Origin of the sequence: Aridibaculum aurantiacum (assembly GCF_017355875.1) — a bacterium.
Lineage (GTDB): Bacteria > Bacteroidota > Bacteroidia > Chitinophagales > Chitinophagaceae > Segetibacter > Segetibacter aurantiacus.
Genome location: NZ_JAFEWC010000002.1, coordinates 461,372 through 576,714 on the forward strand (window position 1 = coordinate 461,372; position 115,343 = coordinate 576,714).

The 115,343-nt window shown below is 42.7% G+C and carries 99 protein-coding genes and 1 tRNA gene (2 of these 100 running past the window's edge); 68 read left to right on the forward strand and 32 right to left on the reverse strand.

Translation table 11 applies throughout. The features are described from left to right. The 26 genes from J4N22_RS20210 to rsgA form a co-directional block, all read left to right on the forward strand. Window positions 1–1,419, forward strand: partial view of an oligosaccharide flippase family protein gene (locus J4N22_RS20210; protein WP_207495334.1) — the 3' portion only. 114 nt of this gene lie to the left of the window's left edge; only the last 1,419 of its 1,533 coding nucleotides appear in the window; its start codon lies beyond the left edge, outside the window; its stop codon occupies window positions 1,417–1,419. A gap of 7 nt (window positions 1,420–1,426) precedes the next feature. Further along, window positions 1,427–2,431, forward strand: coding sequence for a glycosyltransferase family protein (locus J4N22_RS13350; RefSeq protein WP_207495335.1), 1,005 nt, complete (start codon window positions 1,427–1,429; stop codon window positions 2,429–2,431). 1 nt (window position 2,432) lies between these two features. After that, window positions 2,433–3,365: a glycosyltransferase gene (locus J4N22_RS13355; protein WP_207495336.1), complete on the forward strand. Its 933-nt coding sequence runs from the start codon at window positions 2,433–2,435 to the stop codon at window positions 3,363–3,365. A 23-nt stretch (window positions 3,366–3,388) separates the two neighbouring features. Continuing rightward, the gene (locus tag J4N22_RS13360) at window positions 3,389–4,450 is read left to right on the forward strand and encodes an EpsG family protein (RefSeq protein WP_207495337.1); all 1,062 of its coding nucleotides are present in this window, start codon (window positions 3,389–3,391) and stop codon (window positions 4,448–4,450) included. Then, window positions 4,434–5,540, forward strand: coding sequence for a glycosyltransferase family 4 protein (locus J4N22_RS13365; RefSeq protein WP_207495338.1), 1,107 nt, complete (start codon window positions 4,434–4,436; stop codon window positions 5,538–5,540). The genes J4N22_RS13360 and J4N22_RS13365 overlap by 17 nt, the downstream gene beginning before the upstream one ends. Continuing rightward, window positions 5,498–6,355 (forward strand): glycosyltransferase family 2 protein, encoded by an 858-nt coding sequence (locus tag J4N22_RS13370; RefSeq protein ID WP_207495340.1) that lies wholly within the window; start codon window positions 5,498–5,500, stop codon window positions 6,353–6,355. Before J4N22_RS13365 ends, J4N22_RS13370 begins: the two co-directional genes overlap by 43 nt. A 76-nt stretch (window positions 6,356–6,431) precedes the next feature. Then, window positions 6,432–7,544, forward strand: a complete 1,113-nt coding sequence (gene gmd, locus J4N22_RS13375) for a GDP-mannose 4,6-dehydratase (RefSeq protein ID WP_207495342.1) — start codon at window positions 6,432–6,434, stop codon at window positions 7,542–7,544. A 162-nt stretch (window positions 7,545–7,706) separates the two neighbouring features. After that, window positions 7,707–8,642 (forward strand): GDP-L-fucose synthase family protein, encoded by a 936-nt coding sequence (locus J4N22_RS13380; protein WP_207495345.1) that lies wholly within the window; start codon window positions 7,707–7,709, stop codon window positions 8,640–8,642. Further along, window positions 8,630–9,889, forward strand: a complete 1,260-nt coding sequence (locus J4N22_RS13385) for a glycosyltransferase (RefSeq protein WP_207495347.1) — start codon at window positions 8,630–8,632, stop codon at window positions 9,887–9,889. The genes J4N22_RS13380 and J4N22_RS13385 overlap by 13 nt, the downstream gene beginning before the upstream one ends. A 13-nt stretch (window positions 9,890–9,902) precedes the next feature. Then, window positions 9,903–10,958, forward strand: a complete 1,056-nt coding sequence (locus J4N22_RS13390) for an NAD-dependent epimerase (protein WP_207495349.1) — start codon at window positions 9,903–9,905, stop codon at window positions 10,956–10,958. Next, the gene (gene rfbB / locus J4N22_RS13395) at window positions 10,955–12,007 is read left to right on the forward strand and encodes a dTDP-glucose 4,6-dehydratase (protein WP_207495351.1); all 1,053 of its coding nucleotides are present in this window, start codon (window positions 10,955–10,957) and stop codon (window positions 12,005–12,007) included. Before J4N22_RS13390 ends, rfbB begins: the two co-directional genes overlap by 4 nt. 35 nt (window positions 12,008–12,042) lie before the next feature. Next, window positions 12,043–12,597 (forward strand): dTDP-4-dehydrorhamnose 3,5-epimerase, encoded by a 555-nt coding sequence (gene rfbC / locus J4N22_RS13400; RefSeq protein WP_207495353.1) that lies wholly within the window; start codon window positions 12,043–12,045, stop codon window positions 12,595–12,597. 1 nt (window position 12,598) lies between these two features. After that, complete coding sequence (gene rfbA, locus J4N22_RS13405) at window positions 12,599–13,471, forward strand: glucose-1-phosphate thymidylyltransferase RfbA (protein ID WP_207495355.1); 873 nt, start codon at window positions 12,599–12,601, stop codon at window positions 13,469–13,471. Between the two features lie 140 nt (window positions 13,472–13,611). Next, window positions 13,612–14,490, forward strand: a complete 879-nt coding sequence (locus J4N22_RS13410) for a MerR family transcriptional regulator (RefSeq protein WP_207495358.1) — start codon at window positions 13,612–13,614, stop codon at window positions 14,488–14,490. Between the two features lie 149 nt (window positions 14,491–14,639). Continuing rightward, window positions 14,640–15,140, forward strand: coding sequence for an RNA polymerase sigma factor (locus J4N22_RS13415; RefSeq protein ID WP_207495360.1), 501 nt, complete (start codon window positions 14,640–14,642; stop codon window positions 15,138–15,140). Window positions 15,141–15,161: 21 nt separating this feature from the next. Continuing rightward, complete coding sequence (locus J4N22_RS13420; RefSeq protein WP_342450934.1) at window positions 15,162–16,652, forward strand: phytoene desaturase family protein; 1,491 nt, start codon at window positions 15,162–15,164, stop codon at window positions 16,650–16,652. Between the two features lie 29 nt (window positions 16,653–16,681). Beyond that, window positions 16,682–17,518 (forward strand): phytoene/squalene synthase family protein, encoded by an 837-nt coding sequence (locus tag J4N22_RS13425; protein WP_207495361.1) that lies wholly within the window; start codon window positions 16,682–16,684, stop codon window positions 17,516–17,518. Window positions 17,519–17,539: 21 nt separating this feature from the next. Beyond that, window positions 17,540–18,070, forward strand: a complete 531-nt coding sequence (gene idi, locus J4N22_RS13430) for an isopentenyl-diphosphate Delta-isomerase (RefSeq protein WP_207495362.1) — start codon at window positions 17,540–17,542, stop codon at window positions 18,068–18,070. A gap of 15 nt (window positions 18,071–18,085) precedes the next feature. Then, on the forward strand, window positions 18,086–19,579 hold the full coding sequence (crtD, locus tag J4N22_RS13435) for a 1-hydroxycarotenoid 3,4-desaturase CrtD (protein ID WP_207495363.1): 1,494 nt from the start codon (window positions 18,086–18,088) through the stop codon (window positions 19,577–19,579). Window positions 19,580–19,582: 3 nt separating this feature from the next. Further along, the gene (locus J4N22_RS13440) at window positions 19,583–20,281 is read left to right on the forward strand and encodes a carotenoid biosynthesis protein (protein ID WP_207495364.1); all 699 of its coding nucleotides are present in this window, start codon (window positions 19,583–19,585) and stop codon (window positions 20,279–20,281) included. After that, window positions 20,278–20,772, forward strand: a complete 495-nt coding sequence (locus tag J4N22_RS13445; protein WP_207495365.1) for a sterol desaturase family protein — start codon at window positions 20,278–20,280, stop codon at window positions 20,770–20,772. The genes J4N22_RS13440 and J4N22_RS13445 overlap by 4 nt, the downstream gene beginning before the upstream one ends. An 83-nt stretch (window positions 20,773–20,855) precedes the next feature. Then, window positions 20,856–21,854, forward strand: coding sequence for an AAA family ATPase (locus J4N22_RS13450; protein WP_207495366.1), 999 nt, complete (start codon window positions 20,856–20,858; stop codon window positions 21,852–21,854). Between the two features lie 205 nt (window positions 21,855–22,059). Further along, complete coding sequence (locus tag J4N22_RS13455; RefSeq protein WP_207495368.1) at window positions 22,060–22,926, forward strand: DUF58 domain-containing protein; 867 nt, start codon at window positions 22,060–22,062, stop codon at window positions 22,924–22,926. A gap of 42 nt (window positions 22,927–22,968) precedes the next feature. Next, on the forward strand, window positions 22,969–23,850 hold the full coding sequence (locus tag J4N22_RS13460; RefSeq protein ID WP_207495370.1) for a hypothetical protein: 882 nt from the start codon (window positions 22,969–22,971) through the stop codon (window positions 23,848–23,850). Next, entirely contained in the window at window positions 23,850–24,857 is a 1,008-nt protein-coding gene (locus tag J4N22_RS13465; protein ID WP_207495372.1) for a vWA domain-containing protein, read from the forward strand. The genes J4N22_RS13460 and J4N22_RS13465 overlap by 1 nt, the downstream gene beginning before the upstream one ends. A 178-nt stretch (window positions 24,858–25,035) precedes the next feature. Beyond that, window positions 25,036–25,962 (forward strand): ribosome small subunit-dependent GTPase A, encoded by a 927-nt coding sequence (gene rsgA, locus J4N22_RS13470; protein ID WP_207495380.1) that lies wholly within the window; start codon window positions 25,036–25,038, stop codon window positions 25,960–25,962. Window positions 25,963–25,969: 7 nt separating this feature from the next. Here rsgA and J4N22_RS13475 read toward each other — a convergent pair whose 3' ends face one another. The 3 genes from J4N22_RS13475 to J4N22_RS13485 form a co-directional block, all read right to left on the reverse strand. Beyond that, window positions 25,970–26,260, reverse strand: coding sequence for a hypothetical protein (locus J4N22_RS13475; RefSeq protein WP_207495382.1), 291 nt, complete (start codon window positions 26,258–26,260; stop codon window positions 25,970–25,972). Between the two features lie 31 nt (window positions 26,261–26,291). Then, entirely contained in the window at window positions 26,292–26,465 is a 174-nt protein-coding gene (locus J4N22_RS13480; RefSeq protein WP_207495385.1) for a hypothetical protein, read from the reverse strand. A 78-nt stretch (window positions 26,466–26,543) separates the two neighbouring features. Then, a complete protein-coding gene (locus tag J4N22_RS13485; RefSeq protein ID WP_207495387.1) occupies window positions 26,544–27,077 on the reverse strand; it encodes a gamma carbonic anhydrase family protein in 534 nt (177 codons plus the stop codon). Window positions 27,078–27,314: 237 nt separating this feature from the next. On the opposite strand from J4N22_RS13485, the gene J4N22_RS13490 reads away from it, so the two are divergent. The 7 genes from J4N22_RS13490 (at window position 27,315) to J4N22_RS13520 (ending at window position 35,849) form a co-directional block, all read left to right on the forward strand. Further along, a complete protein-coding gene (locus J4N22_RS13490) occupies window positions 27,315–28,499 on the forward strand; it encodes an aspartate aminotransferase family protein (RefSeq protein WP_207495389.1) in 1,185 nt (394 codons plus the stop codon). A gap of 97 nt (window positions 28,500–28,596) precedes the next feature. After that, window positions 28,597–29,238 carry a hypothetical protein gene (locus J4N22_RS13495; RefSeq protein WP_207495391.1) on the forward strand — a complete coding sequence of 214 codons (642 nt, stop codon included), beginning with the start codon at window positions 28,597–28,599 and terminating at the stop codon, window positions 29,236–29,238. A gap of 16 nt (window positions 29,239–29,254) precedes the next feature. Further along, window positions 29,255–29,554, forward strand: a complete 300-nt coding sequence (locus J4N22_RS13500) for a winged helix-turn-helix domain-containing protein (RefSeq protein ID WP_207495393.1) — start codon at window positions 29,255–29,257, stop codon at window positions 29,552–29,554. Window positions 29,555–29,714: 160 nt separating this feature from the next. Beyond that, window positions 29,715–32,222 carry an XrtN system VIT domain-containing protein gene (locus tag J4N22_RS13505; RefSeq protein ID WP_207495395.1) on the forward strand — a complete coding sequence of 836 codons (2,508 nt, stop codon included), beginning with the start codon at window positions 29,715–29,717 and terminating at the stop codon, window positions 32,220–32,222. Continuing rightward, window positions 32,210–33,547 carry an exosortase N gene (gene xrtN, locus J4N22_RS13510; RefSeq protein ID WP_207495397.1) on the forward strand — a complete coding sequence of 446 codons (1,338 nt, stop codon included), beginning with the start codon at window positions 32,210–32,212 and terminating at the stop codon, window positions 33,545–33,547. The genes J4N22_RS13505 and xrtN overlap by 13 nt, the downstream gene beginning before the upstream one ends. Before the next feature lie 103 nt (window positions 33,548–33,650). Then, on the forward strand, window positions 33,651–34,478 hold the full coding sequence (locus J4N22_RS13515; RefSeq protein ID WP_207495400.1) for a phosphatase PAP2 family protein: 828 nt from the start codon (window positions 33,651–33,653) through the stop codon (window positions 34,476–34,478). Window positions 34,479–34,526: 48 nt separating this feature from the next. Next, window positions 34,527–35,849, forward strand: a complete 1,323-nt coding sequence (locus J4N22_RS13520) for a DEAD/DEAH box helicase (RefSeq protein ID WP_207495402.1) — start codon at window positions 34,527–34,529, stop codon at window positions 35,847–35,849. 63 nt (window positions 35,850–35,912) lie between these two features. On the opposite strand, the gene J4N22_RS13525 is transcribed toward J4N22_RS13520, so the two are convergent. The 3 genes from J4N22_RS13525 to J4N22_RS13535 form a co-directional block, all read right to left on the reverse strand. Next, window positions 35,913–37,778, reverse strand: a complete 1,866-nt coding sequence (locus J4N22_RS13525; protein WP_207495404.1) for a M1 family metallopeptidase — start codon at window positions 37,776–37,778, stop codon at window positions 35,913–35,915. Between the two features lie 67 nt (window positions 37,779–37,845). Continuing rightward, window positions 37,846–38,757, reverse strand: a complete 912-nt coding sequence (locus J4N22_RS13530; RefSeq protein WP_207495406.1) for a S66 peptidase family protein — start codon at window positions 38,755–38,757, stop codon at window positions 37,846–37,848. A gap of 97 nt (window positions 38,758–38,854) precedes the next feature. Next, entirely contained in the window at window positions 38,855–39,883 is a 1,029-nt protein-coding gene (locus J4N22_RS13535) for a S66 peptidase family protein (RefSeq protein WP_207495408.1), read from the reverse strand. A 301-nt stretch (window positions 39,884–40,184) separates the two neighbouring features. On the opposite strand from J4N22_RS13535, the gene metG reads away from it, so the two are divergent. From metG to J4N22_RS13560, 5 genes are all read left to right on the forward strand, one after another. After that, window positions 40,185–42,347: a methionine--tRNA ligase gene (gene metG / locus J4N22_RS13540; protein WP_207495416.1), complete on the forward strand. Its 2,163-nt coding sequence runs from the start codon at window positions 40,185–40,187 to the stop codon at window positions 42,345–42,347. Further along, window positions 42,325–43,830, forward strand: a complete 1,506-nt coding sequence (locus J4N22_RS13545; RefSeq protein WP_207495418.1) for a hypothetical protein — start codon at window positions 42,325–42,327, stop codon at window positions 43,828–43,830. The genes metG and J4N22_RS13545 overlap by 23 nt, the downstream gene beginning before the upstream one ends. 165 nt (window positions 43,831–43,995) lie before the next feature. Continuing rightward, a complete protein-coding gene (locus tag J4N22_RS13550; RefSeq protein WP_207495419.1) occupies window positions 43,996–46,398 on the forward strand; it encodes a 3-hydroxyacyl-CoA dehydrogenase NAD-binding domain-containing protein in 2,403 nt (800 codons plus the stop codon). Between the two features lie 189 nt (window positions 46,399–46,587). Then, a complete protein-coding gene (locus tag J4N22_RS13555) occupies window positions 46,588–47,505 on the forward strand; it encodes an ATP-binding cassette domain-containing protein (protein ID WP_207495421.1) in 918 nt (305 codons plus the stop codon). A gap of 80 nt (window positions 47,506–47,585) precedes the next feature. Continuing rightward, complete coding sequence (locus tag J4N22_RS13560) at window positions 47,586–48,368, forward strand: ABC transporter permease (protein ID WP_207495423.1); 783 nt, start codon at window positions 47,586–47,588, stop codon at window positions 48,366–48,368. A 3-nt stretch (window positions 48,369–48,371) separates the two neighbouring features. Here J4N22_RS13560 and J4N22_RS13565 read toward each other — a convergent pair whose 3' ends face one another. The 3 genes from J4N22_RS13565 to J4N22_RS13575 all read right to left on the reverse strand — a co-directional run bounded on the left by J4N22_RS13565 (window position 48,372) and on the right by J4N22_RS13575 (window position 52,549). Beyond that, the gene (locus J4N22_RS13565) at window positions 48,372–49,298 is read right to left on the reverse strand and encodes a TIGR01777 family oxidoreductase (protein ID WP_207495425.1); all 927 of its coding nucleotides are present in this window, start codon (window positions 49,296–49,298) and stop codon (window positions 48,372–48,374) included. A 47-nt stretch (window positions 49,299–49,345) separates the two neighbouring features. Beyond that, window positions 49,346–51,748, reverse strand: a complete 2,403-nt coding sequence (locus tag J4N22_RS13570) for an MG2 domain-containing protein (protein ID WP_207495427.1) — start codon at window positions 51,746–51,748, stop codon at window positions 49,346–49,348. 165 nt (window positions 51,749–51,913) lie between these two features. Further along, the gene (locus J4N22_RS13575) at window positions 51,914–52,549 is read right to left on the reverse strand and encodes an MBL fold metallo-hydrolase (RefSeq protein WP_207495429.1); all 636 of its coding nucleotides are present in this window, start codon (window positions 52,547–52,549) and stop codon (window positions 51,914–51,916) included. A 67-nt stretch (window positions 52,550–52,616) separates the two neighbouring features. On the opposite strand from J4N22_RS13575, the gene J4N22_RS13580 reads away from it, so the two are divergent. Beyond that, on the forward strand, window positions 52,617–56,012 hold the full coding sequence (locus J4N22_RS13580) for a hypothetical protein (RefSeq protein ID WP_242692217.1): 3,396 nt from the start codon (window positions 52,617–52,619) through the stop codon (window positions 56,010–56,012). Between the two features lie 247 nt (window positions 56,013–56,259). Here J4N22_RS13580 and J4N22_RS13585 read toward each other — a convergent pair whose 3' ends face one another. The 7 genes from J4N22_RS13585 to J4N22_RS13615 form a co-directional block, all read right to left on the reverse strand. Then, window positions 56,260–57,327 carry an NAD(P)/FAD-dependent oxidoreductase gene (locus J4N22_RS13585; RefSeq protein WP_207495431.1) on the reverse strand — a complete coding sequence of 356 codons (1,068 nt, stop codon included), beginning with the start codon at window positions 57,325–57,327 and terminating at the stop codon, window positions 56,260–56,262. Window positions 57,328–57,631: 304 nt separating this feature from the next. After that, window positions 57,632–58,504 carry a succinate--CoA ligase subunit alpha gene (sucD, locus tag J4N22_RS13590; protein ID WP_207495433.1) on the reverse strand — a complete coding sequence of 291 codons (873 nt, stop codon included), beginning with the start codon at window positions 58,502–58,504 and terminating at the stop codon, window positions 57,632–57,634. Between the two features lie 219 nt (window positions 58,505–58,723). After that, the gene (locus J4N22_RS13595; protein ID WP_207495436.1) at window positions 58,724–59,506 is read right to left on the reverse strand and encodes an ABC transporter ATP-binding protein; all 783 of its coding nucleotides are present in this window, start codon (window positions 59,504–59,506) and stop codon (window positions 58,724–58,726) included. 124 nt (window positions 59,507–59,630) lie between these two features. Then, a complete protein-coding gene (locus J4N22_RS13600; RefSeq protein WP_207495438.1) occupies window positions 59,631–60,368 on the reverse strand; it encodes an MlaE family ABC transporter permease in 738 nt (245 codons plus the stop codon). 17 nt (window positions 60,369–60,385) lie between these two features. Continuing rightward, window positions 60,386–62,719, reverse strand: a complete 2,334-nt coding sequence (locus J4N22_RS13605; RefSeq protein WP_207495440.1) for an NADP-dependent malic enzyme — start codon at window positions 62,717–62,719, stop codon at window positions 60,386–60,388. 237 nt (window positions 62,720–62,956) lie between these two features. Beyond that, a complete protein-coding gene (locus J4N22_RS13610) occupies window positions 62,957–63,850 on the reverse strand; it encodes an SDR family oxidoreductase (RefSeq protein ID WP_207495441.1) in 894 nt (297 codons plus the stop codon). A gap of 85 nt (window positions 63,851–63,935) precedes the next feature. Next, window positions 63,936–64,454 (reverse strand): hypothetical protein, encoded by a 519-nt coding sequence (locus J4N22_RS13615; protein ID WP_207495443.1) that lies wholly within the window; start codon window positions 64,452–64,454, stop codon window positions 63,936–63,938. A 250-nt stretch (window positions 64,455–64,704) separates the two neighbouring features. On the opposite strand from J4N22_RS13615, the gene aspS reads away from it, so the two are divergent. Continuing rightward, complete coding sequence (gene aspS / locus J4N22_RS13620; protein ID WP_207495445.1) at window positions 64,705–66,540, forward strand: aspartate--tRNA ligase; 1,836 nt, start codon at window positions 64,705–64,707, stop codon at window positions 66,538–66,540. Between the two features lie 261 nt (window positions 66,541–66,801). Then, a complete protein-coding gene (locus tag J4N22_RS13625; RefSeq protein ID WP_207495447.1) occupies window positions 66,802–70,215 on the forward strand; it encodes a T9SS type A sorting domain-containing protein in 3,414 nt (1,137 codons plus the stop codon). 229 nt (window positions 70,216–70,444) lie between these two features. Here J4N22_RS13625 and J4N22_RS13630 read toward each other — a convergent pair whose 3' ends face one another. Both J4N22_RS13630 and glyA read right to left on the reverse strand, forming a co-directional pair. Continuing rightward, the gene (locus J4N22_RS13630) at window positions 70,445–70,870 is read right to left on the reverse strand and encodes a DUF4293 domain-containing protein (protein ID WP_207495449.1); all 426 of its coding nucleotides are present in this window, start codon (window positions 70,868–70,870) and stop codon (window positions 70,445–70,447) included. Window positions 70,871–70,945: 75 nt separating this feature from the next. Beyond that, window positions 70,946–72,226: a serine hydroxymethyltransferase gene (gene glyA / locus J4N22_RS13635; RefSeq protein WP_242692218.1), complete on the reverse strand. Its 1,281-nt coding sequence runs from the start codon at window positions 72,224–72,226 to the stop codon at window positions 70,946–70,948. A 319-nt stretch (window positions 72,227–72,545) separates the two neighbouring features. Here glyA and J4N22_RS13640 point away from each other — a divergent pair, with 319 nt between their 5' ends. Further along, the gene (locus tag J4N22_RS13640; protein WP_207495450.1) at window positions 72,546–73,538 is read left to right on the forward strand and encodes a sugar phosphate nucleotidyltransferase; all 993 of its coding nucleotides are present in this window, start codon (window positions 72,546–72,548) and stop codon (window positions 73,536–73,538) included. Between the two features lie 98 nt (window positions 73,539–73,636). Beyond that, window positions 73,637–74,026 carry a carboxypeptidase-like regulatory domain-containing protein gene (locus tag J4N22_RS13645; RefSeq protein ID WP_207495451.1) on the forward strand — a complete coding sequence of 130 codons (390 nt, stop codon included), beginning with the start codon at window positions 73,637–73,639 and terminating at the stop codon, window positions 74,024–74,026. A gap of 77 nt (window positions 74,027–74,103) precedes the next feature. On the opposite strand, the gene J4N22_RS13650 is transcribed toward J4N22_RS13645, so the two are convergent. Both J4N22_RS13650 and J4N22_RS13655 read right to left on the reverse strand, forming a co-directional pair. Continuing rightward, entirely contained in the window at window positions 74,104–75,420 is a 1,317-nt protein-coding gene (locus J4N22_RS13650; RefSeq protein WP_207495452.1) for an ABC transporter permease, read from the reverse strand. A gap of 15 nt (window positions 75,421–75,435) precedes the next feature. Continuing rightward, window positions 75,436–76,365, reverse strand: a complete 930-nt coding sequence (locus J4N22_RS13655; RefSeq protein WP_207495453.1) for an ABC transporter ATP-binding protein — start codon at window positions 76,363–76,365, stop codon at window positions 75,436–75,438. A gap of 149 nt (window positions 76,366–76,514) precedes the next feature. Between J4N22_RS13655 and J4N22_RS13660 the strand changes: the two genes are divergently transcribed. Beyond that, the gene (locus tag J4N22_RS13660) at window positions 76,515–76,892 is read left to right on the forward strand and encodes a c-type cytochrome (protein ID WP_207495454.1); all 378 of its coding nucleotides are present in this window, start codon (window positions 76,515–76,517) and stop codon (window positions 76,890–76,892) included. A 148-nt stretch (window positions 76,893–77,040) separates the two neighbouring features. Here J4N22_RS13660 and J4N22_RS13665 read toward each other — a convergent pair whose 3' ends face one another. Further along, complete coding sequence (locus tag J4N22_RS13665; RefSeq protein WP_207495455.1) at window positions 77,041–78,357, reverse strand: MutS-related protein; 1,317 nt, start codon at window positions 78,355–78,357, stop codon at window positions 77,041–77,043. A gap of 40 nt (window positions 78,358–78,397) precedes the next feature. After that, window positions 78,398–79,738 carry a dihydroorotase gene (locus tag J4N22_RS13670; RefSeq protein ID WP_207495457.1) on the reverse strand — a complete coding sequence of 447 codons (1,341 nt, stop codon included), beginning with the start codon at window positions 79,736–79,738 and terminating at the stop codon, window positions 78,398–78,400. Between the two features lie 30 nt (window positions 79,739–79,768). Between J4N22_RS13670 and J4N22_RS13675 the strand changes: the two genes are divergently transcribed. Then, window positions 79,769–81,475 carry a capsule assembly Wzi family protein gene (locus tag J4N22_RS13675; protein ID WP_207495459.1) on the forward strand — a complete coding sequence of 569 codons (1,707 nt, stop codon included), beginning with the start codon at window positions 79,769–79,771 and terminating at the stop codon, window positions 81,473–81,475. Window positions 81,476–81,548: 73 nt separating this feature from the next. Here J4N22_RS13675 and porT read toward each other — a convergent pair whose 3' ends face one another. The 4 genes from porT to J4N22_RS13695 form a co-directional block, all read right to left on the reverse strand. Further along, window positions 81,549–82,271, reverse strand: a complete 723-nt coding sequence (gene porT / locus J4N22_RS13680; RefSeq protein WP_207495461.1) for a type IX secretion/gliding motility protein PorT/SprT — start codon at window positions 82,269–82,271, stop codon at window positions 81,549–81,551. A gap of 289 nt (window positions 82,272–82,560) precedes the next feature. Beyond that, window positions 82,561–83,304 (reverse strand): bifunctional demethylmenaquinone methyltransferase/2-methoxy-6-polyprenyl-1,4-benzoquinol methylase UbiE, encoded by a 744-nt coding sequence (gene ubiE / locus J4N22_RS13685; RefSeq protein WP_207495463.1) that lies wholly within the window; start codon window positions 83,302–83,304, stop codon window positions 82,561–82,563. Between the two features lie 60 nt (window positions 83,305–83,364). Further along, a complete protein-coding gene (locus tag J4N22_RS13690) occupies window positions 83,365–83,685 on the reverse strand; it encodes a hypothetical protein (protein WP_207495465.1) in 321 nt (106 codons plus the stop codon). A 1-nt stretch (window position 83,686) separates the two neighbouring features. After that, window positions 83,687–84,043, reverse strand: a complete 357-nt coding sequence (locus J4N22_RS13695; protein ID WP_207495466.1) for a phage holin family protein — start codon at window positions 84,041–84,043, stop codon at window positions 83,687–83,689. Between the two features lie 129 nt (window positions 84,044–84,172). Between J4N22_RS13695 and J4N22_RS13700 the strand changes: the two genes are divergently transcribed. Next, the gene (locus tag J4N22_RS13700) at window positions 84,173–85,369 is read left to right on the forward strand and encodes an AI-2E family transporter (RefSeq protein ID WP_207495468.1); all 1,197 of its coding nucleotides are present in this window, start codon (window positions 84,173–84,175) and stop codon (window positions 85,367–85,369) included. Further along, entirely contained in the window at window positions 85,341–86,513 is a 1,173-nt protein-coding gene (locus J4N22_RS13705) for a hypothetical protein (RefSeq protein WP_207495469.1), read from the forward strand. The genes J4N22_RS13700 and J4N22_RS13705 overlap by 29 nt, the downstream gene beginning before the upstream one ends. 30 nt (window positions 86,514–86,543) lie before the next feature. On the opposite strand, the gene J4N22_RS13710 is transcribed toward J4N22_RS13705, so the two are convergent. Further along, window positions 86,544–87,011 carry a VanZ family protein gene (locus tag J4N22_RS13710; protein ID WP_207495470.1) on the reverse strand — a complete coding sequence of 156 codons (468 nt, stop codon included), beginning with the start codon at window positions 87,009–87,011 and terminating at the stop codon, window positions 86,544–86,546. Window positions 87,012–87,041: 30 nt separating this feature from the next. Here J4N22_RS13710 and J4N22_RS13715 point away from each other — a divergent pair, with 30 nt between their 5' ends. Both J4N22_RS13715 and J4N22_RS13720 read left to right on the forward strand, forming a co-directional pair. Continuing rightward, window positions 87,042–89,168 (forward strand): DNA polymerase III subunit gamma/tau, encoded by a 2,127-nt coding sequence (locus J4N22_RS13715; RefSeq protein WP_242692219.1) that lies wholly within the window; start codon window positions 87,042–87,044, stop codon window positions 89,166–89,168. A 173-nt stretch (window positions 89,169–89,341) separates the two neighbouring features. Beyond that, entirely contained in the window at window positions 89,342–91,057 is a 1,716-nt protein-coding gene (locus tag J4N22_RS13720; protein WP_207495471.1) for a pyruvate dehydrogenase complex dihydrolipoamide acetyltransferase, read from the forward strand. A gap of 135 nt (window positions 91,058–91,192) precedes the next feature. On the opposite strand, the gene J4N22_RS13725 is transcribed toward J4N22_RS13720, so the two are convergent. Continuing rightward, a complete protein-coding gene (locus J4N22_RS13725; protein ID WP_207495472.1) occupies window positions 91,193–91,840 on the reverse strand; it encodes a hypothetical protein in 648 nt (215 codons plus the stop codon). 184 nt (window positions 91,841–92,024) lie between these two features. On the opposite strand from J4N22_RS13725, the gene J4N22_RS13730 reads away from it, so the two are divergent. From J4N22_RS13730 to J4N22_RS13755, 6 genes are all read left to right on the forward strand, one after another. Continuing rightward, entirely contained in the window at window positions 92,025–92,531 is a 507-nt protein-coding gene (locus J4N22_RS13730; RefSeq protein WP_207495473.1) for a GbsR/MarR family transcriptional regulator, read from the forward strand. Window positions 92,532–92,632: 101 nt separating this feature from the next. Further along, a complete protein-coding gene (locus J4N22_RS13735) occupies window positions 92,633–93,004 on the forward strand; it encodes a hypothetical protein (protein ID WP_207495475.1) in 372 nt (123 codons plus the stop codon). Between the two features lie 18 nt (window positions 93,005–93,022). Beyond that, window positions 93,023–93,394: a hypothetical protein gene (locus J4N22_RS13740; protein WP_207495477.1), complete on the forward strand. Its 372-nt coding sequence runs from the start codon at window positions 93,023–93,025 to the stop codon at window positions 93,392–93,394. 10 nt (window positions 93,395–93,404) lie between these two features. After that, window positions 93,405–94,373 (forward strand): TIGR01777 family oxidoreductase, encoded by a 969-nt coding sequence (locus J4N22_RS13745; RefSeq protein ID WP_207495479.1) that lies wholly within the window; start codon window positions 93,405–93,407, stop codon window positions 94,371–94,373. A 45-nt stretch (window positions 94,374–94,418) separates the two neighbouring features. Then, complete coding sequence (locus tag J4N22_RS13750) at window positions 94,419–94,784, forward strand: CoA-binding protein (protein WP_207495481.1); 366 nt, start codon at window positions 94,419–94,421, stop codon at window positions 94,782–94,784. Between the two features lie 140 nt (window positions 94,785–94,924). Next, window positions 94,925–95,398, forward strand: coding sequence for a ribonuclease H-like YkuK family protein (locus J4N22_RS13755; protein WP_207495482.1), 474 nt, complete (start codon window positions 94,925–94,927; stop codon window positions 95,396–95,398). A 77-nt stretch (window positions 95,399–95,475) separates the two neighbouring features. On the opposite strand, the gene yihA is transcribed toward J4N22_RS13755, so the two are convergent. Beyond that, window positions 95,476–96,102 (reverse strand): ribosome biogenesis GTP-binding protein YihA/YsxC, encoded by a 627-nt coding sequence (gene yihA / locus J4N22_RS13760; RefSeq protein WP_207495483.1) that lies wholly within the window; start codon window positions 96,100–96,102, stop codon window positions 95,476–95,478. Between the two features lie 190 nt (window positions 96,103–96,292). Between yihA and atpD the strand changes: the two genes are divergently transcribed. The 4 genes from atpD (at window position 96,293) to J4N22_RS13780 (ending at window position 99,743) form a co-directional block, all read left to right on the forward strand. Then, window positions 96,293–97,792 carry a F0F1 ATP synthase subunit beta gene (gene atpD, locus J4N22_RS13765; RefSeq protein ID WP_207495484.1) on the forward strand — a complete coding sequence of 500 codons (1,500 nt, stop codon included), beginning with the start codon at window positions 96,293–96,295 and terminating at the stop codon, window positions 97,790–97,792. A 72-nt stretch (window positions 97,793–97,864) separates the two neighbouring features. Further along, on the forward strand, window positions 97,865–98,116 hold the full coding sequence (atpC, locus tag J4N22_RS13770; protein ID WP_207495485.1) for an ATP synthase F1 subunit epsilon: 252 nt from the start codon (window positions 97,865–97,867) through the stop codon (window positions 98,114–98,116). Window positions 98,117–98,478: 362 nt separating this feature from the next. Further along, on the forward strand, window positions 98,479–99,108 hold the full coding sequence (locus tag J4N22_RS13775; RefSeq protein WP_207495486.1) for a DUF4136 domain-containing protein: 630 nt from the start codon (window positions 98,479–98,481) through the stop codon (window positions 99,106–99,108). Between the two features lie 2 nt (window positions 99,109–99,110). After that, window positions 99,111–99,743, forward strand: a complete 633-nt coding sequence (locus J4N22_RS13780; RefSeq protein ID WP_207495487.1) for an outer membrane beta-barrel protein — start codon at window positions 99,111–99,113, stop codon at window positions 99,741–99,743. Window positions 99,744–99,798: 55 nt separating this feature from the next. On the opposite strand, the gene pbpC is transcribed toward J4N22_RS13780, so the two are convergent. Beyond that, entirely contained in the window at window positions 99,799–102,183 is a 2,385-nt protein-coding gene (gene pbpC, locus J4N22_RS13785; RefSeq protein ID WP_242692220.1) for a penicillin-binding protein 1C, read from the reverse strand. A gap of 105 nt (window positions 102,184–102,288) precedes the next feature. On the opposite strand from pbpC, the gene J4N22_RS13790 reads away from it, so the two are divergent. Together J4N22_RS13790 and J4N22_RS13795 are read left to right on the forward strand one after the other, a co-directional pair. Then, a complete protein-coding gene (locus tag J4N22_RS13790; RefSeq protein ID WP_207495491.1) occupies window positions 102,289–102,525 on the forward strand; it encodes a hypothetical protein in 237 nt (78 codons plus the stop codon). Continuing rightward, window positions 102,510–102,812 (forward strand): type II toxin-antitoxin system RelE/ParE family toxin, encoded by a 303-nt coding sequence (locus J4N22_RS13795; protein WP_207495492.1) that lies wholly within the window; start codon window positions 102,510–102,512, stop codon window positions 102,810–102,812. The genes J4N22_RS13790 and J4N22_RS13795 overlap by 16 nt, the downstream gene beginning before the upstream one ends. Window positions 102,813–102,829: 17 nt before the next feature. Here the strand turns inward: J4N22_RS13795 and J4N22_RS13800 are convergent, their stop codons facing one another. Next, window positions 102,830–108,394 (reverse strand): alpha-2-macroglobulin family protein, encoded by a 5,565-nt coding sequence (locus tag J4N22_RS13800; RefSeq protein ID WP_207495494.1) that lies wholly within the window; start codon window positions 108,392–108,394, stop codon window positions 102,830–102,832. 129 nt (window positions 108,395–108,523) lie between these two features. Here J4N22_RS13800 and J4N22_RS13805 point away from each other — a divergent pair, with 129 nt between their 5' ends. The 6 genes from J4N22_RS13805 to J4N22_RS13830 all read left to right on the forward strand — a co-directional run bounded on the left by J4N22_RS13805 (window position 108,524) and on the right by J4N22_RS13830 (window position 114,544). Next, window positions 108,524–109,015 carry a thioesterase gene (locus J4N22_RS13805; RefSeq protein ID WP_207495496.1) on the forward strand — a complete coding sequence of 164 codons (492 nt, stop codon included), beginning with the start codon at window positions 108,524–108,526 and terminating at the stop codon, window positions 109,013–109,015. A 24-nt stretch (window positions 109,016–109,039) separates the two neighbouring features. Next, window positions 109,040–110,440: an MBL fold metallo-hydrolase RNA specificity domain-containing protein gene (locus J4N22_RS13810; RefSeq protein ID WP_207495498.1), complete on the forward strand. Its 1,401-nt coding sequence runs from the start codon at window positions 109,040–109,042 to the stop codon at window positions 110,438–110,440. 112 nt (window positions 110,441–110,552) lie between these two features. Continuing rightward, entirely contained in the window at window positions 110,553–111,956 is a 1,404-nt protein-coding gene (locus tag J4N22_RS13815) for an MBL fold metallo-hydrolase (protein ID WP_207495499.1), read from the forward strand. Window positions 111,957–111,966: 10 nt separating this feature from the next. Next, window positions 111,967–112,614 (forward strand): MgtC/SapB family protein, encoded by a 648-nt coding sequence (locus tag J4N22_RS13820; protein ID WP_207495501.1) that lies wholly within the window; start codon window positions 111,967–111,969, stop codon window positions 112,612–112,614. A gap of 5 nt (window positions 112,615–112,619) precedes the next feature. Then, entirely contained in the window at window positions 112,620–113,156 is a 537-nt protein-coding gene (locus tag J4N22_RS13825) for a hypothetical protein (RefSeq protein WP_207495503.1), read from the forward strand. A 65-nt stretch (window positions 113,157–113,221) separates the two neighbouring features. After that, window positions 113,222–114,544, forward strand: a complete 1,323-nt coding sequence (locus tag J4N22_RS13830) for a DNA/RNA non-specific endonuclease (protein WP_207495504.1) — start codon at window positions 113,222–113,224, stop codon at window positions 114,542–114,544. A 114-nt stretch (window positions 114,545–114,658) separates the two neighbouring features. On the opposite strand, the gene J4N22_RS13835 is transcribed toward J4N22_RS13830, so the two are convergent. Continuing rightward, window positions 114,659–114,730: transfer RNA gene (locus tag J4N22_RS13835), tRNA-Glu, on the reverse strand. Window positions 114,731–115,008: 278 nt separating this feature from the next. Here J4N22_RS13835 and gap point away from each other — a divergent pair. Next, window positions 115,009–115,343 carry the start of a type I glyceraldehyde-3-phosphate dehydrogenase gene (gap, locus tag J4N22_RS13840; RefSeq protein ID WP_207495506.1) on the forward strand. The gene runs 682 nt beyond the window's last position, so the window shows 335 of its 1,017 coding nt (coding positions 1–335); the start codon lies at window positions 115,009–115,011; its stop codon lies off the right edge, out of view.

Below are 115,343 nucleotides of genomic sequence, written 5' to 3' on the forward strand. Positions count from 1 at the left end.
AACATCATTATTGGGATAATCAAGAATAAAGCGCTGGCTGTTCTACTTGGTCCTGCAGGCATTGGCGTAATGGGTGTTTACATGGCTGTCTCCGGGTTAATCACTTCTACGGCAGGCTTGGGTATTGGATCGAGTGGAGTCAGGCAGATTTCTGAATCAATAGCAGAGGGTAATGCAGGAAAGACCAGCTTCATTATCCGGTATATACGTAAGCTACTTTTGATTTCAGCCATCATTGCTGTGGTTGCAATGATAGCAACCAGTGAATATATAGCCCGACTATCTTTTGGCAATGAATATAAACCTGCTTACGTGGCGGGTATTAGCCTGGTATCTCTAATGGTTTTTTTTGAAACCCTAACTACAGGCGAAAAGGCTATACTGCAAGGGGCACGTCAACTACGACGGCTTGCCGTGGCACAGGTGGTGGGAGCAATGCTGGGAGCAGTAGGCAGTATCGCTATCGTGTATCTACTTGCGGATGCCGGCATCTCTTGGTTTTTAATTATCAGTTCATTCCTGCTCTTTGCGGTGTTCAGGTACCAGGCTGCCAAAGTGCCTGCTTCAGCCAAATCTGTATTACCACAAGAAATTGTACGAAGCGAGAAGAAACTCTTGATATCGCTTGGGTTGGCTTTTTTAGTTACTACCCTGGCAGGAAGTGTAGTGGCATATATACTGCGAGTGATCATTGTAGCAGAAGAGGGAGTTGATGGCGTAGGTATATACCAGGCGGCATGGGGATTGGTGAACATGGGATTCAATGTTGTATTGATTGCTATGGGAACCGATTTTTACCCCCGGCTTGTAGCAGTAGCCAATGATAATAAGCAGGTGCGGCAAGCTGTAAATCAGCAAGTAGAAGTAACCTTGCTATTTGCGCTGCCAATCGTTTTGGGCTTGTACTTGTTGTCGCCAATTATACTGGAAATTTTCTTTTCACCTCAGTTTTTAGTGGGTACAGAATTGACCCGGTGGTTTGCACTTAGTTGTTTTCTCCGCGTGCTTTGCTGGCCGCTTGGTTATATTATTATCGCCAAGGCTAAGAAAACGATGTTTGTCGTTACCAGTATTTTGTGGGAAATGGTTCATATTCCGATCATTTTCGTCTGTCTTCACTTTTGGGGCTTAAATGGAATTGGGATCTCTTATGTTATAGATTATTTGGTTGTGCTGGTAGGTGCAAGCTTCATCACTTATAAATACTTCAACTTTACCTGGAGCAACGATACGTATAAGTCAGTTGCTATATCAGTTCTGCTTGTTGCAGGTATTGTTTTACTTAACGTGCTTCATGTGAAGCCGATTATTTTTTATTTAACTGGAGCATTGCTGATTGGAATATCATTGTTTCGTATGGTTATCATTGCTCAAAAGAAACTGGGAATAAACCTTGTCAACTACATCAGGAGAAGGTAAAACTGCAATGGACATCATAATAAAATCTTTCAACAGGCCCTATTATTTAGAGCGTTGCATCAGGAGCATCATTTTATTCGTAAAAGGAGATTTTAAAATAACTGTACTGGAAGATGGAACTCCACCTGCATATTTAGATAAAATACAGGAGTTATTTCCGGACGTTGTTATTCTTCGGTCCAACGATTACCAAAAAAAATCTACTGCGCTAAAAGAACATGTAGAAAATGGTAAACCTTATGCTCTTTCATCTATACCGGTTAGGTGGTGGGTAAATGAGATACGTAAAGTCTCAGATATCTTCTTACTGTTGGAAGATGATATTTGGATTACATCGCCAGTGTCACTTACACAAGTAAAAGATGCGATGGTGACTAATAATATGGTCACGCTAAAGTTATCATGGCATGGTAACAAGAACATGGTAAGAGGTAAGAAAACACCAATAGGTAATGGACTAGAGGAGCTTGTTCCTTCACTACCTGCGAAAGGTGTAATGAAGTTTCTTTTTTACAACCCTTTCAAGATCATCTCTATCCTTACCAGGACAAAACTGCTTGACCGGAAACACGTAGTGCCTTTTTATAGTTTATATACAGTAGCTTCTGCTTTCTTTGATAAGAAGTATTGGCTATACTTATGGGATAATGCAGATGACCGGGTGAATGAATGGCAACAGCTTTATAAATCATTGGACTGGAGCGATCGGAATAAAACATCAAGATATGGCAAGACAGCAGAGGAAGTAGCCAGGACATCTTTTATCACATCTGCTACCAATATGTTCAAGGATGTTGATCTTGATATATACGCTTTCAATTATCACCTGAATGAAGAATGGTTGAAAGGTAACCTGGATGCGATGGAAAATTTCCCAATGGATTTTTCAGAGCAGTACCTCGGTTCACTGCTTGAGCATCAAAAGGATAAGCGATGTTTGCCAGGTGAGTGGTCCAAATGGATTGAACATTTTAAAGCACCTTACAAGAGCATAGGTTGTGTGGTAGAATAATATGAAGAATACACCACTGGTTTCAGTAATTGTCATTTCTTATAATTCGTCGAAGTATATTATTCACACTTTGGAAAGTATCAGGCGGCAAACCTATGGTAACATAGAATTGATTATATCTGATGATGGATCTAAAGATGATACTGTAGAAGTTGCAGCACGTTGGTTAGAAGATAACAAAGGTGCTTTTACTGCTACCCGATTAGTGGTAGCAGAAAAAAATGGAGGATTGCCTGCCAATTGTCAAAGAGGTTTCAATGCTTCAACAGGTGACTATATTAAACTGATAGCTGCTGATGATATTTTGATGCCGCGTTGCATTGAAAGTTTTATGAATACACTGCAGGCTAATAATGCTGATTTCGCATATTCAGCCGTTGAGATTATAGATGAACATAACAAAGTAGTTGGAGGTGATACATCTTTTTATCCTTCTTTTTTTGGAACACTTACTACTAAGAGAAAGAAAGAGGTTTTTGCCAGGTATGCAGAGTTTTTAAATACACCTACCTGGTTTTATACAAGAGCATTGATAGAAAAGGTGGGAGGATACGAAACTTCATACAGAATTTTGGAAGATCATATTTTGTTGATGCGTGTTCTGCAGCTAGATGCAAAGCTGGTATATGTTGATCAACCCCTGGTTCAATATCGTGTTCATTCTCACTCGTCTATTGCAGCGCATAACAAAATTCTGCTGCAGGAACTAAAAAGGTCAAGGCATGAAGAGCGATGGGTTCATCTAAACAAGTGGAGCATTAAGAACCTGCTTTTTATGGCTGATGATTACCTGCATTATTTATTTGCTCCAAGTAAGTTTAGGAAATTCCTGTATTTAACCCGTACAATCAACCCTGCTTTTTGGATGAAGTTGTTTATTAAGAATAAAGCAAACACACCCGGAGTTCTTAAAATTAAAAAGATGTTCGGCTAGCCAAAACCGGCTATTGTGCAATTATGTTTATTTACGTCTTCTTTTTTTTGGTAATTCTTTGTGGCGCTATTTTTATTTATGGCGCACCACAGCGGGCTATTTTCCTTTCCGTTATTTCGTTTGTGCTAATAATGCTATGCGGGTTACGTGGAGATGTTGATGGTGATTACTGGTCGTATATACTATCGTATCAGGGCGCAATTTCAGACCAGGAAAATTTGAATGTTGAATTTTCCTACAATGCCATATCCAAAATTGTAGATGCTGTTGTCGGTAATTTCAGTGGTGTGCTGTTTTTTTATGCTTTTGTTTCCATTAGCCTTCTTACGTATATAATTATAAAGTTTTACCACGCTAATATTTACGTTTTCCTTGTTTACTACTCCTTTTACTTCTTCCTGCATCCAATGACGCAAATACGTGGGTCAATAGCAGCATCTGCTTTGTTGCTATCGCTGCAGTTTATTTACAAAAAACAATTTTGGCTATTCCTGCTGGTGGTCATTGCAGGTGCATTTTTTCATGCTTCTACTTTGTTGATTCTTCCTTTTTACTTTATTGTCAATCGCTTTCAGTTGAAGAATTCACATGCAATATGTATAGCTATCATTGCATTTGTTATAGGAAAGGTTTTTCACCCCTTCAACCTGTTGATGGGTCTGCCACTGGGAGAGGGTTTGTATGTACTGAACAAGCTTGAGATGCATAAAAATACACTGGAGGGTGGTGTAGGAAACAGGACAGCAGATGTTTATATAATCATGGCTTTGCTAAAGCTGGGCTTTAATATTTTCCTGCGGTACAAAGCTGATCTTTTGCAAGAGCGGTTTAAATATTTCAGAACCTTCCTCACAGTACATTTTTGGGGATACGTTATATATCTACTATTATCGGATATGCATATTGTTAGCGCAAGAATTTCAGAACTGTTGGGTATTACCGAGATATTCCTGATACCAATGCTCATTGAAGTGTTTACACCAAAGTGGGCAGGTAAATCTATGGTCATCACTATGGCCGTATTCCAGTTGGTCATCAGTTTGTTCATTGTAAAGTTGGTTCGTCCTTATGAGCTTGGCATCTAGTACTAAAAGAAATATATACCTGGTGATCCCACAATTTAAAACTGGTGGAGGTAACCGGGTTTTTGTGGAATTGGCCAATGTATTGGCGGAGGAGCATTCGGTTACTATTATCTTTCCTAACAATACGGAGGATAGTCATACATTTTTTGTATCACCAAAAATCAAGATCCAACCCATTGGTGCTATTGCATTAACTAAAAGTAAAAAGCTCATCAACCTTTTTCAGTGTATCCGTTACATCAATAGACACTGCAAGGATGGCAATGTGATCATTACAGATCCATTTATGTGCTTGCTAGGCTTCATGATAAAAGTTCCAAGGCTCTATAGATTCGTGCAGGCCGATGATTATAGGATTTTTGATGATAAGATGATCCTCAAGAACGATCTAATGCTCGCTACTTACAAAAGGCTTTGTGAACGCAGTTATAGGTTCAGGATGAACTATATTTTCAACTCTTCCTACACCTATCAAAGATTCATTGAGGTATCCAAAACATCTGTTCCATATTTATTGGTTCATCCTGCTCTCAACCACGATGTATTCAATAACCGCAACAGGATACCAGCTGGCACTAATGCAAAGATCAATATAGCTCTCATAGCGCGTAAGCACCCATGGAAGGGATTTACTACCTTCCTAGAGGTTTGGAAGCAACTTGATGAAGAAGTAAAACAAAGCATCAACAAGGTATCTTTGATAAGTCATGATGACTTATCAAGCTTTCCTGTTGAACAATTTCAACTGGTAAAACCGCAGTCAGATCATGAGATAGCTGACGTTATGCGGCAATCCGATATCTTCATATCTACTTCATGGTGGGAAGGATTTGGTTTACCACCATTGGAAGCTATGGCATGTGGCTGTGCAGTAATAACATCTAAATCTGGTGGCGTGGATGAATATGCGCGTGATGATAAAAACTGCCTGATGTATGAACCGAAAAACGTAGAACAACTTAAACAGGCGATTGAAAGATTGCTTAAAAACAGGCACGAAATTTACTGCATTGCAAACGAGGGAGTGGAGTCTTCAAAACAATTTTCATGGACAAATTCTGCTCGCCAGCTTCTAGAAATTATTCAATGATGACCGGAACACCTCTTCAGTTAACCGTATCAATTGTTTTATATGAAAGTAAGGCAACGGAAATAAAAGGTTTAATCAGCTCCCTTTTAGATACTTCTCTAAACATAAAGGTCTTCCTGGTCGACAACTCATCCACCGATCGTTTAAAAAGACTTGCTACAGACAAACGAGTTACCTACATATTCAATAACAAAAATATTGGTTATGGCAGAGGGCATAACATAGGCATTTTTGAAAGTATTAAATCTGGTTCTCCTTACCACCTGGTGGTAAATCCGGATGTGGAAATGGAAGGTGAGATACTTGAAAAGATGTACAACTTTATGGAGGAACACCCGGATGCCGGTTGTGTAGTTCCCAATGTTCTTTACCCTGATGGTAACAAGCAGTACCTGAATAAACTTTATCCAACTCCTTTCGACCTGATGATGAGGAGATTCCTACCTGAGAAGCTTTCTAAAACTTTCCCCCGCTTCGATAAATACGAATTAAAGCACCTTGATAATGTGACCAGGCAGGTTCCTATAGCTTCTGGTTGTTTTTTATTTTGCAGAAATCTTGTACTGAAAGAAATAGGCGGCTTCGATTCGCGTTATTTTATGTATCTGGAAGATACTGATATGTGCAGGCGCATAAATGAAGTATCAAAAGTTATTTTTTGGCCAGAGATAGAAGTAATTCATGCATATGCCAAAGGTTCTTATAGCAACCCTCGCTTGCTATTTTACCATATATCTTCTGCCATCAAATATTTCAATAAGTGGGGATGGCTTTTTGATGCAGAAAGGCGAAGAATTAACCGTCAATTCAAATAGAACGGTTGATCATCTGCAAAAAAAATGCATCTTCACACGGTTTTTTTATCTGTAAAAAAAATAATGTATTCATATAATGTCTAAAAAAGCCCTAATCACAGGTATTACCGGCCAGGACGGAGCATACCTGGCGGAACTGTTGTTAAACAAAGGATACGAGGTTCATGGAACGAAGAGAAGAAGTTCTATGTTCAACACCGACAGGATCGATCACCTATATGAAGATCCGCATACGCCTAACCGCAGCATGATCCTGCACTATGGCGATCTTACCGACAGCACCAATCTAATCCGCATCATCCAGGAGGTTCAGCCGGATGAGATCTACAACCTGGCAGCAATGAGCCATGTAGCGGTAAGTTTTGAAACACCTGAATACACTGCCAATGCCGACGGTATAGGTACTTTGAGAATTTTAGAAGCTATCCGCATATTGGGCCTGACCGAAAAAACCCGCATCTACCAGGCATCTACTTCAGAATTATACGGGCTGGTACAGGCGGTGCCTCAAAGCGAGACAACACCTTTCTACCCACGTTCTCCATACGCGGTTGCTAAGCTATATGCTTACTGGATCACCGTAAACTACCGGGAAGCGTACGGCATGTATGCTTGCAATGGTATCCTTTTCAACCACGAATCACCTCTACGCGGCGAAACATTCGTAACACGTAAGATCACCCGTGGTGTAGCTAAAATAGCGCTTGGGTTGCAGGACATCCTGTACCTGGGTAATATGAATGCTAAGCGCGACTGGGGTCATGCAAAAGATTATGTGGAAGCTATGTGGCGCATACTGCAGCAGGATACGCCTACTGACTATGTGATAGCTACCGGTGTAACTACCGAGATCCGCGAGTTTGTAAAGATGGCTTTTGCTGAAGCAGGAATTGAAGTTGCTTTCCGCGGCGAGCAGGAAAACGAAGAAGGTTATGTAGTAGCCTGCAATGGTGACTTCCAACTGGCTGAAGGCACTGTAGTAGTAAAAGTTGATCCGCGCTACTACCGTCCTACAGAGGTGGAGTTGCTGATAGGTGACGCTACCAAATCAAAAGAAATATTGGGCTGGGAACCTAAATACACTGTACAGGAACTTTGTGCTGAAATGGTACAGAGCGATATCGACCTGTTCCGCCGCGAAGTGCTGCTGAAAGAAAGTGGATTTAGCATTAAGAATGAATTTGAATAGCCGGGAAGGCGGTAGGCTTTAGGAGGCGTTAGGTTGTAGAAGTTAGGCATTACAGATGCGTGATGCTGGATAGCTGATCGAAGCAGGATAAGCCTAACAACTTCCAACTACCAACTACCATCTACCATCTCCTCACACCCCACACCCCATACCTCATATATAATGAACAAAGAAGACAAGATCTACATTGCCGGCCATCGTGGGATGGTCGGCAGTGCTATTAATAGAAAACTACAGTCCGAAGGTTATACCAACATCATTGTAAGAACATCTGCTGAACTGGACCTGAGAAACCAGCAGGCAGTGTTCGATTTTTTTGATCAGGAGAAGCCGCAGTATGTTTTTCTTGCTGCCGCAAAAGTTGGAGGCATCAATGCTAACAACGTGTACCGCGCCGAGTTCCTGTACGACAACCTGATGATTGAAGCCAACATCATTCATGCTGCGCATCAGTCAGGTGTTACCAAGCTGTTGTTCCTTGGTTCTTCATGTATCTATCCAAAAATGGCGCCCCAGCCATTGAAGGAAGAAGCCCTGCTTTCAGGTTACCTGGAGTATACCAACGAGCCATACGCAATTGCCAAAATTGCTGGTATCAAGCTTTGTGAAGCCTACCGCTCACAGTACGGCAGCAACTTTATTTCTGCCATGCCTACCAACCTGTATGGTCCTAACGATAACTACGACCTGAAGAAAAGCCACGTATTGCCGGCGCTCTTGCGCAAGATGATCATGGCGAAAAGGAACAATGCAGAATCAGTAGAGATCTGGGGTACGGGTTCTCCAAAGAGAGAATTTTTACACGTAGACGATCTTGCAGAAGCTTGCATTTTCCTGATGTTGAACTACAACGACCCGCAGTTTGTAAACATTGGTACCGGTGAGGACATATCTATCTATGAGCTTACCGAACTGGTGAAAGAGATTGTAGGTTTTGAAGGACCGATCAAGACAAACCCGGAGATGCCGGACGGTACACCACGCAAGCTGATGGACGTTTCGAAGATCAACAACATGGGCTGGAAAGCTTCTATTTCTTTACGCGACGGCATAACATCCGTTTACAACGAAATCAAAGACCGCGAGTGGGATCAGTAGGTGAGAAGCCACATCAGAAGCCTCGGCTGCTTATCATACTTAATAGGTTTGTAATTGGAGGCCAGGCAGTAGATACCATTCCGCTCGTTCATGAACTTCAAAAGGACTTTAATGTCCTGATTTTATACGGTGAAAAAGAAAAGGATGAAATAGAACCATCCTTTCTTTTGCACCAGTACCCCGGTCTTCAGCTGAAAAAGATCAGCCACCTAAGAAGGAGCATCAATCCTTTCATCGACATCATTGCCTTCTTTAGGCTGTACTTTACCATCTCCAAATTCAAAGCGCAAATTGTACATACGCATGGCGCTAAATCTGGTTTCTTAGGTAGGTTGGCCGCTTTCATTTCAGGCGTTCCCGTTATCATTCACACCTTTCACGGGCATTTTTTCCATTCTTATTTTTCAAAAAGAATTTCTAACCTGGTTGCCGCCGTTGAACGCATGGCCGGTAAAATAACCACGGCTGCTATCGCCTTAAGCGAAACACAAAAGCACGACCTGGTGCACGTGTATAAAGTTCTTCCGGAAAATAAGATAAGGGTGGTGCCACTTGGTTTTGCATACCCTTCTTCTGAAAATGGTGCCACTTTAAGGAACAATTTCCGGCAGCAGTACGGCCTGCAGGAACCGGATATTGCAATTGGAATTGTTGGACGTATCGTTCCGGTGAAAGATCATTTCTTCTTTTTAGAAATAGTAGAAACTTATATGAAGAGCTATCCTGGCAGCAGGGTGGCTTTTTTTGTTATCGGCGATGGCGACCTGCGGCGGCAGCTTGAAGCTAGATTGGCAGAAATAAGCATCAGCTATTCCAACTCCGCCATTAGTGATTATACGCGTGTAGTATTTACTTCCTGGCTGCAGGACATGGACATGGTGATGACGGGTTTAGATATCGTTGTTCTCACTTCTTTGAATGAAGGGACACCTTTATCTATGATAGAAGCACAATATTTTCGCCGCCCTGTAGTTTGTACTAATGTTGGTGGAGTAAAAGATACTATGGTAGATGGTGAAACAGGCTACCTGGTAGAAAACAGGAATACAGCTTCTTTTGTAGAAAAACTGCATAGGCTGGTAGAGAGCGAACAACTTCGAAGTGCTATGGGCGAGGCCGCTCATGCTTTTGTATTACAGAAGTTCTCTAAAACGAACGAGGTGAACATTACGAAAGAATTTTATCTTTCTTTGCTGCACCAAAAATTACCTACCACCAAAACCGTAGAAGCTGAAAAGCAGTTGTAAAAGCAATATCTGAATGAAAATCTTAGTAACGGGAACGGCAGGATTTATTGGGTTTCACTTGGCTGAAAGATTGGTGCAGCGTGGCGACGAGGTAATTGGACTGGATAGCATAAACACCTATTACGACATTAACCTGAAGTATAGCCGGTTAGCTGAACATGGAATTTGTAAAAACAAGATCAGCTACAATACAATTTTAAAAAGCGAGAAGTTTAGCAACTATAGTTTTATTCAACTTGAACTGGATGACAAGGCAAACCTTGTTCAATTTGTAAAAGAGCAGGAGTTTGATGTAGTGGTAAATCTTGCTGCGCAGGCTGGCGTTCGATATTCTCTTACCAATCCTGATGTATATGTAGGAAGTAACATCGTAGGATTTTCTAACCTGGTGGAAGCGTGCAGGTATGGCAACATCAAGCATTTAGTTTATGCCAGCAGTTCCAGTGTGTATGGATTAAATGAAGGTGTTCCATTTTCTACTTCTGTGAACGTGGACCACCCGATGTCGCTGTATGCCGCCAGTAAAAAAACAAATGAGCTGATGGCGCATGTATACAGCCATCTGTTCAATATACCTACTACAGGACTTAGATTTTTTACTGCTTACGGCCCGTGGGGAAGACCAGATATGGCCTTGTTCATTTTTACCAAATCTATACTTGAGGGTAAAGAAATAGAAGTGTACAGCAATGGTGAAATGATACGCGACTTCACCTATATAGATGATATAGTGGAAGGCGTGGTGCGGGTGATAGATAATCCGGCCAAGAAAAATGAAGATTGGGACCCTACTGATCCGGATCCTTCTTCGTCTAAAGCACCATATAAGATCTACAATATCGGCAACAACTCGCCGGTACGCCTGCTCGATTTTGTTATTGCCATTGAAGAAGAATTAGGTATAGAAGCAAAAAAAGTTTTCTTACCATTGCAACCGGGAGAAGTACCGGCTACTTATGCAGATGTTTCAGAACTGGTGGCGGATATGGACTACAAGCCGAACACCTCAATAAAATATGGAGTAAAGCAGTTTGTTAACTGGTACAAAAACTATTATAAAGTATCATGAAAAGCATTTTAATAACCGGTGGAGCCGGTTTCATTGGTTCACACGTGGTTCGTTTATTTGTGACCAAATATCCAGGCTACAAGATCGTAAACCTGGACGCCCTTACCTATGCAGGCAACCTGGAGAACCTGGCCGATATTGACCAGTCTCCTAACTACTTCTTCGAAAAAGTAAACCTGCTGGATGTAAACGAGCTGGACTGTGTGTTTGCAGAACATGCTATCACCGATGTTATTCACCTGGCTGCGGAGTCGCATGTGGATCGCTCTATTCACTCACCGTTAGATTTTGTTTATACCAATATAGTAGGTACAGTTAACCTGCTGAACGAGGCAAAGAAATATTGGAAAGAAGACATGGAGAACCACCTGTTCTACCACGTTTCTACCGATGAGGTATACGGTGCTTTGGGCGAAACAGGTTTCTTTACTGAAGAAACACCTTACCATCCTAACTCCCCGTATAGCGCCAGCAAAGCGTCGTCCGATCATTTTGTTCGTGCTTATGGCGAGACTTATGATCTGCCTTTTGTTATTTCTAACTGTAGCAACAACTACGGCCCTTACCATTTCCCGGAAAAGCTGATCCCCCTTTTCATCAATAATATCATTAACAAAAAGCCGCTGCCTGTATATGGCGATGGCAAATACACCCGCGATTGGCTTTTTGTAAAAGATCATGCTACTGCTATTGATACTGTTTTTCACAATGGCAAAAGAGGTGATACGTATAATATTGGTGGCTTCAACGAGTGGAAGAACATTGACCTGGTGAAACTGCTCATTAAGCAGATGGACGAGAAACTGGGAAATGAACCAGGTACCAGTGATGAACTGATCACTTACGTAAAAGACAGGCCAGGACACGACCGCCGTTATGCAATAGATGCTACTAAAATCAATAAAGAACTTGGCTGGAAACCTTCTGTAACTTTTGAAGAAGGCTTAAGCGAAACCATTGATTGGTATCTGGAAAATACCGAGTGGCTGAACAATGTAACATCAGGCAACTACCAGCAGTATTACGAAAACATGTATGCAAACAGGTAGCAGCGCTGCAGCATACAAATGCTATTGTACCCTTTATGAAAATTGAAAAAACAAAGCTACAGGACTGTTTCATCATACACGACAGCGTGTTTCCTGATGAGCGTGGACACTTCTTTGAAAGCTTCAACAAAAAACGCTTCCAGGATCTTTCAGGTGTAGAAGTTGATTTTGTACAGGATAACCAATCACGTTCTACCCGTGGTGTACTGCGCGGATTACATTTCCAAACAGGTGAACATGCACAGGCTAAATTGGTGCGTGTGCTGCGTGGCGAAGTGCTGGATGTAGCGGTGGATATTCGTCGTTCATCTCCAACATTTGGGCAGCATGTTGCGGTTCATTTATCGGAAGACTCGCATACACAGTTATTCGTACCACGTGGTTTTGCACATGGTTTTGTGGTACTCAGCGATACTGCTGATTTCTTTTACAAGTGCGATAACTTTTATAACAAAGCATCTGAAGGTGGGTTGATATACAATGATCCCGAACTTAACATAGACTGGCAGCTATCTGCTGAAGAATTGCTTGTTTCATCTAAAGACCAGGAGTTGCCAACCCTGGCTAACTGTCAAACACTGTTTAACTAACATGAAAGGAATTATCCTCGCCGGTGGATCCGGTACCCGTTTGTATCCCATTACCAAAGGCATAAGCAAGCAGCTGATGCCGGTATACGATAAGCCAATGATCTACTACCCGCTGAGCGTGCTCATGCTGGCAGGTATCAGGGAGATCTTAATCATCACTACTCCAGAAGACAGCGAACAGTTTCAGCGCCTGCTGGGCAATGGCAACGAATTCGGATGTCAACTGCAGTACGCGGTGCAGGCAGTTCCTAATGGTTTAGCACAAGCTTTTGTTATAGGCGAAGAGTTCGTAGGAAAAGAGAAAGTAGCTCTAATATTGGGGGATAACATCTTCTACGGAAGTGGTTTCAGTAAGCTTGTTCAATCGTTTAATGATGTAGAAGGCGCAGCTGTATTTGCTTACGAGGTAAGCGATCCTGAGCGTTATGGCGTGGTTGAATTTGATGAGCATTTTAACGCAATGAGCATTGAAGAAAAGCCGGTAAATCCAAAATCACATTATGCTGTTCCGGGATTGTACTTCTATGACAATTCAGTGGTTGAAATAGCAAAGAATATAAAACCATCACCACGCGGCGAGTACGAGATTACTGATGTAAACCGCCACTACCTGGAGCAAGGCAAACTAAAAGTAGGTGTGATGGACCGCGGTACAGCATGGCTGGATACCGGGACATTTGACTCTCTTAGCGATGCTTCAGAATTTGTTCGTGTAATAGAAAAGCGCCAGGGACAAAAGATTGGTTGTATAGAAGAGGTAGCATATCGCATGGGCTTCCTTTCCCATCCTGAGCTGATGCAACTTGCAGAAAAGTATATAAAGAGCGGCTATGGCCAGTACCTGAAGCGCATTCATAAGCTTCCGGGGCAATAGCACCAACTTTCATGATTGAACTTGATCTATTTAACAACCGGCAAATGCCGGTTTTTTTGTTTGTTGAACCATTTGGTTAATTTAATGTTTTAGTGGTAAGGCTTCTTTAAACCCGGTAACATTAAACACAGTTAGTAGTTATGAATGCTTTCACTATCAAAGACCTGGAAAACCTAAGCGGCGTAAAGGCGCATACCATCAGGATATGGGAACAACGTTACTCCTTCATTAAACCTCAGCGCACCGGCACCAACATCCGGTACTACAGCAATGAAGAGCTGAAAACGATCCTCAACATAGCATTGTTGAACCGCTATGGCTATAAGATCTCGCACATAGATAAGATGGATACGAGGGAGCTGGAAGAGCGGATACAAAACCTGGCAGCTGTACACGCAAAGCAGGAAAGTGTGCTTAATCAACTCATCAGCCATATGGTAGAAATGGAAATAGATGATTTTGATGATGTACTTTCTGGATACATAGCGGCACATGGCATAGACAAAACCATCATGGATGTCATTTTTCCGTTCTTAGAAAAAGTAGGAATACTGTGGCAGACAAACCATATTTACCCTGCACAAGAGCACTTGGTAACCAATGTAATACGGCAGAAGTTGGTGGTAGGAATTGAAAATGTTTCCAACAACTGGCGTAGCGATAAGCTGGTGCTTTTATACCTGCCGGAAAATGAATTTCACGAGCTTGGCCTGCTGTACGTGAACTACCTGCTAAAGAAAAGAGGTGTTCGCTCGTTGTACCTGGGAGCAAGTTTGCCGCTTAAAGATTTGGAGGTGGTAGTGAAAATGAAGAACCCGCTTTACCTCCACACGCATCTTACATCGGTGGCTCACAACTTCAACCTGGAGAAGTATATGAACCAACTCCACCAGCGTATTCCTGATGTTCCGGTTATCATCTCAGGTCCAGTTACGCATGATTATAAAAAGTCAGTTCCTGCTAATATCAGCTTCAAAAGCACATTGGCAGAAGTAATGGCTGGTATAGAAAATATTTAACAGCGGCACATCCAACTGTTGAACATTATCGTACATGAATAGGCGAAAGCTTCTTTTTGTTTATAGTAGAATATAATTCTTTTAAACAAAATGCTGTTTCTCGTGTTTTTTATGTTTAACTTTAATGTATAGAAACTAAAACAGTTGGTATGTCTACAGTAGAATTTAGCCAGATGTTACTTGCAAACGCAGACTCATTACGGCCCTTTGCCATCAATCTTACGCGTGATCATGAAACAGCGAATGACCTTTACCAGGAAACAATGTTCAGGGCGCTGGCTAACCGCGAAAAGTATAATGTAGGCACCAACCTGAAAGCCTGGTTGTACACAATCATGCGAAACATTTTTATTAATGACTATCGCAGGAAAGCCAGGCAGAACACAATTTTCGACAGCACACCCAATGATTACCTCCTGGATTATAACCAGTCAACAGCCTCAAATGCTGCTGTTTCTAACCTGCAGGTAAAAGAAATAAATGAAGCAGTACACAGCCTGCCTGATATATTCCGCAAGCCATTCCTGCTTTACTTCGATGGTTTTAAATACCATGAGATTGCCAACATGTTGCACGAGCCGCTGGGCACCATTAAAAGCAGGATACATTTTGCACGGAAGCTGCTAAAGGAGCAAGTGCAGCGATATTAGTCTTATCTTTCAAGTATACACGTGAAAAAAGTAGTCATCATAGGTAGTGGCTTTGCCGGCTTGTCTGCAGCCTGTTTTATGGCAAAGGCCGGTTGGCAGGTAGATGTGGTGGAGAAGCACTCGCTGCCTGGCGGACGAGCACGTAAAATGGAAGCTGCCGGTTTCACTTTCGATATGGGGCCCAGCTGGTACTGGATGCCTGATGTTTTTGAACGTTTTTTTAGCCAGTTTGGTAAATCTGTTTCTGACTACTACACGCTTACACGTTTAGATCCTTCATATAAAGTTTATTGGCCTGCGGAGGCTGTAGACATACCTGCGGATTACGCTGCACTCCAGCAACTATTTGAAAAGATAGAACCCGGAAGTTCAAATCAACTGGATAAATTTTTAGCCGAAGCTGCATACAAGTACAAAGTAGGTATGCAAAAACTGGTATACAAGCCAGGACTTTCTGCCGCTGAATTTATTGACTGGGAAGTGATGACCGGTGTGCTAAAACTGGATGTATTCAGCAATATGAAAAAGCATGTTGCTTCTTTTTTCAAAAGCCAGCAGCTGCGTGAATTAATGGAGTTTCCTGTTCTCTTTCTGGGGGCTTTACCCGAAAATACACCTGCATTGTACAGCCTGATGAACTATGCTGACATCAAGGGTGGAACCTGGTTTCCGAAGGGCGGCATGTACAGCGTGGTTGAAGGAATTCATTCACTGGCAGAAGAGCTGGGAGTTACTTTTCATTTTGATACAAACGTTACCAGTATAGTTGTGCGCAATGGACATGCAAAAGCAGTAGCAACTGATAAAGGCTTACTGGAAGCTGACATGGTGATAGGAGCGGCAGATTACCATCACATAGAAACACAATTACTGGATGAAGGTTTGCAATCCTATACCGACACCTATTGGCAAACAAGGGTCATGGCTCCTTCATGCTTGTTGTACTATGTAGGCATCAGCAAAAAATTGAAAAACGTGCAGCATCACTCCTTGTTTTTTGATGCGCCTTTCCAGCAGCATGCTAAGGAGATATACGAGACCAAACAGTGGCCGGGTGATCCTCTGTTTTATGTATCCGTCACCTCTGTTACCGATGCTTCATTAGCGCCGGCGGGTTGCGAAAACTTATTCTTTTTAATACCCATAGCTACAGGATTGGAGAATGATACCGAAGCGGTAAGAGAAGAATATTTTCAAAAAATTATTAGACGATTTGAAGAGCGCACCGGCGAAACAATATCTGATGCAATTGTTTTTAAAAGAAGCTATGCTACGAGCAATTTTATAAGCGACTATAATTCTTTTAAAGGCAATGCTTACGGCCTTGCGAACACATTGATGCAGACAGCTGTTTTAAAACCATCGTTGCGCAGCAAAAAGGTCAGCAACCTTTTTTATGCAGGGCAACTTACTGTACCTGGACCGGGAGTGCCACCAGCACTAATAAGTGGAGAGCTGGTAGCAAAGCAGGTAGTAAAGGAATGTGGGCAGCTGGAAGCTGTTTATAAATAGATTATCAAAGAAAAAAGTACCGCGTTTATATGATGCAATTGTTTTACGACGTAAGCCACCAGTGCAGTAAAATAACTACAGAGAGGTACAGTACTTCTTTTGCTTCGGCTATTAAATTACTACACAAAGACCTGCGAACGCCCATCTATAACATATACGGGTTTGTACGGTTTGCAGATGAGATTGTAGATACTTTTCATGCGCATGATAAAGAAGCATTGCTGCAGCAGTTCAAGAAGGAGACATACGATGCTATAACAAGGGGTATCAGCCTGAACCCTATCCTTCACAGCTTCCAGGAAACAGTGAACGAATACAAGATCCAGCACAACTTAATTGATGCTTTCTTTTACAGCATGGAGTTGGATCTGAATAAAAAGAAGTACGACAGAACCGAATACGATAGCTATATATATGGCAGTGCAGAAGTGGTGGGATTGATGTGCCTGTACATATTTTGCGAAGGCGACCAAAAGCATTTTGATGAATTGCAGCCGTATGCAAAAAAGCTGGGTGCTGCATTTCAGAAAGTAAACTTCCTGCGCGATCTGAAAGCAGATTGTGAAGACCTGAACAGGATGTATTTTCCTGGCTGCGATTTCAATAATTTTTCGGAAGAAGCCAAACAGCAAATAGAAGAAGATATACAAAACGATTTTGATGAAGCTTATAAAGGCATTTTACAATTACCTGTAAAAGCGCGCTTTGGAGTGTATGTAGCTTACAAGTATTACCTGTCTCTTTTCAGAAAAATAAAGCGCACACAAGCCCGCCGGATAAAGGATGAGCGAATAAGAATTCCTAACTACGGAAAAGTGGTAATAGTAGCCAAGGCAGGATTACGCAGCCAACTTAATATCCTGTAGCTTTCCCTTATTTTTGAACCCATGGAAGAAGTGATACTCGTGAACGGGAATGATGAGCCGATTGGTACTATGGAAAAAATGGAAGCCCATTTTAAAGCAGAACTACACCGCGCATTCAGTGTTTTTTTATTCAACGAACGTGGCGAAATGCTACTGCAACAGCGTGCTAAAGCTAAATACCATAGCGGTGGTTTGTGGACGAATGCCTGCTGTAGTCACCCACGTCCAGGCGAAACAACAGATAGTGCAGCACTGCGCCGCCTGCAGGAAGAAATGGGCATCAATACTTCCATTAAAAAGATATTCGACTTCACATACAAAGCATCCTTTGATAACGGTTTAACTGAGCATGAGTACGATCACGTTTATGCCGGAAATTTTACAGGTAAAATAGAACCTAACAAAGATGAAGTGCAGGATTTCTGCTTTAAGTCGATGGAAGAAATTGAGACCTCATTGCAGTCGCATCCGCATAAGTATACCGCGTGGTTCCATATCGCTTTCCCTAAAGTATTTGATTGGTGGCGCACCCAAAAGGACGCCCTTCTTTAACAGCTATAGCAGCCTATGTCACATCCTAAAGCAGTCATTATAGGTGCAGGTGTTGCAGGTTTAGCGGCTGCTACCAGGCTGTCCATTCAAGGTTTCCATGTTACGGTTTATGAAAAGAATAGCCATCCCGGTGGCAAGCTCCATGCTTTCGAAAAAGAAGGTTTTCATTTCGATGCCGGTCCGAGTTTGTTTACGCAGCCGGCCAATGTAGAAGAACTTTTTGCTGTAGCCAATGAGCCAATTGAGCAGTACCTGCAGTATGAAAAAGTGCCGGTAGCTTGCAAATATTTTTACCCTAATGGCACCATTGTAAATGCATATACAGATGCCGCTGCATTTGCTGAAGAGCTGCATACCAAACTTGGTGAAGAGCCTTCGCGAGTGCTGGATTACTTGCAGCAATCAGAAAATCTTTACAACAAGATTGGTGACATTTTTTTAAACACCAGCCTGCACAAGCGTAAGATGTTGCTGGCTGCTCCTATAGGTAAAGCACTGGCTGCTACACGACGCAAGCACATACTGCAGTCGCTTCACCAGTTGAATAAAGATCATTTTAAGCAACCCGCCACAGTTCAATTGTTCGACAGGTTTGCCACGTACAATGGAAGCAATCCATACAAGGCGCCTGGCATGCTCAGCCTGATACCGCACCTGGAGCAAAATGAAGGCACCTTCTATCCTAAGGGCGGCATGATAAGCATTACAAATGCACTGTATAAACTGGCGCTAAAGCAGGGAGTACAGTTTTATTTTGATTCACCTGTTGAGCGTATTATTTCGCACGAGCAACGGGTGCATGGCGTGGTAGTAAATGGGGAAAATATAAAAGCTGACCTGGTAGTAAGTAATGGCGATGCATATTTTACCTATAAGCACCTGCTGAAAGATGAATATGAAGCACGCAAAATACTGAAGCAGGAACGCAGTAGTAGCGCCATCATTTTTTACTGGGGCATGAATAAACAATTTCCGCAACTCCATTTGCACAATATATTTTTCAGTAAAGATTATGCAGAAGAGTTCACGCGATTGTTTAACCAAAAAACGCTCTCTGCTGATCCTACTGTTTATATCAACATCACTTCTAAAATGGAGGCGGCGCATGCACCTGCAGGAGGTGAAAATTGGTTTGTGATGGTGAATGCTCCTGCCAATGTAGGCCAGGATTGGCAAGCACTGAAGCAGTATGCAAAGCAGGCAATTCTATCTAAACTGTCAGCCATGTTAGGCGAAGACATAGAGCCATATATAGCTGTTGAAGAAACTTTAGATCCTGTAAAAATAGAGGCACAAACGCAGTCGTATATGGGCTCATTATATGGAACCAGCAGCAATTCAAAAATGGCTGCTTTTCTGCGTCATCCGAATTTTACGTCAAAGATCAAAGGCTTGTATTTTGCTGGTGGAAGTGTACATCCTGGTGGTGGTATCCCTTTATGTTTGAAAAGCGCTGCTATAGTAAGTAAGATTATTGAGGCCGATAAGAAGAAACTCCTGCATCACTAAAACATGTCATTCAACATCCCATCATTCAACAAGGCAGGAATAGCAACCTTCATTGCACTGCTTTTTCATGTAAGCGGATGCATAGGCATGTTTACTATTCACCGCGAATGGTTCATTGAAAACACCACCCTGAATTTGCTGCTCATGTTTGGTTTGATAATATGGACGCACGGCCAGCTGAACATGCGTTTTCTCCTTTTTATGGTTTTGTGCTTTGTGGTAGGAATGACAACCGAAATGATTGGTGTGCACACCGGCTTCCTGTTTGGCCAATATGCATATGGCACGGTGATGGGGCCAAAACTTTTAGATGTTCCTTACCTGATAGGCATCAATTGGTTCGTGGTGATGTATTGTTCGGGTATGGCTGTAACAAAGCTACATGAATGGATAGAGCAGAAATATGTAACTGCAGGAAGTATGTTATCTGATAATATCAAGAAGCTTTCCATCATCATAGATGGTGCGCTTTTAGCAACCTTGTTTGATTATGTGATGGAGCCGGTAGCAGTAAAGCTAGGCTTCTGGACCTGGCTGGGCGATGGCTCGATCCCGTTTTTAAACTACCTGTGTTGGTTTATTATCAGTACAGGTTTATTGTATGTTTTTACGAGGTCGGGCTTCCAAAGGCACAACCAATTCGCTGTACATTTGTTAATCATTCAGCTTTTGTTTTTTGGCACATTACGCACCTTTTTATGAACTGGATAGTATACATATTGATAACGCTTGGTACATTCTGCTTCATGGAATTTGTAGCATGGGCAACGCATAAATATGTAATGCATAAATGGCTGTGGTTTCTTCACGAAGACCATCATGTAAAAAGCCCGGGCTTCTTCGAAAAAAATGATGCATTCTTTCTCATCTTCGCAATTCCCAGTTGGTTATGTATTATGCTTGGCAGCATGAATGAAAAGTACTGGGTAGTGTCTATTGGTGCGGGCATCGCATTGTATGGACTTGCATATTTCATAGTGCACGACATCATCATTCACCAGCGGTTCAAGTTATTTACCCGTAGTAACAATAGATTTGTGAAGGCAGTACGGTGGGCGCACAAAATGCATCATAAGCATTTAGGAAAAGAAGACGGAGAAAGTTTTGGAATGCTTATTGTTGCACGCAAGTACTGGCAAAAGGTAAAAAACGATGAGCAAAGGGTTCGAGCATTCAAATCTTCTTCGCGGTAACTGTTTTTACTATTCTATTTATTTTTGTCGCAGGCCATGAGTGATCATGGCCTGAGTTTTATTTTCACTTTTAAAACCTTGAGATGCAAACTGCTGAAGATATAAGGCTATTAAATGAACGCATACAGCATGCTGCCATGTTTGTAGAACGCTTACGAGTAGAACTTTCAAAAGTAGTAGTAGGCCAGTTGTATATGGTAGACAGGTTGTTGATAGGCTTATTGAGCAATGGCCACGTACTATTGGAGGGTGTGCCTGGATTGGCAAAAACGCTTACTATTAAATCGTTGGCGCAGGCTGTACAGGCAAAGTTTAGCCGTATACAATTTACTCCCGATCTGTTGCCTGCCGATGTGGTAGGAACGATGATCTACAACCAGCAGAAGCATGAATTTGTGATACGTAAAGGTCCCATCTTCGCGCATTTCATTTTAGCGGATGAGATCAACCGTGCCCCGGCCAAAGTGCAAAGTGCACTACTGGAAGCCATGCAGGAAAAGCAGGTAACCATTGGTGATGAGACACATAAACTAGAGGAACCATTTCTTGTTTTGGCTACACAAAACCCACTGGAGCAGGAAGGAACTTATCCATTACCTGAAGCCCAGGTAGACCGTTTTATGCTAAAAGTAGTAGTGGGTTATCCTGGAAGGGAAGAAGAGCAAATGATCATTCGCAGGCAGGTGCAGGGAATGGAGGTGCCAAAGATAAACCAGGTGGTAAGCATACACGAGATCATACAGGCTCGCAACCTGGTACGTGAGATATACATGGATGAAAAAGTGGAGCAATACATTATTGATATAGTTTTTGCAACGCGTTATCCTGAGAAATATGGACTGGATAAACTAAAGCCATTATTGAGCTATGGTGGATCGCCAAGGGCAAGCATCAATTTAGCATTGGCAGCAAAAGCGCATGCTTTTATGAGCAAGCGCGGTTATATGATACCGGATGATGTAAAAGCAATTTGCAAAGATGTAATGCGCCACCGCATCGGCCTTACTTACGAAGCCGAAGCCGAAAACATAACATCAGAAAGAATAGTGGATGATATATTGAATGTGATACCGGTTCCTTAATTGAAGTTGATAGGTCCCTGGTTTCTTGTTTCTGGTTCAATAAGTTTTATCAACTCTATTGATGTTACAGCTTAGCTATGTAAGCAGCCACAACGAAAAATAGGAATAAGCAACCAGCAACCAGCAACCAGCAACCAGCAACCAGAAAACCAGAAACCAGGAACCAGAAACTTTAAACCTTAAACACCCAAACCACAAACACTTCATGACCACCCAAGAGATACTGAAAAAAGTGCGTGAGCTGGAGATAAAGAGCAAGCGGCTTACGAACCACCTGTTTACGGGTGAGTATCATACTGCATTTAAGGGTAGGGGTATGGCTTTTAAGGAAGTGCGGGATTATTCAGCAGGTGATGATCCAAGGTTTATCGATTGGAATGTTTCTGCACGAATGGGTCATACTTACAGTAAGGTGTTTGAAGAAGAACGTGAGCTGTCTGTTTATTTATTAGTTGATATCAGCGCCAGCAACTTGTTTGGAACATTCAGGCAGAGCAAGAAAGATTTGATTACGGAGATGTGTGCTGTGCTTGCTTTTTCTGCAATTACCAACAACGATAAAGTAGGCGTGATCTTATTTAGCGATCATGTAGAGAAATTCATACCTGCGAAAAAAGGACGCGATCATGTGCTGTATATGGTACGTGAGCTTATAGATTTTGATGCACGGTCATCTTATACCGACGTGGTGAAAGCCCTGCGGTTTTTAAACAATACAACGCGTCATAAAAGCATTGTATTTGTGCTAAGCGATTTTGCAGATGCCGGCTATAGCGATGTGCTTCGGGTAGCAGCTAAACGCCACGATGTAGTAGGTGTGCAGGTGTATGACAAGCGAGATGAAACTTTGCCGGCTATTGGCCTGGTGCAGGTAAAGGATGCAGAAACAGGAAAAGTTGTTTTGTTAGATACAAACGATGCTTTCACGCGGCAAAAGTATCATGAGCAATTTCAGCGTGTATTACAGGATGCAAAAGCAGCTTTCAGAACCGCCGGTGCAGACCTGTTGCAGATTTCTACAGGCGATGATTATGTAAAGCTTTTACAACAATTTTTTATCAGGAGAGCATAATTGAAACAACGGATCAAACATATTATTTGCCTGCAACTCTTATTGTCGTTAGTGTACATTACTGGTATAGCGCAGGCACCAATGGCTGGAGTAGATCGGAATAAGATCATCATGGGTGAGCAGGTAAAACTCATACTTGCAGTTGAGAATGCACGTTCGTTGAACGGCTGGTTCAGCATTCCTGATAGCATCAATCATATAGAGGTAGTAGAGCGGCAAAAGATCGATACCATCAATATTGGCAACATCGTCAACTATCGCCAGGTCATTACCATCACCTCGTTTGACAGTGGCCGCTGGGAACTGCCTCCACTTACTGTACCGGGTCTGAAAGGTGCTACACCACCCATTACGCTGGAAGTAATGCCAGTGGATGTAAGGCATATGCAAGACTACCATGATGTAAAGGAAATAGAGGAAGTACAGGTAGGGACACCATGGTACATCATTGCTGCACTTATTCTTCTTGCGCTGGTTTCGCTGGCGCTTATCTACTATTTCTACAAAAAGAAAAAGAACCAGGTAATCGTAAAGCCTGTATTGAAGGGAAATCAAACCCCATTGGATTGGGCCTTGCTTGAACTGGATAAACTTCAGCAACAGCAGCTCTACCTGCACAAACAAGTAAAACAGCACTATATAAAAGTTACTGATATCGCCCGTTCATATTTTCACCTGCAGCTGGCTCATCCATCGTTGCAAGAAACTACAGATGAGTGGATGGTGCGACTTCAACCTGTAGCTGCTGAACCATCATCTAAAACAGCATTCTTTCAACTACTGCGAATGGCCGAAACGGTGAAGTTTGCACGCTATATTCCGCCGGTAGAAGAGAATGAAAGAGCAGTGGAAATTACCAAACAATATATACAACAAGTGGCCGCTGCACAGGCGCATGCTGCTTATCAACCCAAAAAGAAGTGATGCTGTACGAGTGGTTTCAAAATATCACGTTTGCATGGCCGCAGGCATTAGGCCTGTTGCTGGTGTTGCCTATCCTGGCCTACTGGTATTGGAGAAACATTCAGCAGCGCCAGCCTTCTATGCTGGTTACCACTACCAATTTCATTTCTGAAATCCGCAGCTTCAAAACATGGTTCAGGCATTTTCCGTTTGTGCTGCGCTGTATTGCTCTGGCCTGTCTTATTGTAGCCGTTGCTCGCCCACAACATAAGTACACGGAACAACAAACGGAAGGAGAAGGTATCGACATCATTCTCTGCATTGACATAAGCGGGAGTATGAATGAAAAGGATTTTTTGCCTAACAGGTTGGAAGCTTCTAAAGAAGTTGCATTAAATTTTATAAACGAACGCGTAGGCGACAGGATGGGTGTTGTTATTTTCAGCAGGCAGAGCTTTACCTTGTGCCCGCTTACTACCGATAAGAATACTGTTCTTGCCCAGGTAAATAATATTCGCAGTGGTTATTTAGAGGAAGAAGGTACAGCAATAGGCTCCGGCCTTGCTACCAGCGTTGACAGGTTGAAAGATCAAAAGACAAAGAGCAAGATCATTATCTTATTAACCGATGGTGTTGACTACGGAGGTATGATACCTCCCGATATTGCCAAGGAGATGGCTAAGTTGTACGGCATAAAAGTTTATACAATTGGTGTTGGATCAGATAAGGAAGTAGACGAACAGGTGGATACTCCGCAAGGTCGCATGCAGAACAGGAAGAAACTTGAATTCAACGAAACGCTGCTACAGGATATAGCCCGCGAAACAGGAGGACAATATTTTCATGCAGTAGACAAAGAAGGATTGAAGAAGGTATACGCAAGTATCAACCAACTGGAGAAGACAAAGATCCAGGTGACAACTTACGACCGGTATACCGAACAGTTTTTTCCTTTTGTGCTTGCGGCAGTTGTTTTGTTGTTGCTGGAAATGATACTCAGGTATACGATGTTCAGGAGATTTCCATAAGTGAATGCAAAATGTAAAATGTAAAATGAAAAACTGATCAGACAACATCGGATTGGTAAATAGCAATCAAATAATAGTGACTAGTTCCAAATGATCAGCACCAGCAACAAGCAACCAGGAACCAGAAACCAGGAACAAGAAACCATAAACCAAAACCATCCCACACTCAAACCTTCTAATGAAAGCCATTATATACAAATCTACCGGTAGCTGGTACATAGCCAAGGATGAGCAGGGAAACGTATACAATGCACGTATCAAAGGAGTTTTAAAGATTGGCAACATTACATCAACCAATCCTATAGCTGTGGGTGATGAAGTAGAGATGGAGCTGGAAGATGAAAAGGAGAATACCGCCATCATTTCCAACATCAGCGACCGGAGAAACTATGTAGCACGAGTATCGCCACACAACAAAAACCAGCACCACATAATAGCTGCCAACCTCGACCAGAGTTTGTTATTTGCTACGCTTAAAGATCCAAAGACCTCGCAAGGTTTCATCGACCGCTTTCTCATTACTTGTGAAGCTTACCATGTACCTGCTACTATTGTTTTCAATAAAAGCGATGTATACCGCGCTAAGGAGTTGGACAAGTTTGCTGAACTGGAAGAGGTATACCAGTCGATAGGCTACAGGGTAGTGCTGACGAGTGTACTAAAAAACGAAGGGCTGGATGAACTGAAAGAAATACTGCAAGACAAGACCACGCTGCTAAGCGGCCACAGTGGCGTTGGTAAATCATCTCTTATCAATGCTATTTTTCCTGAATTGAAATTGCGTACAGCCAATGTAAGTGGATGGAGTGGTAAGGGTATGCATACTACCACATTTGCCGAAATGTTTGACCTGCCTACAGGCGGCAGTGTGATAGATACACCGGGTATAAGAGAACTGGGACTTGTAGGAATAGAGAAGCATGAACTGTCGCATTATTATCCTGAAATGCGCCGGCGGTTGAACGATTGCCAGTTCAACAATTGCATGCACATCAACGAGCCGGGATGCGGTATAAAAGATGCTGTATCCAACAATGAAATAGCGATAGACAGGTATGCCAGCTACCTCACCATTTTAGATACTATGAACGATAAAAAATACTGACAGAAGGTTAATACAGCCTTTGCTCCAGTAGCCGTGCAAGTTCATTCACCGCATCGTTATGCTTGCTGTCGTCTGAGCAAATGCTCACCCCATTGTAGATGTTGTAGTGTAGTGTAAGCAGGTGACCTTTGTATAAAAACATCCAGTCAACACTGTCGCTGTTATCAAACTTGTTACTGAAGTTTATGGCAAGTTCATCACTTAGCGTATTGGCAATGTTCAGGAACTTCTTCATTCCACAATTATCATCAATAACTGCTTCTAAACTGCCTTGCGCAGTAGTTAACAGGTAACTCATAGTATTGGATTTATGGCAAACAATCAGGCTTCTAAGCCCTGAATTTCTTAGCTTTTTTTGCGGCTTTTAAAGCCTTTGGGTCTCCACTCAATAATCGCTCTGCACCTACATTCTTTCCATTTGTAGGGCAACCTTTACCGGCAGCACATGAAACCAGGCCGCCAGCCATTCCAAGTATTGCCATCGCAACAACAATCTTTTTCATCTGTAAAATTTAGCTCTAAATGTAGGCGATTATCTTTATAATCAACCGGACTGATATTCTAACGGTAGTTATTAAATTTTATTTTCCTGCATCGTTATAATCTTCAAACCACGATGAGTAGGTAACGTAGTTATTTGCTATCCTGTTTATCTCGCCGCTCACTTTTTCCGGCGAAACATCCTTCACCTTCTTAGCCGGCACGCCAGCATAAATACTTCCTTCTTCCACTATGGTACCTTCCAATACTACGGCGCCGGCAGCTATAATGCTGTTGCTGTTCACCACGCACCTGTCCATCACAATGGCTCTCATACCTATCAGCACATTATCGTGTACGGTACATCCATGCACTATAGCGTTGTGCCCAATAGAAACATTGTTGCCAATGTTGGTCGGATGTTTTTGATAAGTACAATGCACCACCGCGCCATCCTGCACATTCACCTTATTTCCCATTTTTATATAATGTACATCGCCACGTATCACTGCATTGAACCAAACACTGCAGTTGTCGCCCATTTCTACATCACCAACAATGGTAGCGTTAGGTGCTACAAAACATTCGCTACCCATCTGCGGCAGCTTGCCATGTACAGGAAGTATAAAAGCCATATTTCACATTTAGCAGGTGAAGTTATTGCCGCCGGTGGATGTAGTAAAAGATTTTTTGGTACCGGCAGAAGTGCTGCTATGTAGCTTCCGTTGCGTCGCACACTTCAGCTGAAAAAGACACTACTGTGCAATTCCTTAACTATACTGTCTTTCCACTTGGTATACAGGCTGGTTTTTCTTTTTAATTTTTCATTTTGCATTTCCCAACCCAGCTACTTTTGCCACCAAAGCAATTTTATGAATACCCGGCAGCTTTTCCTTTCGCACGTAGCACAAACATCACCTGCACCCATAGGTATAGAAATGGTACGCGCCGGCGGCATTCATATGTGGGATGTGAATGACAAGCAATACATCGACCTAATCTCTGGTTTTAGCGTTTGCAATATTGGTCATAGTCATCCTGCTGTGGTAGCAGCCATCAAGCAGCAGGTAGATCAATACATGCACCTGATCGTGTATGGCGAGTTCATCCAATCTCCGCAGGTGCAGTATGCAAAGCTGCTTACGGACAACCTGCCGCCTTCCCTCAATTGCGTCTACTTTACAAATAGCGGTGCAGAGGCTACTGAAGGTGCCATGAAACTGGCCAAACGTGCAACAGGCCGTACCAATATCATTGCCTGCAACCGTGCCTATCATGGAAGCACGCAAGGTGCTCTCAGCATCATGGGAGATGAATACTGGCGGAATGCTTTCCGTCCTTTGCTGCCTGGCATACTTCACCTCAATTTTAATTCAGATGAGCTGATTGATGCCATTGACCAACATACAGCTTGTGTGATTGTAGAAACAGTGCAGGCTGAAAGTGGAATAAATAAGCCAATTAATGACTGGTTGAAGCGGCTCCGCGAAAAATGTACAGCTGAAGGTGCTTTACTGGTGTTTGATGAGATACAGGCAGGCTTTGGCCGCACCGGTAGCTTGTGGGCTTTTCAGCAGTACGATGTAGTACCTGATGTTCTATTGCTTGGTAAAGCACTTGGTGGAGGTATGCCTTTGGGTGCTTTCATTGCTGACTATAAGTTGATGAACCTTTTAACAGCAAATCCTGTTCTTGGACATATCACCACCTTTGGTGGTCACCCGGTAAGCTGTGCAGCAGGTATGGCCGCTTTGAAAGTTCTGCTTCAAGCGGATTGGATACGATCAGTGAAAGACAAAGAAGCATTGTTCCTTTCGCTGCTCCAGCACGAGAAGATAAAGGCTGTTCGCACTGCTGGATTATGGATGGCAGTAGAATTTGAAAGCTTTGAAGTTTGTAAAGCTGTTATAGATGGTTGTATTGAAGATGGTATCATCACCGATTGGTTCCTGTTTGCGCCTAACTGCCTGCGGGTTGCTCCGCCCTTGCTGATCACTGCAGAAGAAATACAACAGGTATGCAACATCATACTAAAGAACATATATAAGATTTCATAGAACATTTCATTCTTGGCTCTTTTAACTGTGCAGTAAGAACAAAAAAAATTTGTTTATGTAAAGCGGCAGCTGTTACTTTGAAATACAAAGCACTTTTATGACTGACGCTAAACAGCACCTTGAAGCCATACAGGATATCCGGCAGATGATGGAACGCAGTAGCCGTTTTATCAGCTTGAGTGGATGGAGTGGGATAGCTGCAGGTCTATGCGCATTGGTGGGTGCTCATTTTGCAAACCGTACCATACACAGCTCGTACATCAGCAGCTACGACGGCGGCAGGATACATGGTACTAGTGGTAGTATCGCCAGGCTTTTAACCGACCAGTTGTTCCATATTGCCCTGGTGACTTTTGTTGCAGCATTTGTCCTTGCTTTTCTCTTTACTTATGTACGCAGCCGCAGGCAAAACATTCCTATCTGGGGCACTTCATCCCGCAGGTTGCTGTTTAACGTAAGCATACCTATGGTAGTAGGCGGCCTGTTCATTTTAAAATTGCTGGAAGTAGGTGCTTATGGTCTGGTTGCACCAGGCTGCTTGATATTTTATGGACTTGCACTGGTGAACGCAAGCAAATACACCCTTGGAGAGATCAGGTACCTTGGCTTTGGCCAGCTGATCCTGGGCGTAATGAACTGCTGGGCCATTGGGTATGGTATTTATTTCTGGGCTATAGGATTTGGCATACTGCATATTTTATACGGCACATTGATGTTGTGGAAGTACGAACGCAAATAACTAAGAGAAGACAGGCATGAAGAACCCTATAGAACATTTGAACAAGATTTTTGACAGTCGCATACGCCTGGGCATCATGAGTGCGCTTATGGTAAATGATGAAGTGAACTTTAATGAACTAAAGGAACTAATACAGGTAACAGATGGCAACCTAGCCAGCCATTTAAAAACATTGGAAGAGTCTAATTATCTAAAAGTAAAGAAGGGTTTTGTGGGACGAAAAACAAACACCACGTATTCTGTTACCAAGGCTGGCGAAAAAGCATTCAAAATTCATTTGCAGGCGCTGGAAGAAATGATCAAGAACATGAGCTAAATTTTTTTGTGCTTAAACTTTGAAATACAAAGTACTTTTTATTTTACCCTTTATAGCGTGATGAACTAAGCTAATTGTGTATTCTGTTTTACCAATAACAAGGAACGAGAAACCAGGAACCATAAACAACAAACAATCACTTTCACCAAACACTACTAATATGTCAACCATTGCTTTGCGACTAAAAGACAATGTCTTCACTGCAGGTCTTTTTTTTATTGCTATCTCATTTGTCATTTTTCTTGTGCCTGAAATGCAGCATGTAGAAGGTGAGCAGTTCGGCTTTTTCGCCGTCAACTTTTTGCTAACGGGTATCTATTTTGTTGTTTGTTTGTTTGAAGGTCGATTTAAAACAGCGAGAGGTGGTATTTACATTGTTCCTGTTTTCCTGGTGCTGGCATTGATCAGTGCATATGCGCTCAATCGCGAAATGAATGTATTTGACCAATCAACCAACTGGATGTGCGTTTTGCTGATAGTTGGAAGTTTGAATTATGTAGCTTTTGCGTTTGCTGCCAATTTCCCTTCCATTCTAAAGCACTTCATGTGTTTCTTACTGGGTGTTACCACGCTTCTTTTCACTTATCTAGCCATTTACCTGGTGCCATTGTACATGGTAGGAGTTGCGGCTTTCTTCCTGCTTGGTATATCGCTGCACACTTTTGTGCCGTTGCTGTTTATCATTTTTTCTATTGTATTGCTTCGGCGCATTTTGGTTGTATTTCCTAAAGGCTTGTATAGCTTTTTAGTTGGGGTTGTATTGGTGCTATTGGTTGCAGGTGGTTTTGTATGGAAATGGAATAGCATTGTTTCTACCATCAACAAGGAATATCGTACGCAGCTTGTAGATGGCGATGAGATGTTGCCTGCATGGGTAAGAGTTTCGCAAAAGATAGTAGCTGGTCCTATAACAGAAAGAGTGTTGAAAGCAGGGCTTGCTTATTCTTTGCCTTCGGATGATGTAAGCTTTATGCGTATGCCAGAAAGGAATTTTGGCGAGCAGCAAAAGCATGATCCACTGGTGATGCTAAGTGCCATGACAACAGACAGGGTGCAGTTATCAAGTGAAGAAAGAATAAACATCCTGCGGTCGTTATACGATAACCGGCACCAGGCTGAAGAGCGGTTATGGTCGGGAGAGAACCTGGTAACGGATCATGTTCATACGCGCCTGAAGATGTGGCCGCAACTGCGCATTGCTTATACAGAAAAGATAATCACCGTTACCAATACCAACAAGCGCACCTGGAGCAATTCGGAAGAAGCTATTTATACTTTTCAATTACCTGAAGGCGGCGTGGTTTCATCATTATCATTATGGATAAATGGACAGGAAGAGAAGGCCATCCTAACCAGTAAAGAGAAGGCAGCTACAGCATACAACACCATTGTTGGAAGAGAGAGGCGCGATCCATCGGTGATACATTGGCAGGAAGGAAACAGTGTTTCAGTTAGAGTGTTTCCTGTACTAGCCGGTGAAAGCAGGATGTTTAAAGTTGGTATTACAAGTCCAATGGCCATTACAACAGGTGACCTTGTATACAACAATATAAGTTTTGAAGGTCCTTCCACTGCAGGTGCAAAGGAGGTGGTCAAAGCTGAAGTAGTTAATGAACGGAAGGTGATTGTCCCTTCTTCTTTCAACTCCATGTCTGCGAATAAGTTTGAGAAAGAAGGCAAGTACGATCCAGTATGGAGTTTGTCGTGCAGCCTGCAGCCATTGGTTCCCGGAGCATTTGCTTTTGATGAAAATGTTTATACCGTTGCACCCTATACTATTGAACGTTCACCAATAGATATTCAAAAAGTTTACCTGGACATCAACAGCTCGTGGACTGGTAGTGAGATGCAGGATGTTTGGGAGCTGGTGAAGAGCAAAGAAGTATATGCTTATGTAGAAGGAGAAATGCTGAAAGTAACTGCCGAGAATTACCAGGATGTTTTTGCTGCCTTGTCAGCTACACGTTTTTCATTGTTTCCTTTTTATAAAATAAAACAACCTGCACATTCTGTTATTGTAAGCAAGAGTGAACAGGTTTCTCCTAACCTTGATGAACTAAAGGGTAGCCAGTTTTTGCAGCGGCTGGAAAAAGCTTATGACCCTTCAAATAAATACCGGCTTTTTCACCTGAATAAAGCTCTTTCGCCTTACTTAGCTTCACTTCACCAAAAGCGTTACTTCCATTATGAAGCTGGTGACATGGCTACACTCAAACAGGTTTTTGCCACCAATACTTTCGCACGCCAGGAAGAAAATGATGAAGAAGTGATCATTCACGAGGCGGCTCTGAAGCTGGTGCGTAAACAAGGTTCTTTGGAACAGTCTACAGCGCCCGATCATCTAATGCGTCTGTTCTCGTACAACCACATCATGCAGCAATTAGGGGAGCATCCGGTGCCTGCTGAGGAGATACGGGAGCAGTTGGTAGAAGAGGCTAGAAAGAGTTATATAGTTACACCTTTTTCAAGTCTGGTGGTTTTAGAAACGCAGGCTGATTATGACAGGTTTGATATCAAGGATAAAGGTAACAGCCTTCAAAATGCCAATATGAAATCTACCGGTGCAGTACCTGAGCCGCACGAATGGGCATTAATCATCCTTGTATTGATCGTGCTGCTTTACACAAAATATCCTTACTTATTCAAACGGATATTATGGAAGGCTTAGTACGTTACCAGGTGTTTACTGCTAGACAGGTTAGCAACAATCGGTGGAAGATTTTACTGGTTCTCATCTATGCAGGTATATTCTTTTGGGGTTTGAATAAATACCTGCAATGGCAATCAGCAAACATGTTGCTGGGGCTCATTACAATCAGTTGCTGTATCAACATCAACAGGCAGTTTACCGGCAGCAGGAGGTTTGGCTACCTCTCATTCCTCCTGCTTGTTTTATTGGTTTTGATGCCTGTAAAAACAATGCTTTACCTGGCTGTACTATCAGGTGTTTTTTACTTGTTAGAATCCTACTATGGCAGGTTGAACCTGCTGCCAATGCTGGCTGTTGTTATCATGTCTCCTTTTTTCCAGTACCTGTCCAATGTTTTTGTTTTTCCTATCAGGCTGTGGTTAAGCGAGTGGGCAGGTAATATTTTGAAAGCACTTGGAAGTGTTGTGGTGGTAACTGGAAATGTGCTTACGATCCAGGGGCAGGAATTCTCTGTTGACCCGGCTTGTATGGGTTTGAACATGCTAGTGGTTTCGCTCCTGCTATGCATTATGCTGCTGGGTGTTTACCAGAAAAAATATCAACTGCAGGTGTCTGCTGTAGCCGTATTTGGTATGTTGCTATTCACCTTCGTCATGAATATTATCAGCAACATGGTCCGCATACTTATGCTGGTTCAGTTTAGCATTATGCCGGGCGAATTGATGCATGATGTTACAGGAGTTGTTTGCCTGCTGGTATACGTGATACTGCCGCTGGGGCTTCTCATTCATTTACTTGTTAGAAAAAGAGGAAAGGAAATGACAGAAACTGCTTTTAATAGAAAAGTTTCATTGGCTCCTCATATTATACTGGCTGCATTTCACCTGCTGCTTACTATTAAGGTTATTTCATTTTTACCTGAACCACCACAGGTGGCTACAGCTATGTTTGAGGCTGCAGGATACACCACTAGTATGCTGGATGATGATGTAGTGAAATTGAACAACCAGCAGGCGCTGATTTACATAAAGCCAATACGGAATTTTTACAATGCAGACCATAATCCCATGATCTGCTGGAAAGGAAGTGGCTACAACCTAAAGCATATAAACACTACCACCATAGCAGGCCTTGTAGTTTATACCGCACGTTTGGAAAAGGAAAAAGATGTGTTGTACACGTCGTGGTGGTACGACAACGGAAAGGAGAAAACCATCAGCCAGTTGCAATGGCGATGGAATATGATGAAGGGATCATCTCCTTATGCTATTATCAATATCACCACTAGCTCGCCTGCTCAGCTTGCCGAAGAAGTTAAACGATTTAGAGAGATCCAGAACTAAGTGAAGGATTTCGATAATCAAATCACTATAGTAGTCTTAACAAGTTGCCTTAGCCACTCCAGTTTGTTTGTCTGTAGATTTGCGGCCAAGCATACAGGTGTTAATGGCAAATTTTATCAAGCTCAATTACAGGAATTTTATTGCGGCAGCAACCGTCACTGTTGTTGTGGCAGTAACGGTGCTTTACTTTTCATATACCATTGGTAAAAACGAGTTGTTCCTTTTATTAAACAATGATCTTGGATGGTGGGGCGATTTCTTTTTCGATTATGCAACACATGCAGGAGATGGATTGCTGTGGATCGTTTGGCTTGTTGTACTGTTTAGAACCAAGCGGAAGTATTTGTTTCCTTTGCTCATTTCAGCTTTCTTGTTCAGCACCATATTTACCCAGGTAGGAAAACAATTGGTATATCCTGATGAACTGCGTCCTTCAGAAGCACTAAAACTCGAAGTGCTGGGAACACAATTGCACGATGAAGTAAAGTCAATTAATGGAGTAGAAGTTGATACTAACCAGGATGTATTCAGGCAAATAAATAAGCATAAAGTAGGTGATGATTTGGTAATAGCATACACACGTGCAGGCAAGCCGGATACGATCTATAAAAAGCTGGCGTGGGATACGCAGCTTCACCTTGTAGATGCAGTTACGGTTCATACATTTAGCAGCTTTCCTTCGGGGCATACAGCCACTGCATTCACTTTTGCTTTTCTTATTTGTTTGATAACGCCTTCCATGGCTCTTTCGCTGTTGTGCCTTTTAGCAGCGTTCATTGTAGGTTATACCCGCATTTACCTGGGGCAGCATTACCCACTCGATGTAGGTGCAGGAATGTTGGTAGCTGTAATAGCTACTTGTTGCAGTATCCCTATCCAGCAGTGGTTTTATAAGCGGAAGAAAAGGAAAGCACAAGCCGATCTTCAATAGAATCACAATCCGGCTATACCCGCGGCAATTGTTCGTATTTTTGCCGCTATGGCTACACCTTCTACTGATATACAATCGATACTTGAGCGACTTAAGATAAAAGAACTGAACGAAATGCAACAGGCATCGTTGCAGGCAAACGAAGCACATAATGATGTGGTGCTTTTGTCACCAACAGGTTCAGGTAAAACACTGGCTTTTTTACTTCCTATAGTGCAGCAGCTTGATGCTTCTAAGCGTGCTACGCAGGCGCTTATTGTTGTTCCTTCACGCGAACTTGCATTACAAATAGAGCAGGTTTTTAAAAGCATGCAAACGCCGCACAAGGTTACCTGCTGCTATGGTGGTCATAAAAGAGAAATTGAAGAGAACAATTTGATAGAGGCACCTGCTGTCATCATTGGCACTCCCGGGAGACTGGGCGACCACATAAGGCGAGAGAACATTAAAACTGCTGAAATAAAAACTCTTGTTTTAGATGAATATGATAAGTCGCTTGAGCTAGGATTTGTAGAAGAGATCACTTTCATCATAGAGAGCCTTCCAGCGCTGGAAAAGCGAATGCTTACTTCAGCAACACAAGCTGTAGACATACCGGAATTTGTTGGAATGAAAGAACCTGTAGAGCTAAATTTTTTACCTGCAGATGCAGAACCTGGTAATGCACTTGCTATCCAGATGGTACAAACGGATGATGAGAAGGAGGTTACTTTGTTTAGGTTAATTTGCTATCTGTGTAATCGTTCTACCATTATTTTCTGCAACCACCGCGAAGCTGTAGAAGAGACAAGTGCTATGCTGCGCGATAAGGGCATAATGAATACCTGGTACCACGGAGCACTGGAGCAGCGTGATAGGGAAGTGGCACTGGCTAAGTTTCGTAACGGAAGTGTGAATGTGCTGGTTACAACTGACCTTGCAGCACGTGGATTGGATATACCTAACATCCGTTACATTGTTCATTACCATCTTCCTAGTTCAGAAGAGATATTTACCCACCGCAATGGAAGGACAGCACGCATGGAAGCCAGTGGTACAGCCATATTGGTTTTAGGCTCTGATGAGTATGTGCCGCCTTACATCAAAGAAATTGAGACGATAGAACTGCCGTCTACAGCAGAGATTCCAGAAAAGCCTAAGTGGACAACCTTGTTCGTCGGTGCAGGAAAAAAAGATAAAGTAAACAAGATCGATATTGTCGGTTTCCTGGGAAACAAAGGCGGGTTGAAAAAAGAAGATATCGGTTTGATAGAGGTAAAAGATTTCTTCTCATTTGTAGCGGTCCGAAAGTCGAAAGTGCCAACAACGCTGCAGTCAATTAAAAATGAAAAGATAAAGAATAAGAAGGTGAAGATTGATGTAGCGAAGTAATTATGTTTTAATCAAATCGATGCAGGAGGCACCTTATTAATGCCTCCTGCGCCTATACCATAACTACTTCAGCAATGCATCAACACTGGTATACGCCACAGGATGATAGTTGCTTCTTGCCTTTGCATATATACGTTCTGCCATCTCTCTTCCCTCAGGTGTTTTCACCATCTCCTTGTACAATGGCATCAGGAATTTGCGGCGGCCTACACGTGTAAGAAAATTGTCTATCGCAGGATACGCAGGCTGGTACCTATGGCGAAGAGCAAGCGTATACCATGCAGTTTGAATCTCTGCATTTCCTGATTGAGTAAAACCAAATTCTTTATCTATAGCTTTCATATCTGCGCTCGTAAGCGAAGCAGGCAGCTGGCTGATAAAATACAAGAGCTGGTTCGTGCTCTTTAGCCTGTTGCTCAATCCGCCATAAGAATTTGTTGCTGATGCTTTTGATACGATACTATCAATTGCCGCAAATTCAGGTGATACAGACGGCGGAATGTTATTAGGAATTCCCGGCTTGTATACCCAGTCATTTACCTGCAGTTGTTTCTCCAGGTCATTTATGTCAGCAAAATAAGCTTTCAAATATTCCAGGAACTGTTCAGTGGTTTTTGAATGAAAAGCATTTTCGGTAAAGTACTTTTTCAAGAATGCATCAAACCTGGCGCGGCCAACAAGTTCTTCTATTGTTCGTAAAAAGAAGTAACCTTTTTCATAAGGAATATTACTCGATACCACGTCAGGATCCATGCCGGCAGAATTTGTTTTCAACTGCGTGAACTGGCTGGTATCGCCAATGGATTCCAGGTCATGGTAAAGATCCTGCCTGCCAAGTACCTCCAGCATCTTCGCTTCTTCCTTACCATATACGGCTTCAATTATTCTTCTTTCGAAGTAGGTGGTAAACCCTTCATTCAGCCACATATCATCCCACGTAGCATTGGTAACCAGGTTGCCACTCCAGCTGTGCGCCAGCTCATGCGCCACCAGGCTTACTAGCGAACGATCTCCAGCTATCACGGTAGGTGTAGCAAATGTCAGCATCGGGTTTTCCATACCTCCGTAAGGAAAGCTTGGTGGAAGCACCAGCACATCGTACCTGCCCCAGCGGTATGGGCCGTACAATTTTTCAGCTGCCGCTACCATTTTACCCATATCAGCAAATTCCCATGCGGCCTTTTCCAGCATAGCAGGTTCAGCATATACACCTGTACGTTCATCCACTGCTTTAAAAGCAATATCGCCTACAGCCAGCGCCATCAGGTAAGATGGAATGGGGTTCGGCTGGCGGAAAGTATATATGCCGTCATCAGATTTTTGTTGTGGGTTTTCTGCGCTCATAACAGCCATCAAACCTTGTGGCACTTTTACTTTTGCACTATAGGTAAAACGTACAGCTGGTCCATCCTGGCAGGGCACCCAACTGCGCGCCAATATAGGCTGCGACTGCGTGAACAGGAACGGGAGCTTTTTACCTGCTGTTTGCTGAGGTGTAAGCCACTGCAGCGCACCGGCATCTTTGCTGGTAGTATAATGTATGCTTACCTTCTTTGTGCCTTGATTGATTTTTACCACCAGTGGCGTCCCCAGGTGTGGTGTTTCGTCGCCGATGGCAAAACGTGCTTCTTCACCTTCATCCAATTTTACAGAGTGAACGGTAAGTCCTTTGGTATCAAACGTTATGTTATCTGTATTGCCAATGTTATTGATCTGCCAATTGGCCACACCTGTTATCTGTTGAGAAGTAAAATTTACTTCAATATCCAGGTCAAGATGTTTTACTACTGATGTTGCCGGGTTAGCGGCGGAATGAGGATCTAATATCTCCTTCGTCTCTTCCTTCTTCGTTTCTTTTTCTTGTTGCTTACAGGCGATAATTAGAACGATAGATACTAAAACCAATATACTTCGTGAAAGGCTGATCATATTTTGCTGCTTAAGTAGGCAAGATAATTTTTATAGCTATAGCAGCAAGCTTGCGTGCCTGGTGTAGTTACGCTACTTGTTTTAGCGACACATTATTCTTACCAACCTTAAGCTCATACGTTACACCAATTTTAAGTGCATAATTTTCCGGTTGATGTCCAACAGGAAATTGAAAGCAAACAGGATAATTATACTCCTTTACCACATCGTGTATCACCTCGTATATATCTTTGCCAAAAGGAATTGTGGTGTCTTTCATATCGGTAAATCCTCCTACTATTAACCCTGCCAATTTTTCAAACCTGCCGGCGCGCTTCAGTTGCTGCAACATTCGATCGAGCGAATAGATATATTCTCCTACATCTTCTATAAATAATAACTTACCTGCAGGATTGATATCTGAAGGCGTTGCTAACTGATGATTTATAAGCGCAAGATTACCTCCAACTATAGGAGCTATAGCAGTTCCCTTGTTATTATAATGGTGGGTTGGACAAGTATAATTTCCTTTCTTACCTGTAAGCGCCTTTTTTAGCGACTGTACATAAGCTTGCTCATGCGCACCATCATTGAACGCTGCAGCCATAGGTGCGTGAAGTGTAGCTATTCCTGTTTTCTTTAAGATATGTGTATGGAGCAAGGTGACATCACTAAAGCCAATGATCCACTTCGGATGCTTTTTAAATTTTTTCAGATCGAGGGCATCTATTATCCTGCTGATGCCATAGCCACCACGGGCACAAAGAATAGCCTTAATATTGGTATCATCCAGCATCTGCTGCAGTTCAGCTAGCCGTTCTTCATCTGTTCCGGCAAAATAATGATGCTGCTGTCCCACTGTTTTTCCCACCTTTACTTTATAACCCCACTGCTGCAAAACTTCTATACAGGTAGCTGCTTTTTCAAGCGGCATATAACCTGCAGGACATAAAATGCCAATAGTATCGCCTTTGCGTAAGTAAGGAGGAATGATAGCCATGTGGCAATAATACAGAAAGAATTTACTTAGCTACCCGTTTGTTGCAGTTGACCATATTAGGCTAATGTAGAGAGTATTTGCAGAAAGGTGGAAAAGCTTATTGAGGAGGTAATAATTCAGGCGGTGCTTCGTTCAGTATCACCCATTCGCGACCGACCAGCAGATCGTATGGAACGCCCAATTTCAATGCACGGTTACCAGCTATATGTCCAGCAGGAAAATTAAAGCAAACAGGGTAGCCATATTCTTTTACTTTATCCATGATGATATCCTCCAGCCCCATTGTAAAGTTCTCTTCAGCATCTTGTTTCATGGCTGAGAATTGTCCTACTACCAGCCCTGCAAGATGATCCAGCTTGCCACTGCGCTTCAGGCTCATGAGCATGCGGTCGATGGTGTACTTATACTCACTTACATCCTCTATAAAAAGTATTTTACCTCGTGTGTCCACATCGCTCTTGCTCGACAGGCATGCATGTAGCATTGTGAGGTTTCCACCTACCAGCTGTCCTCTTGCCTCGCCTGTGCGATTTAGTGGAACACTCTTTACCGTGTATTCTGTTTTGAAACCAAATAGCGCCTGGTACAAACTGGCTGTTGAAGCATCGTCATTAGCAATGCCGTTACCCATATTGCCATGTATGGTTGGTATGCGCAGGTTGTTGTGTACATGCAGGTGTACTACTGTAAGATCGCTATAGCCCACCAGCCACTTAGGATGCTGTTTAAATTTCTCCCAGTTTAGCTGGTCGATAATACGCATGGTGCCATAGCCTCCTTTGCCGAAGATGATGGCTTTGATTGATGGATTATCCAGCAACGACTGGAAATCTTCCATTCTTTCGTGATCGGTGCCGCCAAAGCGATGCCACTTTTTTCCTACTGTTTTACCATACACCACCTTCAGTCCCCACTTTTGCAGCAGGCGTGTGCATGGAAGTATCTTTTCTGCATCCATATGACCGGCAGGGCAGGTAATAGCAACGGCATCTCCAGCTTTAAGGAAAGAAGGTATGTGATCAGCTACTTTAGATGTCCCGTTAGATGGATTTGCAAGTGCATGTTTGAACATCATGGCAGCTACCCCAGCAGGTAAAAACGTTTTAAAAAATGCCTTGCGATCCATGATAAGCAGGTTGTTTTTGGTAGAGTAAAAGTAGAAACTTTAATATGTTCTGTTATAACATTAATGGGTGATTTTACAGCATCCAAAACATTGATTTAGCTCATGCAATCGCATAATTGGGTAAATCATACAATCCGTTTCCTATGGAAAATGATATTGTGCAACTTCTGCTGAGGCTTGTGAGGGGCAATCAGTATTTTTGCCGCTATGCCACTTGAGGTTAAATTTTTAAACGTCAGTGGCAAATATAATGATGATTGATGCCGGCATTGCTGGCTAAAAGAACAAAAGCTAATTCAGAATGACTTTACCTAAAAGATACCTTATAACATCGGCGCTGCCTTATGCCAATGGTTTAAAGCACATTGGTCACCTGGCTGGAGCCTATATTCCTGCAGATATTTATGTGCGTTACCTGCGTGCACAAAAGCGTGATGTAGTATTTGTTTGTGGCAGTGATGAACATGGTGCAGCCATTACAATCCAGGCTATGAAAGAAGGCACCACGCCTGCAGCCATAGTAGATAAATACCACGAGGTACTAAAGCAAAACTTCAAAGACCTGCAGGTTGAATTTGATATTTATCATCGCACTTCTGATCCATTGCACCACGAAACGGCGCAGGAATTTTTTACCGACCTGCACCAAAAGGGTGAACTGGAAGTAAAGGAGACAGAACAATTTTTTGATGAACAAGCCAATACCTTTCTTGCGGATCGTTACATAGCTGGTACTTGTCCTGTCTGCAGCTACGACAATGCCTTTGGTGACCAGTGCGAAAAATGTGGTACATCGCTAAGCCCTGATCAATTGATCAACCCGCGCAGTACACTTAGTGGAAATGCTCCTGTTAAACGATTGACAAAGCACTGGTTTCTTCCACTTAATAAACATGAAGATTTTTTACGTGAATGGATACTAAAAGATCATGCAGGTGATTGGAAGGCTAATGTGCTTGGACAGTGCAAAAGCTGGATAGATGCAGGTTTGCAGCCACGTGCCGTAACCCGCGATCTTGATTGGGGTGTGCGTGTGCCGCTGCAGGAAGCTGATGGAAAAGTGCTGTATGTATGGTTTGATGCGCCTATTGGATACATCAGTGCTACGCGCCAGTGGGCAAAGGATAATGATAAGGACTGGAAGCCTTACTGGCATGATGCCGATACTAAGCTGGTGCACTTCATAGGTAAGGATAATATTGTTTTCCATTGCATCATATTCCCAACTATGCTTAAGCTGCATGGAAATGTATTGCCTGCTAATGTGCCTGCCAACGAGTTCATGAACCTGGAAGGTGATAAAATGAGCACCAGCCGTGGTTGGAGCATAGAGATGGAAGAATATATAAACGACTGGATAAAGCAAGAAAATGGAGGTGAGAGCATGGCTGATGTGCTGCGTTATTATCTAACCACTATCTCGCCTGAAACGAAAGACAGCGAGTTTACCTGGAAAGGTTTCCAGGATGCGAACAACAATGAGCTGGTAAGCATTTTCGGAAACTTCGTGAACCGCAGCTTTGTACTGATGCATAAGCTCTGCAATGGAAAAGTGCCGCCTTTGCATGCAAGTGCAATGGATGTAGCTGATGAAACCATGCTGGCAGAATTTCAAAGGGCTGCTACTAAAGTGCAGGAACTGCTGGAGCTTTATAAGTTCAGGGATGCGCAATTCGAAGTGATAGAACTGGCTCGCAAGGGTAACCAATACCTGCAACGGAAAGAGCCATGGCAGTTGGTAAAGAAACTTGCTGAAACACCGGATGAACAAAAGAAGATCGACAACTGCATGCACATATGTCTTCAGCTGTGTGCTAACCTGGCAATCATTGCAAGTCCCTTTTTACCTGCTACTGCACGCAAGTTGTGCTACATGATGAAGGTGGTGGATAAAATGCTCGATTGGGAAAATGCAGGTAAAGCCAAACTGCTGAGCGTAGGATATTCATTACGCGAACCGCAGTTGTTGTTTAGGAAAATAGAGGATGAAGAAATAAACAAACAACTGGAAAAACTAAAAGAAAAAAGTAGCAAGATGCAAGAAGGACAAGTGACTAATACAGCACCAAATACCAACGAAACTCCTGCTGGTGACGCAGCCGCACCTGTAGCAGAGCAACCAGCAAATCCTGTAAAGCCAGAGATCGTTTTTGATGATTTTGCTAAAATTGACCTGAAGGTGGGAACAATAGTAAGCGCTGAAAAAGTACAGAAAGCTGACAAGCTATTGAAGCTGCAGGTGAATCTTGGTTTTGAAACACGAACCATTGTTTCTGGTATTGCTTTACATTTTTCTCCTGAAGAGATTGTAGGTAAACAAGTAACCGTAGTGGTGAATTTAGCTCCCAGGAAAATGCGTGGAATCGAAAGCCAGGGTATGATATTGATGGCAGAAGATAAGGCGGGTAAACTGCACTTCATCAACCCTGAAACTGGCATTGATGCTGGCAGCAACGTATCGTAAACTGCAGGCAATACTTTACAGGCAGCCTGTTCTAATTCTTATATTCTTATTCTTGGTAAGTGTGGCGGTGCGGTTACCCAACCTCGACCGCCCACTTAGTAAGCATCATGAGGCCAATGCTGCATTGGTACTCATAAATGCAGAAACGTGGAATTTGGATGGTCCCGCTGCATATGGTTATCTTCCTGCTAATGCTTATCACTATCCTGGTGATGACCTGAATGACACGGCCAACCTGGCTAAAGGTTATATCATCAATACCTCGTTTGGAACGCTGTGGTATTCGATGCCGTATTACTTCTTTAAGGTGCTTGGTGTTGCTCCATCGCCTCTGTCTTTGCAGGTGTTCAACCTGCTGTTGCACTTCATTACAACGGTGCTGGTGTATTACCTGGCCTTGCTATTGTTTAGTGTACATCCTAAAAAACATGTAGCAGCCTTTTTTACTACTGCTTTTTATGTTTTTGCTCCCGGACCATTGTGGTTTCATGGCAATGGCTATGTTCATGAAATAGCTGTACTTCCTTTTGTATTTGGTGCTGTGCTTCTTTATATGCGCAGCAACTATCAAAGTAACTGGAACTGGTGGCGACTGCTTTTACTTGCTATTTTTATCATCGCAGGCATTCAGTGCGATTGGCTCATGTGCTTTGTTGCACTTTCTCTTTTCATTGCAGAAGTCGTAAAGTTCATTAAGTATAAGCAAGCACGATCATTAACTGTAGCAATGGTGATCGCTTTATCAGTTGTTGCAGGTTTAATTATCATAATAATACAGTTCAGCTCATTTATGGGCTTTGAGAACTATATGAAAGCTATGCTGGATCGCTATGTGCAAAGAGGCGTAGCAGGTACATCCGAACGAGGCGGTCTGGCGGCTAATGCAGGTATACTGAGTTGGTATGTCATAAGCTACGGTTTTTTGCTAATGTTGTTACCTCTTTTCTTTCTGCGGAAGGAGGCAAAACAATTTGTTGAGAAGAATAAGACGCTCAAGTATTTTTTATTAATTGCTGCCGCTATTTGTCTTGCGCATCACCTATTGTTTTGGGGCTTTACTTCTGTGCACGATTATGCTGTTACTAAATCAGCTTTTCTTATAGCGATTGTGGGTGCAATGGCTATTCTTCAGGTAAAGAGGAAGCAGTGGCAGGCAGCTATATTAATGCTAGTTCTTATAGGAAGTATTGCATTGTACTATTACTTCAACAGGCCGGGAGCATATGCTGCGAACGGGCAACCATATAGTTACTTTAAAGATCTTGGTGAAGCAATCAAAAATGTAGAAACAAGTGATGAATATGTTTTTACCAATGTGCCTGAACTTTCTGCTAATCTTGTTTACTACAGTAAGCGTTATTATAAGGTGGTGGACAACTATGAGAAGGCAGTTGAATATTTTGAAACCTTACCAGGAACCAAGGCTGTTTATATAGAAACAGCCGATTTTAGGTTTGTTAGCTATAAGCGGATGCGCAAGTAATTAAACTCCACTTAACACAAAATTCATCTTGAATTTTTATTAGCAGCTTGAAGTAAAATATTTTAATTTCACAATTAGTTGTTTAACTAACTAATTTCGGATTAGAAGGACAAAAGGACGATGTGCGGCAGGCAACCTTCTTCATTATTTTAAAAAGCCAAAAGAATGAAAAGAACGATCAGGAAAGTAGCAGTATTGGGAAGTGGAGTAATGGGAAGCAGGATAGCGGCACATTTTGCCGGCGTAGGACTGCAGGTGTTGTTGCTGGATATAGCACCCGCATCGCTTAATGAACAGGAGCAGCAAAAAGGTTTGTCACTGGATCACCCGGCAGTTAAGAATAGGATAGTAAATGATGCACTTACAGCTGCTGTAAAAAGTAATCCATCACCTGTATATACACAGGATGTGGTGAAGCGAATTACCACAGGCAACTTTTCTGATAATATGAAGGACATTGCCACCTGCGACTGGATAATAGAAGTGGTGGTAGAGCGCCTTGATATAAAGCAAAAAGTTATTGACCAGGTAGAGCAGTACCGCAATCCTGGAACCTTGATCACCAGCAACACATCGGGTATTCCTATTCATATGATGACTGAGGGCAGAAGTGATGACTTTAAAAAGCATTTCTGCGGTACACACTTTTTTAACCCGCCGCGTTACCTGCGCCTGCTCGAGATCATTCCTACCCCTTATACAGATCCTGCCGTTGTAGATTTCCTGATGCACTACGGTGACCTGATGCTTGGAAAGACAACTGTACTGGCTAAAGACACACCGGCGTTCATTGCAAATAGAGTGGGTGTATTCAGCATCATGGCCATCTTTGACCTAGTAGATAAGATGAAGCTGACCATTGATGAAGTGGATGCACTTACAGGTCCTGTTATTGGCCGACCTAAATCTGCTACATTCAGAACTGCTGATGTAGTAGGAATAGACACGCTGGTAAAAGTGGCTAAAGGTGTAGCAGATAATTGTCCTGGTGATGAAGCACGCGATAAATTCAACATACCGCAGTGGTTGCAAAAGATGGTAGACAACAACTGGCTTGGTGACAAAACAGGCCAGGGTTTCTTCAAGAAAACAAAAGGTAGTGGAGGTGAAAAAGAGATACTAACGCTTGACCTTAACACCATGGAATATGGTCCGCGCAATAAGCCAAAGTTTGCGAGTATAGAAGCTGCTAAACCAGTAGAAGACCTGCCGTCACGTATAAAGATGTTGCACAATGCAGCAGACAGGGCAGGTGAATTTTACCGCCAGTTTCACTTCAATCTATTCAGCTACATATCTCATCGCATTCCTGAAATAAGTGATGAAGTTTATCGTCTTGATGACGCTATGAAAGCAGGTTTTGGATGGGAGATAGGAGCATTTGAAACATGGGATTTGCTAGGTGTTGCCAGGACTGCGCAAGCCATGGAAGCAGCAGGTTTTACCAATGCGCCATGGGTAAAAGAAATGCTGGATAATGGAGCTACATCTTTCTATAAAGTAGAAGCAGGTAAACGCTTGTACTATGATATTAGTACGAAATCTTACAAGCCGCTGCCGGGCGGCGAAAGCTTTATTATTCTGAATAACCACAGCGACAAAACAGTTTGGAAGAACAGTGCTTGTACTGTTTATGACATAGGCGATGATGTATTTGCACTGGAGTGGCGTACAAAAATGAATAGCATTGGCAGTGAGGTTCTGGAAGGATTGAATAAAGCTATTGGTTTATCAGAAGAAAAGGCAAGAGGCCTGGTGATAGCCAATGACGGAGCAAACTTTAGTGCAGGCGCCAATGTAGGAATGATCTTCATGTACGCGATAGAACAGGAATACGAAGAACTGGATTTTGCTATCAGGATGTTTCAAAATAGCATGATGCGTGTGCGCTATTCATCGGTGCCTGTAGTGATTGCACCGCATGGATTAACACTAGGTGGTGGCTGCGAAATGAACCTGCATGCTGACAGAATATGTGCCGCCGCTGAAACTTATATAGGCCTTGTAGAGCTAGGTGTAGGATTGATACCGGGTGGCGGTGGTACAAAAGAATTTGTACTGCGCGCTGCCGACGATATGCACCCGGACGAACCAGAAACCATAACACTGAAGAATAGGTTCTTCAATATTGCTACTGCCAAGGTTGCTACCAGTGCTTTTGAAGGTTATGAATTAGGCATATTGCGTAAAGGACAGGATGAAGTGGTAATGAACCAAGGGAGAAGAATAGCAGAAGCAAAAAAATCAGTTGTAGAAATTGCGGACCAGGGTTATATAACACCTGAACAGCGCAAGGATATAAAGGTGCTTGGTCAGTCAGCACTGGGTGCTTTGTATGCTGGCATCAATGGTATGTGGCGCGCTAATTATGCTACCGATCACGATGCGCTGGTAGCACGTAAACTAGCTTATGTAATGTGCGGTGGCGACTTAAGTGAACCAACTATGGTTTCAGAGCAATACCTGCTTGACCTGGAGCGTGAAGCATTTCTAAGTCTGTGTGGTGAAAGGAAAACGCTTGAGCGAATCCAGAGTGTACTGAAAAGCGGAAAGCCATTAAGAAATTAGAAGATCAATCTACAGCCTCATGAATTTCATGAGGTTGTTTTGTTTTTGAACACTCCGCTATTATTAAACGGTATTACGTAAAACTGTTGTTTAATAGTTGCGCTCGTAAGGGTACAACAGCTTTTGTATAAATAGTTTTTGTTTATCCATTCATAACTTCTACTTTACCTGTACAAAACCTAACTAACTGTGTCTGTTGTTTTAGAAATAAAAAACATAACTAAATTCTATGGCCGTATCCAGGCGCTGGATAACGTGTCTTTCCGTGTTCCTACAGGTAGTGTATTTGGCATTCTTGGTCCTAATGGAAGTGGTAAGACCACCATGTTAGGAATAGTGATGGATATACTAAAAGCAACTTCAGGAACATTTGAATTTTTTGGTCAACCTGCTTCTGCTGCGCTTCGCAAAAACATTGGTACGCTGCTGGAAACGCCCAACTTTTACCACTATCTCTCCGGTGAAAGAAATTTGAAAATTGCAGCTGAAATAAAAGGGAAAGGCAAGGACGACATAGATCGTGTGCTGGAAAAAGTAAACCTGCATGAGCGCAAGAAAAGCAAATTCAGCACTTACTCGCTTGGTATGAAACAGAGGCTTGCTATAGCTTCTGCCATGCTGGGCAATCCTGATGTGCTGGTACTGGATGAGCCTACAAATGGATTGGATCCTGTGGGTATTGCAGAGATCCGTGAACTGATAAAGCGGTTAGCAGCTGAAGGAAAAACCATCATTATGGCCAGTCACCTGCTTGATGAAGTGGAGAAAGTATGTACACATGTTGCTATTCTTAAACGAGGTAAACTATTAACAGCAGGTGCAGTGAACGAGGTGTTGGTGAACGAGGATATTGTAGAACTAGGCGCCAATAATTTAGATATACTACAAAGCGTGGTTGCAGAACTTCCTGCTTATTCCTCTATCAAAAAACAAGATGAATGCGTGCAGGTTCTTTATCCTACAGGCACTGCCGATTTAGAAGGTATCAACAGGTATTGTTTTGAAAAAGGCATTACGCTAAATCATCTTCAATTGAAGAAGAAAAGCCTGGAAACAAAATTCCTTGAACTAACGAATGAAGGAGTGGGACAACGCAGTGCGAACTAAAGTAGATACCTGCCGCAGGTCTATAACCCAAGTCATCATTCCTCATTACAATTTCTAAAAACATAATTCCCTACATTTTCATGTTTCACTTACTAAAAATAGAATGGATGAAGGTGAAGAACTACCGCACTTTCTGGGTGCTGTCTGTACTTTACCTTTTAAGTATTTATAGCGCAAGCTATATGGGCTATCTAATCAATAGCAGCAGGCCTCAAAAGAACAACATGGCCGATGCGCTGTTTGGGCAACCTTTTCAATTTCCCGAAGTATGGCATACGGTATCGTGGTTAAGCAGCTGGCTGATGTTTCTGCCGGGCTTGCTTATGATCATTTCAGTTACCAACGAGTTTAGTTTTAAAACGCATAGGCAAAACATTATCGATGGTTGGAGCAGGATGCAGTTTATCGTGGTGAAAATCCTGACAGCCGTTATAGTCGCATTGGTATCTACCATTGCAGTATTTATAACAGCCTTATTGTTTGGACTTTTTATAGGCGATAAACCATTCACCTTTACCGGTGTCAGCTACATCGGATATTTCTTCCTGCAGGTATTAAGCTATACTTCTGCTGCCTTGCTTTTCAGCCTTTTGTTTAAACGTTCAGGTATTGCCATCGGCGTATTTTTTCTTTACACCACTTTCCTCGAAAATGTAATTGCTGGTTTACTTAACAGGTATGCAGACAATATAGGCAGGTATCTACCATTGGAATCGGTAGATAATCTCATACCAATTCCTATTGGTTTTATCAGGCAGTTTCTTGCGTCGTACAATGTTCCTGCGCTTCTTGCTATGTCGGCAGTTTACCTATGCTTGTACTATTTCTTTAGCATACGCAAGTTTACAACCGACGACCTGTAGCAGCTAAGCCAGTAGGTGTGTGAGGGCAGTATCGATACTAGGATAAACAAATTGGAAACCTGTAGATAGTACTTTTTCTGAGCTTACAGTTGTGCTCTTAAGTACTTCTATACTCATGCCGCCAAGCATAGCTTTTATAACAAAAGCAGGTACATGCATAGAGACAAAGAAGCGGCCGCGCATCCTGTTCGCTATTTCGAGTGTCAGTTCTTTATTGGTAACCGGTTCAGGCGATACAGCATTGTAAACACCTTTCATCTCCGGCTTTTCTATAGCATGAAGGAATATCCTGCACAGGTCATCAATATGGATCCAGCTGATGGCTTGTTTGCCACCTCCTAAAAATCCGGCAATACCCATTTTTACCGGCTTACTGAACTCTGGCAAAGCGCCACCTTCTTTGCTAAGTACGATACCGATCCGTAGCAGTACCAATCGCTTTCCCAGCTGTTCTACTGGTTGAATGCTGGCTTCCCATGCGCTACAGGTAGCACCTAAATAAGCATCATCTGCCGGCATATCCTCTGTGAAAGCCTTCACACCTTTGCGAAGCTTTTTATCATCACCATACCAGCCAATGGCGGATGCACTCACAACAGCCTGCACTTTATTTGGCATCTCTTTCAGTGCTTTTAAAATCAGTTTGCTGCTTTCGGTTCTGCTCGTCAGTATTTCCTGCTTTCGTGCTTCAGTCCATCTTTTTCCTGCCACACTTGCACCTGCTAAATGAACTATAAAGTCAGCCTGAGCAATGGCATCGGCATCTATGGTCTGTTGTTCCACATCCCATACTGCGTACTTTATTTTGGCGTCTGTGCTTTGCTTTTCACTTCGCGACAGGATGATAACAGTATGCCCTCTTTTGGTAAGCATCTGTGTAAGTGCCGACCCGATGAGGCCGCTACCGCCGGTTATAAGTATGGTGGACATGCAAGTGGTATTTGGTGCAGGCAAACATACCAAACATACACCAACAACTATTGTTGTACGATCTTCTCTACGCGGGTCATTTTACCCACTTCATTTACGCCTTCCAGTACTATTCTGAATGAAGTAGAAATGTCGTTGTTGAAAAACTCTACCCTCACGGTATTGTTGCTGCCATCAGTAAAGATGTACGGATGCCAGTATAGCGTAGTGCGGTAATCTGCTACTACATCCTTTTCAGAATTACGCTTGCTATAATCGGGTGAGTAGAATTCTTTTAATTCAGAATAGCCCGCAACTTTTGCTCTTGAAAGACCTGCGCCAAGTTCCATAGGTCGGTCGTTTCCGCGTTTTGTATAAACGGCTATTGCACCACCCGAGCCGCCGCCGAATGCACCAAAGAACGGAGGACGGAAGGTCTTGATATAGGCTACATCATTAACATTGATGGTGGCAAGCGTTTGCGCATCCACGGGCATCTGGTCAAGAAAGAGAGCAACCGGCTCTCGCCTCCATGTAACCGAAGGATTGTTGAATGGATCTTGTATCTGTATACCGGCAACTCGACCCTGTAGGAAAGCGAAGATGTTGAAAGCAGAAGCATTCATCGGGTCAGTCATGTCGAAAGCCTGGCCATCTGCTCCTTTAAACATGCCGAATGTATATCGCTCATCCATTTGCTCGATACGAGTCTTAGTTCGTGTGGTTACAATAACTGGTGCAAGTATGTTTCCTTTTACGTTAAAGTCGGTGCCATGCCTTAGCAACTGTGTAGCCAGTTGACGTGTACGATTGGTAACCTCAAGTGGGGGCACTATGTAGGGAAGACTTGCAGTATTGGCTTTAAAAGGTCTCCTCAAAAAGTTGTTTTCTACAAGTATGCTGGCCGTTTTTTCAAGCTTCCTGTTTTGCTGAAACTGGTAAAACACTTTTACCGTATCGAAAAAGACCAGCGGCATGGAAAATTGGTTGGTTGAAGTTTTTGGTAGCATGAGCACCTGCGTAGAAGAGTCTTTACCTACAACAATGGCTACTAATTGCTCCGTATCAGGAATGCGGGTATCATTTCCCAAACCAAAAACTTTAGCCTGAAGGGTAAGCGCAGTGTCCGGCTGGTACTTCAGCTTGGGCGTTTTGTTTTTAACCAGGTCATCCCATTTGTACCTTCTCCATCCATGCGTAAGCATTACCAGGTCCAGGTGTTGTTTTACAGTGTCTGAATTAGTGGAAAAATAATAACCGGGTTCATGTATATATCCTTTCACATCGCCAGTTAATAATAACCGCGATACTATGTTGTCTTCATGTGGAGTATTGCCAATAGCTGCATCGGTAATGGCAATAGACATATTGGTGAGCAACGTATCTGGTACTTCTATTTCTACTACGTTCTTTGCTCTTTTAGCTGTGTTAAGTGTTGGTGTAGATACAGTCGCATCAAACAAGTGATGATTGTTGTTCACCAGTACTATTCTTTCAGCAATTGGCTGCCAGTTAGCAGAAAAAAGTGTTAGTTGTAAAACGCCCGATGGTAACTTACCAATTGGTATGGCTCCGCTGGTTGTAAAACCGGATTCAAGATTTATACGTGACTTATAAATAGGAGACTGTGCCAGTTGTGCGATTACATGCAATGTCTTAAGATCATCATTCACATTATCTGACCGGGTGATCTTAAACACCAGCCTGTCTTTGATCAATTCAGTGGTCATCACTATACCTTCCGAAAGAGCTTTGGGCAGTACAGCTTGCTGTTGATTATCCCTATGATCGGTCCAGCTTACAGTATAAGTTTCGTTTGCTGCTGGTGTAAAAGTGAACTTACCCATACCATGATGCTCCGATCGGAAGCTGACAACTGTATTCCCTTTGCTGTCCCTGATCGTTCCGCTGGCAGCTACAGGCAAGCCTTTGCTATTGTTTGCTTTGAAAGCTACAACTGATGAAACACCTTCCACCAGGTTTCCACCCTCAGGGAAAAAATGAATAGAAGTACGGGCTGTATCGGCAGTAGTGGTGCGTGGTGCTACACCTGTTTGGCTCAGGATTGTTAAATGTTTTTTGTACAGGAAAGCTGTATCGAAATTCAGCATCCAGCTGGTATAAGCACGGATAGTAGCAACGCTTGCCGGTGCATTTTCAGGAATATCAAAAGAGCCCGCTGCAGTAGCATCTACAATGGGATAAACTTTACGCTCTTTTACATTGCCATCGGCATCTATCCATTCTGCATAAAAATTATGACCAATAATTGCACGGCTATATCCTTCGAACAGGTAGGCTTTAAACCAAACGGTTTCGCCTGCCCGGTAAACAGATTTATCAAACTGAACATGCACTTTTTGATACGGGTACTGGTCGGCATATACCTGCATCATAGAGTCTACTGACTGTGCACGTAAAAAAGTTGAAATAAAAAAGAGGAATATAAAAGTGGTGACTGATCTTTTCATAATGATGCTTTAAGATAGCAAACACAGCATTATAGACTGCATACGCCGCACTCAAATATCTTTGACTTTTTCCAGTATTGGTATTACTAGAGATGTAAAAACAAGATGGTCGGTGAAATCACTTTTTATTAGGACATGTCTTATAGTTGAAAAGGATGGGCTAGCCTACAAAAAAGGGTTGTGCTGTTTTTCGTAACCAATAGTTGTGGATGGTCCATGACCAGGGTACACAACCACATCATCGGGTAAAACAAATAGCTTTTCGCGGATGCTTTGTAGCAATGTCTGGTGATCACCACCGGGTAAATCTGTTCGCCCTATGCTATCGCGGAACAGTACATCGCCTCCAATTAAAAACTTTTGCTTTTCATTATAAAAGCAGAGGCTGCCAGGCGAATGACCAGGCGCCAGGATGATGCGTAACTCATCTTCACCAAGTGTTACTGTTTGTCCTTCATGTAAAAAATGAAGCTGTCCTTCATAATTATCGAAAGGCAAACCCCACATCTGTCCATACTGCGGCCCATGTTGCATTACAACTTCTTCGTCGGGGTGAATGAACAGTTCCAGGCCATAATTTTCAGCCACCCACTTGTTTCCGAAAATATGATCGAGGTGACAATGGGTATTAATAAGTTGAACAATACGTAAATCGTGTTGTTCTATGTAAGTAGCAAGCTGTTTTCTCTCCTCAGGAAAATAACATCCCGGATCGAATATGATCGCTTCTTTATTATCATTGAAAACCACGTAAGTGTTTTCCTGGACTGGACTAAAAGTGAAAAAATGTACGGTCAGCATTAGCGTATCTTTAACGGCTCTATTACAAATGTTTTATGCTAATTTTAAAACCTCTTAAAGAAAGGATATGCAATTTAATAGTATCAGCAACAGGTTGTTGATTTTTCTCCTTTTATCTATTACTAGTACTACAATCTTAGCCCAGGTAAATGCAGTAGAGTATGGAAAAAATAGGGTTCAACATAAAAAATTCAATTGGAAATTTTACCAGTCTCCCAACTTCAATTCTTACTTCAATCAAGGCGGGCTTGAGCTTGGAAAATTTGTAGCACAAGTAGCCGAAGAAGAGTTAACCAACATCGAAAACAGCATCGAGTACGGCCTGCAACGTAGGGTAAACATCGTTGTCTACAACAATTACAACGACTATAAAAGCAGCAATATTGGTCTGAATACCGAGATCATGAACCCAGGCGGACTTACCAAATTGGTGAATAATAAGATGGTTGTTTATTTTGATGGTAACCATGCTAATCTTCGCCGGCAGATTCGCCAGGGCATAGCACGCGTACTGCTCGATAACCAACTTTTTGGTGATGATATTGGTGAATTTGCCAGCAACCAGGCCTTGCTCGATCTTCCGGTTTGGCTCACTGATGGTTATGTAAGTTATATAGCAGAGCCATGGAACACAGAAAAAGATGATGACCTAAAGAGTGCCATATTGAGTGGTAACTATCGCAACTTTTACCAGTTTGCTTTTGAGCAGCCAATGCTGGCTGGACATGCTTTTTGGTATTACATAGCTGAAGTATACAAAAAGGAAAACGTTCCTTATTTCCTTTACCTGGCGCGTATCTACAAAAACCTGAATGGTGCTTCGCAGCGTATCACGAAAAAGAAGTTCAAAGAAGTTTTATCAGACTTTATGAGTTTCCAGGAGGACAAATATTACAAGGATATCCGCCAGCGCCGCAACGTTCCAAAAGGTACAGTATCAGTAACGGAAGAAATCACTCCACGCAAAGACTTCTTTCGTTTCCAGGCTAACCCTAACCCGCGTAACGTTTCTTACGTAGTGGGTCAGTTTAAAAAGGGAATTTATTCTGTTGGCTACTACGAAAACTTTGAGCTTTCCAAGACGCTTTTGAAATACGGCGTTCGTTCTTTTAGAAATGAGATAAACCCTAACTATCCGCTGATGGCCTGGGATGGTAAAGGCACTCGTGTAGCCGTTATCTATTGGGAAGATGGTAAGATCAAAATGTTTGTGTATGATGTTGTAGCTCGTTATAAGAGAGACAAACAGGAGATAGAAGGACTGGACCAGGTGCTGGATGTACAGTTCATGCTTGACCAGAACACGCTTTTGCTAAGTGCCGTGAAGAATGGACATACTGATATCTATGTTTATAAGATAGAGCAGAACAAACTGGAGCAACTTACCAATGATGTTTGGGACGATCTGAATCCTTCTTTTGTGTCATTTCCTAACAAGACAGGTATAGTATTCTCCAGCAACCGTCCTTCACCTGAAGCTCCAACTGCTGATACTGCTTTGCCAAGTAAGAATAAGTTCAACATTTTCATGCTTGATTATTTTACCAAAAAGCAGGTAACACAGCTTACTGATATGAAGTTTGGCAATGCAAGTTCGCCAATGCAGTACAATGTGAACCACTTCACCTTTGTAACGGATGAGAATGGTATCGCTAATCGTTGGGCAGGTTTCTTCACTACCCAGCGCGAAGGTTTGGATACGCTGTTTTACATAGGTGATGAAATACTAAGAAATCCTTCTGATAAAGAACTTGATTCTACACTGGTAGCATGGCAAAAGCAAGAGCCTGATAGCATCAGTATGTTCCAGATAACAAAAGACTCTACTTATACATTCCCAATCACCAATTACCAAAGCAGCCTGCTTGAAACACGTATTGCCGGCGACCGCGGACAGGTGAGCGAGGTGACAAGACAGGGTGATTATAAGTTTTTGTATAAACTAAGGGTTGACTCATTAGCCCTTCGAAACAGGAATATCAATGCACGACCAACCGAATTCAGGCGGAAGGAGATGGCAGAGCGAAGGGCGCAGGAAGGTATGACCACCATCGCTCCGCGTCAGGACACTATTCGTAGGCGCAACGAAGGTTTTGCTACCGAATTCGATGATGATAATCCAAGAACAACTAACCCAACCGCACCGCAGGGTGGTGTAGGGTCTGCTTTACCTTCTGAAAATGTACTTCAGCGTTCAAGGCTGTACAATTACAAATTGAAGTTTAACACGGAGCATGTGGTTAGCGGTGTTTCAAACAACGTTCTCATCAACCGCTACCAGCCGTATGCCGGTGGTTCTGGTCCCATACAGTTAGGAAATGGATCCAACATCAATTTTACATTCCGTGCACAGGTAGCAGATGTAATGGAAGACATTAAGTTCTATGGTGGCTTCAGGCTGGGAACGAACCTGAGAGATAATGATTACCTGATCGGTTTCCAGAATTTCCGCAGGCGCTTCGATTGGGGCTTGCTTTACTACAAGACCAGCAACCGTAATTTTTATGCGCAGATAGCCGGTGGTGGTTTCAATGGTATTTACAATACCCAACTCAACACCAGTCTTTACCAGTTCCAGGGAAGCTATCCTTTCAACGAGGTGAAAAGCCTGAGAGCTAATATAGGTTACCGCCGCGATAGAACGATCATCAAATCGTTCAATAACCTGGCAGGTTTTCCTGACCCGGTTGGTTTGTATTACCCGGACCAGCTTACGCAATATGCTATTGGCCGACTTGAATATGTGCATGATAACACCATTAACCCAACGCAAAACATCTGGAATGGCTTGCGCTACAAGGTGTTCATGGATGTGAATATGCCGGTAAGAGATACGGTGTTCAAAGGAAAGTATACTTACAACTTTGGCTTTGATGCAAGACATTACTATCCTATCTATCGCAACTTTATATGGGCTGTAAGGGCCGCAGCAGACTTTAGCTGGGGTAACCAGAAAATGATCTACTTCCTGGGTGGTGCAGATGGTTGGATCAGTCCTAAGTTCAACGATGCAAACAGGCCGGCGCAGGATCAGCGTTATGCTTTCCAAACGTTGGCAGTTAATATGCGCGGGTATAACCAGAATGTTGCAAATGGTAACAACGCCTTTGTAATTAACAGTGAATTGAGGTTGCCGGTTTTCTCAACCTTCTTCAACAGGCCGGTTAACAATGCCTTCCTTCGCAACTTCCAGTTGGTGCAGTTCGTAGACTTTGGAACCGCATGGAATGGCAAGTACAACAGCATTCAACGCCCTGGCGTTACTTATACCACCAACGATCCTAATAATCCTGTTTCTTTACGTGTAAGAGCGGGTGGAGTAGGACCATTTGCAGGTGGGTATGGTTTTGGGGCACGTAGCACTTTATTGGGCTATTTCTTAAAAGTAGATGCAGGATGGCCAATGAATACCTTCTTTGGCACAAAGCCTATTTTATATCTTGCTCTTGGATTTGATTTCTAAAAAAGAGATTACTGGATAATAAAAGAACCCGGCCACAAGCCGGGTTCTTTTTTGCCGAATTAATTAGAAGTACCGCTGATCATCATTCCTGGCGTACTCTAAGGATTGTAACCCCCCAATCCATGTAAATTCAAGTTCCAGGAACTCCGAGTGGTACTTCTACCCAATTATCTGAAAAAATTTTGCCATCTATTATTTGCCCAATATTTTCTTGTTCCCGAATTCATAAATGGGAGGAAAAGCCGAATTATTTATCCAATTTCTTTTGTAAAACCTTTTCAAATCTTTTCACATCTGCATCAGGATAAATGGGAGTACCAGAAATAACATGATCCGCTAATTGTTTGGCAAAAAATGGAGCTAGTGAACATCCTTTTGTACCCATTCCATTAAGAATTCCAATACAATTATTGGCAGGATGAAGCCCAACAAATGGCCGTCTTTCCATATTAGCAGGCCTGTCTGCAGCAATGTGATCTACTATGGAAAAAGGTATTTTTAAAAAACGCTGTAAAAACGACTGACACCGTTCTTTAAATTCTTTTGTAGGTAAGAGATCTTCAAATTTCCACTCATAACTTGAACCTACCCAAAACAATTCTTTTTCCCAGGGCACAATGGAAAATCCATTTTTATAAATAGAATTTGTTGGTAAACCGGGAGTGGAAACAATAAGCGCCTCACCCTTCATATGTGAGTATGGAAGCTGGTAGAAAAATGGATTATTAAATCCTGCTGCACCCTCACAAAAGAAGATCTTTTTGGCTTTTATATTATCATAAGAAACAAAGCCTTCATGTGTGGTTAATTTTTTAAAAGAGAAATTATCTGCCAGTAGTTGATTTTTCTCAACCAACTTTTTACGCCATTCACGTAGCATGGTATTCAGGTCTACCAGCAGGCAGGGGCTGATTTCACCAATGGTATAAGGATAATGAAATATATTTTTCCAGTGATCGGTTTCTGTATTTATATGCAAGTAACCAGGTTCCTCCGTAGATCTTTTTTCAAAAGCTTCCTGCATTTGCAGCGTTGGATGAAAATCTAATACGCGGGTAGTTGAAATAATATCATGTTCTATGAAATCACCTAGTTCCTTATAAGCACTTTCTGCAAAAGGTAACAATTCTTCAATTCGCCATGTTCGTACTATTCTTCTTCCGGTAACAGGATTGATAACGCCGCTTGCTACCTTGCTAGCTGTTGATGGTTTATCCTCATCAATTACTAGTATTTTCTTTTCGGCTTTTTGCAGATAATAACTAAGCCATGTGCCACAGAGTCCCTGGCCAACAATTATGTAATCAACATCCATATTGTAAAGAAAAGGAAATAAAAAAAGCTCACAGCCATTGTTAGGCTATGAGCTAGAACCCCCATGCATCAAAGCATTAAATATGTTGGTACAATGTCGTTAGAAGCGGCAATCTCCAATTATTTCCTGCATCTGCAAATACCTATTAAGGAGTATTTTTTAATCTAATTTTTATCTGAAGAAAAGATACAGGGATCGTTTGTGGAAACACCATAGGAAGGAGTGGAACAGGTCTAGCTAAAGCAGAATTTGTTGCTGATTACCTGTAAATAAAAACCCGGCGTTTTAGCCGGGTTTTTATTGATTATTTGTTTAGCGCCTGTGCCATTGTTTTACCAATGTCAGCCGGGCTATCTACTACATGAATTCCGCATTCGCGCATGATCTTCATTTTAGCAGCTGCTGTATCGTCAGCGCCACCTATTATAGCACCTGCGTGTCCCATTCTGCGTCCTGGAGGCGCAGTTTGGCCAGCAATAAAGCCAACTACAGGTTTGGTTCCATTTTCTTTTATCCAATTGGCAGCTTCTGCTTCCATACCACCACCTATCTCACCAATCATGATGATACCATCAGTTTCAGGATCATTCATCAATAGTTCAACTGCTTCTTTGGTAGTAGTACCAATGATAGGATCACCACCAATACCAATTGCAGTGCTTATACCCAATCCTGCTTTTACAGTTTGGTCAGCAGCTTCGTAGGTAAGTGTACCCGATTTTGAAACAATACCAATTCTTCCTGGTTTGAAGATAAAGCCAGGCATGATACCAACTTTTGCTTCGTCGGCAGTGATAACACCAGGACAGTTTGGCCCGATCAGGCGGGTTTGCCTGCCTTTCAGGTAGTTCTTTACTTTCACCATATCCTGCACAGGTATTCCTTCTGTTATACATACCACAAGGGCTATACCTGCATCAGATGATTCCATAATAGCATCAGCAGCAAACGCCGGTGGAACAAAGATGATACTTACATCGGCGCCAGTTTGCTTTACAGCTTCAGCCACAGTATTGAAGATAGGACGGTCTAAATGTGTATTGCCACCTTTGCCTGGAGTAACGCCACCTACTACATTGGTGCCGTATTCTATCATTTGTGTTGCATGGAAAGTACCCTCCGTTCCGGTAAAACCCTGTACAATTATTTTAGAGTTTTTGTTTACTAATACACTCATAGTATATATTGATATGGTTTAATCCCGATATGTATCGGGACCGCAAAAATAAGGGAATGGAAGAAGTTTGTGTAGGTTAGGTAAACCTTTTACGATAAAACCCTTATAGAAGAGAAAAAATTACAACTCATAGAAGGAAATAAGGCTATTACTCGCTTGGTAGCTCTAATCAATAATGAAGGAAACTTTTACAAAAAGGAAGAGTTCAGCAAGGAAGAACTATCGGCTGTTACCGTCTTTGTCATCAATCATTCGCATCTGCTTGGCATCCTGCAAAAAGTCAGATGCAAAAATGAAATCGTTCAGCTTTTCATCTTTACTATAAATGATCTCCTGGTTTGAACCTTCCCATTGCTTGTGACCGTAATACATGTAAATGATCTTGTCGCCTATCTCCATCACACTGTTCATGTCGTGCGTGTTGATAACGGTTGTGATATTGTATTCGCGGGTAAGGTCTTGAATGAGCTTATCAATTACCAAAGAAGTTTGAGGATCAAGTCCTGAATTTGGTTCGTCGCAAAACAGGTATTTAGGATTTAGTACAATAGAACGAGCAATACCCACTCTTTTCTTCATACCGCCACTTATTTCAGCAGGAAACTTTTTGTTAGCCCCTTCCATATTTACCCTTGCAAGTACTTCATTTACCTTTTTTATCTTTTCGCGGTGGCGCAGGTTGGTAAACATATCGAGCGGGAACCTGATATTTTGCTCCACGGTCATACTGTCAAACAAAGCAGATCCCTGGAACAGCATTCCAATTTTTTGACGCAGTTGCTTTCGTTCTTCAACGGAGATTTCGGTAAGGCTTTGCCCGTCGTATAGAATTTGGCCAAGGTCGGGAGCAAAAAGTCCTACCAGGCATTTCATCAAAACAGTTTTGCCACTTCCGCTTGCTCCAATGATCAGGTTGCATTTGCCTGTTTCAAATACCAGGTTTACATCGTGAAGAATAGTCTTTTCGGCAAAACTTTTCTTTAAATTCTTAGTTTCTATCATTGAAGCCTCTGCAGGAGTATTTGAGTTGTAAGTTATAAATTCTTATGCCAGTAACTTATATTTTGCCTAAGCATAATCACTTGTTTAAAACGGCTGGCGGCTGATGGTTTTCTATTTAAACAGGCTACAATAGTAAGGCAGCCAAAGCGTAATCGCAGATGAGAATGAGGATACAACTTACCACCACCGAGGTAGTACTTGATCTGCCTATTTCCAAAGCACCACCACTTACATTGTATCCATAGTATGCCGAAACACTGCTGATCAAAAAAGCAAAAGTGTAAGCTTTCATTAAAGCCACAAATACATTGTAAGGTTCAAAGTTTTGTCTTAAGCCAATATCGAAGATTTCGGAAGAAAGAATGCCTGTAAGTGAAGCTGCCATCCGTCCACCCCAAATACCCAGGAAAGCAGAAAGTACAATCAGGCACGGGATCATTACCAAAGCAGCAATGATCTTAGGCATTACCAGGTAAGCCTTTGTATTGATACCCATGATCTCCAAAGCATCTATCTGTTCGCTGATGCGCATATTGCCCAGTTCACTGGCTACTTTACTTCCTATTACACCGGCAAGTACTATACTTACCACCGTTGGCGAAAGTTCCAGTATCATACTGTCTCTTACAATTTGTGCAATGGTGCTGGCTGGTACCAGTGGACTTACCAGCTGGTAAGCTGTTTGAACTGTAGTAACACCACCAAGGAAAACTGAAATGATAATAACAATGGGAAGAGAGCCTATGCCTATTTCCACGCATTGGTGCATAAACTCTTTCCAATATTCTTTGGTGTTCTCAGGGCGTGTAAACATGCCTTTCAGCATAAGCAGGTATTCACCAAACTTTGTAAAAAACTTCATTTAAAGTATGTATGCTTTTATGTTTTGTTTCTCTTTCTTTTCCACCACCTGGTTTTTTCTACTTCCTGGTGCGTGTTGGTGGGTGTTTTCATCTGGGCATCTAAAACGGCAATAAGCGCCATATTAATAATGCTGCGGACACTGCTGCCTAGTTGTAAAACATGTACCGGCTTTTTGAGGCCCAATAAAATCGGGCCAATGGCATCGGCACCTCCTACTTCTTTCAGCAGGTTGTACGCTATATTACCTGCCGCAAGATTAGGAAAGATAAGTGTATTAACATCTTTGTCAACCAGTTCGCTAAATGGGTAATTATCTTTTAATATCTCTTTATTGAAAGCCAGGCTTGCCTGCATCTCTCCATCTACTACCAATGTGGGTTCTAATTGTTTTACAATCTTAGTGGCCTTGGCTACCAAAGCAGCTTCAGGCGATGAGCTGCTTCCGAAATTGCTATAGCTAAGCATGGCAATACGTGGCGTAATGTTGAAGGTGCGAACCTCTTTTGCTACCAGCAGGGTTATCTCAGCCAGTTCTTCGGCAGTAGGATTGAAATTAACAGTTGTATCGGCAAGAAACAGCGGACCTTTTTTAGTAATGATAATGTACATGCCGGCTATCTTCCTTACGCTATCTTCTTTACCAATTACCTGCAAGGCAGGGCGAATAGTGTCAGGATAATTTTTAGAAAGACCAGATATCATGGCATCCGCTTCACCGGTCTCTACCATCATTGCTCCAAAGTAGTTGCGGTCGCGCATGATCTTCTTACTCTCGTAAAAATTCAGGCCTTTTCGCTGGCGCTTCGCAAAAAAGAGGTTGCCGAACTGGTTGCGCATTTCTTCCGTCTCATCACCTGTAGGGTCAATGATTGGCAGGTCAGAAAGATCAATCTGGTTGGCGCCGGCTATCTCGTGTATCTTTTTACTGTTACCTAAAAGTATTGGGTAGGCTATGCCTTCATCATATACGATCTGCGCAGCTTTTAGGATCTTAAGGTTATCAGCATCAGCAAATACCAGGCGTTTCGGATTGCTCCTTGCTTTGATACCTATTACGCGCAGCAACTGGTTATCCAGTCCAAGGCGCTTGTTCAGTTCTACTGTATAAGCTTCCCAATTCTTTATAGGCTGCAAGGCAACGCCGCTATCGATAGCAGCACGCGCCACAGCTGGTGCTACAGTGCTCAGCAGTCGTGGATCAAGCGGTTTGGGAATGATGTATTCAGGGCCGAAGCTTATGTTCTTTTGGTTGTATGCAAGATTGACAATATCGGGAACGGGTGATTTCGTCAATTCAGCAAGCGCCCGAACGGCAGCCAGTTTCATAGCTTCATTAATTTGCGTAGCGCGTACATCAAGTGCTCCACGGAAAATGTAAGGGAAGCCCAATACATTATTCACCTGGTTAGGACAATCGCTTCGCCCGGTAGCCATGATGACATCCTTACGAGATGCTTTTGCTACATCATATGGTATCTCCGGGTCGGGATTGGCCATTGCAAAAACAATTGGATTGCGAGCCATGCTACGCACCATGTCAGCTGTTACCACGTTGCCTACACTTAATCCCAGGAAAACATCCGCATCTTTTATTGCCTTATCTAGTGTGATGTCGCTTTTGTTGATGGCGAACTTCTTCTTCTCTTCATCAAGATCGGTACGTCCATGATGCAGCACGCCATCTTTATCGAACATGATGAAGTTCTCATGCCTTGCCCCCAGCGAAACATACAGCCGTACACAAGCCATTGCGGCAGCACCCGCACCATTCACTACAAAACTTACTTTCTCAATCTTCTTGCGCTGTAACTCCAATGCATTTATTAGTGCTGCAGCACTAATGATAGCAGTACCGTGCTGATCATCGTGCATAACTGGTATATGCAGTCTTTCACGGAGCTTTTGTTCAATGATGAAACATTCCGGCGCCTTGATATCTTCCAGGTTGATGCCACCAAAAGTCGGCTCAAGCGCGGCTACTATGTCAACAAATTTTTCCGGGTCCTTCTCGTTGATCTCAATATCAAATACATCAATATCAGCGAAGATTTTAAATAGTACACCCTTTCCTTCCATCACCGGTTTGCTGGCTTCAGGGCCAATATCGCCCAGGCCAAGTACAGCCGTACCATTTGTTATTACACCCACCAGGTTGCCCTTGGCGGTATACCTATATGCATCTTCTTTATTAGCGGCAATTTCTTTGCAGGGCTCAGCTACACCCGGGCTATATGCCAGCGATAGGTCCCGCTGGGTCTTTGCTTCCTTAGTGGGTACCACTTCTATCTTTCCCGGTCTTCCTTTCTCGTGATACTCAAGCGCCTGCTGTCTTCTTAAATCTTTTTTCATACCTACGTTAAGGGGTGCAATTTACAACAAAGGTGGCAGCCGGGGGTAAGAAGGAAAAATTGAACGCTGCCTGCTGTTCTGAAGGTGATCAAAAAGCTTCTGATTCTGTATGATGTACATCCAAAAATTTGAGAGGAAGCTTCAAGTAAGAAGGTGATATAGGTTGTAGCAGTCTCTCGTGTTTCTACAACCTATATCACCTTCAAAATTTCAAATATCAAACAATGGTGTTCCTGCTTATATGGTAGGCGTACCACCCGTTACCTGCACTGTAGAAGATGTCATAAAACTTGAGTCCTGCGATGCCAATAGAACATACACCGCCGACAGTTCAACAGGCTGGCCAGCGCGTTTCAATGGCACGCTTTGCCCGAATTCTTTCACTTTCTCTTCAGGCATGGTACTCGGAATAAGTGGTGTCCAGATAGGTCCGGGAGCAACACAGTTTACACGTATACCTTTCTCTGCCCATAACTGGCCAAGGCTGGCTGTAAAGTTTTGAATAGCACCTTTGGTGGCTGCATATGCCAGCAAAATCGGAGATGGCTTATAAGCATTCACCGATGATGTATTGATGACGGTGCTACCAGGCTTCAAATGCGGCTCCGCTGCCTGGCACAGGTAAAACATAGCATAGATGTTTGTGCGGAAGGTACGGTCCAATTCCTCTGCAGTTAGTTCCTGCAGGGAGTCGTGGCTCATCTGGTAAGCTGCATTATTCACTAGTATATCCAGCCCGCCAAGCTCCTGCACCGCAGTATTGATTATGCTTTTGCAGTGTTCCTCGCTGCTTATATCGCCCGGAACAAGAACAGCTTTACGACCTGCTTCCTCTACATATTTAGCTGTTTCCTTTGCATCTTCATGCTCATTCAGATACGATATCAGTACATCTGCACCTTCGCGTGCAAAGGCAATGGCCACAGCACGTCCTATTCCTGAATCACCTCCTGTAATGACAGCTTTTCTGCCTGTTAACTTACCCGAACCTTTGTACGATGTTTCGCCATGGTCGGCTTTTGGTGTCAGGTCTGCTTCAGTACCGGGTACAGGCACCTTCTCCTGATTTTCATACGGTGGCTGTTCAAACTGATCAACCGGGTTCTGCATGTTATCACTTGTTGCACTCATAGTATTATGTTTTTGCTATATAGATAAGGAGGCCATTCATATAGCATGCCAACGCAGTGCGGCATCAGAGTGACAAGATCCTTTTTTACCAGCCGCTTCTTGAGGTAAGACTTACACGCTGACCATTCTGTTGTAGATATTTTACGAACGTAAAAAAGTTGTTAGCATGATCAATATTAGCAAGCGAGAAAAGGGCAGTAATGGTTTGTTTATTGTGAACAAAGCTGATGCTGTTGTTCATGCCATATTCTATTCTTCCCGAGTGTTCGGTATAATAGCCGGAAACGGATTGGCTATAGAAAGAATGGTAATAGAAGCTGAGCTGTGAAACGGAAGCGAGTGGATAAGAAGCCTCGCCGAGCCGAATTGTTACATTGTCAATGAAAAGAATGGCTTTATCTACTTCAAATAATCCTTTTCCTTTTCCCGCTATGGTTCCAATCATAAACATGGAGATGCCCAATAGCGAGCTGCCAATGGCAATGTCTTCTGTAGATGGGATAACCCAAACAAAGATGGAAAGCATCAGTAGAATTATACCTATCAAGGAAACATTGAGCGCAGGGGAAGAATTCTGCTTAATCAGGTATGCCTGGAACTGCATGATAAGCGGGTTGAGTGGTTGCGGATGGAAGATAAGAAAGATGCTTGAGCCAAATGAAGTCACTTACGTCATACTGGTATACCTCAGCCTCTTCTCCACTTACCTGAGCCTGGAGTGAATAAAACTTCCTTTATTTCTGCAACAAACGAGGGTGGACCAAAGACATTCTTCATTGCTATATTTGCCGCTCTTAAAAGTGAGCTGAGTGTTCTCAACCTTCGCCACCACCACAAACTCGAAATAACTAATCATGTATAGATCTCATACCTGCGGACAACTAAGACTTGCAGATACAGGAACATCCGTAACCCTTGCAGGTTGGGTGCAAACGGTAAGAAAATTCGGAAGCATCACTTTCGTAGACCTGCGCGACAGGTACGGCATTACCCAGTTACTATTCAACGAAAGCCTGAACGCCCGACTGGATGAGCAGCCGCTGGGCCGGGAGTTTGTACTGCAGGCAAAGGGTGTTGTAAATGAAAGAAGCAACAAGAACCTGAACATTCCCACAGGTGAAGTAGAGATACTGGTGGATGATTTTACCGTTTTGAATAAAAGTGCAGTACCACCTTTTACCATACAAGACGATACGGATGGTGGTGATGACCTGCGCATGAAATATCGTTTTCTTGACCTGCGCCGCAATGCTGTAAAAAGAAATCTTGAACTTCGATATGCAGTTAACCGTGCAGCGCGTAACTACCTGCACGAGCAAGGTTTCATGGATATAGAAACCCCATTTCTAATTAAATCTACACCAGAAGGTGCACGTGATTTCGTGGTTCCATCGCGTATGAACCCGGGCCAGTTCTATGCGCTTCCTCAAAGCCCGCAAACCTTCAAGCAATTGCTGATGGTGAGTGGATATGACAGGTACTACCAGGTGGTAAAATGTTTTAGAGACGAGGATCTGCGTGCAGACCGCCAGCCGGAGTTTACCCAGATAGATTGTGAAATGGCCTTTGTTGAACAAGAGGACATCCTCAACATGTTCGAGGGACTGGTGAAGAATATTTTTAAAGAAGTAACAGGCATTGATTATATTGACGCAGTAGAGCGAATGACCTGGGAAGATGCAATGTGGAACTATGGCAATGACAAACCAGACATTCGCTTCGATATGAAAGTGACGAACCTGAAAGTGCCGTCAACTGTATTCATGGCCAAACAGGAAGAAGTGAAGCAATCACCAGTGGCCGGTGAAACAGGTTTCAAAGTGTTTGATGAAGCAGAAACACTGGTAGCCATCAATGTTCCAAATGCTGCAGACTACAGCCGCAAGCAAACCGATGAACTGATAGAATGGGTAAAGCGTCCACAGGTAGGAATGGGTGGATTGGCCTTTATAAAAGTGAATGCAGATGGAACGGTAAAAAGTTCATTCGACAAATTCTTCAATGAAGAGCAACTGAAAAGCTTGGCAGCGTATTGCAATGCTCAGCCGGGTGACCTCGTGCTGATATTGGCAGGAAGGGAGGAGAGAACACGTAAAGCCATTAGCGACCTGCGTATGTACATGGGTGAGCGACTGGGGCTTCGCAAAAAAGAAGAATACAAGTTGCTGTGGGTGCTCGACTTCCCGCTGTTTGAATATGATGAAGAAGGTAATCGTTGGGTAGCGCGTCACCATCCGTTTACTTCACCAAAGCCAAACCAGATAGAGACGATGATCAAAAACAATCCTGTTATTGAAAATGCTGCAGATTACCTCAATCACCCGTATGCGAACATCAAGGCCAATGCTTATGATATGGTGCTGAATGGAAACGAGATCGGCGGTGGATCCATCAGGATATACCAGCGTGAACTACAAGAAAAGATGTTTGCAGCGCTGGGTATGGATGAACATGAGCAGCAACATAAGTTTGGTTTTTTGCTGGGTGCATTTGAATATGGTGCACCGCCGCATGGTGGTATAGCCTTTGGTTTCGACAGGCTCTGTGCCATCTTAGGCGGAAGCGAGAGCATTCGTGACTTCATTGCATTTCCAAAGAACAACAGCGGCCGCGATGTGATGCTGGATGCGCCAAGTGCAATCGATGATAAGCAGTTTGATGAACTGCAGATTAAGCTGGATCTGAAGTAAGAAGAATAAAATTTTTTGTAGCTGCCCTTGCACACCTGCAGGGGCAGTTTTATTTTTAGCAGGCAAGTCGAAGCGAGATTATAATAATTTAATCCAGGCTACAAACTGTGGCAGCACATTCTCCTTAGATTTGTCGCCTACTCCAATACCTGCTGATTCACCCTGAACCTGTACTTCAGTGATTTCCCATCACTGGATGTGCCAGTCATTTTTGTTTGGTATTACTTAAAACAGCGGTCAATTAACCACAACTATTGTATTATGATGAGAATCTTTACGCACGTATCGCTTAGGGCGATCCTTTTGTTCTTTGTATTGATGACGGCATTGAATGGGTGGGGGCAGGGTAATGAAGATTTTACTAATCTGCCTACAACAACCCCTGCTAGTTACCTAAGCCGAACCTGGACAGGTACAGACGGAGTTACTTGGACAGCAGAAGGTGCAAGAACAGATAGAACATTAAACGGTAAGGCAATCACTTTCGGTACTTCCGGAAGTCGATGGGTGACATCACCTGTTTATGCCGGCGGGATGGGCACTTTGAAGTTTAATTATGTGAGGGATTTCACTGGAACGGGAACTCGAACTATTCAAGTTTATGTAAATGGTACACAAGTGGGCACAGACATAACTGTAAGTCCAACAAGTGATGGAGTAATTCAATATTCTCAAGCTATCAATATTGGTGGTAATATTCAGTTAGAAATACGCAGTATAGGAGCAGCACAGGTAAAAATTGACGACATTAACTGGACGAGTTACTCAACGTCATCAGTTCCTACTAAACTCGCCATAACCTTAATTTCTCCTTCTTCACCCACAGCTAACGCTCCTTTTAACGTAACTGTACAGGCACAGGATAACACGAACACAGCAGCCAATGTTACCGCTGCCACTGATGTTACACTTTCAGTACAAACTGGTACAGGCACGTTAGGCGGAACTATAACAGGTACTATTCCTGCAGGTTCTAATGCAGTTACCATCAGTGGTGTTACTTATAGTGTTGCAGAGAGTGGTGTTGTGCTTACTGCTACCAGAACCTCAGGGGATAATCTAACTGCAGGTAACAGTGCTGCCTTTACAGTGGTTGCGCCACCAGTAGAAGGACTACAATTAACAGCAACTAATACAAGAGTAACTATAGATTTTGATAACACTGTGGCTAGTTCGAATAATGGCCAGTTTGCTGGTGCGAGAACCGCAGAGAATCCTGCAGCTGGCGAACTCAATTCAACTACATGGGCTATCAATAGTGGTGTGACAAGCGGTGCTGCTTCTTTTACCCCTGTAACAACTGGAGGTGGTTTGCAAGCAATTGGTACACATCCTTCTGGAGGTAATTTTTATGCATTCGAAACAGAACCTGGTAATGTTGCATTAGGCTTCCAGGCAACCGGTAGTTATTTTAACCCTGGTAGTGTCACATTAAAGATTCAAAACAATACAGGGTCAACAATCAACTCTTTATCTATTTTGTACAGATTGTTGTCGTATAACGATCAAGGTCGTGGTAGTTCTTTTGAGCTTTCTTTCTCTGTCGATAATTCATCTTATTCTCCTTTGCCGGCATTTGGTCTTGAAACACCTGCTGCACTGGATCAGGCACCGGTGTGGAAGAGTCATGTTCGTGCTGCAGAAATCAACGGAATAAGTGTTTCAGCAGACGGTTTCATCTTTATCAGGTGGACTTCAGCAGATGCATCTGGATCCGGAAGCCGTGATGAACTTGCAATAGATGATATAAATATTGTTGCCAACAGCACCAATACACACCAATTGTTTAGCGGTTCTATTCAAGATGCAATCATTGGTACAAATACATCGCTGCCAGCAACTACCAATATTACAGATAGCATCAAACTTTTGGCTGGTGCAACATTGCTCACTAATAACAACCTTACTCTTCGGTCTACCATGTTTGGGACTGCTCGTGTCGCTACTTCAGCAGGCACCATCTCCGGCAATGTAACTGTTGAACGCTTCATTCCAAACAAGCGTGCATGGCGCTTACTGGCGGCTCCTTTGGCAAACAATACAAATGCTCCTACCATCTTCACCAGCTGGCAGGAAGGTGGGAACCCTGGCAGCTTTGGAACCCATATCACTAAACCAGGAGCTACTGGTACTGATGGATATGATGTGTCGTCTATGGCTGCAGCATCATCTATCCGTTTCTTTGATGGAAGTGTGTTGCAGACGCCAGCTACCACCAATGCTACCAAGGTAACTGACAATGGTGGCGCTTATTTTCTCTTCGTTCGTGGTGATCGTACTATAGACCTTACAAACACTGCAGCCAGCAGCAGTACCATCTTGCGTATGACCGGCAACATCAACCAGGGTAATTTGTCTGTAGGTGTACAGGGTGCTAATTTCTCACTCATTCCTAATCCTTATCCTTCGCCTGTTGATTACGAAAAGATATTTAACGGTAACAGCCTGTCAGGAGTTTATTATGTATGGGATGCTACAATGGGAACAGGTGCTTACCGTACAGTAGACAGGCAAACTGCTAATACCTACCAGGTGACGCCATCCACCGGAAGTGCTGCCTCCGACAACCTGGTGCGTTTGATACGCAGCGGCCAGGCCATCTTTGTTCCTGGCACAAGTACTGTTTCATTTACTGAAGCAATGAAAACAGACAGTGTTGCTACTGCAAATGTTTTCCGAACAGGCAGTGGAACAGAAGAGTTGACGATTGACCTGAAGGTTGTGACTGGTACTGCAACAACTTTAGTAGATGGTGTGAGAGCCAAATTCAGCAATAGCTATAGCAATGCTGTCGATAACAATGACATTACCAAGATCAACAACTTTAGCGAGAACCTGGCTATTGTTCGTGAGAGCAAAAATCTATCTGTAGAAAAGCGTGACCTGGTTGAAAGTGCGGATACAGTTTTCATGAGACTATGGAATACAGGTATCAAGAACTACCAGTTCGAATTACAGGCATCAGATTTCAGCACCTCAGCTAATCTTGAAGCATACCTGTTGGACAAGTACCTGCAAACAAGCACACCGGTTAGTTTAACTGGTAACACCGCCTACGACTTTAGTATCACAAGCGATGCAGCAAGTGCAGCTCAGGATCGTTTTATGGTTGTATTTAAAACAGCTACCACGCTGCCTGTTGCTTATGCTTCTGTAAAAGCTTACCAAAAGAATAGTGGTGTACAGGTAGAATGGAATGTTGCTACCGAAGTTAATACCAATCAATACGAGGTTGAAAAATCTGTGAATGGTACAACTTTCTCTAAAGCTGGTAACGTAGTAGCTAACGGTACAGGTGCTTATAGCTGGTTTGATGCACAACCAAGTTCAGGAGCTAATTACTATAGGATTAAGGCCATAGATAATAATGGTGCAGGTAAACTGAGCCAGGTAGTGAGCGTGAAAATTGGTGGCACCAAGGCTGGCATCAGTATCTATCCTAACCCAGTAGAAGGAAACGTACTTAACCTGCAACTAAATAATCTTGCTGCTGGTGTATACGAACTAAGATTGTACAATAACCTCGGCCAGCAGGTAATGGTTAGAAACATCAAGCATGCCGGCGGATCTGCTACGCAGACTATCAACTTGACTGATGCTGTTGGTGCAGGCATTTACCAACTGCAGCTGGGTAATGTTGACCTGAAGATGAACCACCAGGTAATAGTGAAATAAGTAACAATAATTCAGAATAATCTAACAGCGGTTGCCATCGGTAGCCGCTGTTTTTATTATGTAAATGCATTAGCCATCTAACAGTGAAGTAATAGCCCTGAAGATGAGTGCATGCTTGAAAGTGGCTTCTATGTAACTGCAAAAAGAAAAAGGGGAAGCACCTGTTTTACCCGATATAAAAAACCGCCAGCTAGTGCCGGCGGTTTTTACATTTTACAATGACCATGGATTACCTAAGTCTATCCATGCTCTTAATAAGCTTTTGATCTTTTCTTACACCTCTCCATGCAAGTATGAAGAAGACGATAAGAAATATAGGAAGTAAACTACCCCAGGCATAGGTGCCAGTGGCAACCTGGTAATCTGTTTTGAAATTATCCAGCCTGAGTACCTCAAGTGCTATAAGCGCTATAGATCCTAGAAGTCCAAAAAAACAAAGGCGCATTTGCATGGGCCTGTTCTTGTATAAGAAGATTGCAGTGGCAGCTATTAATCCCACAGCTACTGCAAGGGCAAATAATAGCAGGTTTTCTGTGGCCAGGTAGTTCCTTTCAAGGCCATCGGGTAGTGTACCGGTAAATAGAGGAACTTGTGTATAAACAAAAGCAACAATGGCTGCCAGCAGTAGCCATATCGATTGAATTCTTTGTATCATTTTATCATTGTGTTTTACTGAAAACTTTTTAAAGAAGTTGCTTTATTGAAGCAACAAATGCAATACCACCTACTGCTATCCCAGCTCCGGGTAAAGTGGGAACTGCGACATGTACTCATTCACCTGCTTACGGATGTTGCTCAAAGAAGCTTCATCGTCAGGGTTCATCAGCACATTATCAATAGCATCTACCACAAATTGCATATGCTCTTCTTTCATTCCACGCGTAGTAATGGCTGGTACGCCAACACGAATGCCACTTGTTACAAAAGCACTTTTATCATCAAATGGAACCATGTTTTTATTGATGGTGATCTCAGCCTTGCCTAGTACAGCCTCAGCTTTTTTACCACTAATGTTTTTGTTGCGCAGGTCAATCAGCATCAGGTGGTTGTCTGTTCCATCGCTGATGATCTTGTAGTCTTTTGCAGTAAATGCTTTTGCCATTGCCTGTGCATTACTGATCACTTGTTGTGCGTACACAGTAAATTCATCAGTTAATATTTCACCGAAAGCAATTGCTTTTGCTGCTATCACATGTTCCAAAGGTCCGCCTTGCGTGCCAGGGAAAACAGCCATATCAAGCAGGTTGCTCATCATGCGGGTGTTACCTTTTACATCTTTCAATCCAAAAGGATTTTCAAAATCCTTCTTCATCAGGATAATACCACCACGTGGGCCGCGAAGCGTTTTGTGCGTAGTGCTGGTTACAAAGTGGCAATGCTCATATGGCGAGCTCAACAATCCTTTAGCTATAAGACCAGCGGGGTGAGCCATATCGCACATCAGGAACGCACCTACCTCATCTGCTACTTTTCGTATGCGTGCATAATCCCAATCGCGGCTATAGGCACTGGCGCCGCAGATGATCATTTTTGGCTTTATTTCCCTTGCCTGCTTTTCCAGCATATCGTAATCCACTAAACCTTCTTCGCGGGTAACGCCGTAAAAATGCGGCTTGTACAATTTTCCACTAAAGTTTACGGCACTGCCGTGGGTAAGGTGGCCGCCCATGCTAAGGTCGAGGCCAAGGATAGCATCGCCCGGCTGCAAAACTGCCAGCATCACTGCAGCGTTTGCTTGTGCTCCACTATGCGGTTGCACATTAGCATATTCACAATCGAAAATTTGTTTCAAACGATCAATTGCAAGTTGTTCTGTCTGGTCTACTATTTCGCAACCACCATAATATCTTCTGCCAGGATAACCTTCTGCATATTTGTTGGTCATTACATTTCCCATAGCCTGCATCACCTGTAGGCTGGTAAAGTTTTCCGAAGCTATAAGCTCTATTCCATGGCGCTGTCGGTCAAGTTCTTTTTGTATCAGGTCAAATACCAAAGTATCTCGTTGCATGTAAGTTGGTTTGCGGGCAAAAATAGTCTAATGCAACAAGATTGGTAATATAGGCTGGGTAATATGCTGCATCATTGCAGGTAAACAAATGTTTTGTACAACATCTTCATCAGGAGCAGCTGGTATAAGATTAGTTATAATATATACCGTCTTCCAGATGAAGTGAGATGTGAGTTTGTGAGTTCATTTTAAGGTTCTATGTTAAGCCGTTACTTTAAAAAATCACTACTTTGCACCCTTGATGAATGTTGAAAGTAGTGTGAATCAATGATCAACACTGGGATTGAGTAGGAAGGCTTCGTCAAAAAAAGGATTATCAATGAAAGCAATCATACCCGTGGCCGGTGCGGGAACTAAATTAAGGCCACACACATATACACAACCTAAGGCTCTTATTCCTATAGCAGGTAAAACCATCCTCAGTTTTATAGTAGATCAATTATACGATGCTGGAATAAAAGAGTTCATTTTCATAGTAGGATACTTAGGCGAAAAAATACAGGATTACGTACAATTTTCTCTTCCACATATCAAGAGCCACTTTGTTTACCAAAACGAACGGCAGGGAACGGGACATGCTATAGAGCTTACAAAAAGTATTGTTGGAAATGACGAAGTTTTTGTAACACTGGGTGATACCATTTGTGAATATGATATAAAAGAAGTGGTAAACAGCCCGTACAGCATGCTGGGTGTGAAAAAAGTAGATGACCCACGCAAGTTTGGTGTAGCCGAAATAAATGAAGATGGTTTTATTGACCACGTAGTAGAGAAGCCTGCTATCCCAAAAAGTAATATGGCTTTGGTTGGTCTGTATAAAATAAAGGAAACTGAATTTTTATATGGCTGCTTGCACCATATTTTCCAGGAGAATATAAAAAGCTATGGCGAGTACAACCTGACCGATGCGCTGGATTGTATGATACAGCGTGGTGCACGTTTCAAAGCTTTTAAAGTAAAAAACTGGTTCGATTGCGGGAAGAAGGAAACTATCCTGGAGAGTAATGCTACACTACTTAAAAAGTCTGGTGGCAATGTGCAAGATGCGCATGGATTCGAAGATACGATCATCATTCCTCCTGTGAGTATTGCACCAAATTGTTCCATTCGAAATTCTATTATTGGTCCGCATGTGGCTATTGGAGCCAATACCAATATCCAACATTCTATACTTCGCGATAGTATCATTGGTTCTTATACCAACCTTTTTGAAGTAGTATTGGACAATTCGCTGATTGGAAGCGATGCCTCGGTAAGAGGTCTTAGCCGCAGCCTGAACATTGGTGACAATACAGAAATTGATTTTGGTTAAAATGGCTGGCTGAAAGCGCGTATCACATCATTTTCACATTTCAGAACAATACTTACAAGTTGATTTTGCTGTAGATTAGTGTTCCTTAATAAGAGCACATGAAGTCTAAACAGCTGTTGCCTATGCTGGCAATCATGATACTTGTATTTTCCGCAGGAATAGCACAGGCGCCTAAAGCTGGTGCAATAGGTGGATATGTAAAAGATGCGCGAAATAAAGCTCCACTCATAGAAGCAGTTATCACCATCACTTCTGATGTATTTGAAGGATCAAAACTTGCCCTGACAGACTCAACTGGTTTGTATAGTGTAAAGAATTTGCCTGCAGGAACATATAGCGTAACATTCGAAATGGAAGGCTACCGGAAGTATAAGCAGGAGAACATTGTTCTGAAGGAAGGAAACTCACTGGGAGTGAGCCTGCAAATGGCAAGAGAGCAAAAGCAGAAGGTGCGGAAAGTGGATGAGAGGATTGTTATAGAAAATTAATTCGTAAGACCCTATCAATACAAAACAGGTGGAACATGAGTTCCACCTGTTTCATTTTTAGCTACTAGAAACTGCCATTAATATTTTCTAACTGCCCATTTCAAAAGCTCTTTCCACGATGCTTTTTTACCATACATCAAAATGCCTGTACGGTAGATTTTTCCGGCCAACCATGTGGTTGCTACAAACCCACCAATTAGTAAGGCGAAGCTTGTAATTAGTTGCCATGCCGGCACGCCATAAGGCAGCCTTCCCATCATAACAATAGGAGAAGTGAGTGGGAACAAACTTCCAAAAAGTGCCAACCCGCTATTAGGGTCATTTACCGCTTTTACCATTATCACTATACCAAATATGATTGGGAAGGTGATTGGCAGCATAAGGCTTTGTGCATCTTGCGGATCTTCGTTTACAGCACTACCAACAGCTGCAAACAATGAAGAATAAAGGAAGTAGCCACCCAGGAAATAAAACAGGAAGCAGAAGAAGATAAACAGGATATTGATCTGTTTCAACCCTGCCATCAGGCCAGCTATCATTTCATTTTTAGCATTGCCTGCTTCCATTCCTGCTGCCGGAATTGCACCATCACTTGCTATCTGGTCCAGTGCTCCCGGGAAGAGTAATGGCAATAACATTTGTAATCCTAATACCAACACTCCCCAAATGATAAACTGCACCAGGCCAACAGCGCCTATACCAATGATCTTTCCCATCATCAGTTGGAATGGTTTAATACTGCTGATAATAACTTCAGCTATACGATTTGTTTTTTCTTCCATAACTCCGCGCATCACCATAGTGCCATAAATGAAAAGCACAAAGTAAATGAGGAAGCCAGAGATCATGCCTACTCCATAAGCAATGCCTGCTACATTTGATTTTTCTTCTTCACCGTCAATAGAAGCAAAGTTGAAATCGGCCCTGTTTTGAATGCTGTCCATGGTGGCTTTGTTGATGCCAATCGCCATCATTCTTTTTTCTTCCAAAGAATTATTTAGCCTGCGTTCAATCTTTTCCTGTGTTACCATGCTCACTGTTTTTGCTGTAAGAATTTTTACAGCATCAGTGTTCATAACAGTGGCATCAGCAGGTATTACGACAATGGCGTCATATTCTTTTGTTTGCAGTTTTTTCTTCAGCGACTCATCTGTTTCTGCAGGAATGAACTTGAATTCTATTTCTGTCTCCTTATCGTCGATAGCGCCATTGAAAAGATTAGCCCTGTCAGCAACAGCTACAGTAAGCGCAGTATCTGTTTTTACAGAAAAATAAATGATCATAGCATAGAAGCCGAATATGATAAGCGGCAACAGTATGGTACTTAGCAGGAATGTTTTCTTTTGCACCCGCGATAAAAACTCGCGGCGTGCTACTACTGATATTTTAGACATTAGTTTTTGTTTGGGTTAAGCAACTGGTTGAAACTGGCGAGCGGCTTTGGTGCCTTCTACCAGGTTAATGAAGATATCATTAAGCGAAGGCAGTATCTCGTTGAAACCTTCTACAATGATATTATTAGAAATAAAATACTGCAATACATGGTTGCTGTTATGCAGATCATCAATCTTTACCACCAGTTTGTTTCGCTGCTTTTTTATGATCTTAAAACCAGCTTCATCAATATCAGCTGGTATATCTGATAATTGTATGCTGTAGATGTGTTCCTTGAAATCTTGTTTTATTCTTGCCACACCACCGTCAAGTATTTTTTTTCCCTGGTTTACCAGCACTATATGATCGCATATTTCTTCTACCTGTTCCATGCGGTGCGTACTAAAAATGATGGTGCTGCCTTTTTTCGCCAATTCAAATATTTCGTCTTTGATAAGGTTGGCATTTACCGGGTCAAGGCCACTAAAAGGTTCATCTAATATTACCAGCTTAGGCTCGTGTAACACAGTTATTACAAATTGCAGTTTTTGGCTCATTCCTTTACTCAGGTCCTCTACTTTTTTATTCCACCAGCTTTCCATTTCAAGGCGCTCAAACCAATACTTTATCTTTTGCATAGCCTCGCTACGACTTAAACCTTTTAATTGTGCCAGGTATAGCGCCTGCTCGCCGATCTTCATCTTTTTATACAGACCTCTTTCTTCGGGCATATAGCCAATGTGCAGGCTGTCACTTAATGGATTGAACTTTCTACCACTAAAAAGAATTTCACCTTCATCAGGATAAAAGATGCCGGTGATCATACGCAGAAGGGTTGTCTTTCCTGCACCGTTTGGTCCGAGCAAGCCAAAGATGCTACCCTCGTCAATAGTAAAGCTGATGTCGTCCACTGCTTTTTGCGTAGCATAATATTTTTTCAGGTTACGCAGTTCGAGTAAGTGCATATAAGCAAAGGGTTTTGTTGTAAATAAAAATAGGGGACGCAGTGTTACGAGGTAAAAGTATTTATATAAATGGTGGAAGAAGGTGAAAGAATGTACGAGCTGCTAACCGTGGTAGTTATTGTAATAGTTTTGCAACGAAAAAAAATAAGATGAAGTACCAGGTGATGATATTGATGATAGCAATGGCTATAGGTTGTGGACAACAGGATAATACACCACCAATAGCTGCTGCCGGGCAGGAGGTGTCAGCAACATTAGGGCGAGGAAAAAACTTGTTCCAGCAAAATTGTGCATCGTGCCATGCAAAGGAAAAAGAATTGGTAGGACCACCCTTAGCCGGCGTAGAAAAGAAGTGGGATAATAAAGCAAAACTGTATGCCTTCATTCGCAATGCACCACAGGTGATAAAGGAAGATAAATATGCTCATGATCTTTGGAAGAAGTATAACCAGACTACTATGATGCCTTTCCCTGATCTTACCGACGCTGATATAGATGCGATACTTGAGTATGTGAATACTAAGTAGAATGTTTAGGCTTTAGTTGTTAGTTGTTAGGTAGGAGCTGTTATGTTTTTGAAGCATCCTTCATTTATTTATCATCCATCCAATATCCAGTTCTAGCATCAACTAACAACTACCAAGTATCATCTATCCAGCATCAAGCACCATCCCCCTATAGCCTTTCCAGCATATCAACCACTCCTTCACGTTGCAGTATAAGGTAGCCTAACCTGTCGTTGCTGATGCCTTGTTGTAGCTGGTAACTAAATTCAAGTTGCCCCTCTTTTACATGCGTTTCAAAATAGTTGAACTTAATGTTGGGGTATTGTTTCAGTCCTTCACCTATTTCGTATAAGTGCGTAGAAAGAATGAACAGTGTGTTCTTCATCTTACGTAAACCTTCTATTACAGCGGTACTACATTTCATAGCATCCTGTACATTGGTTCCTTTAAAAAGTTCATCTATTAGTATCAGCCAATGCCTGCCATCATTGATCTTGGTGATGGTCTTTTTTATACGCTGTACTTCATTGAAGAAATAGCTTTCGCCACGAGTGATGTTATCTTCTACTTGTATGTTACTTAGCAAACCATCGAAGTAGCTAACCTGGAATGAATCTGCAGGAACACCCATGCCTATATGTGCCATGTAAACAGACACCCCAACGGCTTTGATAAAAGTGCTTTTGCCGGCCATATTTGCACCGGTAAGAAACAGGAAATTCGTTTGTTGGTTAAGCTCAACATTGTAGCTAACCGGCTCATGCAGCAGCAGGTGATACAGGTTTGTAGCTTCTATATATGGTGCCGCAGACTTCTCTATTTGTGGGAAAGTAAAGTTGAACTTTTTGCAGGCCATTGCCATACCATAATACGCATCCAGCCTGCTGTATATGTCAACAAGTTCCAGTGCTTCGGCCTTAAAAAACCTACGTAAGAACCGGCCAAAGGTGAGCATTTGTGCATGGGTAGGCTGGTCTTTCTTGTCCCACTGCATCATGGTTTGTATCACCGGCTTATTCGTCAGGTGCCTCACCTGGTCGAGCAGGTGTGCAAGAATTGTAGGCTGTTCATCTTGTTCAAACAATCGTATGAGTTGCCCAAGCCCGATGCAGAAATCAATAAAATGATTGACAGAATATTTTACAAGAGAGTAGTCATGCGCATTGAACAGTTTATACAGGGTAGCATTTACAACATTCGGATGCTGCGGAATATCCTCAATACCTGTGTCGTAAAATCTTTCCACCACCATTACAGTTCCGTTGGTGATTATGGTTGGCCAGTTGTCAGCATGCTTGATGATCAATTGTAGCAACTGCTGCGTTTGCTTTATCTTGTTGAGGTCGTTTAGCGGGTGCGACAACAGGTAGCGCATCCACTCTTTTCCACCGGTAGAAGTAGTGAAATTGATGTGGTGAAAAACCGATTGCTCTTCCTCGTGGTGAAAGATCGATAGGTCGTTGATGGTGGTCTTATCTGCCTGCATGCGTATATTACTTTCTTTTTTTCTTCAAGTGAGAGTTGATCTAACTCCTGTCGAATTGTAATCTTGAACCTTTCTGAGACTCATCCCACGTGCCATTTCCATAAACAAGATGTCCATTAACAAAAGTATGGGTAATGGCAGCCGGGAAAGTATGGTTTTCCAATGGGCTCCATCCACACTTATACAATATGTTTTGTGGTGAAACGGTAGTGGAAGCTTCAAGATCGGCAATCACAAGATCTGCATGATATCCTTCACGAATAAAGCCACGATCTTTTACCTGGAAACATGTAGCAACGGCGTGACTCATCTTTTCCACCACTTTCTCAATTGATAATTTTGCTTGTTTTACGTAGTCGAGCATCATAAGCAATGAATGCTGCACAAGCGGTAGGCCTGCATGTGCCTTTTCATACGGTTCGTTTTTCTCGTGAATGGTATGTGGCGCATGATCGGTGGCTATTACATCCAGCCTATCGTCGAGCAGTGCTTGCCAAAGTGCAGCTTTATTGTGTTGCGCTTTTATAGCTGGGTTACATTTTATTTTATTGCCTAATACAGGATAGTCATCGCTGGTAAAATGAAGATGGTGAACACATACCTCTGCAGTTATCCTTTTATCCTTTAGCGGTAGCATATTAGAAAATAACTGCAGTTCTTTTTCTGTAGTAATGTGTAGGATGTGCAGGCGGGTATCATATTTCTTAGCTAACTGCACAGCCCTGAATGATGATTCAAAACAGGCATCTTCATTGCGAATGATTGGATGGTCAGCAGGTTCAAGCGTGGCTTTTTCTTGCTGTATGCGTTGAAGGTTTGCTTTGATGATGGCTTCATCTTCGCAATGCGTAGCTATCAATAGTTCTACATTACCAAAAAGCTTCTCCAGTGCCAGCGGGTTGTCTACCAGTAAATTACCTGTAGATGAGCCCATGAAGATCTTTACGCCGCATATGTCGTTTTTCCTGTTGTTCGTATACAGCACTTCCTCCACGTTATCGTTAGAAGTACCCATGTAAAACGAATAGTTGGCCAATGAAGATTGCGCGGCTGTGTTGTACTTTTCTTCTAGTAGTTGATGGGTAAAAGCCGGCGGAACAGTGTTTGGCATTTCCATGAAAGAAGTGACGCCGCCGGCAACTGCAGCTTTTGCTTCTGTGTAGATGTTGGCTTTGTGCGTTAAGCCAGGTTCACGAAAGTGCACCTGGTCGTCTATAGCACCCGGCAATAAATGTTTGCCGTGGCCGTTAATCTCTAATACCTTTTCTTTGACCGAAACTGATGGTCCAACCTGTTCTATGCGCCCGTTCCTGATGAATACATCGCCTTCTACTGTTGTACCTTCGTTTACTATGCTTATATCTTTAATTAAATAATTCATACTGCTTTATTATTGTATAAATCTGTATTCATGCAAATTAAATCGTTTACCAGCTTTTTACTTTTTTTATTACCCGTTGGTTTGTTAGCGCAAAGTTCTTACCTGCTACCGGGCACAAAAGACTATATACTTGTTGACAGGCTTGAAATAAAATCTGCTAATCAAAATCTCAATTATTCAACCATAAAACCATACAATCGGAGGCAGGTAGTAGCGGAAGTGGAAAAGCTGGATAGCTTATACCAGCTTAACCATCACAATGCACCCAATTTAACGCCGATAGACAGGTACAACATGGAACGCTTCCTGATGAACAATAGCGAGTGGTCGCGGCCACGAGAAGCATTTAAAAGTCGCAAGCCCATCTTCAATACATTATATAAGAACAAGGGCAATATGCTGGAAGTGAACAAGGATAATTTCTTCCTTGCTGTCAATCCTCTTTTTACCTACAGGCAATCTTTTGAAGCGGGTAATGATCAGAACATCTATTATAACAGCCGCGGCTTTGCATTGCGTGGAATGATAGACAGGCGCGTTGGTTTCCATATTTACTTTACTGAGAACCAGGAACGGCCACCGCTATACGTACAGGAGTTCATTAGTAAATGGAGAGCTGTTCCGGGTGCTGGCTTTTACAAGCCTTTTAAGAAAACTGGTGTGGATTACTTTGATGTACGAGGATCTGTTTCCTGGAATGTTGCAAAGTATATTGATATGCAGTTTGGGTATGATAAGCACTTTATTGGTGTCGGGCACCGCAGCTTATTCTTAAGTGACTTTTCCAATAATGCTACTTTCCTGAAGATCAATACCAGGATCTGGAAGTTCAATTACCAGAACCTTTATATGGAATTGATCCCAGATTTCCCTAAACATACCGGAGGTAGCTTAATGTCCCGGAAATATTTCAGGATGAATCACCTGAGCGTGAATCTTGGAAAGACAGTGAATGTGGGTTTGTTTGATGCAGTTGTTTTTGGACGAAAGAATCATTTTGACTTTCAATACCTGCTTCCAGTGATGTTCATAAGGCCAGCAGAACAACAAATAGGTAGCCCGGATAATGCTTTGGTAGGACTGGATGCGAAGGTGAATATCTTCCGCACCTTTCAGGTATATGGTCAATTGATGTTTGATGAATTCAGGTTGAATGACCTGATAAATCTGAAAGGTGGATGGGCTAATAAATATGGGTACCAGGTAGGTGCAAAGTATATTGATGCATTTGGTGTTCGCAACCTTGATCTGCAGGTGGAGTCTAACAGGGTGCGTCCTTTTAGTTATTCCCATTTTGACTCTGTTGCTAATTACACGCATTACAACATGCCACTTGCTCACCCGTTGGGAGCTAATTTCCAGGAATTTGTTGGTATAGCCAGAGCGCAGGTGACAAATAAACTTTACTTGCAGGCAAAGGCTATTTATTATAAACAAGGATTGGATTCTGCGGGTATCAACTACGGTAGCAACCCGTTCAGAAACTATTTTGACAGGGAAGTAATAGATCCTACTACAGGGCAAACGAGGTTAGAAGGTTACCTGGTAGGAAGTGGCAACACTGCCCGGGTACTGAACATTGACCTGCTCGCTTCTTATGAAATAAGAGAGAATATGTTTTTTGATGTGTCTACAGTGATCCGCAACATGCGTTTGGAGAGCGGAGGTAGAAGTAATGCTACCATATTGAATGCAGGTTTGCGTTGGAATATGCCACGCCGGACCTTTGACTTCTAGAACTGATGCATAAATGAAAAGCGGGGCATCTTCTTATAGATGCCCCGCTTTTTTATGTGGAGATTTGTATTTATTAGTCTTCTAGGATTATAGAGAATACGATCATGCGTGATTGTAGCCTGTCCAGAACATTGCTGTATTTCAAGTTCGGGTCGCGGCTATGGATGTTGGATAAACCTGTGCTGAATTTTATTTCAGGAGAAAAGGTTACAAAAGGAAAGAAGAAATTGAAACCAATTCCTGCTTCTACACCAAAATCACTTCGCCTTAGTTTCACAAGGTCTTCTGCATTCCTTGCTGTAGAATTGCTCGCTAAGTCTATGTCATATTTTACCCCGCTCAACAAATAGGTTCTGAAATTTCCTATCCTGTCGCTATTGAATTTTACCTGCAGTGGGAAGCTTACAATGGTGGAGGGAAGCGTCTTTGTCTCAACATAATGTCCATCAAAGTTTGGATACTTGAGATCGTACGTAAAATATTTTGCACCTCCAATAATCAACTGCGGGTTAGAACGTAAAGAAAAACGAGGCGATAGTTGTAATGTAGCAAGCAACCCGAGTGCAAGACCTCCGCTGCTACCAGGCTCTACTGCCAGAACGGAGTCATTCTCTAAAAAAGTTGGGTGCTTACTTGGATGAAGATAAGAGTGATTATAACTGATAGACATGCCAAAGTAATAAGGCCAGTCATCATGATTAGGTCGGTTTAGCTCCCTGTATTGGCTCTGCGCCGTAGCACATATAAAACACAAACTAATGAATAAGAAAAAAAGTTTCCGCGGTTCCTTCTGCATACTGTTGCTTTAATAAATATCGGACCAAAAAGATAAGTACAGTTGCTTCAAATATCGCGTAATGTTTTAGTGCTGAATAAGATGTTTCGGGCTTGCAATATAGCCTTCCACTTTTGCTTATGAACAAAAAATCTTGTTTTTCGTTTTTGTTAACGAATACTTGTAGGAAGCAATTCCACCTGTAAAGTGGTGTGTTTACAAGAAATCGATAGAAGCCTGATCCATCAAAATGCTACAGGCATTATACATTGTATAGCTCCTATTTACAAAACTTTAGCTGTTTGAATTTTTACTTGCTACCACAATAGATAGTGGCAATACCAAAAGTGAGCGACTTTTTATATGTTTTAGAAAATCCAACACCCTGCAATATTTGCAGGAATTCATCTCCCTCTGGAAAGCGCCTAACAGAATCATTCAGGTATTGGTATGCGTCCTTATTTTTTGACACCAGTTTTCCAACGCTTGGTGTCACCACCTTCATATACAGGTTGTATAAAGCTTTGAAAAGAGGTTGCTTTGGCCGCGAAAATTCCAGTACAACCAATTTGCCTCCGGGCTTCAATACACGCAACATTTCACCTAGTCCCCGTTCCAGGTTCTCATAATTTCTTACACCAAACGCTACTGTTACCGCATCAAATGAAGCATCAGGAAATTCTATTCTTTCACTATCGCCTTTAATTAATTCTATTGCTTTTTCCAGGCCCAGCTTAGCAATTTTCTTCCGTCCGACTTCCAGCATGCCTTCGCTTATGTCTATGCCTGTTATCTTAGCCGGCATTAACTTCTTGTAGGTCATAATAGCAACATCACCGGTTCCTGTTGCCACATCCAACACCTGTTTAGGTTGAATTTCTTTCAGTTGTTTTATTGCCTTCTTACGCCAGCCAACATCAATACCTGCGGATAAAAAACGGTTCAAAAAGTCGTAGCGGAAGGCAATCTTATCAAACATGGTTGCCACCTGCTGTTTCTTGGTCAGTTCACTTTCTTTGAAAGGAACAATGTTATCGTGTGCAAATTTTGCCATGGTGGCGAAGATACTACCATTGCCTTTGTAGCAATTGCAGTTAATGGTTTTTAATCGGCACTACTTCCGGAAGAAGGAAAATATTTTTTTGGCACCAGATATCAGGCTGATACTTTTTGAAACCGATGGAAGTTTCTTTTGTCCGCTCTCTTCCGGTACTACAAAACGATTGATCAACTTCTTTCCTCCTGAAAGCGCAGCATTGGTTACTTTACCTTTAAGGAAAGCAGGAATGAGTGAATTGGCACCTGCAGCTGCCAGCTCTGCCGGTATCTCGTACATTTTACGGCTCAGTTCCTTTTGCCGTTGCTCCATCCTAAGTCTTACCCGAAGTTTTTCCTGCCTAAGTTCTTGTATTGTGGTAATGTGTAGCCTTTCCATATTATTCATGTTTATTATCAAAAATGGCTTCTACTACTTTGTTGGCCACAGTATGTTTCAACTTACTGCGGTGCAGGTATAGCAGCCAAAAAAAGAGTATGATATAAAGCAGCAGGATAATGCCGTAACCCGCCCAATAAGCGCCTAGCCACACCGATAAATAATAGCCTGCCAGGAATGAGGCAATCATTGTGATGAAGAAGGCAAGAATGGCCAATGGAAATATGATATACAGTTTAGAAACCAAACCAGCTACTTTTTCTGTGGCTTCAAGCTTTGCCAGCAGCAGCCTGTCTTGTACATATTTTTCAGCTATGTCTTTTACTTCTGCAAAAAATCCTGCTTTGTCATGTTCCATACTAAAGTATTTGCTGCGGTTACAGTCTCAATTTTCAAACCACCCGGCTACCTAAGCTACTGGTTTATTGGTACAATTTTTTAACATTTCCAGGTTTAAAGCACACATGGTGACTTTCTACCAAACAAAATGGACATACCTGTAATTAAGTTCGATCCGGAGGAAAAAAAAGTAGTACAGACTGAACCTGCAGTCAAAGGCTTAGAGCCTCAAAAGCTCGATCATAAGATCAACAGGTATTTTTTCCTGGCCATCATTATCATTTTTGGACTGATACTTTACTATAGCCTTAGCCAGTTTTTTACTGCGTTTTTAGGTGCAGTTATTTTTTATGTGCTTAGTAAGAAAAGAATGGACAAGCTGGTGAAGCGCGGTTGGAAGAAGCCGGCAGCAGCTACAGTCATTATGCTCATTTCGCTCATAATTATCATTGTACCTATTCTCATAGTTGGTTTTTTGCTGTACCAGAAAGGGCGGTTTTACATTGCCAATCCTGATTTGCTGGTGCAAAGCCTTCATCAATTGCAGGCTAAGCTGCAGCAGAATTACAACCTGGCTTTTCTTTCAGATGAGAACATTATGAAGGTTAAAACCTTTGTTACCGGCGCTATCACCAACTTGCTCAATGAAAGTCTGGGGTTCTTTGTTACTATCTCTATGCTGTACTTCTTCTTTTACTTTATGCTTATCAACATAAATAGGATGGAGGCAGCAATTGTTTTCTTCCTGCCATTCAAGCGGGAAAAAATAGAGCTGTTTGGAAAGGAACTGGTAGCACTCACCTTTAGTAATTCTATTGGTGTGCCTGCCATTGCAGTAGCACAAGGAGTAATCGGATATATAGGATATCTTATAGTTGGGCTTCCTGAAGCTGGATTTTGGGCAGTGATGACCGGTTTTGCTTCTATAGTACCCATTGTTGGTTCTGCGCTTATTTGGGCACCGGCAACCATTTATCTTTTTACTGTCAATCAAACCTGGGAGGGCATTTTCTTAGGTTTATGGGGCGTGTTAGTTATAGGCGTTTCTGATAATGTAGTAAGGTTTGTGTTGGCAAAAAAGATGGCAGATGTACATCCCATTGTTACGGTACTGGGCGTGATTATGGGTCTTCAATATTTTGGAATTGCCGGTTTAGTGTTTGGACCGGTACTCATTTCTTATTTTATCATTCTTCTAAAGATCTATTACCTGGAGTATCAAAGTGTGGTTCCGGTCATCAAAAAACGGCGTAGTGTCCCCATTCGCTTTAACTTGCCTTTTTTAGGAGGACCGTCTAAAAAGAAAAAGATACCAAATGACAGTAATAGAAGTAAAAGACCATAAAACTGCTAACGACTTCCTCGAGGTGAATGCCTTGATGAACAAAAACAATCCAAAATACATTCGGCCGCTCAATAATGAAGTAGAAGATGTTTTCAATCCTGAAAAGAACAAAGCGTTCAGGCATGGTACCATCACCAGGTGGATCTTAAAAGATAACAGCGGAAAACTTCTTGGCAGAATAGCCGCTTTTACCAGTAAAAAATATATGAATAAGGGAGATGCAATGCCCGTTGGTGGTGTTGGTTTTTTTGATTGTGTGAAGGATCAATCTGCAGCTAACCTGTTATTCGATACGGCAAAAAGCTGGTTGCAACAGCAAGGTATGGAAGCAATGGATGGTCCTATCAATTTCCTGGAAAGAGACAAGTGGTGGGGGCTTATGGTGGAGGGTTTTGATGAAGAGCCTTTGTATGGCATCTCTTTCAACCCGCCTTACTACCAGCTGTTGATGGAGAACTATGGTTTCCAGAATTTTTACAACCAATATTATTACACGCTGGCTGTCTACGGCACCCTAAGCGAAAAATACGAAGCCCGGCACGCAAAATTCGCAGCTAAACCTGATTATAAAGCTGTTCACATAGACAAGACAAAGCTTGAAAAATTTGCAAAGGATTTCTCTACTGTTTACAACCTGGCGTGGGCCCAGCACGAAGAAGGGAAGGAGATCAGCGGTGAACAAGCTCTGAAGATCTTTAAGAAGATGAAGCCCATCATGGATGAGAAGCTGGTTTGGTTTGCTTATTACAAAGATGAACCTATAGGAATGTGGCTCAACATTCCGGACCTGAACCAATATTTTAAATACTTCAATGGAAAGTTTGGCTGGTGGCAAAAACTGCAGTTGCTGTGGTTTCAACGGTCCAGGCCCAGCAACAAGATCAATGGGGTAGCATTTGGTATTGTTCCAAAATTTCAGGCTTTGGGTATCGATGCTTTTATGATCTATTCAGGCGCTTTGGTCATACGTGAACAAGGGAAATATCAATCTATTGAAATGGGCTGGGCTGGAGACTGGAACCCGCGCATGGTTGGTATTTACAAAGCCATTGGCGGAACGCAAAGCCGCATGATGACCACGTACCGTTACATTTTCGACAGGTCAAAAACATTTGAAAGGCATCCTGTAGTAGGCGTCCAGTAAAATCTGGATGCCGCTGTTTCAGCAGAAAATTCAACCAGGCATTGTGGCTGCATTTCTTTTACCGACAAGTTTGAACAACTTGTAGCCAATGCATGCGCCGGTGATGTTCCAGAAGATGTCATCTATATCGGAAAACCGGTAAATGTGAGCGTATCGGAGGAAAAACTGGTATACCTCAATAAATGTTGAAAGGCAGGCTGCAAGCATGATTATGATCCAGAATTTTCTTAGTCTCTTGAACAAAACAGGCAGCAATAGGCCCAGCGGAAGGAAAAGGATCATATTGCCAATAACATCCTGTAACAGCGTGTGCATGTGCGAAACGTCTGCATTATCCTTCGCATAAATATATCTTTCATAAACCCTTACCAACGGCACCAGGTTTACCTTGCTGATCGGGCTTTCAGGATTTGGTGAGCCAAAATTTTTAGAAATGGTAAGATTTAGAAGAGCCACCATATATAAGTAGAACAGTAGCAGGATTGTCTCTTTCCCCACGTTCAGTGACTTTCCCTTTTTCCGGTTAATATGCCAGGTAATAAACCTGGTAAAGATCCAGAATGGCAACGAGAGCAGAAGCGGGTAGATAAGATTTGTATAAAAGTACAAGTGCATCCTGCAAATAGGTTCAAGCGCCTGAAAGTAGTAACTTCTGAAGAAACAGGCAGCAAGACATTATGGTTGTTTACAATTGGTTTTACAAGAACATCTTGTGCAAAACAACCGCTAACAGCATTAGCAAACTTTGCTAATTTGCACCCCTGCCCACTATACAAGGCGATTTACATGGAGAAGTTTATTGTTTCAGCTAGAAAATACAGGCCCCAGAATTTCAACACGGTTGTTGGTCAAAGTCATATAACTACCACACTTAAAAATGCTATACGCAACGAGCAACTGGCTCACGCATTTCTATTTTGTGGACCTCGTGGTGTGGGTAAAACAACCTGTGCTCGTATTCTTGCTAAAACCATCAACTGCGAAAACCTGCAAGCCGATGGCGAAGCATGTAACACATGTAACAGCTGTAAAAGCTTCAATGATGGGGCTTCGCTCAACATACACGAGCTGGATGCTGCCAGCAACAACTCAGTAGATGATATTCGGGCGTTGGTAGAGCAGGTGCGCTTTGCGCCACAGGCAGGAAAATACAAGGTGTACATTGTGGATGAGGTTCACATGCTCAGCTCAAGTGCCTTCAATGCTTTTCTGAAAACGCTGGAAGAACCGCCATCCTATGCCATTTTCATTCTGGCTACTACCGAAAAACATAAGATACTTCCTACAATTCTTAGCCGTTGCCAGATTTTTGATTTCAAACGCATCACCAACAACGATACGGTAGAGCACCTGCAGGATATCATTAAAAAAGAAGAGATACAGGCAGAGAAAGCAGCTTTGCAGGTGATTGCCCAGAAGAGTGAAGGCTGTATGCGGGATTCATTGAGTATCCTCGATAAGATCGTCAGCTTTACCAATGGCAGCGTCACCTACCAGAACACGCTGGAGCACCTGAACATTCTTGATCACGATTATTATTTCAAACTACTGGATACGCAGCTAAACCAGGATATGGCTGGCGCTATGCTCCTTTACGACGAGATAAACCGTAAAGGTTTTGAAGGCGACCTTGTTCTAAATGGTTATGCTGAGTTCATTCGTAATATCCTGGTTTCGCAAAATCCTAAAGCAGCTTCACTACTTGACGTGGTAGAAGGACTGGAGGAAAAATACCAACAGACTGCAAAGCGCGTTTCGCCTGCATTCCTGGTAGGTGCACTCAATATTTTAAATGAAGCAGAGATCAACTACAAAATGAGCCGTAACAAACGCCTTCATGTAGAGATGACGCTCATAAAATTGAGTTTCCTGCAGCAGGCTATTTCACTTACTTACGATAGTGAGACCGGCGCGGTGGTAAAAAAAAAGAGGGTTAACGGTCCGGTAGCGCTCAAGTTTGAGCCAATAAGGTCTCTGCAAATAAAGCCGGGAGCAGCTCCTGTTCCTACGCCTGCACCAGCTTCCCCGCCTGCAGCCAAACTTTATATTCAAACGCAGCCAGCAGCAAACCAACTTGCCGAACCAGCACCAAAACCAGCAATGCCTGCTGTGGCTACTGCCAGTGCAACCGCTGTGGCGGCAGAAATTGCGGAAGTAGCCGTGGCTGAACGGCCAGTGCCACCTCCGCCTGCAGCCGGAGGTAAGAAATCTTTGTTGCAGAATATCCGCGACAAACATTTAGGAGCAAAAGGTAACATACAGGTAAAGCAGGCAATTGATCTTTGCGATGAAAAACTGCAGGAAGCATGGCAGATATATGTAGAACGACTGAAGCAGCAGCTGAAACACTCAGTGGTAACTGTTTTCAATATTGCTCGCCTGGAGTGTGTAAACGAGAGCCATTTCTCTATCACTGTTTCTACATCCCTGGAACAAAAATTCATTGACGGAGAAAAACTGGACCTGCTGGAACACCTCAAGTCGTTTTTCAACAACCGGAATATTGGCTACCAGGTAATAGTGCAGGAAGTGCCGCAGGAAAAAAGGGAAGTGGAGGTAAATCTTACCACCCGTGAAAAATATAATGTGTTGATTGAGCAGTATCCACTGATAAAAGAACTGCGTGACCGGTTAAAACTTGAGTTGGATTATTGATCAACAAAAACAGGAAAAGAAGAGCGCACACGATTGCGCTTTTTTCATGTGCGATTACATAGTAGAATTTTTCTGGGCTGCCTTGCCCTTACATCATTTTCATGTAATTTCACCGCCTAAAATTCATACGCACAATACTTTAAACCAACTGCTATTGTGCACAAAACATACGTATGGCAGAAGTGATTTTAATGCCCCGGCTAAGCGATACCATGACAGAGGGTGTAATAGCTGCATGGCACAAGAACGTAGGAGACCAGGTAAAGAAAGGTGATCTTCTTGCAGAAATAGAAACAGATAAAGCCACCATGGAACTGGAAAGTTACCAGCAGGGCGTGCTGCTACACCGCGGCGCTACCGATGGCGAAAAACTACAGGTAAACGATCTACTTGCAATTATTGGTAAAGAAGGCGAAGATGTGTCTGCATTGGTAGCACAACACGCTGGCGGTGCCTCTGCCGAAGCGCCTGCGCAGGAAGCGCCTGCACAAGCTCAAGCTCCTGCACAGGAACAAAAGCAAGAAGCAGCTCCTGCACCTCAGCCTCAACAAGAAAGTCAATCTTCTTCTATAGACATTTCTAAAATGGAAGAAGTGGTGCTGATGCCACGCCTTAGCGATACTATGACTGAGGGCGTAATTGCTACCTGGCAAAAGAAGGTAGGAGAGCAGGTGAAGAAAGGTGATGTACTTGCTGAGATAGAAACAGATAAGGCCACCATGGAATTGGAGAGTTACAAAGACGGTGTGCTCTTGTACCAGGGTGCTAACGAAGGAGATAAAATAGCAGTAAATGATCTGCTTTGTATTATAGGTAAGGAAGGAATGGATATAGATGCCATAGTAACTGCTGCCAAAGGTGGAGGTGCTGCTAGCGGAGGAAACGAAGCTCCGCAAGAGCAGGCGCAACCACAGCCACAGGCTTCGAGCCAGGCAGCGCCAGCAGCGCAGCCACAGCAGGAAGTGGTGAATGAAGGACGTATCATTGCTTCTCCACTTGCTAAAAAACTTGCTGAAGAAAAAGGTGTAGACCTGCGTTATGTAAAAGGTAGCGGCGACAACGGCCGTATTGTAAAGCAGGATGTAGACGCATACCAACCATCGCAGCAGCAAGCTGCCAAGCCACAGCAGGCTGCCGAAGCTCCAAAAGCTGAAGCACCTAAGGCTGAAGCGCCTAAACCAGCAGCACCAAAAGCAGCTGCAGGCATGGAGAGCTACGACGAAGTACCGGTCTCGCAAATGCGTAAAACCATTGCACGTCGCTTAGCAGAAAGTAAATTCTCTGCTCCGCATTTCTACCTTACTATGTCTATTGATATGGATAAAGCTGTAGAGATAAGGGGTAAGCTTAACGAGATATCTAAGGTGAAGATCAGCTTCAACGATATGGTACTGAAAGCAGTAGCCGTTTCTCTGAAGCAGCATCCAAAAGTAAATAGCAGCTGGCTGGGTGATAAGATCCGTTACAATCATCACGTGAACATAGGTGTAGCAGTAGCCGTAGATGAAGGCCTGCTGGTACCTGTAGTGCGAAATGCTGATATGAAAGGATTAAGTGCCATAGCAGCAGAAGTAAAAGAATACGCTCAGAAAGCAAAAGATAAAAAGTTGCAACCTTCAGATTGGGAAGGCAGCACCTTTACCATTAGCAACCTTGGTATGTTTGGTATAGACGAATTCACTGCTATCATCAATCCACCAGATGCATGTATACTGGCAGTAGGCGGTATATCTAAAGTGCCTGTTGTAAAGAATGGTGCAGTTGTTCCAGGAAATGTAATGAAGGTAACCTTGAGCTGCGATCACCGTGTAGTAGATGGTGCATCAGGAGCTGCATTCCTTCAAACACTGAAGTCGCTATTGGAAGAACCAATGATGATGATGGTGTAGAACCATATCTTTTAAATAATAAGGAAAGGCTGTCCAATGGACGGCCTTTTTCTTTGTTACCAGCAAAGTGGCAGGTATAAAAAAAGCAGCTTCAGGTTTGAAGCCGCTTCTTCAGTTGATAAATCTATATCTTCTTTATTTCTCGTAAGGGAAGTTGCGTGCTACTTTACGCATCATTCTCTCCATTACCTGGTTGGCAGAACCCAACACATCTTCATTCATTTCTTTATAAAAACGCCATAGAAGTTCGCCATCTTTCCCGTTATAGATCTGCATGGTAAGAGATCCGCTGGCTGTTTTACCCCAACCTGCACCTAATAAAACAGTCTTGGCTATAGCACCTGCCTCACTTCCTGTTTTCTCGTAAGCATAGTTGCATTTTATTACAGCGTCTACACCCAAAGCCTCGCACAATGAATCCTGTGTTACTTCATGGATCCTGTCAAACAATCCTTTTGAGCGAAGAATTGTATTGGTGCGATCCACATCCTGGAAATTCACCGTATAATTCTCAGACTTACGCAGCAGGTACGTATACATGCCTTGCTGCAGTTGTGTAGATAGTGCTTTTTCATCCGCCTTATTTCCTTCAGCGTCAAAATTTTTCGGCATCCGCTTATAAGAGATGGTAGCGTTGAAAGGTAGAATAGCCACCTTTTTGTGTTTTAAGATCTCTGTCTTCATCTGAGGTGAAGAGAAAACTTGTTTGGCAGTTTCAAACTGTGCACTCGAGGTGAGTTGCACGAAGACCAGGGCCAGGCCCATAAGCAATTTGGTGTACATGGTGTTGATTTTTTTACAAATAAAACAAGCATTATTGGAAGCAAAAAGCACACAATCAAAAACCACATACAAATCACATCTTACAATCTGCCTGGGGTAAAGAGAGATAAACAAACAAATTTTTTACCGGAAAATAAACTTTCAATAAATTTTGAAAGTTGAATAAGTTCTTTATCTTTGACTTATGAATTTACCAGAAGCAAAAGCACAATTCATACAAAGCTGGGGCGTACTTGGCAGCCAATGGGGGATCAATAGAACCATGGCTCAAATTCATGCTTTGCTGCTGGTTTCAGCTAAGCCACTGAGCACAGAAGAGATTATGGAGCAACTGAGTGTTAGCCGGGGAAACACCAACATGAACGTGCGTGAGCTGATAGACTGGGACCTGGTGCATAAGGTGATCACTCCTGGTGAGCGAAAAGAATTTTTTGAAGCTGAGAAAGACATATGGAAAGTGGCCACCTTGATTATGTACCAGCGTAAAAAACGCGAACTGGACCCAATGGTGAAAACGCTAAACCAATTAAGTAATATAGAAGGAGAAGAGAATGATGCAGATGTGAAAGCTTTTACCGAAACTGTAGGAAACATTAAAAAGTTTGCAGGGCAAGCAGAAAAAACCCTGGATACAATTATCAAAGCTGAAGAGAATTGGTTTTGGGGTAGTTTCTTGAAATTGTTCAGGTAGAAAAGCTTGAGATAATCTCTAGCCGCTTTTGCGGCTTTTATTTCTGAAATATGTTTCAAAATTTATTGAAAGTATAATAATATAAATCAAAACCAAAGATCATGAATTACACAATTCTTACCTACGCATTGTATCTCGTCCTTACTATTAGCCTTACCATTTGGGTGGCACGTACACTTTTCCGGAACGGCCATGTGTTCCTGCTTGAAATATTTCATGGAAATGCTGAAATAGCAAAAAGCGTAAACAACCTGCTGCTGGTCGGCTTCTACCTCATTAACCTTGGTTATGCAGTATACACATTGAATGTAGACACTGTAGTAACTGGGGTAGAAGATCTGATTGAGACTTTAAGCCTGAAAGTTGGCTTGATCATCCTCATCCTTGGCGGCATGCACTTCTTCAATCTCTACATCTTTTTCAAGCTGCGCAAAAAAGCCCAACTGGAAAGGAAACTTAATCCTGTTTTTTAATTCCTAAAAACGATGATCATGAAAAAGATCAAACAGATAGACATGATCGTTCAGCTTGTACTGGTAGTTGCCTTCGCTATGGCTGCCTTACTGGATAAAGGAAAAACGATCATCATCGGGTACTTTATAGTTGGAAGCTGGCAGCTGGCGAGTATGTTGGTACACCATGTAAAGGATTGGCACATGCATAAGAAGAGCAGGCAGATCTACCACGGCATTTCTTACTTGTCGGTCTTTATGCTGGCACTAGCCACTGTTTCTCATGGACCAATTCAAAATGTGTTTTGGATATTGCTGCTTGCTGCCCCTGTAATGGCTGTTTACTATTTGCTGCTATGTGTGCACGAAATAGTTACCGCTGAAAAACGTCCTTCTGAAATCATCATCTAAAACCAATCATATGAGACCTAAAATAGTTATAGCCGGGGGAACCGGTTTTATAGGCCGCTACTTGGCCAAATGGTACGCCCCAACGCACGAGGTGGTAATACTGAGCCGGCAGCAGCCGGCAGCTGGTAATAATGCATTTCAAGAATTTACTGTAAGGGAGAATATGCGCCTGGTACAATGGGATGGAAAATCTGCAGGTGAATGGGTAAAAGAATTGGACGGAGCTGAAATGGTCATCAACCTTGCAGGTAAAAGCGTGAATTGCCGGTATACGAAGAAGAATAAACAAGAAATCTTTGACAGCAGAACCAACGCTTCTAAGGCCATAGCACAAGCTATAAGAGAAGTTGTAACGCCGCCAAAGCTGTGGGTTAATGCTGCATCTGCTACTATTTATCGCCATGCTACTGACCGGCCACAGGATGAATTTACTGGTGAAATGCACAACGACTTTAGCGTGCAGGTGTGTAAGCTTTGGGAGAAGACATTTTTTGAAGAGCGTACACCATTTACCCGCAAAGTAGCTTTAAGAATGGCCATCACGTTAGGTCCTGGCGGTGTAATGGTTCCTTTTCTCAACCTTGTAAAGTTTGGCCTTGGCGGCAGGCAGGGAAGCGGCAGCCAAATGTTTAGCTGGGTACATATAGATGATGTGTGCCGGGTGATAGATTTTGTAAAACAGCACGATGAACTGGAAGGCGTTTTCAATGTAGCTGCACCGGGTGCTGTTACCAATGCTGAATTTATGCGGTTGCTTCGGCAGGTTACAGGGCACAAGATCGGCCTGCCTGCTTACGAGTGGATGCTGAAGGTTGGAGCCATATTCATTGGTACAGAAACAGAACTTATCTTAAAAAGCAGGTGGGTAAAACCATCTAGGCTTACTAATGAAGGCTTCACCTTTCGCTACCCTGGGTTGCAGCAGGCAATGGAGGCAATCATCAGGCAGTTGCCCCGTAAACAGTACCACCTGTTTTAAAACTGCTGGTGTAATTGTTGTACTTTTTCACGATAAAAACAAGGAATGATGGGAAAGAAAACTTTAGTATTAGGCGCATCAGACAATCCATCGAGGTATAGCTATATATGTATAAACAAGCTGCGTGCTTACCAGCACCCGGTGGTGGCGGTGGGCCGTAAAGAGGGAGCAGTAGCAGGCATTGACATACAAAAAGGACTTCCTGAAGAAGAAGATATAGATACTATCACTCTGTATCTGAATCCTACTAACCAACTTCCTTATTATGATTATATCCTGGGGCTGCAGCCAAAGAGGATCATCTTCAACCCAGGTACAGAAAACGATGAACTGTACGAACTGGCAAAGAAGAAAGGAATAAAACCTGTTGAGGCATGTACGTTGGTGATGCTCAGTACCGGTCAATATTAATTAGGACTACTTGTTATTATTTATCGTGCACACTTTCAGCCGTTTACTTGCGCACGTAAGTATTTATTAGTAATAAATTTTTAATACCTGCTGCCACTTCTCCTTAGAAATAATGGGTATATTACAGAAACCTATTACATATGCAATGGAGAAAGTTCAGCGGTGAGCCATTAAATCTTCCAATAAAAGATGCGGTAGAAACAGCCATTAAGAAAGAAGCCGCAGCGGGTAACAAACTGAAGGTGTGCATAGGCACCGATAGCCAGGTAAAAGGGCAGGAAACTGAATTTGCCACGGTAATTGTTTTTCTGCGCGAAGGCCACGGAGGGTTTATGTATATCCACAACGAAAAGACCCGCCTGAAGTACAGCATTAAAGAGAGAATGCTGGTAGAAGTAGCAAAAAGTATTGAGATCGCATACGAACTATGCCACCTGTTTACAGATTACGATGTAGATATGGAGGTACATGCCGATATCAATACCAATCCACACTTCAAAAGCAACGATGCGCTAAAAGAAGCTATGGGTTACATCTTAGGGATGGGATTTGCTTTCAAAGCCAAGCCCGAAGCTTTTGCCAGCAGCAGCTGCGCCAATAAGGTTGTAAACTGACCACTACTACACCCGATATTTCTTCAGCCGGTTCTACCGGTTGCGATACTTTATCTACTCTACCGTCCTATTCTTCCTTACCATTCTTTGTTTGACTGGTTGATAAAAGCCAGGATCTTATCCCTCCCCTGCTTTTTAATGGCACTTGTAACAAAGTGGAGCGGAAGAAACTGCCATGTTTTTCGCATGGCCTCAAAAAATGCTTTTACATTGGCTGCCACCACACTTTGCTTCTCTTTGTCGCTTTTGGTAAAAATGATATTGAAAGGCACCTGCCATACGCCCAGTTGATTAATGAAGTCAAGATCTATTTTTTGTGGCGGAATACGACTGTCTATGAGCACGAATACATGCAGCAGGTTTTCGCGTTTGCGCAGGTAGTTCTCAATCATCTGTTCCCACTTGCGTCGGCTACTCTGCGAAACTTTGGCAAAACCATATCCCGGCAGATCCACCAAATACCACTGATCTGTATTCTTCGACAACTCGCTGGGGCTGCTGGTTATGGTGAAGTGGTTGATCATTTGCGTTTTTCCCGGCGAAGAAGATGTTTTAGCCAGCTTCTGATTATTTGCCAGCATATTTATCAGCGATGACTTGCCTACATTGCTTCGGCCAATAAATGCATATTCTGGCCGGTCGGGGGCAGGGCATTGTGCAAAATCAGGGCTGGAAATAAGATATTCCGCTTTTTTGATGATCATGGGTGCAAGATAGCCATTTGGTGAAAAGGGATCAGCCAGCTATCACTTCCTGACTGTCAAAACGAGTGGCAGAGCACGATAAATTAAACTTTCTACTATAAATGACTTGAATCATCTGCTAAAACTTTCATTTTTAGAATGGTCTTTCCATTACCTTTGCCGCAAATTTTAAAAGTCAAATCAACTTTATATGGCTAACGTTGGTAAGGTTAAACAGGTGATCGGTGCCGTTGTGGACGTTTCGTTCAACGGAAAATTGCCTGAGATACTTAACGCCCTGGAATTAAAACGCGAAAACGGCGACACCCTGGTGATGGAAGTTCAGCAGCACCTTGGTGAAGATAGCGTGCGCTGTATTGCAATGGATGGTACCGAAGGTCTTGTACGTGGTACCCAGGTATTGGATACAGGATTGCCTATTACTATGCCGGTTGGAGAAGGTATCAACGGTCGTTTGTTTAATGTAACCGGCGATCCTATTGATGGTTTGCCAGCGGTTCCTAAAACAGGTGGTCGTCCTATACACAATAAGCCACCATTATTCGAAAACCTGAGCACTTCATCTGAAGTACTTTTCACTGGTATCAAAGTAATTGACCTGATTGAGCCGTACTCCAAGGGTGGTAAAATTGGTCTATTCGGTGGTGCGGGTGTAGGTAAAACCGTATTGATCCAGGAGCTGATCAACAACATCGCTATTGGTTATGGTGGTTTGTCAGTATTTGCCGGTGTGGGTGAAAGAACACGTGAGGGTAATGACCTGATGCGTGAGATGATTGAGGCAGGCATCATGAAATACGGTGAAAAGTTCAAGCATAGCATGGAAGAAGGCGGCTGGGATTTGGACTCTGTAAACCTTGAAGAACTAAAAGACTCAAAAGCAACTTTCGTATTCGGACAGATGAACGAACCTCCTGGAGCTCGTGCTCGTGTGGCACTTAGCGGTCTAACTATCGCTGAATATTTCCGCGATGGAGATGGCCAGGGCAAAGGTCGTGACATCCTGTTCTTCGTAGATAACATCTTCCGTTTCACGCAGGCTGGTTCAGAGGTTTCGGCTCTACTGGGTCGTATGCCATCAGCGGTGGGTTACCAGCCAACATTGGCTACTGAAATGGGTCTAATGCAAGAGCGTATCACTTCAACTAAGAACGGTTCAATTACATCTGTACAGGCGGTTTATGTACCTGCGGATGACTTGACTGACCCGGCTCCTGCGACTACCTTCGCTCACCTGGATGCAACAACGGTATTGTCTCGTAAGATTGCTGACTTAGGTATTTACCCTGCGGTGGATCCACTGGACTCAACTTCACGTATCCTTACCCCGGCAGTTGTAGGTGATGAGCATTACAATTGTGCAAACCGTGTAAAACTGATCCTTCAGCGTTATAAGGAACTGCAGGATATCATTGCTATCCTTGGTCTGGATGAATTATCTGATGAAGATAAACTGACTGTATCACGTGCACGTAAAGTACAGCGTTTCCTTTCTCAGCCATTCCACGTGGCAGAGCAGTTTACTGGTTTGAAAGGTGTATTTGTAAGCATTGAAGATACCATCCGAGCATTTAACGCCATTATGGACGGAGAAGTGGATGAATATCCTGAAGCTGCATTCAACCTTGTAGGAACTTTGGAAGATGCAATTGAAAAAGGTAAGAAAATGATGGAGCAGGCGAAAGGATAATTTGAAACCAGAAGGTGTGCTTTTAAAAAGTACATCCGGTCTATCAAAATCCCAATGCACAAATCTCAAACTATGACTCTAGAAATATTGACCCCGGAAAGAAAGCTTTACAGTGGCGAAGTGTACGGTGTACAATTGCCAGGTATTGATGGTTTGTTTGAAATCTTAGACAAACATGCTCCGTTGGTTAGCGCTTTAAAAAAAGGTAATCTTAAAGTGATTGTTGATAAAACCACATCTTCTAACTATTCTATCCAGGGTGGTTTTGTGGAGGTTTTGAATAACAAGGCTACTGTATTGGTAGAAGGTGCCGTAGAAGCTTAAGCTTACTTTATAAATATTGATTGAGCCCTCATATTGAGGGCTTTTTCTTTTTCACCCTTTTTCTAAAGTTCATCATCTAGCATCGCCATTTTTTATGTGGAAAACTGACAAATCATCTGCAGACATTGGCAGTGTTGTAATTGTTCAACATCAACTTGGCATTTTACCTAACTATTTCCCCAGCTTCACCTACTTATCCTTTCAGAAAAAAAACTCAAAGACTTGTTGAGACTGATATTATATAAAGGATAGCTAAAAAATGCTGATTTGCCTCCACCACTGAGGTGTTAACGAAGCTGTAAGCCTTAAGGGCATTGCTTTTGATTAAGTTTAAACATCTTTTACTAAACATATGATAACTTATGAAAAAGCACTATTTAATAGCTGGTTTGGTTGCAGTGGGAGCATTAACTGGCTGCTCTAAGGATCCACTTCAGGGAATGACGCAGGAGGAATCGCGGATCTATATTACGAACCACGATTCTACAGCAAGGTTTGGTTCGTATGCTACTTTTACTATTTCAGACTCGGTTACGGTTATTAATAATAACCAGGTTACTCGGCAGCAAACAACTTCAGACATTGCATTTATAAGTGCGTTGCGCGCTGAAATGCAGGGTCGTGGTTATACCATGGTGAACAGAACAGATAAACCGGATTTGGCTGTTAACGTAAACCGGATCTACAACACCTCAACTGGCGTTATCAATTATGGTAACTACTGGGGTAACTACGGTGGCTTCTACGATCCATGGATGTGGGGCTATGGCGGTATGGGCTTCGGATCACCTTTTGGATTCGCCACATATTCAATTACTGAAGGAGCATTATCTATAGATATTCTTGACCTAAAAAATGCTTCTGCTAACAACCGCATCAATGGTATCTGGAGCGGCCTCATCAGGGGATCTGGAATTTTCAATGCTAATACAGCGGCAAGCCAGGTTAAGCAGCTTTTTGAACAATCACCTTACTTAAGAAAAAATCAATAACAATGAAGACTAGAATAATATTAGCTATAGCAGTGCTTTTTGCAGCGATGAGTAATACTGCAAATGCGCAAAACAGGCTGCGAATGGAGTTGGGTTACAATGTTGGTATACCGACAGGATCTTTCAAAACGAACCAGATAAACAATACTTCTTTTAGAGGTGCAATTGGTGAAATCAGCTATCCTGTTAGCAACAAGTTCCAGTTGGGTTTAATGTCTGGTTTTCAGAATTACCACCAGAAGTTTGGACGCCAGCTTTACCAAACACAGGATCATCAAACCATTTCGGCGGTAAAAACAAATTCTATTGACATCATTCCGCTGGTACTACGTGGTACTTATTTCCCTATGGGAAGCAATACGCAACAGCTTATTCAGCCGTATGTTTCTGCAGGCGCAGGTTTAAGCTTTGTTAGTTACGACCAGTATCTTGGAGAATTTGGTGGCAGTGAAACAGCATTTCCTTTAATGGTACAGGCTGGTGCAGGTGTTATTATTCCTGTAGGTGGAATGTTGCCGCAAACAGGAATCAAGCTTGGCGCTACTTACAACTATTCCGGTTATACAAAAAATGACATGAATACCAAATTGGGTAACATAGGCGTGCATGCAGGCTTTGTTTTCCCGATGAGATAGTCTTTGGTGAATTTTAAATAATGAGCGGTTGCAGTTTCTGCAGCCGCTTTTTATTTTAATCCTTTTGCAGAACCTGGAACCTGCGGGTGCTAGACTCCCCCGCTTCATCTATTACGGTAAGTGTGTGCCAGCCAGGCGAAGGATCAAGTGCTAATTGGTGAAAGCGGGTGGTGGTGGCGTAATACTGGTCATCAATATGCCAAAAAAGCTTGGCTGCGTTGGTTCGATGTGTTGCCGTAAAAACCGTTCTGCCTTTTTCGCCAGAGAATTCTTTAGGTATATAAAGTTGTGCATTCTGTTCAGGATAGATGATCTCCAGCGACCTTGACTGATCCGTTTCGCAGCCACTCATAAATGGAGGCAGCGGCAGGTAGTTAGCGTGCTTGTTCTTGTAGTAGTATTCCATTGTTGGTGGCAAAACAAACCAGCTTTTGTGCACCATATCAGATGGCTGAATGCAAGCTTCAGTCGCACGAAAAGTAGCAGTAGGATCTAAATGTATTTTGCGGTGGTAAGGACAAGAGGATGCATTGGCTGCAGATATGGAAACCATCATTGTGTCAACCGCATCGCAATCCATTCCTGCCTTGTAACCGCTTTGGTGACAAATAGGTAAATAAGCAAAGTCGTATGAAGGAGGTTGAAACCATTTGCTTGTTGGCAGCAGGCGGAAAATGTCGAACATGACAGGAGCAGCAGTGTTGATGCCTGTAAGTTCTGGCCGGCCTTCACCATCAGTATTGCCCACCCAAACCACCACACAATATTTTGGTGTAAAACCAATAGCCCATCCGTCTCTAAAGCCAAAGCTTGTTCCGGTCTTCCACGCTATACGCTGCGCTGAAGAAAACATATTCCAAAGACCTTCTTCACCGGGCCGCATCACCTCCTGCATCGCATTGAAGGTGTGCCAGAGGGCAGTATAGTTGATCAGTTGATTAGTTGATTGGTTGACTAGTTGAGCTGTTGATTGACCTACAGGTTCCTGGTTTTTGATTTTTGACTGTTGATTTTTGATTTGGTACCTCGGCATGTGCCAATCATCACCCACTACCTTGCCTTTATTCTTCTCCTGGTGCAAATAACTTCTTGCAAGGCTGCTATACACACCTGCCAGCTCCCATGGTGTTACCTCGCAGCCGCCGAGAATGAGGCTGAGGCCGTAATGATCTGCAGGTTTTTTTAGTGTAGTAAAACCGTACTGTTGCAGCAGGTTGTACATCCGCTGGTACTTGTACTTCTGCAACATTTTAACCGCAGGTATGTTCAGGCTGCGGCTGATGGCCTGGTTGGCAGGTACAGCGCCATCATATTGCAGGTTGAAGTTTTGTGGTGTATAGCCGCCAATCTGTGTTGGAATATCTGGTATAAGCTGCCGTGGCAGAATTTGACCATCGGCCTGTAGTGCAGCATAGAGCAGCGGCTTTAGTGTACTGCCGGGGCTGCGTGGAGCAGCAAGCACATCTACATGGCTCTCCAGTTCAGGATCTGTGGGATTGTACACGTTTCCTACATATGCCAGCACATTCCCGGTTTCTACTTCCATTACCATTGCTGCGGCATTGTTGATGCCATTGCCACGGAAGCTGCTATGATGGCGAGTTACAACTTGCGTTACCTGCTTTTGTAAAGTGGCTTGAAGTGTTGTTGTTACTCTTGTTGAAACTTCATGATCCTGTTGCTGTAGTAGAGGGTATTCTTTCCTGAAGCGATCGAGCAGGTGAGGAGCGAGCTGCGGTAGTGGTAATGGTGCACCTGGCAATGGTTCCAATAAAGCAAGCTCTGCGGTGGTCGTATCTATTTTTTTATTCAGCAGGAGTTTTTGAATCAGCGCATTCCTCTTGCGGAGCAGGGCCTCCCTGTTTTTGCCGGGATGAATAAGAGAAGGCGCATTGGGCAGTACGGCTAAAGTTGCCATTTCGCCCCAGCTAAGTTGGCTGGCGCTTCTGCCGAAGTAACGCCATGCGGCTGCGTCCAGGCCTACCACGTTACTTCCAAAAGGTGCATTGGCTGCATACAAAGCGATAATCTCTTTTTTGCTGTAGCCGCATTCTAGCCGAACAGCCAGTATGCTCTCCACCAGCTTCTGAAAAATGTTCCTGTTCTTTTTCCTGCTTAGCCTGATGACCTGCATGCTGAGCGTGCTGCCACCACTCACTACTTTATTGCCTTTTGCATTTTGCCATACAGCTCTTCCAATTGCAATGGGATCAACACCGGGGTGGTAGAAAAACCTTTTGTCTTCGAAAGTGGTGATGCACTCAATGAATTTTTCCGGTACGGCTTCATTGTAAGGAAATCGCCACTGACCATCGGCTGCAATGCTTGCATTCAGCAGTTCACCTTCCGCATCTTCTAATACAAAACTGGTTTGGGAATGGAAGAGCGGGGTAGGTAGGGAAAAGTAAAACAAAACGGATGATAAAATAAGTGATACCATTATTGCTTTCCTTTTAAAGGAAAGGCTAGAGGTTCTTTTTGTTATAATCATCCAGATGTTGGGCAACAGGTAGTTTATTTTTTAAATTTGAAAAAACGTGATGGTATGAAAGAGAAAGAAAATGTAGCTGAAAAGAAAGAATTTATAAAAGAGCACATAGACGCTGCAGATGAACAAACAGTCAATATGATATATGACATGCTAGACGGAAACGATCTACTTGAAAACATTTCACCAGAATTTGAAGAAGCTATCCGGCGTGGTATAGAACAAGCCGATAATGGCCAGGTAATACCCCACGAAGAGGTAATGAATAAGTTCAGACAATGGCGGTCAAAGTAGTTTGGACTGTTGATGGTACTAGAAGCTTTCAAGATATACTTGAATACCTGCTTCTGAATTTTTCCGAGAAAGAAGCTCATAGATTTTTCCATGCAGTAGAAGCTAAATTGAAACTTGCGCAGTCGAACCCTATGATGTACCGACAATCTGCTCGGTTTCCTAATGTTCATGTTACAGTTGTTCTGAAGAAAGTATTACTGGTTTATAGATACAAACAAAGGGAGCAAATTATTGAAGTCCTTGTTTGTTGGGACGGAAGAAGGGATCCTAAAAAATTCAAATTTTAAGACAACTTCCAAGTCACCTATTTCACCTCCACCCACTTGCCATTCACTCCCGCACTAATGCTGTTGTCGTACATGGCCTCGCAATACACACCCGGCCAGTAGTAGCGCCCGGGATATGCAGCAGTTAGTTGCACATAATATGTCAGCGTTTCATTCTGCCTGATATCGAAATAGTGATACACCCGATCGTCGCGTATATCCATGTATTCAGCAGGAGAGGATTTAAAGGCGCCCTCCGCACTGTACATGCGCGTGTTCAATATCTCCCAACCGCTGGGGAATACCTGCGACAGCGCCATCTCGTTATATGTGCCTCTTTGCCCTGTATTTTTTACCGTAACCTTAGCAATGAAATCAGTGCCTTGCGTGATGGATGAAGGATCTATAGGAGCACCTGACGTAGTAGTAAATGATACATTGGTAGCCAGGTAAGCTGATTGCCTGCTCACCTGCATGGTATCGCCTGCTACAGGCTGGCCCTGGTTGATGATCCGCACATACAGCACATTGCTTCCCTTGTTGGTAAGATTGATGTTCGCCTTGCCATTGCTAAAGCTAACAGGTAGCTGCGCAACAGGAGAAGTGCTGTTGAGGTTGACATTGTTGCCTGCTACATTGCCAGTGATGGTTACGCGGTTGCCGTTTGGGTTCTTGCCGCAGAACTTACCAACCGCTATCAGTGCATAAGCAGTTGTTTGTGTGCTGTACCAGTTTTCTTTAGACAGTTGCTGCGCTACTGCTCTTGCCAGTCGCTCTGCTTCGGCTCTTCTACCCATAATGGTCAAAGTCTCAAGCACCATTGCCTGGTCGCGCAGGTTGCTTCCATAGGTAATACCGGGAGCAGCGCGTTGCGAGAAATTAGTAGGCAAGCCACTGATGAGTTGTAGCGCTACCTGTGTTTGTCCTGCCAGGTGATAAGCAGCTGCCAATCGCCATTTAGCTTCCGGAGTAATGAACTTGTATTCTTTCAGCCTGTTCATCGCACCTAATTCTGGAGCCTTTGCTAATGCCAGCAGGTAAAGCCTGTAAGCCTGCACCAGGTCGCCACCATAGTACACCGGCGATGTCTGGTTCCATGTATTGGCTTTGGTGCGCTGGTAGCCTCTCCACTGCTGAAGCAATGAAGATGGAATATTATAGCCTCGATCAGATGCTTCTAACAAGAAGTGACCAGCATAGTTCGTTCCCCATTCATCTGCAGTTCGATTTCCTGGCCAATAACTAAATCCACCATCAGTAGATTGGAAGTTTTTGATGCGTTCAACAGCGCGCCTGATGTTGCCCTGCACCTGTGCCTGCTGTTGATTGTTTAGCTCCACCATTTGGTTGAGCACCAGCTGTGGAAATGCAGAAGAGGTTACCTGTTCTATACAACCATGCGGATAGGTGATGAGGTACTGCAGTCGCTTCTCAAGGTTCATAGCAGGAATAGATGATATCTCTACCACAGCTTTATTTCCACCTGTACCTATGGCAGCAATAGCAGTGTTGAAGCCCTGACCGCCATTCAATGTATGTTCCTGCACAGTGGTAATGGGCGGATTGGGATTTCGTACATCCAACTCTACTTCATATTCTGCTCTTTCATTACCACTGGTAGCAATAAATTTTATTTTACCTACACCTGTTGCTGACCGCACACGTGCATTGAAGTATACCTGCTGTTCGCCGGTAGCAGAGAAGCTGATGTTTTGAGTGCTATTTTCTGCCTGAAGCAGTTGATTGGTCTGCAGGCTCAGCGAAACATTACGGATGTTGTTTTCGGTAGCAAACACAGTGAGCGGGATGCGCACCTGTTCAGTAGGACCAAGCACACGAGGGGTAGTGCCCAGCAGCATGAGTGGTTTCTTTACGGCAACCGCTTTTTCTGCAGCGCCATAAGCACCATTGCCTGCAGCTATTACCATAGCCCTTACACTACCCATATAAGGTGGTAAAACAAATGAATGTGTCTTGCTGCCACCGTTAGATTTGAAAGGCCCCATGAACTTGACTACAGGAGGAAAGCGATTGGCTTTTTTATTACCCGGTCCATCTCCTTCGTTATCACCACCAATGGTCAGAATTCTTTCGAGTCCACCGGCCCATGCGCCTATTACATAGTCGTACAGGTCCCATGTTTTTACACCCAGTGCTTCTTTGGTATAAAAAGCTTTGTGCGGGTCCGGAGTTTTATAGCGCGTAAGGTCTAGTAGCCCTTCGTCCACAATGGCTATCACATAGGTCATCGGTTTACCGCTGGCTTCACTTATGGTGATGTTGTTCGGCTGCTCCGGTCTTACCGCATCAGCCATTTTTATTACAGGTTTCAAAATGGTGTTCTTGTCTTCTACCATTACTGGTATTACACCATACATGCGGATAGGCAGGTCGTTGATGGTTTGTGCATGTGGCTGTATCAGCGAAACGTTTACATACACGTTTGGCGTCATCTCCTTTTCTGCTTTAAAGCTGAAAGTAGTTTGCCCTTGCTGTGTTTCGGTCCAGTAGGTTTTGATGACCTTGCTGCCATTCTCAATGCTAATGAATGCTCTGCCACCTTTCGATGAAGGGATGCTCAGCTTTACTTCTTCGCCGGCATTGTATTTCAATTTATCTGAAGTGAAGGATAACATAGAAGCCGCAGTAGGATCATCTTTGTTATCACGAGCCTGCCAATAAGGGTCATCTACATAGAAAGTTTTTCCAGTTACATGGCCGGTTTCACCATCGCGAATAAGCACCAGGTACCTGCCCCAATTTTCGCTGTTGATCTTAAGCGGGTAACTGCCTTTGCCATTAGCTATGGTAATGGTTTCTTTCTTTATGAGCTTGTTGTACTCATCCTGGCTAAAGTTGCTAAGGTTGTCGCTGCTGTTATCCCACCACCAGCGCCATTGGACCTTGTAAAGTTCTACCTGCAATGTGCTGTTGCCGGTTTTGGCCTTGCCATTTACATCTACATGCGCAACCTCCAGCCGGTGCGTTTTGCCTGCTTCCAGGTAGCCCCATGGCTTAGCGCCTTCTGGAACTTTTACTCCTACATAGCTGCTGTAGGCGTGGTAAGGATAGCTGACATTGTCGATGCTGAAATTGCCGCCGGGCTCAAATACTTTTACCAGCAGGTTTGCTTTCAGCACTCCCGGCGCTTCTGTATTGATGGTGAAGTTTGGCTTGATGTCGGCAGTCCCTGTTTCACTTAATGCACCGTCAAAGATTGTTTTCGACTGTGGTTCAAAATCGGCTGTGGGATTATCAAAAGTGTATCCTTCATATTTCGGAAAAGTAGTAGTAGACCTGTACAGCGCAACATCTACACGCGCTTTTAAACTTTTTGCTGTAGCGCCAAACAACCAACGGGCAGCAAGTTTACCGGGTGTAGCATCAGCACCTAATTGAGGATTGGCTCCAAAGTCAAGATCGATCTTAAGCCTGTTTGGCATCACCGTCTCGATCTTTATTTTCTTCTCAAAATGCGCTCCTCCTAGTTTCACTTTACAATTCCAATTGCCTGTAGGTGCGCCTGCATCTGTAGCAGTTCTAAAAATGTTGAAGCCATCTTCAGCATTTACCTGTACCATCTTCTTATACAGCTGTCCTGATGGTGCATACAGTTCCATTTCGATTGGATGATCCTTTGGCAGCTTGCGCTCTTTGTCTTCAATAATGCAGCTGAGATAAAGGCTGTCGCCAAGGCGCCATACACCACGCTCTCCAAAGATGAAACCTTTTATGCCGTTCTTAACTTCTGCTCCGCTTACATCAAAACGGCTGAGTGGTAAAGCACTTCCATCATCCAGTTTCAGATAACTTTTTTCATTGCCATTTTTTGCCACCAGCAAAAATGGTTTTCGTTTAACCTCAATGGTAGCTATACCATCGCTACTCGTTTTTCCTTTGGCAATTACCTGTCGCTGGTAATCCATCACTTCTACTTCTACACCAGCCATTGGTTCGGTAGAAATGATGTTGGTAGCTGCAACAAGCAGGTTGTTGTCATTACCTTTTCTTGCAGATAAACCAATATTGGTCGCTATAATATTCCTGCTGGCAAAGCGCTCTTTGTTGAAGTACGACCTGCTGCATGGATTATCTCTTTGACTCCAGTTGTAGCCATACGGGTAGTAGGAATCATAAGATTCCCAAAATTCATCGTCCTCATCTACACCATTATCACTTCCTTCATCGCTCCATTCATTGTAGTATTCTTCATCCTCTTCATCTTTTGCTTCTGCTGTTTGTGCGCAGGTATACAAAGAATATTCTGGTCTAAAACCTATATGTACCCTATAGATGGCACCTGGTTCGGCCCTTATATATTTGTCAATGTCAAGCGAGAACCTATTCTTCTTATGCAGGTTGAGCGAAGGATCATTATCAAGTTTAATGGTTGCTTTTGCCAAAGGCTTTCCTACTCGTCTTATTTCACTTTCTCCTTTCAGGTCGTTTAGTTGCAGGAATTGGCTCACGTTGTTCTCGTGGATTTTGATGATGCTAACATCAATTGCTTTCAGGTTGGTTGCTTCAAAAGGAAGCACCAGTTTGCCATCACTTGCAGGAAGGATGGTGCCGCGTCCGTGGATCTTTACTACAGGTAAACGATTTTCAAAAAAGATATTAGCTGTAAAAGCTTTCTCCAGCCTGTTGCCCCAAAGGTTGGTGATGCCGCTGTTGATATTCACTTTGTAGTTGCCATCTAATTGCGTAGAAGAATATGCTTTCACTTCGCTACCGTTGATGGTAAAGCTCATGTCCTCCTGTTCGCTCACTGCTATCAGTCCTTCCAGTTGTTGGTTGGTAGCAATAGGATCGCTGAACTGTACCAGTACATATTCTTCTGCTTCCTGCACCGCACGTACATTCAAAACTTTGAAATCACCAATGGCAGGCACTGCTATTTCAAGTTGATCTTTTTGGTCGATGTTCAAAGGCTTGCCATCCCATTGTAGTAGCAAAGTAGAGGCGGCATTCTGTCGTTTGATGCCTTCTATGGTAAAGTTGTGAGTTTTGTTTGCTTCATTGTGTTGCCACTTGATTGTTGGCGATGCGCCTTGCTGCGATACTTTCAATAAGCTTGCTATTTTACTGCTTTCTTCTACATCAGCAGTTTGCAATGTTCCGCTTAAAATCATTGCATCCTTATATCCATTTAATGCTCGTAGGCCATTTTCAATTACAGTAAATGAAGGCTTAATGACCTGCACATTGAACTTGAAATTTTTAAATTTCTCCGGCACCTTCCTCACTTTCGAAAGTTTAAAAGAAACCTCGTACAGTTCTCCCGGCTTCATGTCATTATCAGGTTTGAACTCTATGGTTCTTTCATCGGTCCAATAGGCTTTTCCTTTTACCGCAGGAGAAAAATCAAACAACTCCTCTTTGATTGTTTCATTTACAGCATGTGTGGTAGAAACGTCGGATGTTAATTGAATGCGGATGCTGTTCTTTTTTGAAACAACACCTGAAGTATATGCTTCAATGTATTTGCTGAACTCTGGATCGACTTGTGCAATTTCTTTTTTGTTGTTACAAGAAGAAATGAGGGTGATAAATAGAAGTAACATGCCGCTAATGAACAGCGGTGAAGCAGGATGGCGTTGCATGTAGTTTTGGGGATTGAAGTGCAATTAATTTGTGGAGGAAGTTAGTGAAATGGCAGCGAGAAATACAAACAGCAACTTGTTAAGAAGACATTAATTGTAGAAGATGTAGATTGGGTAACAAACGAGATCATGCACCATTTTCACCTGTTTAAAAAGCTGCTGGCCAATCAAACCAGCTTTCGAATATTCCTGCTTACAAAATTGCCGGTAGCCTTTTTTTGTGGACTACGCTTGGTTCGTATAAACGAGCAGGATGCTGCAATCAGTGTGCGTTATGGTTGGTTCAATACGAACCCTTTCAGGTCAATGTATTTTGCAGTTTTAAGTATGGCAGGCGAAGTGAGTACTGGTGTTTTAGCTATGGGTTATTTGTACAAACGCAATCCATCGGTAAGTATGTTGCTGGTGAAAACAGAAGGAGAGTTTTATAAAAAAGCTGTGGGTAAAATAGTATTTACATGCAAGGATGGTGAAGCACTGAATGCTGCTATTGAAAATGCAGTTGCTACCGGTGTAGCTACTAACTGTTCGTGCAAAACAGAAGGTTTGAATGAAGCTGGCGAAGTGGTGGCATCATTTGTTTTTACATGGAGTTTCAAAGCAAGAAGCAAAAAGAGCTAAAGCAACAATATAAAATACCAGGATATGAAACTATCATTTCACGGAGCGGCACAAACGGTTACAGGTTCAAAGCACCTGCTTACACTTGACAGCGGCAAGAAGATCTTGCTCGACTGCGGTATGTTCCAGGGTATGGGCCAGCTAACGGATAAGCTAAATAATGATGTTGGATTTGATCCAGCTGAAGTAAAACATCTTATTCTTTCGCATGCGCATATAGATCATTCAGGACTTATTCCAAAGCTGGTAAAGGAAGGTTTCAATGGTGCCATTCATTGTACATCAGCTACACGCGATCTTGCCGGTATACTGCTGGAAGATAGTGCTACCATACAACGTGACGATACGAAATTCATTAACCGGAAACGAAAGAAAAAAGGACTGCCACTGTTTGAACCAATGTTTGATCTTTCGCATGTTGCACAGGCGATGGAGCTGTTTAATGTGCAGTCATACGGGCAGTGGTTTACAATAGATGAAGGTGTAGAAGTTTTGTTTACAGATGCAGGACACATCATAGGAAGTGCTGCTGTAAGTCTAAGAATAAAGGAAGGAGATAAAGCGACAGCCATCACTTTCAGTGGAGATGTGGGAAGATATAATGATGCTATTTTAAAAGCACCTGAAGTATTTCCGCAAGCAGATTATATCATTTGCGAAAGCACCTATGGCAACAAGCTGCATGATGACGTGCATGGTACTACTGATACGCTTCATGGTTGGATTGAAAAGACATGCATTCACAAAAAAGGTAAACTCATCATACCAGCGTTTAGTGTGGGTAGAACACAGGAACTGCTGATTGCACTCAACCAATTAGAGAATGAAAAGCGACTGCCTGCAGTAACATATTATGTGGATAGTCCTCTGAGTTTGGAAGCAACTGAAGTAGTGCGTAGTCACCCTGAAAATTTTAATAAACAACTGCGGGATGTGCTGATGCACGATGAAGATGTTTTTGCTTTTAAAGGATTGAAGTATATCAAATCAGTTGATGAGAGTAAAGCGATCAACGATACTGATCAGCCATGTGTGATCATTAGTTCCAGTGGTATGGCTGATGCAGGCAGGGTTAAACATCATATCCGAAACAATATTTCTGAGGCTAAAAATACCATCCTGATGGTGGGTTATGCATCGCCATATTCCCTCGGCGGAAAGCTTGCAAACGGTGTAAAGCGCGTGAATATTTATGGTGAAGAATACAATGTAGAAGCCGAGGTTGGCAAGATGCGTAGCATGAGTGCACATGCAGATTACGACGACCTGGTGATGTTCCTTGACTGCCAGGACAGGCAAAAGGTGAAAAAGCTTTTCCTTGTACATGGGGAATATCATGTACAACTGGATTTTGCTCAGCGACTTACGCGAAAGGGTTGGCAGGTAGAAGTTCCGGGTATGAATTCTGTATTTGAGCTTGCATAAAATGTAGTGAGTTTGTAGCAGAAGTGTAAAAGCAATGCAATGCTGTGGCAACAGAGTTATATCAAAAAGCCATTCTTCCTTCTCAGAACTCACCACCCACAACAGGGAAAATATGAAGCTATCATTTCATGGTGCAGCACGCACAGTAACAGGTTCTAAACATTTACTTACGCTCGATAACGGCAAGAAAATTTTGATTGATTGCGGGCTGTTTCAAGGCATGGGTTCTAAGACAGATGACCTCAACAACGACTTTGGGTTTGAACCCTCAAGTATTGATGTTCTTATTGTAACGCATGCACACATCGATCATACTGGCTTGATCCCGAAATTGGTGAAAGATGGTTTCAACGGTAAAATCTATTCTACCCCAGCTACCAAAGATCTTGCAGAGATTTTGATGTATGACAGCGCAGAGATCCAAACATATGAGATAGACTACATCAACAAAAAGAGGGCGGCTAAAAATCTTCCACCTTACGAGCCCTTATATTCTTCCGAGCATGTACAGCAGGCTGTTGAAAGATTTGAAGTGCAGGAATACGAACAGTGGTTTAAAGTAGACGATGATGTAGAAGTAAGATTCACTCATACAGGTCATCTTATTGGTAGCGCTGCTATTCATTTACGCGTAAAAGAAAATGGCAAAACCAAAACCGTAACATTTAGTGGAGATGTTGGACGGTACAACAGTATGTTGCTGAAATCTCCTGCAGATTTTGAGCAGAGCGATTATATCATCTTAGAAAGTACCTACGGTGATAAGGCGCACGATATGGTTTTTAATACCGTTGATACTCTTCGAGATTGGGTGCGTAAAACCTGTCATCAAAAAGGTGGTAAACTGATCATCCCTGCATTTAGTGTAGGACGAACACAGGAAGTGTTATATGCGCTTAACCAACTTAGCATTGAAAACAGACTTCCCGAGCTTTTTTATTTTGTAGATAGTCCATTGAGTTCAAAAGCTACAAAGGTGGTAAAAAGCTATACCGATGAATACAACGATAAGCTTCAAAAAGTATTGACTATAGATGACGATCCTTTTGATTTTCCCGGCTTGAAATACGTAGAAACGGTTGAGGAGAGTAAGCAGCTTGTGGATTACGAGGAGCCATGCGTGATCATATCTGCATCGGGTACAGCTGATGCAGGCAGGGTACGGCATCACATCAACAGCTGTATCGGCAACGCTAACAATACCATTTTGATGGTGGGTTATTGCGAACGATATTCTTTGGGTGGACAGCTTCTTGCAGGTGATCCTGAAGTAGAAATATTTGGCGACCCATGTACAGTAATGGCTGAGATTGGCCAAATGAAAAGCATGAGTGCTCATGGCGACAACGATGATCTATGCAAATTTGTAAGTTGCCAGGACCCGGAAAAAGTGAAAGGTATCTTCCTGGTGCATGGTGAGTACAGTGCACAGCAAGAGTTGGCAGCAAGGTTGAAGAGAAAAATGTTTGAGAATATAGTAACACCTTCTATGCATGAAGAAGTGGAATTAAGCTAATGGACATGCTATGGATATTCCATGGGATTATATTATAAGGATATTATCTGCTTTTGTAGCTGGTGGATTACTCGGCTATGAAAGAGAATACCGGAGCAAGCCAGCAGGCTTTCGTACTATCATATTAATTGCTGTTGGTAGTTCAGTTTTTGCCTTACTCAATCTTACCATACTCACAGATTCTCCTGATCGTATTGCCAGCCAGGTTGTGACTGGTGTGGGCTTTGTAGGCGCTGGTGTTATTTTTAAAGAAGGATTGAATGTAAGAGGAATAACCACGGCTGCCACTATATGGGTAGCAGCTGCTATTGGAATGGCCCTCGGGTTTGGTCAGTACTGGATTGCCGCTACCACGTTGCTTCTTGTAATGATCACATTGATCATACTCTCCAGGCTTGAGTTCAACATCTTAGTAAAAGAAGAAATTGAATATGCTTTCGATCTTGCAACAGTCGATAATTCAGTGAAGCAACTAGAACAATTTTTCAAACAAGAAGGACTTCAATTTTCTCAAAGCAGTTTCTCAAAGCATGCAGGTCATTTAAAAGTGCATTACCGGATCCGGCATACACAACAGCAATATGTAGTTATGCAGGAATACGTTTTGCAAAATGATGCCGTTTTGGGTTTTAAAGTTTTATCTACAATTATACCATGAAGCTTATGGAACAAGTATACGATTTCGCAGAAGTAAATGAACAACAGGCCTGGCAACAAATAGCCGATGATATAGAAACCGCAGGCTTCGATTTTTTAGCAGTTATAAAGCAGCATGAACTTTCTGTTATACTGAAGATCATGATCGATCCGGGTGGTGGTTTTGAAGGTGGCTATGCTGTTACAACCCTTTTGGCAAAGATCAATCCGCAGCCTTTTCGTTTTACTTTTTATGAACAAGGTATAGTGGCTGAAGTAGGTAAATTTCTTGGAATGGAAGATGTAGAAACTGGCTTTGCTGATTTTGATAAAAAGGTGATTGTAAAAACAAATGATGCTGAAAAAGTAAAAGCGCTGGTTTCAGATGCCGCTGTTCGTGAAGTAGTACAAGACTTACAAGATTTCAATTTTACAATAAGCGAGGAAGGGGAGGACGAACTTATTCTGCGACTTGAGATTGAAGAAGGCATCACTGATATACACCAACTGCAACAGTTGTATAAAACGATTGTTGCCGTACTTCAAAAGTTAAATGCTTACTAGAATTTTGCGCATTTAATTTTGGCTGCTTCTGATCAATACCTTTATCGTTATTTCAACGTTAACCTATGAAAGCTCCTGCCAGTTTACTAGCCATTTCTTTACTGTTTGCTTTTGCATCCGCTTGTAAAAAATCTATAGATGTTGTTGCACCTGCTGCAGATACTACTTCTGCCAATATCTCCGCACCTGTAACGGAAAATTTTGAAGCAGGAACAAAGCCTGAGTTTCAAAAAGGATATATCAGTCTTACCTCAGGGATATGGTTATTTGATGATGCCTTACTCGCACGATCCAGCCAGGATAAATTCAGAGGTGCGCAATCGGTAAGAATAAGAGGAAACGGTAGCATAGCTATGAAGTTTGACGTAAGTAATGGGGCAAAAGCGGTGGTGGTTGCCAACGCTACCTACTACGATAACGCCAATAGCGAATGGCAGCTTTGGGTATCAGAGAATAATGGTGTAAGCTACTACCAGGTAGGCAATACAGTTACTGCTACGCAAATAATGAAGAACGATACCTTCTTTGTAAATGCGGCTGCTGCCTTTCGTATTTCCATAAGGAAAGTGTCCGGCGGAAACAACAGTATCAATATTGATGATGTAGTTATCACTAACCAGGTTTTACCACCAACAAACCATGATGATCATCACATGCTCATGGGTAATCCCAGTAGTGCCACAGCTGATGTAAACAACCCAAATAATTACCTGATGGATAAAGGTTATTATATGATGTCGTACAGTAGAGATAGGGGCACGCCTAACTGGGTAAGTTGGCATCTTCATATGCCTGATCTTGGTTCTATTTCAAGGCAGGATGATTTTCGGACAGATTTTTCCATTCCATTTGCCTGGTACCACGTATCCGATGTCAGCTACTCTGGTAGTGGCTTCGACAGGGGGCACAATATTCCTTCCGGCGACAGGACATCTACTTTCGAAGCCAATTCTTCTACCTTCCTTATGACCAATATTATTCCGCAGGCGCCGCAGAACAACCAAACAACATGGGCAAACCTGGAAGAATACAGCAGGTCGTTGGTTAGGCAAGGCAACGAGCTATATATCATTATGGGATCGTATGGTGTTGGTGGTACAGGAAGTAATGGAACAAGAACAACGATTGACAATGGCAATGTTACCGTTCCTTCTATGATTTGGAAAGTAGTGGTGGTGTTGCCAAATGGTTCAAACGACCTTTCAAGGGTTACAACTTCTACAAGAGTGATAGCTATCAATACACCCAATATAAACAGCATTAATAGTAACTGGCGTACCTATAGAACATCAGTAGATGCTATTGAGGCTGCAACGGGATATGATATCTTATCTAACGTACCGCAACATATTCAGCAGGTTATTGAAGCTGTAGTAGATAGCCAGTAATGCGATGTAGTGAAGAAGATTGTTGGTGAATAGGGAGAAGAACCTGTTCACCATTATTATTTGCACCAAATGCTATAAAAGAAAAAGTCCTGGTAAAACCAGGACTTTACTTCGTAGAGCGTACGGGAATCGAACCCGTGATTCCTCCGTGAAAGGGAGGCGTCTTAACCCCTTGACCAACGCTCCATTTGTTCTAACGGGTGGCAAAAATAGGAGCAGAGATGTTCACCGCCAAAACTTTTTTAGAAAAAAAGAAAAAATATTTTTCTCAGGCTTAACCTATAGATAATAAAGACAATGCCAACATAGCTTTCTTCGGAATGATTTTAGTTATATGTTCAGGCTTCTTATCACACGAATTATGATGACAATCATGCAGGTAGCTGCGAATTATTTTATTCCAGTTTGCAGCCTTACTTGTAATTTCGCAACGTTTTTATAATGAATTTAAAATCAAACATTGTATGAGTACAAAAGTTGCCATTAATGGATTTGGACGAATCGGACGACTGGTTTTTCGCCAGATATATAATATGCAGGGTATTGATGTTGTTGCAATCAACGACCTGACCAGCCCTAAAGTTCTTGCCCACCTTCTAAAATATGATAGCGCACAGGGCCGCTTCAATGGTGAAGTAACTGCTACAGAAACTTCAATTATTGTAAATGGAGAGGAAGTTAAGATCTACGCTCAGAAAGATCCTGCTCAAATTCCATGGGGCGAACACGAAGTAGACGTGGTGATAGAAAGCACAGGCTTTTTTACCGATAAAGAAAAAGCAGCAGCACACTTAAAAGC

Coding starts and splice junctions, on each gene's coding strand:
- J4N22_RS13350 (WP_207495335.1), top strand. CDS start 1,427: ATGGACATCATAATAAAATCTTTCAACAGGCCCTATTATTTAGAGCGT.
- J4N22_RS13355 (WP_207495336.1), top strand. CDS start 2,433: ATGAAGAATACACCACTGGTTTCAGTAATTGTCATTTCTTATAATTCG.
- J4N22_RS13360 (WP_207495337.1), top strand. CDS start 3,389: ATGTTTATTTACGTCTTCTTTTTTTTGGTAATTCTTTGTGGCGCTATT.
- J4N22_RS13365 (WP_207495338.1), top strand. CDS start 4,434: ATGAGCTTGGCATCTAGTACTAAAAGAAATATATACCTGGTGATCCCA.
- J4N22_RS13370 (WP_207495340.1), top strand. CDS start 5,498: ATGGACAAATTCTGCTCGCCAGCTTCTAGAAATTATTCAATGATGACC.
- gmd (WP_207495342.1), top strand. CDS start 6,432: ATGTCTAAAAAAGCCCTAATCACAGGTATTACCGGCCAGGACGGAGCA.
- J4N22_RS13380 (WP_207495345.1), top strand. CDS start 7,707: ATGAACAAAGAAGACAAGATCTACATTGCCGGCCATCGTGGGATGGTC.
- J4N22_RS13390 (WP_207495349.1), top strand. CDS start 9,903: ATGAAAATCTTAGTAACGGGAACGGCAGGATTTATTGGGTTTCACTTG.
- rfbB (WP_207495351.1), top strand. CDS start 10,955: ATGAAAAGCATTTTAATAACCGGTGGAGCCGGTTTCATTGGTTCACAC.
- rfbC (WP_207495353.1), top strand. CDS start 12,043: ATGAAAATTGAAAAAACAAAGCTACAGGACTGTTTCATCATACACGAC.
- rfbA (WP_207495355.1), top strand. CDS start 12,599: ATGAAAGGAATTATCCTCGCCGGTGGATCCGGTACCCGTTTGTATCCC.
- J4N22_RS13410 (WP_207495358.1), top strand. CDS start 13,612: ATGAATGCTTTCACTATCAAAGACCTGGAAAACCTAAGCGGCGTAAAG.
- J4N22_RS13415 (WP_207495360.1), top strand. CDS start 14,640: ATGTCTACAGTAGAATTTAGCCAGATGTTACTTGCAAACGCAGACTCA.
- J4N22_RS13425 (WP_207495361.1), top strand. CDS start 16,682: ATGATGCAATTGTTTTACGACGTAAGCCACCAGTGCAGTAAAATAACT.
- idi (WP_207495362.1), top strand. CDS start 17,540: ATGGAAGAAGTGATACTCGTGAACGGGAATGATGAGCCGATTGGTACT.
- crtD (WP_207495363.1), top strand. CDS start 18,086: ATGTCACATCCTAAAGCAGTCATTATAGGTGCAGGTGTTGCAGGTTTA.
- J4N22_RS13440 (WP_207495364.1), top strand. CDS start 19,583: ATGTCATTCAACATCCCATCATTCAACAAGGCAGGAATAGCAACCTTC.
- J4N22_RS13445 (WP_207495365.1), top strand. CDS start 20,278: ATGAACTGGATAGTATACATATTGATAACGCTTGGTACATTCTGCTTC.
- J4N22_RS13450 (WP_207495366.1), top strand. CDS start 20,856: ATGCAAACTGCTGAAGATATAAGGCTATTAAATGAACGCATACAGCAT.
- J4N22_RS13455 (WP_207495368.1), top strand. CDS start 22,060: ATGACCACCCAAGAGATACTGAAAAAAGTGCGTGAGCTGGAGATAAAG.
- J4N22_RS13465 (WP_207495372.1), top strand. CDS start 23,850: ATGCTGTACGAGTGGTTTCAAAATATCACGTTTGCATGGCCGCAGGCA.
- rsgA (WP_207495380.1), top strand. CDS start 25,036: ATGAAAGCCATTATATACAAATCTACCGGTAGCTGGTACATAGCCAAG.
- J4N22_RS13475 (WP_207495382.1), bottom strand. CDS start 26,260: ATGAGTTACCTGTTAACTACTGCGCAAGGCAGTTTAGAAGCAGTTATT.
- J4N22_RS13480 (WP_207495385.1), bottom strand. CDS start 26,465: ATGAAAAAGATTGTTGTTGCGATGGCAATACTTGGAATGGCTGGCGGC.
- J4N22_RS13485 (WP_207495387.1), bottom strand. CDS start 27,077: ATGGCTTTTATACTTCCTGTACATGGCAAGCTGCCGCAGATGGGTAGC.
- J4N22_RS13490 (WP_207495389.1), top strand. CDS start 27,315: ATGAATACCCGGCAGCTTTTCCTTTCGCACGTAGCACAAACATCACCT.
- J4N22_RS13495 (WP_207495391.1), top strand. CDS start 28,597: ATGACTGACGCTAAACAGCACCTTGAAGCCATACAGGATATCCGGCAG.
- J4N22_RS13500 (WP_207495393.1), top strand. CDS start 29,255: ATGAAGAACCCTATAGAACATTTGAACAAGATTTTTGACAGTCGCATA.
- J4N22_RS13505 (WP_207495395.1), top strand. CDS start 29,715: ATGTCAACCATTGCTTTGCGACTAAAAGACAATGTCTTCACTGCAGGT.
- xrtN (WP_207495397.1), top strand. CDS start 32,210: ATGGAAGGCTTAGTACGTTACCAGGTGTTTACTGCTAGACAGGTTAGC.
- J4N22_RS13515 (WP_207495400.1), top strand. CDS start 33,651: ATGGCAAATTTTATCAAGCTCAATTACAGGAATTTTATTGCGGCAGCA.
- J4N22_RS13520 (WP_207495402.1), top strand. CDS start 34,527: ATGGCTACACCTTCTACTGATATACAATCGATACTTGAGCGACTTAAG.
- J4N22_RS13525 (WP_207495404.1), bottom strand. CDS start 37,778: ATGATCAGCCTTTCACGAAGTATATTGGTTTTAGTATCTATCGTTCTA.
- J4N22_RS13530 (WP_207495406.1), bottom strand. CDS start 38,757: ATGGCTATCATTCCTCCTTACTTACGCAAAGGCGATACTATTGGCATT.
- J4N22_RS13535 (WP_207495408.1), bottom strand. CDS start 39,883: ATGGATCGCAAGGCATTTTTTAAAACGTTTTTACCTGCTGGGGTAGCT.
- metG (WP_207495416.1), top strand. CDS start 40,185: ATGACTTTACCTAAAAGATACCTTATAACATCGGCGCTGCCTTATGCC.
- J4N22_RS13545 (WP_207495418.1), top strand. CDS start 42,325: ATGCTGGCAGCAACGTATCGTAAACTGCAGGCAATACTTTACAGGCAG.
- J4N22_RS13550 (WP_207495419.1), top strand. CDS start 43,996: ATGAAAAGAACGATCAGGAAAGTAGCAGTATTGGGAAGTGGAGTAATG.
- J4N22_RS13560 (WP_207495423.1), top strand. CDS start 47,586: ATGTTTCACTTACTAAAAATAGAATGGATGAAGGTGAAGAACTACCGC.
- J4N22_RS13565 (WP_207495425.1), bottom strand. CDS start 49,298: ATGTCCACCATACTTATAACCGGCGGTAGCGGCCTCATCGGGTCGGCA.
- J4N22_RS13570 (WP_207495427.1), bottom strand. CDS start 51,748: ATGAAAAGATCAGTCACCACTTTTATATTCCTCTTTTTTATTTCAACT.
- J4N22_RS13575 (WP_207495429.1), bottom strand. CDS start 52,549: ATGCTGACCGTACATTTTTTCACTTTTAGTCCAGTCCAGGAAAACACT.
- J4N22_RS13580 (WP_242692217.1), top strand. CDS start 52,617: ATGCAATTTAATAGTATCAGCAACAGGTTGTTGATTTTTCTCCTTTTA.
- J4N22_RS13585 (WP_207495431.1), bottom strand. CDS start 57,327: ATGGATGTTGATTACATAATTGTTGGCCAGGGACTCTGTGGCACATGG.
- sucD (WP_207495433.1), bottom strand. CDS start 58,504: ATGAGTGTATTAGTAAACAAAAACTCTAAAATAATTGTACAGGGTTTT.
- J4N22_RS13595 (WP_207495436.1), bottom strand. CDS start 59,506: ATGATAGAAACTAAGAATTTAAAGAAAAGTTTTGCCGAAAAGACTATT.
- J4N22_RS13600 (WP_207495438.1), bottom strand. CDS start 60,368: ATGAAGTTTTTTACAAAGTTTGGTGAATACCTGCTTATGCTGAAAGGC.
- J4N22_RS13605 (WP_207495440.1), bottom strand. CDS start 62,719: ATGAAAAAAGATTTAAGAAGACAGCAGGCGCTTGAGTATCACGAGAAA.
- J4N22_RS13610 (WP_207495441.1), bottom strand. CDS start 63,850: ATGAGTGCAACAAGTGATAACATGCAGAACCCGGTTGATCAGTTTGAA.
- J4N22_RS13615 (WP_207495443.1), bottom strand. CDS start 64,454: ATGCAGTTCCAGGCATACCTGATTAAGCAGAATTCTTCCCCTGCGCTC.
- aspS (WP_207495445.1), top strand. CDS start 64,705: ATGTATAGATCTCATACCTGCGGACAACTAAGACTTGCAGATACAGGA.
- J4N22_RS13625 (WP_207495447.1), top strand. CDS start 66,802: ATGATGAGAATCTTTACGCACGTATCGCTTAGGGCGATCCTTTTGTTC.
- J4N22_RS13630 (WP_207495449.1), bottom strand. CDS start 70,870: ATGATACAAAGAATTCAATCGATATGGCTACTGCTGGCAGCCATTGTT.
- glyA (WP_242692218.1), bottom strand. CDS start 72,226: ATGCAACGAGATACTTTGGTATTTGACCTGATACAAAAAGAACTTGAC.
- J4N22_RS13640 (WP_207495450.1), top strand. CDS start 72,546: ATGAAAGCAATCATACCCGTGGCCGGTGCGGGAACTAAATTAAGGCCA.
- J4N22_RS13645 (WP_207495451.1), top strand. CDS start 73,637: ATGAAGTCTAAACAGCTGTTGCCTATGCTGGCAATCATGATACTTGTA.
- J4N22_RS13650 (WP_207495452.1), bottom strand. CDS start 75,420: ATGTCTAAAATATCAGTAGTAGCACGCCGCGAGTTTTTATCGCGGGTG.
- J4N22_RS13655 (WP_207495453.1), bottom strand. CDS start 76,365: ATGCACTTACTCGAACTGCGTAACCTGAAAAAATATTATGCTACGCAA.
- J4N22_RS13660 (WP_207495454.1), top strand. CDS start 76,515: ATGAAGTACCAGGTGATGATATTGATGATAGCAATGGCTATAGGTTGT.
- J4N22_RS13665 (WP_207495455.1), bottom strand. CDS start 78,357: ATGCAGGCAGATAAGACCACCATCAACGACCTATCGATCTTTCACCAC.
- J4N22_RS13670 (WP_207495457.1), bottom strand. CDS start 79,738: ATGAATTATTTAATTAAAGATATAAGCATAGTAAACGAAGGTACAACA.
- J4N22_RS13675 (WP_207495459.1), top strand. CDS start 79,769: ATGCAAATTAAATCGTTTACCAGCTTTTTACTTTTTTTATTACCCGTT.
- porT (WP_207495461.1), bottom strand. CDS start 82,271: ATGCAGAAGGAACCGCGGAAACTTTTTTTCTTATTCATTAGTTTGTGT.
- ubiE (WP_207495463.1), bottom strand. CDS start 83,304: ATGGCAAAATTTGCACACGATAACATTGTTCCTTTCAAAGAAAGTGAA.
- J4N22_RS13690 (WP_207495465.1), bottom strand. CDS start 83,685: ATGGAAAGGCTACACATTACCACAATACAAGAACTTAGGCAGGAAAAA.
- J4N22_RS13695 (WP_207495466.1), bottom strand. CDS start 84,043: ATGGAACATGACAAAGCAGGATTTTTTGCAGAAGTAAAAGACATAGCT.
- J4N22_RS13700 (WP_207495468.1), top strand. CDS start 84,173: ATGGACATACCTGTAATTAAGTTCGATCCGGAGGAAAAAAAAGTAGTA.
- J4N22_RS13705 (WP_207495469.1), top strand. CDS start 85,341: ATGACAGTAATAGAAGTAAAAGACCATAAAACTGCTAACGACTTCCTC.
- J4N22_RS13715 (WP_242692219.1), top strand. CDS start 87,042: ATGCCAGGTAATAAACCTGGTAAAGATCCAGAATGGCAACGAGAGCAG.
- J4N22_RS13720 (WP_207495471.1), top strand. CDS start 89,342: ATGGCAGAAGTGATTTTAATGCCCCGGCTAAGCGATACCATGACAGAG.
- J4N22_RS13725 (WP_207495472.1), bottom strand. CDS start 91,840: ATGTACACCAAATTGCTTATGGGCCTGGCCCTGGTCTTCGTGCAACTC.
- J4N22_RS13730 (WP_207495473.1), top strand. CDS start 92,025: ATGAATTTACCAGAAGCAAAAGCACAATTCATACAAAGCTGGGGCGTA.
- J4N22_RS13735 (WP_207495475.1), top strand. CDS start 92,633: ATGAATTACACAATTCTTACCTACGCATTGTATCTCGTCCTTACTATT.
- J4N22_RS13740 (WP_207495477.1), top strand. CDS start 93,023: ATGAAAAAGATCAAACAGATAGACATGATCGTTCAGCTTGTACTGGTA.
- J4N22_RS13745 (WP_207495479.1), top strand. CDS start 93,405: ATGAGACCTAAAATAGTTATAGCCGGGGGAACCGGTTTTATAGGCCGC.
- J4N22_RS13750 (WP_207495481.1), top strand. CDS start 94,419: ATGATGGGAAAGAAAACTTTAGTATTAGGCGCATCAGACAATCCATCG.
- J4N22_RS13755 (WP_207495482.1), top strand. CDS start 94,925: ATGCAATGGAGAAAGTTCAGCGGTGAGCCATTAAATCTTCCAATAAAA.
- yihA (WP_207495483.1), bottom strand. CDS start 96,102: ATGATCATCAAAAAAGCGGAATATCTTATTTCCAGCCCTGATTTTGCA.
- atpD (WP_207495484.1), top strand. CDS start 96,293: ATGGCTAACGTTGGTAAGGTTAAACAGGTGATCGGTGCCGTTGTGGAC.
- atpC (WP_207495485.1), top strand. CDS start 97,865: ATGACTCTAGAAATATTGACCCCGGAAAGAAAGCTTTACAGTGGCGAA.
- J4N22_RS13775 (WP_207495486.1), top strand. CDS start 98,479: ATGAAAAAGCACTATTTAATAGCTGGTTTGGTTGCAGTGGGAGCATTA.
- J4N22_RS13780 (WP_207495487.1), top strand. CDS start 99,111: ATGAAGACTAGAATAATATTAGCTATAGCAGTGCTTTTTGCAGCGATG.
- pbpC (WP_242692220.1), bottom strand. CDS start 102,183: ATGGTATCACTTATTTTATCATCCGTTTTGTTTTACTTTTCCCTACCT.
- J4N22_RS13790 (WP_207495491.1), top strand. CDS start 102,289: ATGAAAGAGAAAGAAAATGTAGCTGAAAAGAAAGAATTTATAAAAGAG.
- J4N22_RS13795 (WP_207495492.1), top strand. CDS start 102,510: ATGGCGGTCAAAGTAGTTTGGACTGTTGATGGTACTAGAAGCTTTCAA.
- J4N22_RS13800 (WP_207495494.1), bottom strand. CDS start 108,394: ATGCAACGCCATCCTGCTTCACCGCTGTTCATTAGCGGCATGTTACTT.
- J4N22_RS13805 (WP_207495496.1), top strand. CDS start 108,524: ATGCACCATTTTCACCTGTTTAAAAAGCTGCTGGCCAATCAAACCAGC.
- J4N22_RS13810 (WP_207495498.1), top strand. CDS start 109,040: ATGAAACTATCATTTCACGGAGCGGCACAAACGGTTACAGGTTCAAAG.
- J4N22_RS13815 (WP_207495499.1), top strand. CDS start 110,553: ATGAAGCTATCATTTCATGGTGCAGCACGCACAGTAACAGGTTCTAAA.
- J4N22_RS13820 (WP_207495501.1), top strand. CDS start 111,967: ATGGATATTCCATGGGATTATATTATAAGGATATTATCTGCTTTTGTA.
- J4N22_RS13825 (WP_207495503.1), top strand. CDS start 112,620: ATGGAACAAGTATACGATTTCGCAGAAGTAAATGAACAACAGGCCTGG.
- J4N22_RS13830 (WP_207495504.1), top strand. CDS start 113,222: ATGAAAGCTCCTGCCAGTTTACTAGCCATTTCTTTACTGTTTGCTTTT.